86 protein-coding genes, 3 tRNA genes and 2 rRNA genes are annotated in these 93,810 nt (G+C 54.2%); 41 read left to right on the forward strand and 50 right to left on the reverse strand.

Annotation, left to right across the window (positions count from 1 at the left end; all coding sequences use genetic code 11):
* On the reverse strand, positions 1 to 404 hold a 404-nt coding region (locus ACN08V_RS07865; RefSeq protein WP_419105164.1), incomplete at its 3' end, for an aldehyde dehydrogenase family protein.
* 216 nt (positions 405 to 620) lie between these two features.
* On the opposite strand from ACN08V_RS07865, the gene ACN08V_RS07870 reads away from it, so the two are divergent.
* The 5 genes from ACN08V_RS07870 to ACN08V_RS07890 all read left to right on the forward strand — a co-directional run bounded on the left by ACN08V_RS07870 (position 621) and on the right by ACN08V_RS07890 (position 6,249).
* Positions 621 to 2,267, forward strand: coding sequence for a hypothetical protein (locus tag ACN08V_RS07870; RefSeq protein ID WP_419105165.1), 1,647 nt, complete (start codon positions 621 to 623; stop codon positions 2,265 to 2,267).
* Positions 2,268 to 2,377: 110 nt separating this feature from the next.
* Complete coding sequence (locus ACN08V_RS07875; RefSeq protein WP_419105166.1) at positions 2,378 to 2,968, forward strand: arsenic metallochaperone ArsD family protein; 591 nt, start codon at positions 2,378 to 2,380, stop codon at positions 2,966 to 2,968.
* Positions 2,969 to 3,026: 58 nt separating this feature from the next.
* A complete protein-coding gene (locus ACN08V_RS07880; RefSeq protein ID WP_419105167.1) occupies positions 3,027 to 3,488 on the forward strand; it encodes a GyrI-like domain-containing protein in 462 nt (153 codons plus the stop codon).
* Positions 3,489 to 3,586: 98 nt separating this feature from the next.
* Positions 3,587 to 4,468 carry a DUF1295 domain-containing protein gene (locus ACN08V_RS07885; protein ID WP_419098836.1) on the forward strand — a complete coding sequence of 294 codons (882 nt, stop codon included), beginning with the start codon at positions 3,587 to 3,589 and terminating at the stop codon, positions 4,466 to 4,468.
* On the forward strand, positions 4,468 to 6,249 hold the full coding sequence (locus ACN08V_RS07890) for an AMP-dependent synthetase/ligase (protein WP_419105168.1): 1,782 nt from the start codon (positions 4,468 to 4,470) through the stop codon (positions 6,247 to 6,249). Before ACN08V_RS07885 ends, ACN08V_RS07890 begins: the two co-directional genes overlap by 1 nt.
* A gap of 94 nt (positions 6,250 to 6,343) precedes the next feature.
* Here the strand turns inward: ACN08V_RS07890 and ACN08V_RS07895 are convergent, their stop codons facing one another.
* The 5 genes from ACN08V_RS07895 to ACN08V_RS07915 form a co-directional block, all read right to left on the reverse strand.
* The gene (locus ACN08V_RS07895) at positions 6,344 to 11,245 is read right to left on the reverse strand and encodes an NAD-glutamate dehydrogenase (protein ID WP_419105169.1); all 4,902 of its coding nucleotides are present in this window, start codon (positions 11,243 to 11,245) and stop codon (positions 6,344 to 6,346) included.
* A 231-nt stretch (positions 11,246 to 11,476) separates the two neighbouring features.
* Positions 11,477 to 13,621, reverse strand: a complete 2,145-nt coding sequence (locus tag ACN08V_RS07900; RefSeq protein ID WP_419105170.1) for an acyltransferase family protein — start codon at positions 13,619 to 13,621, stop codon at positions 11,477 to 11,479.
* Positions 13,622 to 13,795: 174 nt separating this feature from the next.
* The gene (locus ACN08V_RS07905; protein ID WP_419105171.1) at positions 13,796 to 15,280 is read right to left on the reverse strand and encodes a hypothetical protein; all 1,485 of its coding nucleotides are present in this window, start codon (positions 15,278 to 15,280) and stop codon (positions 13,796 to 13,798) included.
* Positions 15,270 to 15,680, reverse strand: coding sequence for a GtrA family protein (locus tag ACN08V_RS07910; RefSeq protein WP_419098831.1), 411 nt, complete (start codon positions 15,678 to 15,680; stop codon positions 15,270 to 15,272). The genes ACN08V_RS07905 and ACN08V_RS07910 overlap by 11 nt, the downstream gene beginning before the upstream one ends.
* A gap of 3 nt (positions 15,681 to 15,683) precedes the next feature.
* Entirely contained in the window at positions 15,684 to 16,694 is a 1,011-nt protein-coding gene (locus tag ACN08V_RS07915) for a glycosyltransferase family 2 protein (protein ID WP_419098830.1), read from the reverse strand.
* Between the two features lie 86 nt (positions 16,695 to 16,780).
* Between ACN08V_RS07915 and ACN08V_RS07920 the strand changes: the two genes are divergently transcribed.
* Positions 16,781 to 18,073 carry a hypothetical protein gene (locus tag ACN08V_RS07920; RefSeq protein WP_419105172.1) on the forward strand — a complete coding sequence of 431 codons (1,293 nt, stop codon included), beginning with the start codon at positions 16,781 to 16,783 and terminating at the stop codon, positions 18,071 to 18,073.
* Between the two features lie 7 nt (positions 18,074 to 18,080).
* Here ACN08V_RS07920 and ACN08V_RS07925 read toward each other — a convergent pair whose 3' ends face one another.
* The 5 genes from ACN08V_RS07925 to ACN08V_RS07945 form a co-directional block, all read right to left on the reverse strand.
* On the reverse strand, positions 18,081 to 18,917 hold the full coding sequence (locus ACN08V_RS07925) for a glycosyltransferase (RefSeq protein WP_419105173.1): 837 nt from the start codon (positions 18,915 to 18,917) through the stop codon (positions 18,081 to 18,083).
* A gap of 26 nt (positions 18,918 to 18,943) precedes the next feature.
* A complete protein-coding gene (locus ACN08V_RS07930) occupies positions 18,944 to 20,047 on the reverse strand; it encodes a glycosyltransferase family 4 protein (RefSeq protein WP_419105174.1) in 1,104 nt (367 codons plus the stop codon).
* 7 nt (positions 20,048 to 20,054) lie between these two features.
* Positions 20,055 to 20,459, reverse strand: a complete 405-nt coding sequence (locus tag ACN08V_RS07935; protein ID WP_419105175.1) for a DUF2304 domain-containing protein — start codon at positions 20,457 to 20,459, stop codon at positions 20,055 to 20,057.
* Positions 20,460 to 20,461: 2 nt separating this feature from the next.
* Positions 20,462 to 21,196: a glycosyltransferase family 2 protein gene (locus ACN08V_RS07940; protein ID WP_419105176.1), complete on the reverse strand. Its 735-nt coding sequence runs from the start codon at positions 21,194 to 21,196 to the stop codon at positions 20,462 to 20,464.
* 220 nt (positions 21,197 to 21,416) lie between these two features.
* Positions 21,417 to 23,414: a DUF6541 family protein gene (locus ACN08V_RS07945; protein ID WP_419105177.1), complete on the reverse strand. Its 1,998-nt coding sequence runs from the start codon at positions 23,412 to 23,414 to the stop codon at positions 21,417 to 21,419.
* A gap of 447 nt (positions 23,415 to 23,861) precedes the next feature.
* Between ACN08V_RS07945 and ACN08V_RS07950 the strand changes: the two genes are divergently transcribed.
* Complete coding sequence (locus tag ACN08V_RS07950) at positions 23,862 to 25,526, forward strand: alpha-keto acid decarboxylase family protein (RefSeq protein WP_419105178.1); 1,665 nt, start codon at positions 23,862 to 23,864, stop codon at positions 25,524 to 25,526.
* 84 nt (positions 25,527 to 25,610) lie between these two features.
* On the opposite strand, the gene ACN08V_RS07955 is transcribed toward ACN08V_RS07950, so the two are convergent.
* Complete coding sequence (locus ACN08V_RS07955) at positions 25,611 to 27,017, reverse strand: GntP family permease (protein ID WP_419105179.1); 1,407 nt, start codon at positions 27,015 to 27,017, stop codon at positions 25,611 to 25,613.
* 42 nt (positions 27,018 to 27,059) lie between these two features.
* Positions 27,060 to 27,581, reverse strand: a complete 522-nt coding sequence (locus tag ACN08V_RS07960) for a gluconokinase (protein ID WP_419105180.1) — start codon at positions 27,579 to 27,581, stop codon at positions 27,060 to 27,062.
* Between the two features lie 224 nt (positions 27,582 to 27,805).
* Here ACN08V_RS07960 and ACN08V_RS07965 point away from each other — a divergent pair, with 224 nt between their 5' ends.
* Positions 27,806 to 29,038 carry an acetylornithine deacetylase gene (locus tag ACN08V_RS07965; RefSeq protein WP_419105181.1) on the forward strand — a complete coding sequence of 411 codons (1,233 nt, stop codon included), beginning with the start codon at positions 27,806 to 27,808 and terminating at the stop codon, positions 29,036 to 29,038.
* A 44-nt stretch (positions 29,039 to 29,082) separates the two neighbouring features.
* Here ACN08V_RS07965 and ACN08V_RS07970 read toward each other — a convergent pair whose 3' ends face one another.
* The 7 genes from ACN08V_RS07970 to brnQ all read right to left on the reverse strand — a co-directional run bounded on the left by ACN08V_RS07970 (position 29,083) and on the right by brnQ (position 34,406).
* Positions 29,083 to 29,316, reverse strand: coding sequence for a hypothetical protein (locus ACN08V_RS07970; RefSeq protein ID WP_419105182.1), 234 nt, complete (start codon positions 29,314 to 29,316; stop codon positions 29,083 to 29,085).
* A gap of 32 nt (positions 29,317 to 29,348) precedes the next feature.
* A complete protein-coding gene (locus ACN08V_RS07975; protein WP_419105183.1) occupies positions 29,349 to 29,852 on the reverse strand; it encodes a hypothetical protein in 504 nt (167 codons plus the stop codon).
* 141 nt (positions 29,853 to 29,993) lie between these two features.
* Positions 29,994 to 30,956 (reverse strand): MIP/aquaporin family protein, encoded by a 963-nt coding sequence (locus ACN08V_RS07980; RefSeq protein WP_419105184.1) that lies wholly within the window; start codon positions 30,954 to 30,956, stop codon positions 29,994 to 29,996.
* Between the two features lie 241 nt (positions 30,957 to 31,197).
* On the reverse strand, positions 31,198 to 31,821 hold the full coding sequence (locus tag ACN08V_RS07985; RefSeq protein ID WP_419105185.1) for a VanZ family protein: 624 nt from the start codon (positions 31,819 to 31,821) through the stop codon (positions 31,198 to 31,200).
* A 104-nt stretch (positions 31,822 to 31,925) separates the two neighbouring features.
* Positions 31,926 to 32,300 carry a fluoride efflux transporter FluC gene (locus ACN08V_RS07990; protein ID WP_419105186.1) on the reverse strand — a complete coding sequence of 125 codons (375 nt, stop codon included), beginning with the start codon at positions 32,298 to 32,300 and terminating at the stop codon, positions 31,926 to 31,928.
* Entirely contained in the window at positions 32,297 to 32,764 is a 468-nt protein-coding gene (locus ACN08V_RS07995) for a fluoride efflux transporter FluC (protein ID WP_419105187.1), read from the reverse strand. Before ACN08V_RS07995 ends, ACN08V_RS07990 begins: the two co-directional genes overlap by 4 nt.
* A 379-nt stretch (positions 32,765 to 33,143) precedes the next feature.
* Positions 33,144 to 34,406 carry a branched-chain amino acid transport system II carrier protein gene (brnQ, locus tag ACN08V_RS08000; protein ID WP_419105188.1) on the reverse strand — a complete coding sequence of 421 codons (1,263 nt, stop codon included), beginning with the start codon at positions 34,404 to 34,406 and terminating at the stop codon, positions 33,144 to 33,146.
* Here brnQ and ACN08V_RS08005 point away from each other — a divergent pair.
* The 3 genes from ACN08V_RS08005 (at position 34,405) to ACN08V_RS08015 (ending at position 36,240) form a co-directional block, all read left to right on the forward strand.
* On the forward strand, positions 34,405 to 34,578 hold the full coding sequence (locus ACN08V_RS08005; protein ID WP_419105189.1) for a hypothetical protein: 174 nt from the start codon (positions 34,405 to 34,407) through the stop codon (positions 34,576 to 34,578). The two genes, brnQ and ACN08V_RS08005, sit on opposite strands and share 2 nt — an antisense overlap.
* Before the next feature lie 46 nt (positions 34,579 to 34,624).
* Positions 34,625 to 35,476 (forward strand): PRD domain-containing protein, encoded by an 852-nt coding sequence (locus ACN08V_RS08010; protein ID WP_419098813.1) that lies wholly within the window; start codon positions 34,625 to 34,627, stop codon positions 35,474 to 35,476.
* Positions 35,477 to 35,733: 257 nt separating this feature from the next.
* Positions 35,734 to 36,240 (forward strand): MarR family winged helix-turn-helix transcriptional regulator, encoded by a 507-nt coding sequence (locus ACN08V_RS08015; protein ID WP_419098812.1) that lies wholly within the window; start codon positions 35,734 to 35,736, stop codon positions 36,238 to 36,240.
* Positions 36,241 to 36,349: 109 nt separating this feature from the next.
* Here ACN08V_RS08015 and ACN08V_RS08020 read toward each other — a convergent pair whose 3' ends face one another.
* The 4 genes from ACN08V_RS08020 to ACN08V_RS08035 all read right to left on the reverse strand — a co-directional run bounded on the left by ACN08V_RS08020 (position 36,350) and on the right by ACN08V_RS08035 (position 39,148).
* A complete protein-coding gene (locus ACN08V_RS08020) occupies positions 36,350 to 36,577 on the reverse strand; it encodes a hypothetical protein (RefSeq protein WP_419105190.1) in 228 nt (75 codons plus the stop codon).
* Positions 36,578 to 36,610: 33 nt separating this feature from the next.
* A complete protein-coding gene (locus ACN08V_RS08025; protein ID WP_419098810.1) occupies positions 36,611 to 36,979 on the reverse strand; it encodes a hypothetical protein in 369 nt (122 codons plus the stop codon).
* A gap of 183 nt (positions 36,980 to 37,162) precedes the next feature.
* Positions 37,163 to 38,368, reverse strand: coding sequence for a biotin synthase BioB (gene bioB, locus ACN08V_RS08030; RefSeq protein ID WP_419105191.1), 1,206 nt, complete (start codon positions 38,366 to 38,368; stop codon positions 37,163 to 37,165).
* A gap of 81 nt (positions 38,369 to 38,449) precedes the next feature.
* The gene (locus tag ACN08V_RS08035; protein ID WP_419105192.1) at positions 38,450 to 39,148 is read right to left on the reverse strand and encodes a hypothetical protein; all 699 of its coding nucleotides are present in this window, start codon (positions 39,146 to 39,148) and stop codon (positions 38,450 to 38,452) included.
* A 90-nt stretch (positions 39,149 to 39,238) separates the two neighbouring features.
* Here ACN08V_RS08035 and ACN08V_RS08040 point away from each other — a divergent pair, with 90 nt between their 5' ends.
* The 4 genes from ACN08V_RS08040 to ACN08V_RS08055 all read left to right on the forward strand — a co-directional run bounded on the left by ACN08V_RS08040 (position 39,239) and on the right by ACN08V_RS08055 (position 41,938).
* Complete coding sequence (locus ACN08V_RS08040; RefSeq protein WP_419105193.1) at positions 39,239 to 39,811, forward strand: TetR/AcrR family transcriptional regulator; 573 nt, start codon at positions 39,239 to 39,241, stop codon at positions 39,809 to 39,811.
* A 101-nt stretch (positions 39,812 to 39,912) separates the two neighbouring features.
* Positions 39,913 to 41,286, forward strand: coding sequence for a galactokinase (locus tag ACN08V_RS08045; RefSeq protein ID WP_419098806.1), 1,374 nt, complete (start codon positions 39,913 to 39,915; stop codon positions 41,284 to 41,286).
* Between the two features lie 169 nt (positions 41,287 to 41,455).
* Positions 41,456 to 41,620, forward strand: a complete 165-nt coding sequence (locus ACN08V_RS08050; RefSeq protein ID WP_419098805.1) for a ribosome recycling factor — start codon at positions 41,456 to 41,458, stop codon at positions 41,618 to 41,620.
* 87 nt (positions 41,621 to 41,707) lie between these two features.
* Positions 41,708 to 41,938 (forward strand): CsbD family protein, encoded by a 231-nt coding sequence (locus ACN08V_RS08055; protein ID WP_419098804.1) that lies wholly within the window; start codon positions 41,708 to 41,710, stop codon positions 41,936 to 41,938.
* A gap of 329 nt (positions 41,939 to 42,267) precedes the next feature.
* Here ACN08V_RS08055 and ACN08V_RS08060 read toward each other — a convergent pair whose 3' ends face one another.
* Both ACN08V_RS08060 and ACN08V_RS08065 read right to left on the reverse strand, forming a co-directional pair.
* The gene (locus ACN08V_RS08060; RefSeq protein WP_419098803.1) at positions 42,268 to 43,047 is read right to left on the reverse strand and encodes a rhomboid family intramembrane serine protease; all 780 of its coding nucleotides are present in this window, start codon (positions 43,045 to 43,047) and stop codon (positions 42,268 to 42,270) included.
* A gap of 95 nt (positions 43,048 to 43,142) precedes the next feature.
* A complete protein-coding gene (locus tag ACN08V_RS08065) occupies positions 43,143 to 43,667 on the reverse strand; it encodes a peptidylprolyl isomerase (protein WP_419098802.1) in 525 nt (174 codons plus the stop codon).
* A 237-nt stretch (positions 43,668 to 43,904) separates the two neighbouring features.
* On the opposite strand from ACN08V_RS08065, the gene ACN08V_RS08070 reads away from it, so the two are divergent.
* On the forward strand, positions 43,905 to 44,504 hold the full coding sequence (locus ACN08V_RS08070) for a hypothetical protein (RefSeq protein WP_419105194.1): 600 nt from the start codon (positions 43,905 to 43,907) through the stop codon (positions 44,502 to 44,504).
* A 237-nt stretch (positions 44,505 to 44,741) separates the two neighbouring features.
* On the opposite strand, the gene rrf (ACN08V_RS08075) is transcribed toward ACN08V_RS08070, so the two are convergent.
* The 3 genes from rrf (ACN08V_RS08075) to ACN08V_RS08085 form a co-directional block, all read right to left on the reverse strand.
* Positions 44,742 to 44,858, reverse strand: a 5S ribosomal RNA gene (rrf, locus tag ACN08V_RS08075).
* Between the two features lie 3 nt (positions 44,859 to 44,861).
* Positions 44,862 to 44,934 (reverse strand) — tRNA-Ala (locus tag ACN08V_RS08080).
* 101 nt (positions 44,935 to 45,035) lie between these two features.
* Positions 45,036 to 45,770 (reverse strand): AAA family ATPase, encoded by a 735-nt coding sequence (locus tag ACN08V_RS08085; RefSeq protein ID WP_419105195.1) that lies wholly within the window; start codon positions 45,768 to 45,770, stop codon positions 45,036 to 45,038.
* Between the two features lie 96 nt (positions 45,771 to 45,866).
* Between ACN08V_RS08085 and ACN08V_RS08090 the strand changes: the two genes are divergently transcribed.
* Positions 45,867 to 46,052, forward strand: a complete 186-nt coding sequence (locus tag ACN08V_RS08090; RefSeq protein ID WP_419100780.1) for a MerR family transcriptional regulator — start codon at positions 45,867 to 45,869, stop codon at positions 46,050 to 46,052.
* Between the two features lie 260 nt (positions 46,053 to 46,312).
* Here the strand turns inward: ACN08V_RS08090 and ACN08V_RS08095 are convergent, their stop codons facing one another.
* From ACN08V_RS08095 to dnaA, 13 genes are all read right to left on the reverse strand, one after another.
* The gene (locus ACN08V_RS08095; RefSeq protein WP_419100779.1) at positions 46,313 to 46,603 is read right to left on the reverse strand and encodes a hypothetical protein; all 291 of its coding nucleotides are present in this window, start codon (positions 46,601 to 46,603) and stop codon (positions 46,313 to 46,315) included.
* The gene (locus ACN08V_RS08100) at positions 46,603 to 47,799 is read right to left on the reverse strand and encodes an inorganic phosphate transporter (protein ID WP_419105196.1); all 1,197 of its coding nucleotides are present in this window, start codon (positions 47,797 to 47,799) and stop codon (positions 46,603 to 46,605) included. Before ACN08V_RS08100 ends, ACN08V_RS08095 begins: the two co-directional genes overlap by 1 nt.
* Positions 47,800 to 48,212: 413 nt before the next feature.
* Positions 48,213 to 48,329, reverse strand: a 5S ribosomal RNA gene (rrf, locus tag ACN08V_RS08105).
* 3 nt (positions 48,330 to 48,332) lie between these two features.
* Positions 48,333 to 48,405, reverse strand: a tRNA-Ala gene (locus ACN08V_RS08110).
* Between the two features lie 12 nt (positions 48,406 to 48,417).
* Positions 48,418 to 48,525, reverse strand: a complete 108-nt coding sequence (locus ACN08V_RS08115) for a DLW-39 family protein (protein WP_419100715.1) — start codon at positions 48,523 to 48,525, stop codon at positions 48,418 to 48,420.
* Positions 48,526 to 48,560: 35 nt separating this feature from the next.
* Positions 48,561 to 48,634: transfer RNA gene (locus ACN08V_RS08120), tRNA-Ile, on the reverse strand.
* 187 nt (positions 48,635 to 48,821) lie between these two features.
* Positions 48,822 to 49,331 (reverse strand): DUF3566 domain-containing protein, encoded by a 510-nt coding sequence (locus tag ACN08V_RS08125; RefSeq protein WP_419100716.1) that lies wholly within the window; start codon positions 49,329 to 49,331, stop codon positions 48,822 to 48,824.
* Entirely contained in the window at positions 49,331 to 51,970 is a 2,640-nt protein-coding gene (gene gyrA / locus ACN08V_RS08130) for a DNA gyrase subunit A (protein ID WP_419105197.1), read from the reverse strand. Before gyrA ends, ACN08V_RS08125 begins: the two co-directional genes overlap by 1 nt.
* A 71-nt stretch (positions 51,971 to 52,041) precedes the next feature.
* On the reverse strand, positions 52,042 to 54,069 hold the full coding sequence (gyrB, locus tag ACN08V_RS08135; RefSeq protein WP_419100718.1) for a DNA topoisomerase (ATP-hydrolyzing) subunit B: 2,028 nt from the start codon (positions 54,067 to 54,069) through the stop codon (positions 52,042 to 52,044).
* Positions 54,070 to 54,351: 282 nt separating this feature from the next.
* The gene (locus tag ACN08V_RS08140; protein WP_419105198.1) at positions 54,352 to 54,957 is read right to left on the reverse strand and encodes a DUF721 domain-containing protein; all 606 of its coding nucleotides are present in this window, start codon (positions 54,955 to 54,957) and stop codon (positions 54,352 to 54,354) included.
* Positions 54,958 to 54,962: 5 nt separating this feature from the next.
* Positions 54,963 to 56,156: a DNA replication/repair protein RecF gene (recF, locus tag ACN08V_RS08145; RefSeq protein WP_419100750.1), complete on the reverse strand. Its 1,194-nt coding sequence runs from the start codon at positions 56,154 to 56,156 to the stop codon at positions 54,963 to 54,965.
* Between the two features lie 44 nt (positions 56,157 to 56,200).
* Positions 56,201 to 57,328 (reverse strand): DNA polymerase III subunit beta, encoded by a 1,128-nt coding sequence (dnaN, locus tag ACN08V_RS08150; protein ID WP_419100720.1) that lies wholly within the window; start codon positions 57,326 to 57,328, stop codon positions 56,201 to 56,203.
* 533 nt (positions 57,329 to 57,861) lie between these two features.
* Positions 57,862 to 59,448: a chromosomal replication initiator protein DnaA gene (gene dnaA / locus ACN08V_RS08155; RefSeq protein WP_419100751.1), complete on the reverse strand. Its 1,587-nt coding sequence runs from the start codon at positions 59,446 to 59,448 to the stop codon at positions 57,862 to 57,864.
* A gap of 485 nt (positions 59,449 to 59,933) precedes the next feature.
* Here dnaA and rpmH point away from each other — a divergent pair, with 485 nt between their 5' ends.
* From rpmH to ACN08V_RS08195, 8 genes are all read left to right on the forward strand, one after another.
* Complete coding sequence (gene rpmH, locus ACN08V_RS08160; RefSeq protein ID WP_083091541.1) at positions 59,934 to 60,071, forward strand: 50S ribosomal protein L34; 138 nt, start codon at positions 59,934 to 59,936, stop codon at positions 60,069 to 60,071.
* A gap of 96 nt (positions 60,072 to 60,167) precedes the next feature.
* Positions 60,168 to 60,569 (forward strand): ribonuclease P protein component, encoded by a 402-nt coding sequence (gene rnpA / locus ACN08V_RS08165; protein ID WP_419100721.1) that lies wholly within the window; start codon positions 60,168 to 60,170, stop codon positions 60,567 to 60,569.
* A gap of 5 nt (positions 60,570 to 60,574) precedes the next feature.
* A complete protein-coding gene (gene yidD, locus ACN08V_RS08170; RefSeq protein ID WP_419105199.1) occupies positions 60,575 to 60,988 on the forward strand; it encodes a membrane protein insertion efficiency factor YidD in 414 nt (137 codons plus the stop codon).
* A gap of 64 nt (positions 60,989 to 61,052) precedes the next feature.
* Complete coding sequence (gene yidC, locus ACN08V_RS08175; protein ID WP_419105200.1) at positions 61,053 to 62,027, forward strand: membrane protein insertase YidC; 975 nt, start codon at positions 61,053 to 61,055, stop codon at positions 62,025 to 62,027.
* Between the two features lie 23 nt (positions 62,028 to 62,050).
* Positions 62,051 to 62,563 carry a protein jag gene (locus tag ACN08V_RS08180; RefSeq protein ID WP_419105201.1) on the forward strand — a complete coding sequence of 171 codons (513 nt, stop codon included), beginning with the start codon at positions 62,051 to 62,053 and terminating at the stop codon, positions 62,561 to 62,563.
* A gap of 3 nt (positions 62,564 to 62,566) precedes the next feature.
* A complete protein-coding gene (gene rsmG / locus ACN08V_RS08185; RefSeq protein WP_419100725.1) occupies positions 62,567 to 63,217 on the forward strand; it encodes a 16S rRNA (guanine(527)-N(7))-methyltransferase RsmG in 651 nt (216 codons plus the stop codon).
* 433 nt (positions 63,218 to 63,650) lie between these two features.
* Positions 63,651 to 64,481, forward strand: a complete 831-nt coding sequence (locus ACN08V_RS08190) for a ParA family protein (protein WP_419100752.1) — start codon at positions 63,651 to 63,653, stop codon at positions 64,479 to 64,481.
* Positions 64,482 to 64,635: 154 nt separating this feature from the next.
* A complete protein-coding gene (locus ACN08V_RS08195) occupies positions 64,636 to 65,787 on the forward strand; it encodes a ParB/RepB/Spo0J family partition protein (RefSeq protein ID WP_419105202.1) in 1,152 nt (383 codons plus the stop codon).
* A 1,495-nt stretch (positions 65,788 to 67,282) separates the two neighbouring features.
* On the opposite strand, the gene trxA is transcribed toward ACN08V_RS08195, so the two are convergent.
* The 5 genes from trxA to ACN08V_RS08220 all read right to left on the reverse strand — a co-directional run bounded on the left by trxA (position 67,283) and on the right by ACN08V_RS08220 (position 72,237).
* Positions 67,283 to 67,603, reverse strand: a complete 321-nt coding sequence (trxA, locus tag ACN08V_RS08200; protein WP_419100727.1) for a thioredoxin — start codon at positions 67,601 to 67,603, stop codon at positions 67,283 to 67,285.
* Positions 67,604 to 67,641: 38 nt separating this feature from the next.
* Entirely contained in the window at positions 67,642 to 68,676 is a 1,035-nt protein-coding gene (gene trxB / locus ACN08V_RS08205) for a thioredoxin-disulfide reductase (RefSeq protein ID WP_419105203.1), read from the reverse strand.
* Between the two features lie 97 nt (positions 68,677 to 68,773).
* Positions 68,774 to 69,988 (reverse strand): serine/threonine protein kinase, encoded by a 1,215-nt coding sequence (locus tag ACN08V_RS08210; RefSeq protein ID WP_419105204.1) that lies wholly within the window; start codon positions 69,986 to 69,988, stop codon positions 68,774 to 68,776.
* 39 nt (positions 69,989 to 70,027) lie between these two features.
* Positions 70,028 to 71,710, reverse strand: coding sequence for a murein biosynthesis integral membrane protein MurJ (murJ, locus tag ACN08V_RS08215; protein ID WP_419105205.1), 1,683 nt, complete (start codon positions 71,708 to 71,710; stop codon positions 70,028 to 70,030).
* Positions 71,711 to 71,733: 23 nt separating this feature from the next.
* A complete protein-coding gene (locus ACN08V_RS08220) occupies positions 71,734 to 72,237 on the reverse strand; it encodes an NUDIX hydrolase (protein ID WP_419100731.1) in 504 nt (167 codons plus the stop codon).
* A gap of 91 nt (positions 72,238 to 72,328) precedes the next feature.
* Between ACN08V_RS08220 and ACN08V_RS08225 the strand changes: the two genes are divergently transcribed.
* Positions 72,329 to 73,756, forward strand: a complete 1,428-nt coding sequence (locus ACN08V_RS08225) for a CCA tRNA nucleotidyltransferase (protein WP_419100732.1) — start codon at positions 72,329 to 72,331, stop codon at positions 73,754 to 73,756.
* 98 nt (positions 73,757 to 73,854) lie between these two features.
* On the opposite strand, the gene ACN08V_RS08230 is transcribed toward ACN08V_RS08225, so the two are convergent.
* The gene (locus tag ACN08V_RS08230; RefSeq protein WP_419105206.1) at positions 73,855 to 74,307 is read right to left on the reverse strand and encodes a hypothetical protein; all 453 of its coding nucleotides are present in this window, start codon (positions 74,305 to 74,307) and stop codon (positions 73,855 to 73,857) included.
* 234 nt (positions 74,308 to 74,541) lie between these two features.
* Between ACN08V_RS08230 and ACN08V_RS08235 the strand changes: the two genes are divergently transcribed.
* The 10 genes from ACN08V_RS08235 to ACN08V_RS08280 all read left to right on the forward strand — a co-directional run bounded on the left by ACN08V_RS08235 (position 74,542) and on the right by ACN08V_RS08280 (position 82,621).
* The gene (locus ACN08V_RS08235; RefSeq protein ID WP_419100734.1) at positions 74,542 to 75,528 is read left to right on the forward strand and encodes an ABC transporter ATP-binding protein; all 987 of its coding nucleotides are present in this window, start codon (positions 74,542 to 74,544) and stop codon (positions 75,526 to 75,528) included.
* Positions 75,529 to 75,530: 2 nt separating this feature from the next.
* Complete coding sequence (locus ACN08V_RS08240; RefSeq protein ID WP_419100735.1) at positions 75,531 to 76,418, forward strand: hypothetical protein; 888 nt, start codon at positions 75,531 to 75,533, stop codon at positions 76,416 to 76,418.
* Positions 76,419 to 76,600: 182 nt separating this feature from the next.
* Complete coding sequence (locus tag ACN08V_RS08245) at positions 76,601 to 77,872, forward strand: hypothetical protein (RefSeq protein ID WP_419105207.1); 1,272 nt, start codon at positions 76,601 to 76,603, stop codon at positions 77,870 to 77,872.
* Between the two features lie 21 nt (positions 77,873 to 77,893).
* Complete coding sequence (locus ACN08V_RS08250) at positions 77,894 to 78,256, forward strand: TM2 domain-containing protein (protein ID WP_419100737.1); 363 nt, start codon at positions 77,894 to 77,896, stop codon at positions 78,254 to 78,256.
* A 221-nt stretch (positions 78,257 to 78,477) separates the two neighbouring features.
* Positions 78,478 to 78,783, forward strand: coding sequence for a 30S ribosomal protein S6 (rpsF, locus tag ACN08V_RS08255; protein WP_419100738.1), 306 nt, complete (start codon positions 78,478 to 78,480; stop codon positions 78,781 to 78,783).
* Positions 78,784 to 78,900: 117 nt separating this feature from the next.
* Positions 78,901 to 79,545 (forward strand): single-stranded DNA-binding protein, encoded by a 645-nt coding sequence (locus ACN08V_RS08260; protein WP_419105208.1) that lies wholly within the window; start codon positions 78,901 to 78,903, stop codon positions 79,543 to 79,545.
* A gap of 131 nt (positions 79,546 to 79,676) precedes the next feature.
* Positions 79,677 to 79,913, forward strand: coding sequence for a 30S ribosomal protein S18 (gene rpsR, locus ACN08V_RS08265; protein WP_004005948.1), 237 nt, complete (start codon positions 79,677 to 79,679; stop codon positions 79,911 to 79,913).
* A 22-nt stretch (positions 79,914 to 79,935) separates the two neighbouring features.
* Positions 79,936 to 80,385, forward strand: a complete 450-nt coding sequence (gene rplI, locus ACN08V_RS08270) for a 50S ribosomal protein L9 (RefSeq protein WP_419100740.1) — start codon at positions 79,936 to 79,938, stop codon at positions 80,383 to 80,385.
* A 190-nt stretch (positions 80,386 to 80,575) separates the two neighbouring features.
* A complete protein-coding gene (locus ACN08V_RS08275; RefSeq protein ID WP_419100741.1) occupies positions 80,576 to 80,881 on the forward strand; it encodes a hypothetical protein in 306 nt (101 codons plus the stop codon).
* 573 nt (positions 80,882 to 81,454) lie between these two features.
* The gene (locus ACN08V_RS08280; protein WP_419105209.1) at positions 81,455 to 82,621 is read left to right on the forward strand and encodes a glycerate kinase; all 1,167 of its coding nucleotides are present in this window, start codon (positions 81,455 to 81,457) and stop codon (positions 82,619 to 82,621) included.
* 19 nt (positions 82,622 to 82,640) lie between these two features.
* Here ACN08V_RS08280 and ACN08V_RS08285 read toward each other — a convergent pair whose 3' ends face one another.
* A complete protein-coding gene (locus ACN08V_RS08285; RefSeq protein WP_419105210.1) occupies positions 82,641 to 83,609 on the reverse strand; it encodes a siderophore-interacting protein in 969 nt (322 codons plus the stop codon).
* Between the two features lie 215 nt (positions 83,610 to 83,824).
* On the opposite strand from ACN08V_RS08285, the gene ACN08V_RS08290 reads away from it, so the two are divergent.
* The 5 genes from ACN08V_RS08290 (at position 83,825) to ACN08V_RS08310 (ending at position 92,397) form a co-directional block, all read left to right on the forward strand.
* The gene (locus ACN08V_RS08290) at positions 83,825 to 87,727 is read left to right on the forward strand and encodes a replicative DNA helicase (RefSeq protein WP_419105211.1); all 3,903 of its coding nucleotides are present in this window, start codon (positions 83,825 to 83,827) and stop codon (positions 87,725 to 87,727) included.
* A gap of 146 nt (positions 87,728 to 87,873) precedes the next feature.
* Complete coding sequence (locus tag ACN08V_RS08295) at positions 87,874 to 89,217, forward strand: MFS transporter (RefSeq protein ID WP_419105212.1); 1,344 nt, start codon at positions 87,874 to 87,876, stop codon at positions 89,215 to 89,217.
* Positions 89,218 to 89,562: 345 nt separating this feature from the next.
* A complete protein-coding gene (locus ACN08V_RS08300) occupies positions 89,563 to 90,147 on the forward strand; it encodes a DUF421 domain-containing protein (protein ID WP_419105213.1) in 585 nt (194 codons plus the stop codon).
* A gap of 67 nt (positions 90,148 to 90,214) precedes the next feature.
* A complete protein-coding gene (locus ACN08V_RS08305; protein WP_419105214.1) occupies positions 90,215 to 91,570 on the forward strand; it encodes a histidine kinase in 1,356 nt (451 codons plus the stop codon).
* Between the two features lie 113 nt (positions 91,571 to 91,683).
* Complete coding sequence (locus tag ACN08V_RS08310) at positions 91,684 to 92,397, forward strand: response regulator transcription factor (RefSeq protein WP_419105215.1); 714 nt, start codon at positions 91,684 to 91,686, stop codon at positions 92,395 to 92,397.
* Here the strand turns inward: ACN08V_RS08310 and ACN08V_RS08315 are convergent.
* Positions 92,394 to 93,377 (reverse strand): LLM class flavin-dependent oxidoreductase, encoded by a 984-nt coding sequence (locus ACN08V_RS08315; RefSeq protein WP_419105216.1) that lies wholly within the window; start codon positions 93,375 to 93,377, stop codon positions 92,394 to 92,396. The two genes, ACN08V_RS08310 and ACN08V_RS08315, sit on opposite strands and share 4 nt — an antisense overlap.
* Between the last annotated feature and the right edge of the window lie 433 nt (positions 93,378 to 93,810).

Consider the following 93,810-nt stretch of genomic DNA (forward strand, 5'->3'; position numbering starts at 1 on the left):
TAGTGGCGGGGGGTTTCCTCAGCAAACCAGCGCAGGAATTCGGCCCCGTAGGTGACTTCTCCCAGGGCTTCGGCGTAGGGCTTACCCATTTCTAGGGTCATGAGGGTGGCAAATTCTTGGGCACGTTCAGTAACGAGCTCGAAGGCGCGGCGGAGAATTTCGGCGCGTTCGCGCGGGGAGCTGGCGGCCCAGCCGTTGCCTCGGGTACCGCGTTCAGCGGCGCAAGCGGCGTCGAGGGCGGCGAGCGCGTCGGCTTCGGTCGCTGATGCTAGGGTGGCGAGGTGTTGGCCGGTGGCGGGGTTTTCAACATCGAAGGTTCCGCCGTCGGAGGCCTCACGCCATTGCCCACCGATAAGTAGGCCGGTGGGGACCTTTGCCAAAAGTTCCTGTGTATCCAGGGTCATGAGGGTTTTCACCTTTCAGTGACTGTGTGTCTAATGTCTCGCGGCTGTCCTATCCATCTTACGCCCTCCCCTGCTAGGCAGGTAGCCTGCCTCACATGCCGACGGGCGGGTCATGTTTCGTTATTAAAGTTTGTGGGGTGAACGGCAAAAAGTAATCTCCCCTAGCCACCGGTCATTCGGGTCATAGCCCCCTGGAAACGTGCAAAAATAGTGACCATGAGTTTTGATTCGCACTCCGAGCTCCCCTCGCACCTTTTAGCTCTTGCTCAGATGACCCAGTGGTACACGGATGCACACCAGCTACCTCTTGAGCTTCGCCTGAGAGTGCACGAGGGCGCTGTCGATACCGTCCGCACCTCTGTGACCGGGGGCGCTGATAGGCCGGTTCCAACCGACTACGCCCAAGCGGTTACAGTTGCCGCCCTTGATATAGCCCGGTCTGAAGATTTTTCAGGCTCCTTCACCGTCCGCATCAATAGCAGCCCTGGCGGGCAGGTGATCGTCAAGCAGGTACCCCTTGCTACCGCTGATTCCCAGCCGGCACCGGCCGCTCAGCCTCAGCAGATTATCACCGCTGATGGCCTGCAATTACGCGCGGCTTTGATGGACCGTGGGCATACTTCGGGCTATTCTCCCCAAGAGATTGCCAACGAAGAAAGAGAACGCGGTTTTTCTTTTTCTCCCGAACTCAAGTTCTACAGGGCTTTGGTGCGTGAAGGTGTGGTTGCACAGGCGCAGGGGCGCGATGTGCTGGCCTCTAGTCCACAGGCTGACTTCGGGGCTTCAAGCCTCGACAGTGCCCCCTGGAAGGCCCCGGCCACCCACGATGGTACCGTGCAGGCTGTATTGAACCACCGCCTGTGGATCGAGATAGCCCACAGCGATAGCCACCTGTACGCCATCGACCTGGCTCCAGGTTCTGCCGGTGTTATCGGTCAGATTATTGCGCGCCCTATTGGCGAAGCCTCCGTCCCTGTGCAGGTTGCAAGTTCACTGGCCCAGTTTGTGGTAGGTGAGGTTGGAGGCGACCAAGGAGCCCAAACTCCCCAGGGCACTTCTCAGAACGAAAGCCCGTTTGGGCAAACCATTGCCTGGGTTGGCACCGTAGACCCTATCGCCTTCCCCTCGCTCTTAGGCTGGGCAGGGTTTCCGGCTGAGTCCCGCTACCGGCAGGCACTCCAAGAGCTGGCTGACCCGGCTCCTGCTGAGGGTGAAACCGACGCTGAAACCGTCGAGCAGAGAACAGCAGGGCAGGCGGAGACTTCTGGGCCGCTAGAAGATGCTACTCCTGGAGAGGCCAAGGTCGCAGAAGATGCCAGCGCTCTCTTCTCTAGTCAAGCCCCCACCGAGGCATCCTCTCCCGTAGCAGATACTGAAGCTACCGCCGGGTCCGCTACCGATTCAGGTAAGCAGGCAGGTGCAACCAGCAAAGCCGACGAGCCTGAGTACTCTACCAATGTTGAGGGGACCGAGGCTGATAGCCTTAAGGCACCCAGCGCCGAGTGGCAAGAAGAACAAGCCAACGGCGCCCAACCCGACAATGAGCCGGAGCGGGCAGAAACCGTTCAGTCTGAGGCTTCGGAGGTCAGCGCCGACAACACTAACCCCGGCAAGACCTACGCACCGATTTCGCCGGAGCAGAAGAATATCGCCACCGCTATTGGCACCCTGGCCTTTGGCACCAAGGAACAGCGCGAGGAATACCGTGCGGCAGACACCAGCCCCATGCCCACCCATGATAGGCGCGGTAAGAAACTGTCACTCACCTCAGCCTCCCCGGGTGAGGTAACAGCCCAGCGTGAGGATAAGCAGCCCGAAGGTAACCTGCGTTCCGCCCTGCGCAAATTCTTTACCGGCAGCTAGGTAACTAGAGGCGCGGGGGCACTATCTGGGCGTAGGCTAGGGTCTAACTTCTTCTCATATCTGCTGGGAGAAGAGCTAGCACCCTTGCACACCCCGTCAAAGGAGTACCCGTGGCCCGTATCGCCAAGGACACCATCGGCACCACCGCTCTAGAAGTTTTCATTCCAGCGCCCGGCCAAAACCCTGACGACCCGGGCGATAACGCCCGGCAGGATTTTTTGCGCCAGGCGCAGGAGCTCCTGGATGCCGGTCTTGATATCGCCGTCTACTCCACGGACTCTTACCCCTCCGCTTTTAGGGACTGTGAGCCGGTAGCGGATCAGATTGCTATGGCTGGGGAAGCGGTCCTACCCATCCTGCTGGTGGAGGGCCTAGTCAAGGTGTCTTACATGTACCCCACTGCTGAGCAGATGCGCCGTTTCTCGCACTTTTCTGAGGTCAAACAACCCAAGGTGAACGCAGCAGCTGCGGCCTGCGGGACCGGCGGTGCCCAAGCTCCGGCAAGCACACCTACCCTTGAGCCAGCTGGCTTTGCGGCCGTCCTTGCGGGGGTCACCCAAAAACCAACGGGTGGCCTCGACATCGGCGGGCGCCGCAACCTCATGGGCGGCGATTTCGGGCAGGGCCTGCCCGATGACGGTGACCCCCTGGTGGAGTCGCAGTCCACCTGCGGATGCGGCGGATGCGGGTGCGGCAGCTGACCGGCCGTTGGGTGCTGGGCACTAGAATAGTGCTGATTTTATTTTCTAAGGAGTGGCGATGATTGGTGCGCGGGTAGAGCACAAGGACGAGTTCTTTATTGCGGGGTTCCGCCAGACCGTCAAGCAGGGGGCTGGAATCGGTGAACTCTGGAAGAAGCTGACCGACCACGCCCAGAAGCGCGGTGTTACCATGCCAGAGGTTCATTCCATGGGTGTCATTGTGGGCATGAATGGCGCAGGCGAGTTCGACTACATGGCGGGAATTCTGGTGGAGAACCTAGAGACCGCTCAAACTCTAGGGCTTAATGCCCTTAAGGTGGATGGCGGCGATTTTGCTGTGACCACTGTTCAGGGTGCTGTGCCTATGAGTACTATGGCAGGTGTGGATCACCTCATGGGGACTTTCTTGCCCCAAGCTGGTTTTAAGGCCAACGGCCCAGTCTTTGAAGCCTACGGACCGGGTGACCCCTCGTCTCAAGACTTTCAGATGCAGGTGTGGGTTCCGGTAAAACCAGCCTGAACCAGCTCTGAGCTGGGGGTGCGGAGCACTCGAAACAGCAACTATATTTATAACCCCTGGACCGCTCAAGCTAGCGGGTGCGAAAAGGTAAGGGAAATATGTCTCAAAAATTAAAAGCACTGGTCAGCGTACTTGGGGTAGTCATCCTGATTTCTGCTCTGGTAGCTAGCGGCGGTAGCTACCGGGGTGAGACCTTAGCGGGTGGGTTCCCGCTCTTTGCGAGCGCTGTGGTGCTGTCCTACCTGATTCAGTGGCTCTTTTTCATCCCCGCCTACGCCCTGAAGACCGAGAAGTTCTATGATGCTGCCGGTGGTGTGGGCTTTGTGGGAGGAACCCTCTTTGTGATGCTTGCTGCCTCCTCTCTGAGCCCTCTTGCCTGGCTGCTGGGGGCCATGGTTATTCTCTGGTCGCTCCGCCTGTCCCTCTTCCTCCTGGTTCGGGTCATGCGCAGCGGGGGTGACGGCCGCTTTGACGACATTAAAACCGACCCCGTACGCTTTTTTATCGCCTGGACTTTGCAGGGGCTGTGGGTTGCGGTAACAGCGAGTGCAGCCTGGGCGGTCATTACCTCAGGCCGCCATGCTGAGCTGGGCTGGGTAAGCTATCTGGGTGTACTGGTGTGGCTGGTAGGTATGGCTCTTGAGATAACCGCCGATGTCCAGAAGAGCCGCTTTAAGGCTGACCCCGCCCACCGTGGTGACTTTATCCAAAGTGGGGTCTGGTCGGTGTCGCGTCACCCTAACTATCTGGGCGAGATTCTGGTTTGGGTGGGTGTTTTGGTGACCGCTGCTCCCCTGCTGGTGGGCTGGCAGTGGGTAACTATCTTGTCGCCTGTTGTGGTGGTTCTTCTTCTTACTAAGGTCAGTGGTATCCCCAAGCTGGAGGCTCGTGCCGATGAACGCTGGGGCGGCCAGGAGGCCTATGAGGAGTACAAGCGGAACACCCCTGTGCTGATTCCGGGCCTTAAGGGTAAGAACTAGTGAGAAAGCGGACATCGGTCTCATCAGCTTTGATGGTTGATCCTGAGCAGAAGTACCGTAACCTCAGTGACGTTTTAGAGGAACGGCTTTCACAGAACCCTGAGCACATTGCTTTTGATCTGCCGGTGCGAGGGTCTACAGGTGCCATTGAGCGCTGGAAGCATGTCACAACAGCAGAGTTTCACCGGCAGGTTCGGGCGGTTGCGGCGGGTCTAATAGCCCAGGGCATAGGTTTGGGCGACCGCGTTGCTCTTTTCTCACCCACCGTTTATGAGTGGGCTGTAGCTGACTGCGCCCTGATCTATGCAGGTGCCCAGGTGGTGCCCATCTACGACACGAGCTCACCCCAACAGGTGGGCGATATTCTGGCCGATGCCGGCGTGGTGGCTGCTTTTGCCGGGTCGCAGGGGCATGCCGATACCCTGACTCAGGCAGGGGAAGAACGCGGGCTGGACCTTGCCATCTGGTGCTGGGAAAGCTCGCTTGCTTACCCCTGTCTGGCCGATCTGGAGGAGGCAGGGCGGGGCCTTGAACAGGTGCAGGTGGACCAGCGCCGAGCTCAGCTGAGGCCCGCAGATATCGTTACCCTGGTCTACACCTCGGGGACCAGTGGGGCGCCCAAGGGCGTAAAAATTAGCCACCTGAATATGATGGGGCAGGTTCTCAACGTTGCAGCTGCCTACTCGGAGATTGTTCATGAACAGGGCAGGACGGTTATTTTCCTGCCACTGGCTCATGTTCTGGCGCGAGGCTTACAGCTGGTGTGCCTGGTCAAGGGGATGCGGATCGCCCACCTTTCAAACCCCAAGGAGCTGATTTCGCAGCTACCGCATACCCAGCCCACCTTCTTAGTGGTGGTTCCGCGCGTCTTAGAGAAGGTAGGAGATGCGGTGTCCAAGCAGGCGCAGGCTAAGCACCTGGGCAGGGTGTGGCAGGCCGCCGAGCGAACCGCCTTGGCTGTAGCCCGAGCGCAGGAGCAGGGGGTACGCCCCGGTCGGCCGCTTCTTTTCGCTAGGGCCGCATACGATGCGCTCTTCTTTAGCAGGGTGCGTTCCTTGCTGGGAGGAAAAATTGAATGGATACTCTCAGGCGGTGCTCCCCTAGCTCGTGAGCTATCACTACTTTTTGCGGGCATGAAGGTTCCGGTGGTGGAGGGCTACGGCCTGACCGAGACTACCGCCCCACTGGCTGGTAACAGGCCAGGTGCTATCCGCTCAGGGACGGTAGGTTTACCCCTGCCCGGCGCAGAGATCCGCATTAGCGAGGAAGGGGAGGTCTTAGCGCGGGGCATCGGTGTGATTTCGGGCTACACAGATAGTTCTTGGGATCAGCTGGCTTTTACCGAAGACGGCTACCTGAGAACCGGTGACCTGGGTTCCCTAGACGCGGACGGCTACCTGACCATTCGCGGGCGACTCAAAGATGAAATTACAACAGCCGGCGGCAAGTCCATATCGCCTTTTACCTGGGAGGAGGCGGTTACCGCCAGCCCACTGGTGGAACACGCGATCATGATAGGAGATAAGAGACCCTACCTTGTTGCCCTGATAGTGCCCAGCGAAGATGGCCGGGCACTACCTCAGGCGGCTTGCGCTCAGGCTATCCAGAAGCTGGTTGAAGATGCTAATTCCCTGGTGGCCCGCAGTGAGCAGGTCCGCCGTTTTAAGGTCATTGAGCTAGATGATCAGGACCCGGAGCTTATAACCCCCACGCAGAAGCTCAGGCGCACAGCGCTTTCTAAGCGCTTCGGTCAGGTCATTGATGAGCTCTACGCCGCCTAGCTGAGCCCCTGTCAGAAAGTAGCGGCCCCGGGGGAACATTCCCCGGGGCCGCTGTCTACTAGCTATTTCGCCTTGCAGTGAGGAGATCTTCCGTCTAGCTCACGGCACCGCGCAGGGTACGCAGGGCTACCTGGAGTACCGCCAGGCGGGGGCGGCCGTCGGCGCCGGGGGCAGCCTGCTGAATCTCAGCCAGCATGGTGTCCACACGGCCCATACGAACCGGGTGCTTCTCTACCCAGCGGGCTACGGCAAGATCGCCGTTCTCGGTGCCCGCTACTACGCCCTGCCCGGTTTCCTGGAGCACACGCAGGGCCAGCTTAGCGGCAATCTCGTAGAGGTCATCGCGCAGTGATGAGCGAGCCAGAGTCTCCCACCGGTCTGCACGGGGCAGAGTCGAGATAGTGGTCAGGAGCATATCTACCTGGAAGCGGTCATAGACCGAGTAGTAGACGCGGGCCATTTGCTCGGTGGACAGGTTGTGGTCTTCTGCCGCACGTACCACGTCCATAAGAGCAAATGCCTCAAACTCGCGAATCCAGTTGACCGTGAGCTCTTCGGGTAGATTCCAGGCCTCTGCCTGGTTACGCATAGCGCGCACTCTGGCTCGTGTGTCGTCTGCAAAGTAGTCATTGAGTGAGGGGATGAGTTCGGCAACGGGCTTGAAGCGCTCAATCATGTCAGCAATGGGGGTGCCCACCACCACCGAGCGTTCAGCGGCAAACCAGCGGGCTAGGCGGTCCAACACGCGCTGCCAGTCACGGATAACAGCCAGCCACCCCTCCAAGGGAGTTGAAGCAGGAAGCTCACGATGCAACCGTGCAGAGTTGCCAATGCCAAATGTTTCACGGGAAACATAGAAGGCGCGGGCAATCGCATCAACCCCCACCCCGGTTTCTTCCACAGCCCGGAAGACGTGGGTAATGCCACCCAGGTTCACCATCTCATTGGCGACACGGGTACAAATAATCTGCTGACGCAGCGGGTGCGAAGCCAGATGTTCCCCAAAACGCTCCACCAGGGCAGGCGGGAAGTAGTCGGTCAAAATACGGGCCAGGTAGGGGTCATCGGCCAGGTCAGTCTTCTCCAACTCGGCGGTCAGGTGAATCTTGACGTAGGCCGCCAGCACAGCCAGTTCCGGGCCGTTGAGCATCCCACCGGTCGCCTCGTAGCGGCTGCGAATTTCCTCATCGGTAGGCAGGAACTCGACAGCACGGTTCAGCCCGGCCTTCTCTTCCAGGTCGTGAATCAGTCGGATATAGACCTCAATACCGGGGGCGGTGCCGTGGCGCTCAGCCTGCAAAAGCACGTTCTGTTCCCGGTTGGTCAGCAGAACCTGGGCACCAACATCCTCACGCTGGGCTTCAATGAAAGCCGCGCGTTCCTCAGCGGCAAGCTCACCGGCAGCCACCAGGCGGTCCACCAGAATCTTGATATTAACCTCGCGGTCAGAGGTTTCCACGCCGGCTGAGTTATCGATAGCATCGGTATTGAGCAGGACGCCTGCGCGTGCGGCCTCAATGCGACCTAGCTGAGTGAAGCCCAGGTTGCCGCCCTCGCCCACAATCTTAGCTCGCAGGTCGCGGCCGTCCACGCGGATAGCGTCGTTGGCCTTATCACCCGCGGCCGCGTGGTTCTCACTGGAAGCCTTCACATAGGTACCGATGCCGCCGTTGTAGAGCAGATCAACCGGGGCCTTAAGAATGGCGGAGAGCAGTTCGGGCGGTGAAAGCTGGGTAATATCCTCGCCCAGCCCCAGAACCTCACGCACCTGGGGAGAGATGGGAATGGACTTAGCGCCGCGAGAGTAGACACCGCCGCCCTCAGAAATCAGCTCGGGATTGTAGTCCTGCCAGGACGAGCGGGGCAGGTTGTAGAGGCGAACACGTTCCTCAAAGGAGACGTCAGCCTGCGGTGAGGGGTCCAGGAAGATATCCCGGTGGTCAAAGGCCGCAACCAGGCGGGTGGCGCGTGAGCGCATCAGGCCGTTGCCAAAGACGTCCCCGCTCATATCGCCGATACCTACGGCGGTGAACTCCTGGGTCTGGCAGTCGATACCGAGTTCGGCAAAGTGCCGCTTGACGGATTCCCAGGCGCCGCGTGCGGTGATGCCCATAGCCTTGTGGTCGTAGCCTACCGAACCGCCGGAAGCAAAGGCATCGCCCAGCCAGAAGCCGTATTCGGCGCTAATGGCGTTGGCGGTGTCGGAGAAGGAGGCGGTGCCCTTATCGGCCGCAACGACCAGGTAGTAGTCGTCGCCGTCACGGGCCAGGACGCGGGGGTTGTGTACTACGGTTTCGGTGCCGTCGGCCTCGATAGAGAGGTTGTCGGTGACATCGAGCAGGGAGGCGATGAAGACCTTGTAGGATTCGCGGCCCTCCGTGATCCAGGCGTCGCGGTCAAGTGCGGGGTTGGGGAGCTGCTTGGGGTAGAAGCCGCCCTTAGCACCGGTGGGGATAATGACCGCGTTTTTGACCATCTGCGCCTTGACCAGGCCCAGGACCTCGGTGCGGAAGTCTTCACGGCGGTCGGACCAGCGCAGGCCGCCGCGGGCTACGGGGCCAAAGCGCAGGTGAACGCCCTCAACGCGCGGTGAGTAGACGAAGATTTCGAAGGTGGGCCGGGGTAGGGGCGCAAAGTCAATCTGGCCGGGTGCCACCTTGAAAGCGAGGGCGGGGCGGTCCAGGTAGGCGTTGGTGCGCAGGGTTGCCTTTATGACGGTGGCAAGTGAGCGCATGAAGCGGTCCACATCGAGGGTGGGGATAGCATCCAGGGCGGTGGTAAGTTCGGCCCAGACCTGTTCGCGCTTGGCTTCTCGTTCCTCTGCTGGGCTGTAGCTGGCGTCGGGATCGAAGCTGACCGCGAAGTAGCGGGCAAGCAGGCGGGTGGCCGCAGGGTAACCCAGCAGGGTGTCGGACATGAACTCTGCGGAGTAGACCTGGCCCAGCTGGACCAGGTAGTGGGTGTAGGCACGTAGGATAGCGACCTGTTCCCAGGTGAGTTCTTCAATGAGGATGAGGCGGTCCAGGCTGTCAGATTCGCGCTTGCCCAGCAGGTAGGCGTTGAGGGCATCCTGGTAGAGCCCTGCAACTGCCTGGATATCGACCCCTTGGGGTAGTTCTACGCCGAAGTCGTAGAGGGAGAATACTCGTCCGTCAGCAGGGGTGATTTCGTAGGGTTTTTGGTCAATGACGACCAGGCCCATGTTCTGCATGACCGGCAGTAGCTCGGTCAGGGTGTGCGCCGAGGCCAGGTAGGTCTTGATGCGGGTGCGGCCCTTGCGTTCATCGATGCGGGCGGCGGCGGGCTGTTCCTGACTGAGGGACTCAAAGATGGCCATGTCTTCGACCGCGTTTTCAACCTCGTAGTCGGCGCGGTAGGTCATGGGTACCGCTTCTGACCAGGCGGATGCGGCCAGGCGGCTAGCTTCGGGGTCTTGCTTTTGGCCAAGGACAGCGCCTTCAACGGCGGCGGCGGTTGCTTCACCCCAGGAGCGGGTGGTGGCCTGTAGGCGGCGTTCAATTTCCCGTGCATCCAGGCTGGGAATGACGTTGGGGGTTGCCAGGCGCAGGCGGAAGAAAATACGGGCCAGCGATGAGGTGGAGAGGTAGACCTCAAAGTCTAGGCTCTCTACGTCGATGAACTCATAGAAGACCGCTTCGAGCCGCTGGCGAACCTGGGTGTTGTAGCGGTCGCGGGGCAGGAAGACGGTGGCTGAAACGAACCGGCCAAAGGTATCGGAGCGCAGGAAGAGGCGGGTGGTACGGCGTTCTTCTAGGCCCATAATGCCACGGAAGGTGTCGGTGAGTTCTTCCAGGTCGGCGTGGAGCAGTTCTAGGCGGGGGTAGTCTTCGATAATGCCAGCCAGGGTCTTATCGGAGTGTGAGCCGGGCTGGTAGCCCAGGTGTCGGCGCATAATGGCAATGCGTTCACGCACCAGCGGGGTTTCTACCGCCGGTAGCGAGTAGGCCTGGCGGGAGAACAGGCCCAGAATGACGTATTCGCCCACAATCTTGCCGGACCGGTCAAAGTCGCGTACCCCAATGTAGTCCAGGTATTCGTGGCGGTGCACGGTGGAGCGGGAGTTGGCTTTGGTGATGTAGAGGGGGCGCGGATTCCGGGCGTTTTCTAGGCCCAGGCCGGTGAGGACGATGGGGTCGCCTTCCCCCGTAGTGGCCAGGATGCCTAGGCCGGAGCCTGGGCGGTCCGTCAGGAGCACTTCGCCGGAGTGGCCGGTCAGGTCACGTTCTTTGATGCCCATGAAGAGGAAGTTTCCTCGGGTGAGCCAGCGCAGGAATTCTTGGGCGGCTTCCACCCGGGTCATGGGGTCGGCATCGGAGTTGATGGTGCCGGTGTAGTGTTCGGCCCCGCCGAGGGTGATCCCGGAAAGCTCGTTGAGCTTATCAGCGATATCTAGAACACGGCTAGCCATAGCTTCGTTGTCACGGGCAGCGCGGTGTACGTCGGTCAGGACGGAGCGGATTTCTTCTTCCAACTGCCCGGTGGCGGCATCATCGACGCGGGTGGTCAGTCGGACGGAGATCCAGGATTCGACGGTTGCCCCTGCCCCCATATTGCCGCTGGCAGCGTCTCTGATGATGGGCATGGAGACGGTGTCACCGCTGGCTACAGGCTGTTTGAGGCCGGGGCCGGTGAGGTTGACCAGTTCACCTGCACCGTTACGTTCTACCAGGAAGGTGGGGTGAACCAGGCCTGAGATACCGCCCCAGTGGGCTGCGATCTGGGCGGTGATGGAGGAGACGAGGAAGCTGGTGTCATCGACCACGATGTAGAGGGTGCTGCCGCTGTCGTCGTTCTGGAGGGAGACGATAGCCTGGCCCGGTGCGCGGACGGCAGCTAGGGACCGGTGTGCTTGGGCAAGGTCAGTGAGTTGTTGGTCGGTCAGCCCTTCAAGCTCGTCTGCTGAGCTGTGACGGTAGTAATCGTTGATCCAGTCATTGGTGCCGGACCAGAGGGCTGAGCGTTCGTTCGTGCGCAAGAATTTGCCTTTCGCTGGTGAGGATGTCACTTCTTTGTGATATCGGTGCGCGGGGTGGTGCGCGTCATTTAATCTTAGTCCGCTTGGGGGTGGGAGTGAACCGCAACACTACTACCTCTAGATTTTAGTGAGACCGGTCAGAGGCATAAGGAGCCCGACCCCGGGCGTCTTCACACGGGGGTCACTTTGAGAGCTAGCACTTTCTCAGCCTGCCGTCAGGTAACGGGCCGATTACGGTGCGGGTATCAGTTCTTGTGAGGAAGGAATCTGTAAATCGTAGGGATCCCAGCCCTGTTCACGTAGCTCTCGGTCTGCTTCCTCAACCAAAGTTTGAGAAAAGGACCAATTCAGGTGGTTATCATCCATGTAAACAATGATGTTGCCCACAATGGAGTTGCAATAGTTATCCGGGCATAAACCGTCGGTGACATCGACTCTGTAGGTGTGATCATAACGATCCATGATGTCGATGCTGGGGTCGGTCGCAGCCATCTTGTCTTGCCGGGGAGCGCCACATGAGGCGGGGTTCTGCCGGTTAGATTGTGCACACTCAAACTTATTCTCTGTCCAACGGGGGTTGTCCCGGACGCCTATGACGTTAATCCCCTCAGAGGTGAGCCCAGCAAGTGCTGGCTCCAAGTTGGGTGTAAAAATTTCTTCATTGGATTCTCTGGAGGTGCGGGTAGAAACCAAGGCCACATTATCAGGGTGCAATTCCAGCAACTGCTGGTAGACAATCTGGTTGTAGTCCTGGCATGATCCTGGCTCAGCAGGGTCTGAGGTGAGCGAGAAACGGCAACCCGGGCGGAAGAGCAAGATGAGGTTAGTGTTCGTTGCCCGGGCGATACCCTCCATCAGGGGGTAGACCAGGTGGTGGGCATGGGAGTCTCCGACCACCACGGTCAGAGGAGCATCCAGGTCTCCGTATAGTTTCATGCGGCAGATGCTGGTCTCAACGCCTGAATCGAGATACTCGTTATCAATACCGGGGTAATCCAAACAACTTTCACCAAAGGGGGGGAGCTGGCCGTCTGTAGTCATTGGGATAGCCGGGTCCGTATACCTCTGGTTTACGTTTTTAGCGAGGGCGCCAGGGAATCGCTCACTCCCGGCGTACTGTTCATTTGAGGCCCACTGAACCGATTTCGCCTCAAGCCACTTCTGCCCGCCAAACACCAGGCCTCCCGCTAGTGCCAAGCAAAGAAGAATTAATGAGGCCGGGCGAATCAGACGGGTTACACTTACCCGGACCACACTAGACCAGGGCATCTGGTGCCTATCTGCTACTCCAGCAGGGGAAGTAAAGGGAGTAGCACCTGACTTTTTCTCCCAGGCTCTCAGCGGCCTTTCAACACCCTTATGAAGCAACCAGGCAAGGACCAGGGAGATCAGGATAATGAGAGCACCGTCAAACCAGCCTGCCTGAGGTTTTCGGGCCCAGGAAGTATAAAGAATCAGTAGCGGCCAATGCACCAGGTAGAGGCAGTAGGAGATAGCACCCATTTTTTGAAAGGGCTTAGCGGATAGCAACCTATCTGCTCCAAAAGGTGAGCCGGTCTGCCCGGCCGCAATCACGAAAGCACCGGAGAGCAGGGGCCAGAGAGCTAGGTAGCCGGGAAAGGCCTGCTGAACAGGTAAAAGCCATCCACAAGTGACAAGGCCAATCACGCCAGCCCAACCCATCGGGACTTTAATGAATTGGGGCACGCGCCATGAAAGAAGAACAATAGCCAACAGAGTGCCCGCAGCGAACTCCCACAGGCGGGTCCGAGTATCGAAGTAGGCAAAGCCCTGGTTCGAACCGGTCTCCAAGATAGAGAAAGTCAAAGAGAGAACAAAGATAGGGCCAAAGACAAAGAGGGCTGTCGGTAAGACTTTAAGGCGTAGATAACCGACCAGGAAAGCTACCAGAGCAAAAAGCAGGGGCCAGAGAATAAAAATTTGTCCCTGCATGGAGAGCGACCAGAAGTGCTGGAATGGTGTCTTGAGGGTGGCGTCCTGGGCGTAGTAGTCCACGGCGTTGAAGGCCAGTCGCCAGTTAAGGTAATAGAAGATGGAAGCTTTGGCATCCGCCAGTATGGAGGCCCAGCGTGAGGGAACAATAACAAAGTAGCTTGCCAGTAGGGTGGCAACAATCACCGTTGCGGCAGCCGGGAGCAAGCGCTGAAAGACATGGAGCCAGTAGCTAAGGATTTTTAGGGGCTGACCTTCTTGAATTTTGCGCAGAGAGGAAAGAGACAGCAGGAAGGCAGAGATGAAAAGAAAGACATCCACACCGCCTGAGACTCTGCCAAACCAGACATGGTACATGACAACCAGGAGCACAGCCAAAGAACGCAGGCCCTGCACTTCTGGCCTGAATTTAGGTTGTTCCACCAAGCTACCGAGGGGCTTATGCTGTCTACGCGGTCTCTGATTCATCTCTTAACACTATCTGCTAGGCCAGGCCGTATCGGATATCCCAAGTTTTCTATCAAATCTCAAGCCAATAACTGAGGAATCCTATCACACCCCGCTATTAGCCGTTGCAAAAATAGTATTCACGGACCCCTAAGGCATATTGCATGTCATCCACGACTTGACGATAGGGCTTGCAGGCAGGCAGTAGCCTTGCGGCTCCTGTCCAATGACTACCCGCTCAGTTTCTACCCCGTACCAGGTGCTAATCGCATCAAGGACCCATTCAATCTGGGGCACATCGCTGTAGTTAAGATCAACAGCCTCACTCACCAAGGGAGTATTGAGTGGCTTTAGCTCAACCGGCGAATGGGCGTCTCCAGATGCCAGTTGGTCGGCTACAGATTGAGCGCGTACCTCAAGTTGAGTAGCGCGCATGGTAAGTGCCTGAGAGACAGTTTGAACATACGTCACCGCCGAAATTAATGAAAGGCCCAGAAGAATGCAAGGCAACACCAGCACCACCGATTGTTGTTCCTTCCGAGGTGCTAGGAGTCGAACCAGCGCAAGTACAACCAGGGCACAGCAGCTTGCTAGAGCGAAAGTGGGGTTTGTGAAGGTTCTTAGTGCAATCTCGGGGCTACCTGTTCGAGCAATAAAAATTTGGCCCACAAAATAAATGAGGAATACCAGTACGGTAACCATTAGTAGTTTTCTGAACTTGAGGTTTTCGTGCCACTGGGTTGAAGCAAAACCATAAACAGCTAAAGCTGCGGCCACAACAAGTAGATACCCCCACTCTTGCGAGTGCTCTGTGAAGAGGCGGAAGTTCGCGGGGAGACTCTTAAGAATCTCTCCAATAGAAATATCAGTCCCATAGTACTCACGGCGAGCTGCTGTACCCGGGGAAAAATAAATGAGCGCAAAGGCTACAATTGAGCCCAGCCACAGGGGAAGGCCAAGACGGCGCATGGCGCCCTTACCCGTAAAAACTCCACTCAAGAGTATGACAAACCCGGTAAGACCGGTGCAGACAGTTAGGGGCTCAGTGAACATACCCGCCCACAGCGTCACCAGGAACAACACTAAAATACCCGGTAGCCGCACGTCTTTGAAACTCATCGACAGCGCCAGAGAAAAGGCCAACAGTGTAAAGGTAAGGCCACCCAGATATACGGTGCTTGAGGTAAGCCAGAGGAAGGAATCAAACATACTCGGGGTGAGTATCAAAGCGCCTACGGTGAAGAGGGCAGCTACGCTATAGGAGACAACTAGCGGCGCCACAGTCAGCGCCACTAGACGGCGCACCATATAAGCCACCAAAGAAACGATCATGACCAGCATAAAAACAGGCACAATCTGCAAGGAGGCCTGACCAAAGACTGCGTAGGCAAAGGCAAAGAAGGCGGCCTGCCCCAACCGCCCATTATGGGTCATATAGTGGTGGGTGACATAACTTATAGGATTACCCGCCTGCTCATAGGCATGAAAGTAGCTAAAGTCATCGGCAATGATACTTGCCTGAGTGGCAAAGTAGGTAAAGGTTCCAAACGCCACAAGAGCGGCAGTGGCAAGTATCGTAGCCGCTACCCTTGAAAGCCTACTAGTTACAGCGCGGGTATGAGAGCTATGAGACATGGCTTGGCTTTCTAAAGATAATTAATTTATAGACAAAGAAGTTCCAGCCGGTTGTAATGGCTAGTGCAACCATACGGGAAAGATAGATCCCTAAAAACTCGGCCGTAAAATGCACAAAAACCAAGGTAAAGAGGTAATTAAACCCAAGCAGAACTGCAAACGCAGCGGTTTGGTAGCTCACGGTTTTAGCACGAACGTCCTTATTCTCAAACGCAAAAAATTTCTGCAGTAAGAAAGAGAAAATAACGCCGAGCCAGTAGCTCGCGGTGACCGCGAGACTATCACTTGCAGTGAATACCCGGATCATCACGAAGATGACCGCAAGCTCAAATAGTACGCCGACTCCGCCCACTAGAACGTAACGCACCAAGGTCTGATTTTTACGGATTAAACCGAGCATGGTTTACCTTGCCAGATTGCGTGATGAGGAACGATCAACCACATAGAGAGGCCGCCCTTGAGCCTGCACGTAGATATGTGACATATACACCGCGAGAATCCCCTGAGCTATCAACAAGATACCTACGAGAAAGGCCACCAGGATGCCCACCATAGCTGACCCAGTAATGTCCCACCCCAGCGGGTCACCCATCATAAACTGTTGCACGATAATGGAAATACCGGTGATGAATGCTACCAGGGTAATCATGACCCCTAGATAGCCAAAAATAAAGAGCGGTTTAATGCTCATCGTGGTAAAGCTATTAAGTGCAAGACCTACCAGTTTGCGCATATCATAGGTGGCTTCGCCGGCCAGACGCTCTGGAGCCTCAAACTCAATGTACTCTCGCCTAAAACCTAGCCAATCAATGAGCCCCCGAGTGATGCGTTTACGCTCACCTAGGCGGAGGAACTCATCGACCACACCCCGATCAAGTAGGCGATAGTCAGTAGACCGAGGCACAGTTTGGCTATCAGAAATTGAGTTGAGGATGCGGTAAAAGTAGCGGGAACCTTGGGTTTTAAAGAAGCCGCCAGCATCGTTAGAGCGAACCCCTACAACGACCTGGGCCCCACCCTGCCAGAGCCTTATGAACTCTGGTAGATAGGCAGGCGGGTGCTGTCCGTCTGCGTCCATCATCACCACAGCCTGACCGGTAGCTGCTTCAATACCAGCAGTTGTGGCAATTTCTTTACCAAAATTACGCGAGAGGTTAACGACCCTTATGTTCTCTTTTTCGTCTGCGAGAGCGTGGAGTTCAGCTAATGTACTGTCAGAGCTACCATCATTCACGTAAACCACTTCATAGGGGACCTGCCCCAATCGGCTCAGCTCCTCGCGCATCTCGTCAAGCGCCGGTATCAGTAGCATCTCATGGAATGTTCTGATACCTTCGCTTTCGTTGTAAGCAGGAACCACTACCGACAGGACGGCTGCACCTTGGTCAGGCTTGGGGGAGGAAGGATTGGTCACAGAACCATGATACGGCACCGGGCGACAGCCTCACCACCACTAGACTAGAGGGACTAAAGGCTATGAGGAATCAAACTGGAGGGCTCGTGAAGCAGGATTTATCCAAGCAACCTGTCATCAGCAAGGGGCAGTCTCTTTTTATCACCGGCTCATCAGTTATTAGCGCCGTCTCCACTTTTATTGTCACCTGGCTTGCAACCCGCTCCCTGGGACCTCAGGAGGGCAAGGACTTCCTCGTTTTCTGGTCCCTTACCTCCCTTGTCTTTGCAACACTTCTGGGTGTCCAACAGGAATCAGCCAGGCTCCTGGGGCTTGCCCAGCAAGACCGGGCTGGGACAGGTCTCAAAAACCAGCACTCCAGTAGCTCACCAACCTATAACCCCCTTCTAGCTGCAGTGCTCGTTGGTGTCACCTGCTCCCTGGTTTTCCTCGCCCTCACTCCCGTATGGTTAGGGACGGTGCTTCCGGCTAAGGACCTTCGATCAGCCCTCCTGATCGCCTTGACCACCACCGTTTACGCCTGCCACGTTTACTTTATCGGTGCAGCCGCTGGGATCCGAGCCTGGACCGAATATGCTCTTCTGATCGCTACCGGCGGTATCTTCTGTTTGCTGTGTACCTACCTTGCATCGGTGACCGGAGCAGGTCCGCTAGGCTTCCAGCTGTCCTTTTTAGCTACCGCTTTTTTGTGGATCTTCTTTATCCTTTTCTCACCGCAGATTCGCTCCACACTCACGATTCGCCTGAGCGGTAACCTAAGGACTACCTATATCAGCATGATGCTGGCGGTGGGAACGGCTCTGGCTATGGCCGCCATGTCTACGGGCTTCCCCGTATTTCTTGAAGCCACCAGTTCCACCAGCTCAGCAAAAGAAGCTACCCTGATGGCGGCAATCATTCTGGGTATATCCATCACTAGAGCCCCCATTATGCTCCCTCTTCAGGCTTTTCAGGGTGTGGCGGTCTCCTACTTCATCACCCAAAGTCAAAGCCCCGCAAGGATTTTAGCTAAACCCCTAGCGGGCTTAGTCGGCCTGGGAGTGGTGGGTGCCTTAGCGGCCTGGCTCATCGGCCCCTTGCTCTTCGATCTGATTTATACACAGTACGCTGGGCAACTGACTGGCCCCTTCTTGGCCGCCTTAACCTTCGCAGCAGCCCTGTTAGCTCTTACTACCCTCTCAGGGACGGCGGCCCTGGCTATGGGGGCACACCGTATTTACCTGCTCGGGTGGGTCGCCACCCTTCTCACCGCTTTGGTCTGCCTCATCTTCCCTTTGGGGCTAGAGGCCAGAACCTTGCTTGCCCTCATATCTAGCCCGCTGGTAGGTGCAGCGGTGCATCTTGCTGGAATGCAGGCCCTCTTCCGTTCTAGGCAGTAGACCTTACCTACAAAAATTTAAAGTACTCGTGCAAAGGTCGGATAAGGCCAGCTACCCGGATAAACTGAACAGCTCGCCAGATAAAGTGCTGGGGCAGAGCAAGGAACTGTGGAACACCCAGCACCTTAGCCAGCTGACGGCGTCCCTGAGCCACTACCTTGATATGTCTACCCCGGGAACCTGCACCCTTACTGATATTTTCCGAGTGCACACGGTAGCTGATACCAGGCCCAGGCAGAGTGGCTACAGCGCCTAATCTGGCTAGCCGCAAGAAGAGATCATAGTCCTCGAACTGTTCCAGGTCCTGACGGTATCCGCCGACCTCCTTGTAGGCCTGGGCGCGCATAACGATAGAAGAGTGAGGTATGGGGTTCAGCAGAAGCATACTTCGGCGCACATCATCACCGAGAGGGATTTTAAAATGGCCGGTAACCTGACCGGTACCGTCGATTAGGCGTCCACCGGTACCCACAAGAACACACTGAGGATGGGTAGCCAGATAGTCCAGTTGGGTGCGGAATTTGGTTGAATCCACCAGATCATCGCCATCCACGTTAGCGATGAAATCCGCCCGAGCATTTTCACAACCAACTCTCATAGCGTTTGAAACACCGATGTAGCGGTCGTACCTAAGCACAGTCAGTCGTGGGTCCTGAAGCCAGCTGTAGGCTCTTTCCTGAGACTCAAGGGCTTCGCCCTTTAATGGGACATCTGGGCTATTGAGGACCAAAATAATTTCAAGGTTAAGGCCCTGACTGTTGAGGGTAGACTCAACTGTTTTGCATAGCCAGTCATTAATATCGCCGCCTCGAATCACTACGGAAAGTTCAGGCACGGGTTTCATAGGCAACCACTCCTTATCAGAGGTGACTATTTCACTAAGCTTGTGAGGATATTTTCGTATTTTTTAGCCTGGCTAGGCCACCCCCACTGCTCTAGGCTCTGAATGGGGCGGGGTTGAGCGTCGTGCTCTGCGATTTGTGCGGCAATAGCAGCTGCCAGCTCTTCTGCCCCGCGGTCAGTCACGATGCGAATTCGAACACCGGATTCCTGAAGTACGCGGGCGCTAGAAACATCGTAGGTAACAATGGCAGCCTGTGAAACGTATGCATCAATAATGGTGGTCTGGAAGCCCTCAGCGGCAACAGTCGGGTTGACCAAGGTAGCACCGGCCAGCTCCCGGGCTACCGTGGAATGATCCACAAACCCCTTAAAATCTACGCGGTCAGCTATACCCAGCTCACTAGCATAAGTACGAGCCTTTTCAAGGTCGGGACCCGCCCCTAAAACAAGAGCTCTGATCCCCGGGTCATCAGCTGCTAGGAGCTCAACCGCCTCGAGGAAGGTTCTCCAACCCTTAACCTCCACAAGCCGGGCCAGAAAGACCAACTTTTTACGATCAAAAGTTACATCTTCAGGGGCTAGGGCAGGAAGTGGAGAAACGTTATAGAAAACTTCAGCCTCCACCCCGGCAAGTCTTTTAATAAAATCACAGGAGGGTTCTGACACCCCAATAACCCGTGAAGCCGCTCGCAGGGTCAAAACACCCAAGGTCCGATCAACGAGTCGGCTGGCAGTGCGAATTAAAGCTTTTTCCGAAGCTACAAAACCTGAACCGTGTTCAGTATGCAGAACGGGGATTCCCAGGATTTTCCCTAAGGCGGCTCCTATCCAGCTCATACTAAAAAACCTAGTGTGAACCGAGATGATATCTATTTTTTCGCTTTTGAGCAGACGGGCAATTTTCAGGATTCCCAGTGGTGAGGGAAAACCTAAAATTCCATCCACGGTAAGATACTCTTTGAGCCGGTAAACCCTGATACCTTCCTCTACCGCGAAGTGGGATTTGGCTCCTAAAGTAAGTACCGTCACCTGGTGGCCTAAGTCTTTAAGTTCAGCGGCTAGGGCAGAGACATGCTGTTCTAGCCCGCCCACCTTGGGAGGATAATTATTAATGACAAAAGCAATATTCATACCCTAGCTATTTCCTCTTATGGTTTGCTGCCTGGCTTGGCTGGTCCTTCAAGATAGCAGCTGGACCCGATCTATGATCTGGCTTTTCCAGCTGGGACCGTAAGATTGCTACCTCTTCGGCCAGCCTTCTGGTGTCTTCCCCCAAACGAGATAGGTCTAATGTTAGGTGTAAGCAGACCCCTATGAGCATGATAATCGCTAACATAAAGAGCAAATTAACAGGCATAACAACCCCGGTTAACTGTGCCAGGGCCCCCAAAAGGTGCGGGAAGATAGCTAAGATAATGATGGTTGCCGAGACCAGCAGCCACAGCGCAGCGTACTTTTCCTTCATCTTTTGATTGCGGACTTGGGCAAAGACCATAGCGAATATGAGAATGGCCAGGATCAGAAAAAATATGTTAGATGGCACGACTACTTCCCGCTTTCTGTTTTTTTACGGGTCATGGATATACCAAAGGCGAAAAAAGAGCGCATCAGATACACAGCTGATTTAAGAGGTCCGGATGAGGGTTTGCCTCCTTGACGTTCTCGCATCTCAACTGGGACTTGAATCACTTTACAGCCAGCTCGTATGGCCATAACTGTGGAGTCAATGGTGTCACCCAAATATTCCGCTGGGAAGAAGTCGCAATACTGGTCAATTCCCCTTTTATTCACGGCACGAAAACCGCTGGTGACGTCCGTAAATTTCTCACCCGATATCTGCGTGAAAAGAAAGGACAGCAGGTGCATGGCCCATTTACGAGGACCCTGCACACTGTAACTATCTGACCCAGCAAAACGCGATCCAATAACTATATCCGCTCCCTCAAGGGCTTCTACTAGAGTGTCGATGTACTCTGGGGGGTGCTGGCCATCAGAGTCCATTTGCAGGGCAACGTCATAGCCCATCCGCTGGGCGTAACGGTAACCTGCACGCATAGCACCTCCCACTCCCATGTTATAGGGCAGGTCCAGCACCAGGGCGCCGGCCTCCCGGGCTACCTGAGCTGTTCTATCTGTTGAACCATCGTTAACAACCAAAAGATCAGCCTGCGGTTTTACGGCGTAGAGCTCTGCAATAGTTCGACCAATAACGTCTTGCTCATTCCAGGCGGGCATAATAATGAGGGTACTCAGACTACCTCTTAGGGGTTCCGCAGGCATGGGCGTGGAGCTCTCCTCACAAAAATATCAATTAGGGCCTTGTTTGTGGCACTTAGCCTCAATTATAGTCCGGCCGAGTCCCTTCCCCAGTCCACCGCCGGTAGGCCCTAAACCAAGCTGAGTCTCTCAACCACCCAGCCTAGGACACTTTCTGCGCAGGATGTGCGCAAAGGTTTAGCCTACCTCTTTTGGGGCAACCTCAAAAACCCTAGCTCGGCGGCTACATGCAGAGGTCAGCCCGGTATAAACCGACATCCCCCACACGGTCAATCTGAGTGTAGCCGGGGAGGTCCTCCCCCAGGCGGTCGAAGCCACTTGCCTTTTGTTGACCAGGAGGAGGTGTGAAATCCAAGGCGTAGAAGGCGTTTTCCCGGCGCATGGCTGGGCAGACGTCAGGGTCGGTAGCCGCCTCATCAAAATGGAGCTTAAGCGTCCTCTCATCCTCCGTAACATCCGCAAGTATATGCTTAGAGGTGACCTCATAGCCAGATATGGCATAAGCATAGGCCCCTCCATCCTCTGGATTCACCACAATGGTGGACCCTGGGGGCAAAATCCCCTTGATTTCTTGTAAGAGAGCGATTTCGTCATTGGAGACCCGGTAACTCGAGTCGGTCACCGTATAGTACTTCTTAAGTTTCTGAAGATATTCTGTATAACCTACTGCATTCTGGGTCCAGTAGGTGAGGGGAGCCAGAAAGACCAAGATAAGAGCGGCCCATAGAACTCCTTCCTTCACCCGCCCCCGTAGGATTGGGGAGAAAGAATCAACCAATTTCTGACTCATTGCAGATAAGCCACAGGCGGCCAAGGGTAGGGCTACAACGGGTGTAAAAGCAGCAACCCTGTAGGCATCCTGGTACCAGACACCGGTAATTTCGTACCGGCCTTCATCGTAATCTAGGTGCCGGATAGCTACCAGAAAAAACATAGCTACTAGCCAGCTACCCAGAATCCACAGTTTTTTATCCCTTTGGGCAACCGTTACAAATATACCGACAATCATCAAAAGGCTGACAGCCCAGAGGGCACCGGTATTCATGACTCCGTTGACCAGGCCCTCCCCCACAGCCTGCGAGGCTGTTAGTTCAGGTACCCAGTGACGTCCGGCCTCAATATCTGGGCGCACCAGTACCCACAGCACACCTAAGACCAGGATGCAGGAAAAGAGCGCCAGCAGCTGGAAGCTGGTAGGTAGCCAACCCAGCTGCCCTCTGAAGGCAGCGCGCACCTGTAGATACATGCGAACCACAACCATAGGTAGGCAAAGAACCAGCAAAGTAAGTGCCGCGTTAGGGTGGGCTAAGCCTATGCCCAGGCAAACGAAAATTCCCAGGAAAATTCCCTGAACACTAGCTAGGGTCCTCAAATGCGCAAGTCTAAAAATCTGGGCAGCTAGACCGATACCCACAGGAATAAGCGCAATTCCCAAACTATTGGGATAGAGAATCCCCCAGCGCATGAGAAGAAAAGGGAAGGCTATAAAAGATGCCGAAATAGCCCCTGTTCCCACCAGCGATACCGGGTTATTCCTCAGGATATGGCGCACCATGTAGAGAGTACTGATAGGCCAGACAAAAGCACCAACCGTTAAAGCCATGCTATTGACTGCCACCCGAACAGAATCTTGAGCCGCTCCAAGGGCCAAGGCAGGGATAGCATGCCAGGCAGCCGGGTAAAAGGATGAGTCGGCATCAATAGTCATGGTCCCGACAAAGAAGGACGAGGCATTGCCCTCTTCAGCGATATACCGGACCGCATTAAGATGAAAGAGCTCATCAAAGGACTGCCCAATAGCATCTGGGCTACCGAGAGCACCCAGGATACCGCGGCCCAGGAGGGCAACCCCTAGAAAAAATCCTAGGACAGAATAAATACTTTGAGGCCCCCACCATTGTGACTGGCTCAGTGTGGATGGGCTACCCGCCGTGAGGGGCAGGGGGGTATCCCACCACCTATATCTCTGCAGCAACCGCATCAGCGGGTAGGTAAGGAGGGCTAATATGAGCCCGCTCAGGCAGGGAACAGCTATAGACCACCTGATCCCCAACAGGGGTGCAACTATGGCGCTTAGCCCAATAGTGGCCACCGATACAGGCAGGGAGAGGGCTAGGGCATCTAGCCCCTTCTGGCCTGTCGCTAGGACAAGGAATAGCCCCGGTAGAACAAGAAGCGCCACACAGATAACAACCGGAAGCACAAGAACAGACCAGCTCACCAGTCCCACTACCTTTCGGGGATAAAATATCCGGTATAACTCAACCCATGAGCTCTATGGGTTCGGATCAAAAGTATCTCCTATTTTAGACATATTATTCTTGAGCCTTGTTAATCCCGGGCTTAAACCTGCAGAAATCACGGCAAGTACCGGGCAAGCTCAGAGCTAGGGCGGGCTAGTCTCCTGCACACTATCTTTCTTCCGTACCCGCTACACCTCAGGACCTTGCTCTCATCCCCTTCTTACCGAAACCGCAACAATCACCGCATAAGCCCCCCCTAGAGCCCCTCACATACAGGCGGATCTTCTATTAAACACCCATTTGTGCACCCTCAGACCAAGAGTAAGCGCAAACCGGCTCGGGGGGTCTTGCAGGAGCGATTAAACTGTTAGATGACTGTGGCAGGTGCTAATAACCTGCATGATGTACTAGAGAAGGAGTCGACGATGACTTATACCGTAGGCCGCTATATTCTCGATCGCTTGGCTGAGCTAGGGGTCGATAAGGTCTTTGGCGTCCCGGGGGACTTTAACCTCTTTTTCCTGGACGATGTTCTGGCCCATGAGAAGCTATATTGGGTGGGCAACGCCAACGAACTGAACGCTGGCTATGCCGCAGACGGGTACGCCCGTGTTAAGGGTCTGGGTGCGCTAGTTACCACCTACGGCGTAGGTGAACTGTCCGCTATTAACGCAACTGCCGGTTCTTTCGCAGAAAACGTCCCCGTCATCCATATTGTGGGTGCCCCTAGCCTTGCCGCGCAGAACTCCCACCTGCGTATGCACCACACCTTAGGTGATGGGGATTTTAAGCATTTCATGCGTATGGCCTCGGAAGTTTCTGCCGCTGTAGCCGCTATCCACCCCGCCACTGCAGCCAGTGACATTGACAGTGTGATCCGAAGCGCCGTCATTCAGCGCAAGCCCGGCTACCTGATGCTCCCTGTTGATGTATCCACTATGCCTACCACCCCACCGGCACAGCCACTTGAGGTAGACAGCAAGGTTTCCTCACCCGATATTGAACAGGCTTTCCGCAAGGCAGTAGCTGATTTTATGCAGGGTAAGAAGGTTACTGTACTTGCCGATATTATGACCGAGAGGCTAGGTGCCGTAGCTGAGGTGCGGGACCTGGTGACCGAAACCGGCTTCCCCTTCGCATCACTCATGTGGGGTAAGGCTGTTCTCGATGAGACGGAACCTAATTTTGCGGGTATCTATGTGGGTGGGCTTTCTGCCGAGCCGACACGTGCCGTAGTTGAGGATGCCGAGGTTCTTATTTGCGCTGGTGTAGAGCTTACCGATACCACCACCGGCATCTATTCGCATTCCATTGACTTTAGCCGGGTAATCAATGTTGCGGCTGAGAGCACCAGTATCGCGGGCCGCCACTATGCGCCACTGACCATGGCCAGGTCGCTGACCATCGTGAAGGAAGTCGCGCTGGAACTGGGGCTCAGTGGTACCGACTTTGAGGCAACCACCACCCAGGAGCCACTCCCCCAGATTACCGATGAGGCACTCACCCAGGACGCCCTCTGGAAGGTTCTTTCCTCCAACCTGGATTCTAAGAACACAGTGGTAGTCGATATGGGCACCTCCTTCTTTGGTATGGCGACCCGCAAGTTCCCCAAGGACTCACGTTTTATTGGCATGCCACTGTGGGGGTCGATCGGCTATTCCATTCCGGCTCTCTTGGGAGCGGCTATGGCTGACCAGGGATCCCGCGGTGTACTGATGGTGGGCGATGGCTCTGCCCAGCTCACGATCCAAGAGATTGGCACAATTATCCGTGAAGAGATCAACCCGGTTATCTTCCTGATTAACAATGATGGCTACACCATTGAACGTTCAATCCACGGTGTCACCGCCTCCTACAACGACATCACGGCCTATGACTGGTCAAAGATTCCCGGTGCCTTTGGGGGAAGAGAGGACAACACTGTTGTTCTTCGAGCCGCCACTATTCGTGAATTTGACGAGGCCTGCCGCCTTGCTCGTGAAACCCGCGACAAGCTGGTCTTTGTGGAGGTTGTCACCGCCCCCATGGACATGCCTGAGCTTCTAGAGAAGTTTGGTGCACAGGCTGCCCAGCTCAATAAGAAGAAGTAATAACTCATAGAGAGCTCAGAGGCCGCCCCCTCAACAGAAGGGGCGGTCTCTGAGGTCATCTGACCTTTCTCAGGGAGTCAGGCTCTAGAGTAGGCTTGCGGCTCCAAAAACTGCCAGGGCACCGGCAAAACCAGTTATGCCGATCAGGGTTTCCATGACGGTCCAGGTTTTGAGCGTAGTTTTTTCATCCATGCGGAAGAAGCGACTGACCAGCCAGAAACCTGAGTCATTGAAGTGGGAGAGCACTACAGAACCGGCGGCAACTGAGACGACCAGGGCGGCGAGCTGAATTGAGTTGTAGTTAGCTGCTAGAACACCGGGGGCAATCAGGCCAGCAGCGGTAGTCAGAGCTACGGTGGCTGAGCCTTGAGCTACACGTAAGATGGCCGCAATCATGAAGCCTGCAAAAATCAGCGGAACCCCTAAATCACCCAGTACATCAGCTAGGGCATTACCAATCCCTGAGGAGCGCAGGACCCCACCGAACATACCGCCGGCACCGGTAATCAGAATAACCGAACAGACAGCGGGCAGGGCGCCGTCCATAATCTTTTGTAGTCCGGCTGCCTGGTCCTGACGCTTGAAGCCTAGCAGGTACATGGCAACTAGGCAGGTGATGAGCAGGGCAACGGGAGTCTCTCCTAAGAGCCGTAGGACCTGGAACCAGGTTTGGTTGGCTGAACCTTCAGGTAGGACGCCGCCGGTGGCAAGGGTGTTGAGGCCCGTATTGAAAAAAATAAGGGCCATAGGTAGGAGCAGAACAAAAAGAACCGTTCCAAAAGAGGGCGGGTTGGTAGGATTTTCCTGAGTTTCTTCGTACCCCAGAAGTGCCGGAACCGGTAGGTTAATTCTCTGGGCTACCAGCTTGCTAAAAAGGTAGACTGCCAGGTACCAGGTTGGGACTGCGATCAGGAGTGAGACAAGTAGTAGGGTTCCTACATTTGTTTCAAAGAATGCTGCGGCAGATACCGGCCCAGGGTGGGGTGGAACAAAGACGTGCATGACCGAGAAGGCACCTACAACGGGAATACCGTAGTAGAGCAAGGAACCTCCGACCCAGCGAGCTACTGAGAAGACGATGGGTAGCATGACAACCAGCCCGGCATCAAAGAAGATGGGGAAGCCAAAGAGCATTGAAGCGACGCCAAGGGCAATAGGAGCCCTCTTCTCACCAAAAACTGTGATCAGCTTATTGGCTAGCACCTGGGCGCCACCTGAGTACTGAATCAGAGCACCCAGCATTGCGCCCAGTCCCACCAGCAGGGCTACGGAGGCAAGCGTAGATCCAAAGCCACTGAGCATGACCGGTACAACACTGGTAATCGGTATGCCTGTGGCTACTGCGGTCAGGAGGCTGACAATGATCAGGGAGGGAAAGGCATGTAGTTTCAGTTTGATGATGAGAAGTAGCAGGAGCAAAATTGCACCGGCGGCTATAGCTAGAAGCGGGCCTGCGGTCAGGCTCTGACTCCAGTCGTCGGGGAGGGGCATGAGGAACTACTTTCCTGATGGATAAGATGATATGGTTACGGGCTAGGTCAGGCTAAGGCCTAGAGCTGCATAAGCTCTCTCAAGGACCTGGGGCATCTCCCCTGAGATATCTACGACTACACCCTTTTCATCCTCTTGGAGGGGTTCTAGGGTAGCTAGCTGTGACTCAAGTAGTGAAAGCGGCATAAAGTGGCCTGTGCGCCTCTTCATGCGCTCAGCGATTAGGTCTTTATCGCCGGTGAGATGCAGAAACACAAGTCCCGGTGATGCTTCTCGGAGTACATCGCGGTAGGCGCGCTTAAGGGCCGAGCAGGTGACCAGGGTCTTAGCTTTTCGTTTATCTGCTTCCTGAATCCAGGAGGCAATTTTCTCTAGCCAAGGGCCTCGGTCAGAGTCGTTGAGGGGTATTCCTGCGCTCATTTTGCGGATGTTGGATTCTGGGTGCAAGTCATCTCCTTCGATGAATTCCCAGCCCAGCTCATCACGCAGAGCGTGGGCGACACTGGTTTTCCCGGTGCCACTGACCCCCATCACCACAATATGATGCGCGCCATGTGTTTTCATTCCTCCTATTATGCACCGAGGGGGTCACGAACCCTAATTTATTGCTTTACCAGGTCTTAGGCTAAGCCAAGGACTAGGATTTTCACCCTCAGGTATATTCTCTTATCCTTTTAGATCCTCCTCCATCGGAGAATAGAAATAACATGCTTTATTTGGCATATTCACTCTTAGAGTCCTCTGCGGGAGTAAGCTGGAAATCAGCTTAATCCCCTGAAAGGACACCAGTGTCTACACCTGCCAGCCTGCCCTGGATCGAAAAGCTTATTCGCACCGAATCCATTAGCCAGACCAGTAATCGGGCAGTCATCGACCTCATCTCCGCAGAATTTGAGAAGTATGGTTTCACCCCCTATTTCACACACAGCGATGACGGCCAGCGCACCAACCTTTTTGTCACCATTCCGGCCAGCGATGGATCTACTAGTGGCGGATTGGTGCTCTCGGGGCACACCGATGTGGTTCCGGTTGAGGGTCAAGCCTGGACAGTTACTGCCCCTTTTTCACCGCGCGTAGTCGATGGCAAGCTTTATGGCCGGGGAGTATCGGATATGAAGTCTTTTATCGGGGTTATTCTCTGGCTACTCCCCCGAATCGCCCAAGCCCAGCTCACCCGTCCCCTACACTGCGCCTTCTCCTATGATGAAGAAATTGGGTGTGTAGGAGCACCGTCCATGATCCGAGAATTCCGCGAGCGCGGGGTAAAACCCGATTTCGCAGTAATCGGTGAGCCATCCATGATGCAGGTCATTTCGGCCCATAAGGGCGCCCACCGGGGCCGGGTGACTTTTACCGGTGTCGCTAAGCACGCATCACTAGCCCCCCACGGGGTTAATGCTCTAGCTCCTGCGGCGGAGTTCATTACTTTCTTTGAGCAGCTAGCGGCAGGCTGGCGGGAGCACGGCCCCTTTGATGAGGATTTTATTGTTCCGTCGTCCACTGGCGGAGTGAATTTTGCGCGTGGGGGTATCCAGTACAACATTGTGGGTGAGCGTGTGGTCTTGGAGTACGATTTTCGCACGGTACCTCAGATGACGACCGATGAAGTGATGGCCCAGCTTGAGGCTAAGATAGCCGACGATTTGCTACCAGCCCTTAAGTCGCGTGCCCGTGATGCGGAGAAATTGGCGGGTGTTTCTGCCGGTGAGTTTGAGACGGCGGTGGGTATTGAGCACGAGCTTTTGGCTGTTGTTCCTGCGCTGGGCACTGCGGGTGATGCTGAGATTATTGGTCTGGCTAATGACTGGGCAGGGCGTGAGGGGTCGCGGGAAGCTCTTAAGGTTACCTACGGTACCGAAGCTGGCCAGTTTGCCCTCTATGGCGGTGTGCAGGCTGTGGTGTGCGGACCTGGTGATATTGCACAGGCGCATACTCCTAACGAATGGATTGAGCTAGCCCAGATTGAGGCCTGCGAACGCTTTATGGAGAAGGTTTTGGCATGGGCAACCAGCGCCCAGTAAGAACCTGTCAATAGGTTCTTCCAAACTGCAAGGTTGAGTTGCTATTACCTACTGAGCAGGTCTCCTAGGTCTTCAGCGGTGTCTAGCCTGTAGATGGTTTCCACGGTGTAGCTCTCTCCTAGCTCGGTTGCCACCCGGCTCTGGAGTTCTTTACCCAGAGCTATCCACCGCTGGTACGGGGCTTCTTGGTAGCGAGAAGAGACGGTGGGTGTAGCAGGGTCCCCTATACCCACTTCCTCGTGCAAAGGTGTTCTGCGGTCAAGTGATTCCCAGAGCATGGCCCAGTCACCGTTACTTCGCAGGTAGAGGGTCAGCCTGTTGAGGTAGCTGAGGGTGAGAAACCAGCAGTTTGTGCGAGTATCTCTGCCGCCGGGTAAGGATCAGGGCCACATTCTCTGTCGATGAGGGCGCGCACGGCACCCATAAAAGCGGTCAGCGCCCGGGTTTCTCGTCCCGTTTCGTCGTCCCCGGGGAGTTTGCCTTCAAAGACCCCAGGGCTCACCTCTTTGAGCAAAGGACAGCCGGGCTGCCCCATCACAGGCGAAGTCGCTAGGCTCATATCCCAGGTCTTTGTTCTCTGCGTGTAGATAGCCCGAATTGTGATGCCGGCAGATGTCTCGGGCCTATAGGTCACGCTCATCTCAGAACGGCCCGGCGGGTGGTAAGGGTCTTGTTCAATTTCCCCTTGCACATAGATGATGGTGCCAGGTTCCCCGGGGTGAGTTTCGATGACAGGAACCGTGAGGATCCCTGCCAGAACGGGGTGCAGTCCGGGAGCTAGGGGGTAGGGCACAAAGTGATAGCTGGCAACCATAAGCCCAGTGTAGATACCCTGCCGATAGTCTGCCTAGAGGCACCGTAACAAAAGTGCCTACCCCGGGTCTATTTCCTGCTAACTTGCTGTAAGCAGGAGCTTGAGGTGGACGGGGTAGGCGCAAAGGGCTGTATGTGGGTCTTACTCCCAGAAGTGCTTCTTGTCGACCACGGGAATCTGGCCGGTGGGTACATAGGTTGCGGCAGCTGATGCGGCGGTTGCGGCGGTGTCTTCTACCTGGGGCAGGATTTCAGCAGACTTGGAGCGGTACATGTGGGTGTTAGCCCATAGCCCAAACCCAAGTACGGCTACCACCAGAACGGTTGAGATGATCTGGAAGATAGAGAACTGACCGTCGTAGTAGAGCTTGAAGAAGGAGCCGCCCATTATGCCACCGGAGATAGGTGCAGCGATTGGCACCCAGGCGTAGAACCAGCGTGATCGGCCCTTGCCATGGATAGGGAGCAGGGTGTGCATGAGGCGGGGGCCCAAGTCACGGGCAGGGTTGAGTGCGTAGCCGGTCTGACCGCCCAGGCCGATGACCAGTACGGTAACCATGAAGCCGAAGGCAAGGGGCTTGAGTACGTCGTTGAGGTTTAGCGTCAGAGCGGAGCCTTCGAGGGCAGGGCTAAAGTTCACGCCCACATAGAGGGCTGAGAAGACCAGCATGAAGGTACCGATAATCTCGGAGAGAGCGTTGGTGAAGTAGTTGTGAATGGCGGGAACGGTGGCGAAGACACCCAGCTTGATTTTGCGGTCAGCGGTGGCTTTCCAGTGAGGTAGGTAGTTGAGGAAGACGATAAAGGCACCAGCCATGGCACCCAGCACCTGGGCCAGGATGTAGCCGGGAACCTTGGCCCACTCGAATTCGCCGTAGGCAGCTAGCCCGATAGAAACGGCGGGGTTCAGGTGGCCGCCGGAATAGTGGTGGGAGGCGTACACACCAAATGCTACTGCGAAGCCCCAGCCGAAAGCGATGGTGAAGAAGTTGTCACCGTGGCCTTTTGAGCGGCGTAGCTCTACGGTGGCGATGACACCACAACCGATGGTTACCATGATCATGGTGCCAAGGAATTCAGCGAGGTAGGGGCTGATGGTATTCACAGGTTCTCCGCACGGTCTGGGGCGTGGGGCCGGTGCTATCCGGTGCCTTCACCCAAATAATTGTTTCAGTTGCGTTTAAGTGTGAATGAGTGGGTTTGTTAGGGCAAGACCTTAGGGGTAAAAGTGCTCTAACACTTAAGCGATTTCCTGCGATTTACCCAAGATAATGTGATTGAAAACCCATAGTTTATTTCCACCTACTAAGAATCTAGCCCGGATTCACAAGCGCAGATTCCCGCATTTAGCGAGCAAAAAGACGCTTTAGTGTCTCCAACAGGTAGCCACGGCACTGCCAAGCCGCCACAAAGGTCCAGCCCAGCACAGCACCCAGGGTGTTATTGAAAAGGTCCTCGGCATCGAAAGTGCGGATCGCACACCCGTAGTATCCCCAGAGCCCGGTGAGCTGGGTCAACTCAATAACCAAGGAGACCCCAAAAGCGGCCAGTAGTACGGTACGAAAATGGGCTTTCCAGAACAGGTAGGCAAAGATCCCAAAGGGGATAAAGAGCAAGATGTTGAGGAGCATCTGCAGGATATAGGTGGAAAAAAGGGCTTCGAGCAGACTACCGTGTTCCCGCAGGGCAAACTGTAGGCTCCATCCCAGGAAGAAGCGGGGGTAGGTATTGCCCCACCCCGCCGGGCAGACAAAGGTGTCCCGATCCGGCAGCGGAAGTAGGGTGTAGGCGACCACCCCGGTGGCGTAGAACAGGCCTATTGAGGTACGCCCCAGCCGTCGCATGAGGGCACGGGTAGCAAGGTGGCGGCTGCCCCACCAGGTCAGGGGAAGAGCAACAAGAGCCAATATAAACCACAGCCAGATAGCCTGCTGAATCACAGGTAGAGAGTAGTTAAGGTAGTAGCGCATAGTCCAGGGGTGTAGGAATCGGGGGCCTTTATTCTAACCCCTTGTATAAGAGGTCAATTTTATTGTTTCCTTCATGGGCTAGGCCTTCACCTGATAACTGCCCCTCAAATGGCTAGGGATCCCCCTACAATAAGCCCCAGGGCAGCTGCCAAGCTTGCGCACACAGCTTGTAGCAGGACAAGAATCAAGGGTCCAGCCTTACCGGGGTGGGTGACTGCTTCAAGAAGGGCAGTAGAAAAAGTCGTGTAGCCGCCAAGAAAACCAGCGCCCAAGACCAGTCCAAGACCTTCTGAAAGATCAGAAGCCTGATTCTGGGTTATCACCCCGGTCAACAGGCCTAAGAACAGGGATCCGGTCACATTAATAAAGAAGACCCCCAGCGGGAGCCGGGTGCAGAGATAAGCCTTAAAATAGCTATCGACCACAAAACGTAAGGCCGCTCCAAGTCCACCAGCACAGAAAATAAGCAAGGCAATCATCGCGGGCCCCTGCCCTTCTGAAAGTAGTTTTCCTTGTACTCTCTTCCACCGAGCACTTTACCCCAGCGTAACCCTGACCAAGCCATCAGATAGCCTCCAAACAGTGAGAGCACCAGATAAATCAGAGCATCTATGTACTGCCCGGCTGCCCCAAGCTGAGCGAGAGCCAAGGCAAAAGATGAGTAGCTAGTAAATCCACCCAGCACACCGGTGCCTAAAGTTAGACGTGCTGACCTTACCCAGGGTCCCCCTGAACGAGAGTTCAAGAAGCCGGTCAGTACTCCCAGAATGAGGGCACCGGCACAGTTGATGGCAAGCATAGTTACCGGGAACATGTTCAGGGGGTCGGTAGTCAGGGGGTCTACTGCAGAATCGGGGAATAGGGCGGTAAGAGCCACCCTGATAATGGCTCCGACACCACCACCACAAAAGACCAGGAAAGCATCTGAGGGGCTAGGTTTCACCCGCCCAGACTATCACCTTGCTCGCTCATCCTGAGGAGGGGTCACCGGCAGTAAAATTGACCCTCAAAGCCTTGGATCATCTTCTTTAAATTTCCATCATCAAGACCTGTTTCTTTCCAATCTCCCATCGGGTAGAGTCTGTTGCAAGCTGTTACTTGTTTATTTTTGAAGAAGATTTTGGTGGCCCTGCCGGGGTCTCCTGAGTTTGAGTTGGAGGGTTAAGCCTTGCAACTCGTTGAGCGGGCTCGCGTTGATGGTTGTGGTTCCCCTCAGCGCGAGCCTCTTTTATTAAGAAGAAAGGGGGCCTTGTCCCGCACTTAAGGTGCGAGGCAAGGCCCCCTTTTTCTATGCTTTCAGGTCCCAGCTGACTGCGCTCAATCTAGCTGTTACGGGGTTTCCGCGTCGTGTCGAGAACAAAACCAACCAGAGCCGCAACCAAGGTAGGTACAATCCAACCGAGCTGGTAGGAATGGCCCGGTGCCCAGCCGATGAGAGATTCAATGAGCGAAGACCCAATTCCCTGGGAGGAGAGCGTCATGCACAGCGCCCACAGTACCGAGATGATCAGTGCAAAGCGGTGGGTAAAGTTCATCCAGGGCGCCTTAATACCTGCTTCTACCAGCGCAAGAATCACCAGGGTGAGAGCCGGAGGGTACAGGGTGGTGATGATGGGAATGGCAAAGCTCATCAACCCTTCGAGGCCAAAGGAAGCCAAGGCAAAGGCAATCAGGGTGAAGATGATAGCCCAGGCTCGGTAAGACACTGCGGGAATCAGCTTGTTAAAGAAGGAGCTGGTCGCACCGATAAGCCCAACAGAGGTGGTCAGGCAGGCAAGAAGTACAATTAGGCCAAAGACGAGGGCCCCAGCGCTACCCATAGTCTGGTGAGCAGCTTCGGTCAGCAGGGCCGCACCGTCCTTGAATCCCTGCCCATCCTTAATATGACCGCCAATGTATCCCAGGCCCAGGTAGACCAGCCCTAGGAGTAGACCCGCGATAATACCGGCCAGAGCAACACCGCGGAGCAGGTCACCGCGGGCTGTGATTCCTTTTTCTCGTAGGGAGGCAATCACGATAATCCCGAAAGCAAGGGCAGCTAGGGAGTCCATGGTCATGTAGCCGCTGACAAAGCCTGTAGCAAGGGCGCCGCTGGCGTAGTCTTCGGTGGGAGTTGCCGCTGGCTCACGCAGGGTTAAAAGACCCATCACAAAGAGTGCTACCAATAAAGCCACAAGTGCTGGGGTGAGGTACTTACCCAGAGCGTCAACAATTCCGCTGGGGTTCATGGCCAGCACATAGGAGATCCCAAAGAAGATCGCGGAGAAAATCAGGGTGGGTAGTATGCCTTGGGCGCCAAAGTAAGGTTCTACAGCGATGGCGTAACTTACGGTGCCGGTGCGAGGCAGGGCGTAGAGAGCACCAATGGAAAGGTAGACCAGGGGTGGGAAGATCAGGGCAAAGATACGCCCGCCGCGGCTTGCAAGGTCATGAAGGTCAAGACCTGTCACAGCAAGAGCAATCACCGCAAGAATGGGCATCAGCACACCAGTAGTCAGGAATCCAATTATTGCAGGGGTAAAGTTGGTTCCCGCCTCTGCGCCTAGCATTGCGGGGAAAATAAGGTTACCTGCTCCAAAGAACATGGAAAACAGCATCAAGGCTGTCACCAAGACACCTGCAGGAGAAAATGATGATCGAGAAGTAGTGTTCATTTCTGGCGGTTATCAATTCTTGTTGAAAGCGAAAGCTATAGCTTATACAGTTTCGGGCAAGAGGTCCACAAAAGAGTGGGACCTCAGCACCGCAGACCGGTAGAATGATAGGGATACGGCACTTTCTGCAACAAAGATGGGGGGTCAGTGTGCGCATTGCTCGTATTTACAATAACAATGTTGCGCTCACCCAGACCTATTCCGGTGAGCAGATTGTTGTTATTGGCAAGGGTCTTGCTTTCGGCAAGCGCAAGGGGGACATGGTTGACCCCACTTTGATTGAACAGACTTTTGTTCCTGAATCAGGGATGTCTGATGAGAGTTTGTCATGGTCTCTGGCAAAAATACCATCAGAGATTTTGGGTATTACAACCGATTTGGAGTCTCTAGTTAAGGCTGAGGGTATCAGCATTTCTCATTCTTTTATTGTGCCGGTAGCTGACCATATCAACTATGCGGTTATTCGCGCCAAAGAAGGCCTAACTGTCGATTATCCGCTCGCTGTTGAGGTGTCGCAGCTTTATCCCCAAGAGGTCCGATTTGGACGTCGTGCCCTTGAGCTGGTTAAAGACCGTATGGGCATTGAGCTGCCCGATATTGAGTCTATTCCTCTGGCTATGCACCTGGTTAATTCTCAGTTCGCTTCTGAGGACATGGGCAGCACTTACCGCATGACCGAGGTTTTTGCCCAGATTTTTGAAGTTATTGGTGCAGGCTTTGGTGGCCCCGTTGATCGTTCGCTTATGAGTGCGGCGCGCTTTGTTACTCATCTTCGATACTTGTTCGTGAGAGCCTCTCAGCACCAGCCACCGGATTCTTCCCCTAGCCTCCCGCTCCTCTTGGACAGCATGAGAGAGGCTCACCCCCGAGCTTTTGCCTGTGCCCGCAAGGTGCGCCTGGTATTAGAAATGCACCTTAACCAGCCGCTGACCGACGATGAACTCACCTACCTGACGATTCATATTGCCCGTCTTGCCCGGGATCAGTACAGCATCTCATAGCTCAAGCCAGCAAGGGGTAGGGTTTTCAGCATGGCGTGAGAACAAGATGCACGCTGGTTCATCTGTCTATTTTTTCTTCTCCATAAAAGAATCAGAAAATAAACATAGATGCTGGTCAAGCCAATATTTCCCTTAAAGTAGCTTAATATTTAAGGCAAGTATTCCATACAGGTAAACCGAGAGTTAGGCTAAACCTGTAGGGTTTTTCCAGCTGCCCCTGCATCTACTCTCTCACAAGACTTATGCGAGGAGGTTTTGTGACCATATCTACCCCATCAGCTAGTTCCCTTAAAGATCAGGAAGGCCTCTGGAGGAACTTGACGGAGACTCTGGCAACTCTCAATCTCCATCTTGATCGTTGCCTCAAAAAAGAAGCAAAAATTAAGCTGTCCGACTACAAGATTCTGGCAACTCTCATGGAGGCCAATAGCGTCTCTCCCACCGCAGGAACGCTTATACGCATGCGCGATCTTGCGCGAACTACCAGCGTTTCAGCTTCTCGTCTCACCTACCAAATTGAAGCTCTTGAGCGGCAAGGGTGGGTCTCAAAGATGCCTGTGCTTCAGGACCGTCGAGGTAAAGGTATAGTAATTACGCCCTTGGGCCAGCAGGTCTACCGCCAGGCAGCTCCTATATATACCCGAGAGGTACAGCGCACAGTTTTCAGCGCACTTGACCCTTCAATAGCCCTTGCGGTTTCACTTTTTTCGCGAACTGTCCGGAACAACATCACATCACAGAGCAAAACTCAGGACCCGCAATAGCTTATAGGTCATTTGTACCTTCTACAGATAAGGGTTCACACCAGCCATCAAGACGGTAGAACCCCTCTCTTATGTGAAGCTGCTATTGGCACCCTCAGTCAGGTATAACTTAGCTGGATTTACCAGCCTTACCCTTGGGTACTGTTCCCACTCTCTGTGCCTTATAGAGCTGTTCACGGTTGGCAAGAACAACTAGAGCCATAGCGTTAAGGGCAAGACCCACAATAAAAATAATCCAGCCAATAATCATAAGCGAGGTTCCGCTTAGGATAGCTCCCACAACGAGAGCTGTCACCGAAACCAGGTAGGCCGGCGAGAAAAGAAATTTTGTATCCATGAACTGAGGTATAACCTATCTGCCGGTAGAGCTTTAGTGAACGTGCGGACGAGGGGGGCGGGGGCGGAAGATACGCTCATCGGAGGTTGCCGCAGGGTTGGAAGGAAGGATCTCGTGAGACTCAGTTACGGGTTCCGCTTCATCAATCTGCGTATCTGATACCTCTCCTAGGCTCTCAGCTTCCTTCTGACCTTCCCCACCCGTCAGCAGAGCAGGAAGAGGTCCGCCCTTGGAACGCTGAATCATGACCAAGGTAGAGAAGACATTGAGGCCCAAGCCAGCCAGAAGCAAAACCCAACCCAGCACCGCGAGCAAAGATGAGCTGACACTCACCAGTAAAGCTCCTACAAGCAGAGACGCAAGGGAAGTCAGGTATGCCGGTGAAAGATCTTTGGGGTCCATGGGTCCTAATTCTTTGGTTTACTTAATGCCTATATTCTACAGGAAGAATATTTAGGGGTAGGGCGACAAGCGTCCAGTTACACCGGGTGTAGACCTAGCGCCTATCGAGTGGTTACCTACCCCATGGTAGGGGATAATCCTCAGAATTTCTTGAGTATCTACCTCTCGGCATCCTGAATCACCCTAGAAGTTGGGGGTGGCATCCGTCCCTACGCCTCGTCGGCGAATCTGGGGGGAAAAGATGGGGCCTTCCTGGGCCTTGGCAGGTTCGTGCCCACCGCAAGCACTGGATGAGCAACCTCCGCACCCACCAGAGGCGCCGCAGGGAGCAAGAGCTGTACCGGACTCTTGGGCTAGATCTACTCCATGGGCACGCAGGTAGTCTTCGTGTTCTGAAACCAGGTCACGGTCTTCAGCACCAAGAACAAGGAACCCGCCGTCACGAATCATTTTGAGGTCATCGAGGGCTGACTGTCCGGTGGAGGTGAGGTAGTCGCCCAAGAAGAGAGAGTTCACCACATGCAGGGCCAGTGGCTGTAGAGTGCGCAGGTGCATTTCACGCCCCCCGGCCATGCGCAGTTCTTTTTCCGGGGCAACCATGCGGACCGTGGCGAGAATCCGTAAGCACCGCATGGGGGTCAACTCCCAGGTTCCTGCCAGCGGGGTTCCTTCAAAAGGCATCAGGAAGTTCACCGGGATTGAGTCCCCCTCAAGTTCTTTGAGGGAAAAGATGGCATCAACGAGCTGTTCATTAGTCTCACCCATACCCACAATCAGGCCAGAGCAGGCAGAAAGGCCGGCGTTTTGGGCTTTTGCGACGGTATCTAGCCGGTCCTGGAAGGTGTGGGTGGTGCAGATATCGGCGTAGTGGTCTTCGCTGGTGTTGAGATTGTGATTGTAGGCATCTACCCCGGCAGTTTTAAGGCGGTCAGCCTGGCCGTCTTTGAGGATACCCAGACAGGCGCAGACCTCCACCTGAGGGTGTTCTTCTTTGAGGTCTTCTACCATTGCTGCCACCCGCTCAACATCACGATCGGTGGGACCTTTACCGGAGGCCACCATGCACACACGTGATGCCCCACCGGCAATACCGTAGCCGGCCTGCTTGACGGCTTCATCAGCCTTAATCCAGGTGTATTTGAGCACGTCGGCTTCTGAGCCCAGACGCTGGGAGCAGTAGGTGCAGTCTTCGGGGCAGAGGCCCGATTTGAGGTTGACCAGGTAGTTGACCTTGACGGTGTTGCCAAAGTAGTGACGGCGCAGGCGCGAAGCCGCATCCACGAGAGCAAAGGTCTGGGCATCGGTAGCTGTCAGCATGGCGAGCGCTTCGTCGCGAGTCGCAGGCTGGCCAGCTAGGGCCCTGTCGGCAAGAGCAGAAAAGTCAGTCATGCAACCAGTGAACACTGTTTTTGAACAGTGTTCAACTTTTGGGCACCTATGACTTTTTCACTTCTCCTGCCTGAGCCTGCTTTAGGACCCGCACCCGCCACTACCGCAAGCGCAGTTGCCACCGCACCCACCTGTCTTATCGGAACCGCTCAGAGCGATCTGAGCGTAGGTTTCTGCACCGGCAACACCGTGCTGACTCAGGTAATCCACATATTCGGCGACCAGGTCACGCTCTCCGGCACCTTCAATAGTGAGCCCTGCGCCCACAATAAGTTTGAGGTCCTCAAAAACCAGGCGAGGTTCCTCGAGACTGTCGTTGAGCACCAGGGAATCAATCGCACCCACAGCAAGGGGCTGTAGGGAACGGAGCGTTGCCTCTCTGCTGGAACCCAGGTGAAGACTACGAGCAGGATCCGCAATACGGGCGGCAGCAATAATGCGTAACGCTTCCATAGGGAGCAGAGCACTGTCCCCTGCCACAAAATCAAGTTCCAGAGCCTTACGTGTTTCACCCTCGTCGATAAGTAGAGCAACGAGTGTTGTAGGGTCAAGCGGTGCGGTAATTTCTAACCGAACCCCCGCTTTTACGTCTGACGCTACCCCCGGCAGGTTAGTCACTGTCATCAGCGTCCCAAAGTGCTGTTGTCGTAGTTCCGCCGCGAATTCCATGAGGGCGAAGGTAGCCGCAGCGCTAGCGGTGAGAACGTCGCTGATGTCCTCGGCGGTGACCTTCTGCCCCGCCCGGACGCGGCGGGTTAGGTCTGAGAAGTTAAGAGTCATGCTCCCCAATGTACTCCCCTACCGCCAGTTTCGCCCTGCCGGGTCAGCGCCTAACTGTTCTGAAAACTCAAAGTAGGACACAATGAGGGGGTGGCATTAACCCGTGAAAAGATTCTTGATACAGCTTTTGAAGTACTCCGCCAGTTTGGGCTAGCCGACCTGTCTATGCGCAGGTTAGCAACCGAGCTGGGGGTCGCACCGGGCGCCCTTTACTACCACGTCAAAAATAAGCAGGAGCTCCTTACTCATCTCGCATCTCGCATGTTGCACAGAGTTCTGGTCGCCTCATCTAGGCAGGGTAGAGCAGGCACAGGTAGGTTGGCCATTATCTGCGGTGAACTGTACACCCAACTTATGCCGGTCAAGGAATCTGCCGAGGTAATCCGTCTGGCTATTGCACTGCATCCCCAGGAGCAAGGGCCGGGGCATCTTGATCTTTTAGATATTCTGGAAAGCGAATTTAAACCCCTCTGCGGATCCTCTGCGGGCCTTGCCGCGAGTTCTTTGCTCCATCTGGCTCTCAGCCTGATTGAGGAAGAGCAGACCAGAGCACTACTCACGGGTGCCGCTCCTGCCTCAGATCCCCCGGCAAGCTATATATCTGCCCTGGAACACCTGATTAAAGGTTTCGCAGTCAGTCCCTCAACTCCACCGGGGTATTAGCCTGCGATACCTTCGACAAGAAATAAAGTAGTAGCTTCATACGTTTTACATGTAGCTAGAACGACAACCGGCTCCTGAAGCCTGTAGAAAAGATAAGTATCGTGACTTTCCGTGTAGAACCCCTGTGGTCAACTCTGCCCGACCATGAAGCCCAGGTAGAGGCCGCCCGCACCGCTTTCATCGATAAGTATGGGGAGGAACCAGACGGTGTGTGGTCAGCTCCAGGTCGACTCAATCTCTTGGGGGAATACATCGACTTTTTGGGCGGCTCCTGCATGCCCATGCCTCTGCCCTACCGCACCTATGTTGCAGGTAAACTCCGCACCGATGGAGTTCTGCGGGCTGCATCTCTCCAGATGCCAGGCGATGACCGCACTGTTGTCATTCGTGAGATCGCTCCCGGAACTATTAAGGGCTGGTTCACCTATGTTGCCGGAGTAGCCTGGGCTATGAATAGGGAAGGCGGCAAAGATATCGCTCTGCCCCACCAGTTTGGTGCCGACCTCCTGATTTCATCGCAGGTTCCCGTGGGCGGGGGGCTCTCATCATCAGCTGCTATTGAATGTTCAACAGCGCTCGCCCTCCTTGATCTTTCGTGCCCTCTACGAGCTGATTGTGACTCCACCGAGGCTCTTCCCTCTGATCGAGGTCCCGGTAATGACCAGCTCAGGGCGCGCCTGGCGCAGGTCTGTATCAGAGCTGAGAACGAGGTCGCAGGTGCCCGCACAGGAGGGTTGGATCAGACCGCTTCTCTTCGTTCCACACCGGGCCAAGCGCTTGTCATTAACTTCAGGGATTTCTCTATTGAACCGCTAGAGGTCGATGTGAATAAGGCAGGTCTAGCCTGGCTGGTTATTAATACCAACACTCCCCACGAGCTCACAGGTGGAAAGTTTGCCGCTCGGCGGGCGGCCAACGAGGCTGTCACCCAAGCTATGGGGCTCGACTATCTACGCAATGCGCTTCCCAAGGACCTATCCTGCGCCGGTCTCAGCGAGCGTGAGGCCAAACAGCGTCGTCTCAATATTATTGACGAGACAGTTAACCGCGCACTGGTTGCCCTGGAAGAAAGTGGGCAGCCCCTAGATTTCCCCCGTGGCTGGGTGCGCCACACTCTTCACGACATGACGCTGGTTGAGCGAGCTGCCTATCTTCTAAAAGCTAAAGCTGCGAGTGGGCACACCGATTGGGTTGAGCTGGGCCATCTCTTCACTGAAAGCTTTGTTTCCATGCGCGATGAGCTATGGGTCTCGCGCCCCGAAATTAATGTGGCGGTAGAGACCTGTTTGAAGGCCGGGGCTTTAGGTGCCCGACTGGTGGGTGGTGGCTTTGGTGGCGCTGTTATGGCGCTCATGGATGCCGCGCATATACAGCAGGCCGCCCAGCAGGTTGCTCTTGCTTACGCTCAAGGGGGCTATGATGAGCCTGAGTTCTTGCCGATGGTAGCAGGCTTCCCTGCCGATAGAGATCTTTAGGACTTCTTCTCAGCCTCTCAAAGTATTGCACAGCTCCTTGAATGCCGGACTGACTATCTCAGCATATCTACAGCCTGGCGGGTTTCTTTTCACAGTGAGAGTGCATAAACTGGGCTTCAGGGATGGCTTTCCTGCCGTCCTGGTATATACCTCACATAAGGAACAACAAATGGGTTTTGACCTCAATAACGCCATCAACGAGAACTTCGAGAAGGCGCAGGACGTCGTCAATGAAAAGGCCGGTAAGGAAGTTGTCAACGACGACCTTGCTCAGAAGGCCAAGGACGTTGCATCCGATGTTGCCAATAAATTGGGCGAGAAATTCAACAAGTAAAGCTTGGGTTTACCCCACAAAACAATACCCAAGTATCACCTTATAAAGGTTCTATCCGTCTCTGGATATAGATGAAAGGAGCCTCTCATGGCTGCAGAAGAGAAATTTGAAAACGGTCTAGACAACCTAGCTGGTAAAGCTAAGGAAGCTGGCGGAAAGCTGACAGGTAATGACCACCTCGAGGCAGAAGGCAAGACCGATCAGGTCAAAGCTCAGGCACAGGACAAGGTTGAAGACGCCAAGCAAGCCGTAAGCGACGGCATTGACAAGGTCAAGGAAACCTTCTCCGGGATTGCAGACTCTTTCAAGAAAGACTAAGTTAGTTTCTTCTTGGGCGTCACAGGTTGTACCTGTGGCGCTTTTTTATTGGGGAGGGGCGATTCCGTAGGGTTTTATTCGCTTATTACCCACACAGGTTTTATCCACAGGTGGGGATAAATTTGGGGAAATCTCTTACACCCATGTAATTTCAAGATCTCCATCAGCTCGGTTCCACTATACACAGTTTTTTAACATCTGTGGAATTACATCTATGTAGTTATTAACAGCTGTGGATAAGCTGTGTGGAACCCTGGTTTAAGTACAGTGGGGCTGGCTAGCTATAGGCCACCCGCCCCACTGTTCTTGTCATTTTGTTGATCTGCCCACTAGCGGCTGAGTCGCTTACCCCGAGGCGTTGGGATACGGTCTAAGAGGGTAGCTACCGCGGCACCTGTAATCAGCCCGCCTAGGTGGGCTTCCCACGAAATACCAGAAGCAAAGAAACCAAAGGCAAAGTTGAGAACAACTAAGAGGACAATGCCATTGGTGCTCTGTTTGCGAGCGCGGGAGAGGGCAAAGAAGGCTCCAAAGAGCCCAAAAACGCCACCCGATGCGCCCAGCGTACTGGTGTCCATGGTGCCCATCATCTGGGCAATCAGATGCACCGCCAGGGACCCTCCAATAATGGAGAGCAGGTAGGTTGCCAAGAATTTCCACCGTCCCAGTAACGGTTCCAGGGCCTGCCCAAAGAGGTAGAGGGTCAGCATATTGAGCAAAAGATGGGTGATATTGCTGGTGGAGTGCAGAAAGCCTGAGGTCAGCAGGCGGTACCACTGTCCCGTATATTCCACGTAGAGGGGGTTGTAAATGCCGAATAGGGTGACCTGGCGGAAGAGTATTTGGAGGACCCACACCAGGCAGTTGAGAGCGATAAGGATGTAAGTAACGATGGGCATGGTGTGGGCATACCGAATTTTAGGTGCGGTAGCTTGAGCGGCAGTCATACAGTCCACGCAGATCATGCCAACTTCTAAGGGCACCTGACATTTGCCGCAGGCCAGTCTGCCACACCGCCCACATCGTACATAGGTTATCTGATCAGGGTGGCGTGGGCACACCGAAACCTGTTCATCCTTATACCCGTAACCGCCTGTCTGTTGGCTCACGGGGCCTTCCTTTCTCTATGTACTCCTCATAAGCACAGAGTGCAGAAAGGCCCGCCCAGAGTTCGGGCGGGCCTGGAGTAAATCTTTACGGAGATTTAGAGCTCTTCGATGTCGATGGAAGAAATGACGACGTCTTCAACAGGGCGGTCCATGGCGCCAGTAGGAACACCTTCAATCGCATCAACGACCTTCTTGGAATCCTCATCTGCAACCTCACCGAAGATGGTATGGCGGCCGTTGAGCCAGGGGGTTTCAACGGTGGTGATGAAGAACTGTGAGCCGTTGGTGCCGGGGCCTGCGTTAGCCATAGCGAGCAGGTAGGGCTTGTTGAAGGAGAGTTCGGGGTGGATCTCGTCCTTGAACTGATAGCCGGGTCCACCGATACCCTGGCCGAGGGGGTCGCCACCCTGGATCATGAAGTCGCGGATAATGCGGTGGAAGATAACGTCCTTGTAGAGGGGGCCGTTCTGTGCTTCGCCGGTGCGGGGGTGGCGCCATTCCTGGCTACCATCGGACAGGCCGATGAAGTTTTTGACGGTTACCGGTGCGTGGTTACCGAAGAGGTTAACGACGATGTCACCGTGGTTGGTGTGAATTGTTGCTTTTGCAGTTGCAGTCATGTCCCTATTCTTGCACGGGGTGTTCAATACCCGCTAGCTATTCGCTGTGCTTTTGCACTAAGCGAAAGCGGCTCAACTTCAGCGAGTAGAGAAACACGGGTGTTTTTTGAGGTATCCAAACCCTATTTTGAATGATAGAAAGTAAGCTGATAATGAGATACTAGTAAAACCTGCTAGTTCATTTAGTTGAGCCGGGAAGGCAAAACTGCAAGCAGGTTAAGACTCTAAGGAGAGACCATGGAACTATATAAGAAGAGCAAGGCTAAGAAGGCCCAGAAGCAGGCAGAGAAGCTGCTGGCGAAGGCTACTAAGAAGTCCGGTAAGAAGGCAGATAAATTGACTGCTCTAGCGGAGAAAAAGTTCAGTCGTGCCGAGAAGTTGACCGGCAAAAAAGCACACCAGCTCGGCAAGAACGCTCGCTCGGTTGCCCAGGATGGCGTACAGAAGGCTGAAAAGATTCAAGGCAGCCTTGCCGATAAAATTCAGTCAAAGGTGGACGATGTAACACCTGCGGTAGAAAGTGCTGTAGCTCAGGCTCGAATCAAAGCAGCCGGCGTTGCCTCAACTGTGGCCGGTAAGATTTCGGATGTAGAGGCACCAGCTGCGGTTGAAACTCTAGCAACCAAGGTGACCGGCGATAAGAAAGCCCTGAAAAAAGCTCAAAAGTCTGCCGCTAAGGCCGCTAAGTCTTATGCTAAGGAACAGAAGAAGGCTGCTAAGAGTGGCGGCAAGGGCCTATTGGTCTTTGGCCTGCTGGTTGCTGGCCTTGTTGCTGGCGCTGCTGCCTACAAGGCTTCACGCCCTGTCGAGGATCCCTGGAAGACCCCTGCGGCCTAACCTTTCCTGCCTTGAGTTAAAGAATGGGGGCCAGTCTCTATAAGAGACAGGCCCCCCTTTCTGTGAAAATTGGTGGGGCCGGGCGCAAAGCTCTACCAGGAACATGCGACACAGGGCAGGTGAGGGGAAAATCTGGCGGGCTAGCACCCTTGAGGTGCTGTTCAGGGGCTAGGTCTCATCTGAAGACAAAAAGAAACCCTAGGCTGAAAAGCCTAGGGTTTCTTTGAACTAAATTTAGATCGGCGATGACCTACTCTCCCACACCGTCGCCAGTGCAGTACCATCGGCGCTAAGAGCCTTAACTTCCGGGTTCGGGATGGGACCGGGTGTTTCCCTCTTGCTATAATCACCGAAGAGTGGAGGCGAGGGGACTCGAACCCCTAACCCCCTGCTTGCAAAGCAGGTGCGCTACCAATTGCGCCACGCCCCCGTGGTGTTATGCTTCTACTCTACTACACGTTTTTTACACGCGCAACACCAGCCTATCAAATGAGCGGTTAGTTGCACCACACTATTTTTATTTTTCTTGAGCTAGCTCTCCGCCAAATACCTAAGGTAACACCCGGTTTCTTGCAAAATAGCCTGCCAGTCCCGAACCATCTCAAGTTCCCTCCAGGACCTCAAGCGCAGGCCCCACTCCCCTATTTCCCACACTTGCTCATCACGGAAGTCGGCAAGCGAAGCCAGCAGGGGGCTGTGCGTGCAGAGGATAACCTGACCTCCAGATTGCAGAAAATCTAGGATTCGCGCCAAGAGCTGGAGCTGACCGTTCAAAGAGAGACCAGATTCCGGTTCATCAAGAATCCACAGGCCGTAGTTTTCCTGAGCGTATTCCAAAAACCGTTGAGTACTCTCACCGTGAGAGAGCCTGAGCATCTTCTTGGCCCGGTCAGATTGCAGCTCTGCCAGGTACTCAAGATGTGCAAGCAAGCCTTCTGCCCGCAAGAAAAGACCGGCACGCCGCCGCGCAGCCCCGCGCACTACCTGTAAAGCAAAACCAAAAGCAGATGAATTTTCATAACCGGGCCGGGCAACCTGCGCATCACCACCACCTAGGGGTAACCCGTAGGCCTCAGCAATAGATTCCACCAGGGTTGATTTACCTGCCCCGTTTTCACCCGTTATGACGGTCAGCGCACCAAAATCCAGCCCATCAAGAGCACGACGAGTGATGGCGAGATTATAGGGCCAAGCACCGCTTGGGGCAGGTTTGTCTTCAGCTCTAGCGATAATGCGTCTCAGCGGAAGGTTGAGGAATTCGGTCATAGCCTCAACTTTAGATTGCTGAGGTTTTGTGACCCAAGGCCTTAGGAAGAAAAATTATTATGACTTGCTCTCACGGAACATGAGGCTTCTAGCCTAGTGAGCACGGGAGATAAACGGTACCGAACAGTCAGCCAAACGGCCCAGCTTTTGGAACTAACAGTACGAACCCTGCACTATTGGTATGAAATACACCTACTACGCCCCAGTACACGCGGTAGTGAGAGCGCTCGTCTCTACACGGCTCAAGATATCGAGAAGGTTCAACACACCCTTATCTACTGAGCCACCGGCTCCCTGTGACTCACTCCAAGCATGTTCTTATTGCACGGGGCTAGAGCGCTAGTCCACGGTTCACTGCCCACTAGGATGCCCAAGAGCCGAGACTCACGGAATGGCTCGTTGCCGCTATCGTATCCAATGCAGCTGCCCACGGGGTAAGCATGGAGACAGCAGAGTGGGCCTAAAACTCACCCACGAAAAGGGGGTCCTGACCGACTGCAATCAGGAACCCCTTTTCCCTTGGGTGCATGCTAGGCCTTGAGCTAGCCAGCAACACCCAAAAAGTTAAAGCCGGTGTAGGCGTAGAGGAAGTCCTTAGCAATCCATAGGATACCGCTGATAACAGCGAGGACTAAAACAACAAAGATCAGATAGGCGGCAGTACGGGCAAGGAAATTCGGTTCGGTTTCAAGCACTGCGCCTTCTTCCGTTTCACCGGCGGCACCGCTCATCAGCCGTACCGCCAAGGCATACAGGGCAGGGAGTCCAGCGCCAAACACCAGGCCAGCCAAGAATACGGGGTAAATCTTATGAAAGATATCGACAATCAACATTAGGCACCGGCCTTCTCACTAGCGGGCAAGGTTTCTTTAAGCACCTCACGAGCAGTGACTGCTTCACCCGAATGCAGATCAATGTGGCTAACAGCGCTCTTGCGGGAATGAGCCCACATTAAGAAGCAGAAACCAACCAGGATTAGGAAGACAGTTGCTTCCCCCACCCAGTTACTACCGGTGAAGAGGTTGATGTAGTTACCGACAAACCAGGTGATAGCGCCGACTGCACCGGCTGCGGGCAGAGTAATAATCCAGGCGATCACCATACGGCGGGCGGTTGACCAGCGTACCTTTGCGCGACGCCCCAGGCCCGAACCAATGATGGAGCCGGTCGCTACGTGGGTTGTCGAAAGCGCCATACCAAAATGGGACGAGGTCAGAATGATAGCCGCCGAAGAACCGTCAGCTGCAAGCCCCTGGGGTCCGTCAATATCGACGATGCCTTTACCCAAGGTCTTAATGATGCGCCAGCCACCCAGATAGGTTCCCAATGCGATAGCGGCGGCGCAGACAAAACGAACCCAGAAAGGAATTTCAGCATTAGGGTCAACTTCCTGGGCAGCAACCAGAGCTAGGAAGATAACGCCCATGGTCTTCTGAGCGTCGTTTGTACCGTGAGCCAAAGACATGAGAGAGGCAGCTGAAATCTGACCGAAACGGAAGTTTTTCTTCTTACGGTTAGCAGATACCTTGCGGGTTGAGGCGTACACCAGAATGGTACCGATACCTGCAACAGCACCGGCAATCAGCGGAGCCATCAGAGCAGGAACGATGATCTTCATCAGCACACCTTCCCAGAGCACCCCATCTGTGCCAAGTGAAGCTAAGGTTGCACCGATGAGACCGCCAAAGAGGGCATGGGATGAGCTAGATGGTAGCCCCAACAGCCATGTGAAAACGTTCCATAAGATAGCGCCCACCAGACCGGTGAACACAATCAGCATGAGGCTTGCCCCATTGTCTGTGGTGTTAAGATCTACCAGGCCTTTCCCCACGGTTTTAGCCACTTCAATGGAGAGGAAAGCGCCTACCAGGTTAAGGACAGCTGAGAGAGCCACAGCTACTTTGGGCTTGAGCGCACCGGTAGCAATGGAGGATGCCATAGCGTTTGCTGTGTCATGAAATCCGTTGGTGAAGTCGAAAGCCAAAGCTGTGAGGACGACAATCGCCAGGATGATCAGTTCTGTAGTCACGTATCTATTGTTGTTGCCTCAGCAGATTTTGGAAAACTTCAACCCACCACCAGATGAGAAGAGCCTTAAATATTGTTTAAGTTTCATAAAACCCAAAAAACGCATACAAACAGGAGCGTGAGGGCAGGCCGCAGGCTAGACAGAATTACGTTATTACTAGTCAAAGGTAATTTTTAAAGCCATCATTCTTTAAAACAATATCTCAAAGCAGGGCTTTTAGGGCACAAACCCACACGCTGCTCTGGCAACAACAATCCTCAACACAAATTTGTTTACCTAGTGTTCACCTTAAAGCCCCGTGGCTTTTATCACCCACCCTACCCAAACTCAACCCTTAGTTGAAGTAATACAGAGTGACCTTAATACAAAAGAAAGGCCCCGATCTTTTAATCGGAGCCTTTCCATCACATTTAATTCGGCGATGACCTACTCTCCCACACCGTCGCCAGTGCAGTACCATCGGCGCTAAGAGCCTTAACTTCCGGGTTCGGGATGGGACCGGGTGTTTCCCTCTTGCTATAATCACCGAAGAGTGGAGGCGAGGGGACTCGAACCCCTAACCCCCTGCTTGCAAAGCAGGTGCGCTACCAATTGCGCCACGCCCCCATCGGGTGCTACCTATGAAATTTTATCTGTAGCTTCTTCCCAAGTTTTTTTATTCTCCTGAGAATCCTTGGCTACCTTTGTTGCTATCGCCGTAGCAACTGCAACCAGTGTGATTGTCATAAATTTCTTCATGCCAACCTTTCAACCAAGGTGAGTGGGCGTACCAGGAATTGAACCTGGGACCTCTACATTATCAGTGTAGCGCTCTAACCGTCTGAGCTATACGCCCTTGGTGTTCATCAGAACGAAATATAACTTTACACAGATTTTGGAACCTTGCCAAATCGAAAAGATATGTTCTGACTCACATCTATTTTGGGGGTCAATAGCCACCTGCCCCATAAACCCAAGGCGGCTCCCCTCCCCCGATAAGGGGGCGAGAAACCGCCATGAAAGCTACTGAGAGGTTTTCAAACCTATTCGTCAGTCAGAGTGACCCCCACGCCGCCAACAAGCTTAGCGGCGACGTTGTAGAGCATGGCAGACAGGGTACCCAGCAGAGTAAACAGAACAACATTGATAACCGAGATAATCGTGCTGTAGAGCGCTACCTGACCCAGCGACAGGTACTCCGAGATATCCACGGCGTCACCGGTAGTACCCAAGAGCTGCAGCAGGTCATTAATGCTCTGGAAAGCACCTGAAGCCTGCATAACCAGCCACAGGATCACAGCTGCAACAACCGTGACAATACCGACAGCCACCGAAAGCAGGAAGACCAGCTTAGCAACGGAGAAGGTGTCAACCTTTGCAACTACCAGACGGGCACGACGAATCTTAGACCGAGGGGCGGGACGAACCAGCGGCTTACGCTGAGGTCCTGCCGAACTGGAAGTGCCGCCAGCTCGGTTTCGAGCCTGCGAGGCACGCGGAGTGCCAGTTCGCGGTGCGGGGCGCGGGGCTGTGCCCTTGCTATTGGTACTCACTAGTTACCTCCGTGTGCTTCTGCGGAATCAGCATCAGTATCCGCCGGTGATGTGTCATTTTCTAAAGTTACTTCATCTGCCGGATTTTCTGAGCTTTCGGCACCGTTTTCGTCGGTGTCTTCTGCCTCATCAATGTTGCGTTCAAAGTTGCGAGCAACTTCAAGAATCTCATCATTCTTACCGGGCTTAGCAAAGATAACACCCATGGTATCGCGGCCCTTAGCGGGAACCTCGGCAACAGCGGTACGAACCACCTTGCCCGATTGCATAACAACCATGACCTCATCTTCTTCGCTCACAATGAGGCCACCCACCAGATCACCACGGTCTTCCGCCAGCTTTGCGACCTTGATACCTAAGCCACCACGCCCCTGAACACGGTACTGATCAACCTGGGTGCGCTTAGCATAACCACCAGCGGTGACAACGAAAACAAAGGAGTCATCGGTGACGACGTTGGCTGACAAAAGCTCATCGCCTTGACGGAACTTCATGCCGGTTACACCGGATGTCGCACGACCCATGGGGCGCAAGGCTTCGTCGCTGGCAGTAAAGCGTAGCGACTGCCCATGCCTAGAGATCAGGAGCAGGTCATCCTCAGCGCTTGCCAGCTGGGCAGAGACCAGCTCATCACCCTCGCGCAGATTAATCGCAATCACACCTGCGGCACGGTTGGTGTCATAGTCAGACAGCGCGGTCTTCTTGACCAGGCCCCGCTTAGTGGCAAGCACCAGGTACGGAGCATCCTCATAGGACTTCAGTTCCATGACCTTTGCTATGGTTTCTTCGGGCTGGAAAGCTAACAGGTTAGCAACATGCTGGCCCTTGGCGTCACGCCCTGCTTCCATCAGCTCGTAAGCCTTGGTACGGTACACACGCCCCAGGTTAGTGAAGAAGAGAATCCAGCTGTGAGTGGAAGTCACAAAGAAGTGTTCCACCACGTCGTCGCCACGCAGAGCAGCACCCTTGATTCCCTTGCCACCACGATGCTGGGACCGGTATTGGTCGCTCCGGGTACGCTTGACGTAGCCACCACGGGTAATGGTAACGACCATTTCCTCTTCGGGGATCAGGTCTTCCATCGACATATCACCGTCGTAGCCCATCAGAATCTTGGTCCGGCGCTCATCACCGTAACGGCCAACAATCTCTGAGAGCTCCTCGGAGATAATAGTGCGCTGGCGGTCCTCAGAAGCGATGATGGAGTTGTACTCGTCAATCATGCGCATGAGCTCATCGTGACGATCCTGGATCTTCTGACGCTCCAGAGCAGCCAGGCGACGCAGCTGCATGTTGAGGATAGCCTGAGCCTGAGCCTCATCAATATCCAGAAATTCCATCAGCCCGGTACGTGCTTCATCGGCGGTGGGTGAACGACGAATGAGGGCAATAACCTCATCCAGGGCATCCAGAGCCTTCAGCAGGCCGCGCAGAATATGCGCTTCTTCCTCAGCCTGGCGTAGACGGTACCGAGTACGGCGAACGATAACTTCCATCTGGTGGTTAACCCAGTGGCGGATGAAGGCATCGAGTGAAAGCGTGCGGGGCACACCATCCACGATAGCCAGCATGTTAGCCGAGAAGTTTTCCTGCAGCTGGGTGTGCTTATAGAGGTTATTCAGCACAACCTTGGGCACCGCATCACGCTTGAGCACGATGACCAGTCGCTGACCGGTACGGCCAGATGTTTCATCGCGTAGATCAGCGATGCCGGTAATTTTGCCATCCTTGACCAGTTCAGCAATTTTGACAGCCAGGTTATCTGGGTTGGCCTGGTAGGGCAATTCAGTGACGACGAGGCAGGTGCGGCCATGGATTTCTTCGACGTTCACCACGGCACGCATGGTGATAGAACCACGCCCGGTCCGGTAGGCATTTTCAATGCCCTTATGACCCAAGATAGTGGCGCCGGTGGGGAAGTCAGGACCCTTAATACGGGCAATCAGCGCCTCAAGAAGCTCTTCGTTCGAGGCCTGCGGGTTCTGCAAGAACCACTGCACACCCTCGGCTACTTCGCGCAGGTTATGCGGCGGAATATTGGTGGCCATGCCCACGGCGATACCCGATGAGCCGTTAACCAGCAGGTTGGGAAAGCGGGAGGGTAGAACAACAGGTTCCTGATTCTTACCGTCGTAGTTGGGCTGGAAATCTACGGAGTCCTCGTTGATATCCCGTACCATCTCAAGCGCCATGGGGGCCATCTTGGTTTCGGTGTAACGGGGAGCTGCCGCACCGTCGTTACCTGGTGAACCAAAGTTACCCTGCCCCAGGGCCAGGGGGTAGCGCATGACCCAGTCCTGAATCAGACGAACCAGGGTGTCATAAATAGCGGAGTCACCGTGGGGGTGGTACTGCCCCATCACTTCGCCCACAACGCGGGCACACTTGTTGAAGGAGCGTTCGGGGCGGTAGCCACCGTCATACATCGCGTAAATGACGCGACGGTGCACAGGCTTGAGGCCATCGCGCACATCGGGAAGCGCACGGCCAATAATGACCGCCATAGCGTAGTCCAGGTAGGAGCGTTCCATTTCGGAGCGTAGGTCAACTACCTCGACCTTATCGCCGGGCCCCTCTGGGGTATCAAGCAGCTGGCCCTCTAGGGGCTGTTCTGAGCCCTTGGTGTTATCGTCGCTCATAAGTTCCTCTTCTTTGTCCTTGACCTATATATTCCAGATTTTGCATATATTCCCTTTGTGGAATAAATGCCTTAGATATCAAGGAAACGAATGTCTTTTGCGTTCTGCTGAATAAACTCTCGACGGGCTTCGACGTCCTCACCCATCAAGATGGAGAAAATCTGATCAGCGGCAGCAGCATCTTCCATGCGAACCTGCAGCAGGGTGCGGCGAGCAGGATCCATGGTGGTATCCCAGAGCTCGGTGTAGTCCATCTCACCCAGACCCTTGTAACGCTGAATGCCATTATCCTTGGGCAGGCGCTGGCTCTTGGCATAACCACGCTCTAAGGCAACATCGCGCTCAGCATCCGAGAAGACGTAGTCGTGCGGAGCATTAGACCATTTGATCCGGTACAGCGGAGGCTGAGCCAGATAGACGTAGCCTGCCTCAATCAAGGGACGCATGTAGCGGAAGAGCAGGGTCAGTAGCAGGGTAGTGATGTGCTGGCCATCGACGTCCGCATCGGCCATCAGCACAACCTTGTGGTAGCGAGCCTTCTCAATGTTGAAGTCCTCACCGATGCCGGTTCCAAAAGCGGTAATCAGTGACTGGATCTCAGCGTTTGATAGGGCGCGGTCAAGGCGAGCGCGCTCAACGTTAAGAACCTTGCCGCGCAGGGGCAAGATAGCCTGGGTCTCGGGGTTACGGCCGCGTACAGCAGAACCACCCGCGGAGTCACCTTCCACCAGATAAATCTCGGATACCGAGGGGTCCTTTGATGAGCAATCCTTGAGCTTACCCGGCATAGAGCCGCTCTCCAGCAGGCCTTTACGGCGGGTGGTTTCACGCGCCTTACGGGCCGCCAGACGCGCCTGGGCAGAGGTGATAGCCCTGCGGACAATCTCTTTACCGGTTGAGGGGTTACGTTCCAGCCAGTCGCCCAGTTGGTCCATAATGACGCGCTGAACAAAGGCTTTAACCTCGGAGTTACCCAGCTTAGTCTTTGTCTGGCCCTCAAACTGGGGTTCAGAAATCTTGACTGAGACCACGGCGGTAAGACCTTCACGGACATCCTCACCGGTCAGATTGTCGTCCTTTTCACGCAGGAGCTTGTTCTCACGAGCAAAACGGTTAATCAGGGTGGTCAGTGCAGCACGGAAGCCCTCTTCGTGGGTACCGCCCTCGTGGGTGTTGATGGTGTTGGCATAGGTGTGGACCGACTCCTTGTAGGCAGCAGTCCACTGCATAGCAACTTCCAGGCTCATCATGCGGTCGGTGTCTTCGGTTTCAAAGGCGATGACATCATCGTGCACGGTCGCAAGCTTCTTTGAAGTGTTCAAGAAGTTGACGTAGTCGTAGAGGCCGTTCTCGTACATGTAGGTGACGCTCTTGTAACCCTCAGCGCTGGGGCCGACCTGGTTGAGTGGTAGGGTAGCGGGTTTGTCCTCACCGGCAACCTCATCACCTTCGTGCAGCTCTCGCTCATCGGTCAGACGGATAGTCAGACCCTTGTTGAGGAAGGCCATCTGCTGGAAGCGAGCACGGAGGGTCTCGAAATCAAAATCGACGGTTTCAAAGATTTCGGGGTCGGGGTAGAAGGTCTGCGTGGTGCCGGTAGCGTCGGTGGCTTCACCGCGAGTCAGGGGCTTAGCGGTTTTACCGCCGTTAGCGTAGCTGATATGCCAGCTGTAGCCCTGGCGGCGCACTTCGGTTTCAACGCGTGTTGAGAGAGCGTTAACGACCGAGATACCCACGCCGTGTAGACCACCCGATACCGCATAGCCGCCGCCACCAAACTTACCGCCCGCGTGCAGAATAGTCATAACAACTTCAACGGTGGGCTTTTTCTCGGTGGGATGTTCATCTACGGGAATGCCTCGCCCGTTATCGGAGACTCGAACTGCGCCGTCTTTTTGAATGACGACCTCGATGAGGTCCGCGTATCCGGCCAGAGCTTCGTCGACAGAGTTATCGACGACTTCATAGACCAGGTGGTGCAGGCCGCGTTCCCCGGTTGAGCCGATGTACATACCGGGGCGCTTTCGCACAGCTTCAAGGCCTTCGAGGACCGTGATGTCGGCGGCGCCGTATTCGTGGGAAGTTTCTTCAGTTGCCACGGGTGATTAGGCTCCTTGCATGGTCGGTATCGCGCCCAATGGTCAGGCACAAGATGCTGGCAGTATAGGCAGACAGATCATCAAGGCCCGCTTATTCTGGGCGCGCGTATTCTCTGCCAATTCTACCGCACCGGGGCTTTTTTCTCCCCGCTTTACAAGGTTTTAGAGGGCTATCTGCTCGCAGAAGGCGCTTATTTGGCCTTCCCAGTGCTTTACCCCCTCAGCCTGTAGGCTCACACAGCTTGAGGGGTCAAACCGTCCAGAGGCGATTTTTCCAGTAATTTACCCGTAAGTATCTCGTGGCCCGCGACCACCGGGGGCCACCCGCAGCCCCTTTTTCCAGGAGGGGGCATTGGGGCCGAAGGCTTTGACATCACGCACCACCTCATCACCTAGCTCGCTGTTAAAGCGGCGAATGATGTCGTATTTCATGTGCCGCACCTGCACAGCCCAAGCTGTTGATTCGCAACGGACGGTGATAACCCCATCATCAAAGCTGTCCGGGGTAGTTTTGCTTGCCAGTTGCGGTCCCACCAGTTTGTCCCAGCGAGCCATGACCGATGAAACTGCCAAAGGGGTACTCCAGCCCCGCTCCATCATGACGCGATCCAAGAGGCCAGCCAGGCTTTGGGGATCCCTGACACTGGGCCCAGGCCCGGAGTACCCCCCGAGCTGGCCGGCAGTCGATAGGGAGTTGTACCGTTTGACTTTTGTACCGGGTTCAGCGTTCATCACCCGACCGAAATCTTTAATGATTTTTCGGCCGGCTAGGCCCTGAACCCGTAGTTCACCGCGAGCTTCTTTAGCCGCTCGGATACGACTCAAGAGAGCGGCGGGGGCATCTAGACCATCCGCATTATATTCTTTATGAGAAATATCTTTACTCATGGTGACTATTCCGCGCTGTCCATACGATGGTTGAAGCTTTCATCAACATCTGCTTTGCCCTGGTCAACACGAACCAGCACAATCTGTCCTAGCTCCTGGGGTATATCGCTCACTACAGCACAGGTTACAAGAACCTGTTCAGCACCTGCCACAATCGCGCCCAGACGGTGACGGCGAGCAGTATCTAACTCAGCAAAAACATCGTCAAGAATCAAAATTGGGGATGCCCCTGTCGAATCATTATCTGCAAGGTGAACATACCAGGCAGCAAGTTTAAGGGCTAGAGCATAAGACCAGCTTTCACCGTGGGAAGCAAAACCTTTCACAGGGATCCCGCCGAGTTCTAGGGCCAGGTCATCACGATGGGGCCCTACCAGGGTTATTCCTCGTTCCACCTCTTCAGACCGTTTTTGTTCCAGGGCACGGATAAGTGCCTGTTTTATATCCTCTACACCCATGAGAGCTGCCTGGGGGAGAGTTTGACCCGAGATCGTAGGGAAGACAGTAGATTCGTAGTTGATGCTGACGCTTTTTGAGCCATCAGTTAATTGCCCATAGGCACGCTGAAGCTGGGGAAGCACCAGCGAAAGAGTCCGCAGCCGAGCCTGCAAGAGGTAAGCCCCGCTAGTAGCTAGTTGCTGATTCCAGACCTCTAGAGTGAACGCATCTTCTTGCACAGATACACGGCGGCCCCGCATAGATTTCAGCAGGGAGTTTCGCTGACGCAAGATTTTCTCGTACTCAGAACGATATGCGGCCACAGCTGGGCGCAAAGAAACTGCTAGGTCATCGATAAAGCGTCTTCGGCCGACTGGCTCACCTTTGACAAGTTGCAGGTCTTCGGGAGAAAACAGGACGGTTCTTGTGACGCCAAGAGCTTCTCTTGCCCGGACGGGAGCTGCCCTATTGATACGCACCCGATTACTTTTCCCAGGAGCTATCTCAAATTCGAGGACCGTTTGTTGGTTGCCCCGAACGGTGCGGGTACGAATGTAAGCGCGTTGGGCCCCCACACGTACGAGCGGTGAATCCTGGCTGACCCGGTGAGAGGCAAGTTGCGCGGTGTAGTCAACTGCCTCGATGATGTTGGTTTTACCTACCCCGTTAGGGCCAAGAAAAACGGTGACGCCTGGGGTCAGCGGCAGGTTCAGTAGTCGATAGGTGCGGTAGTCCATCAAGGATAGGTGGTCGATGTACAGCGCGTACTCCTTGACGTTATGAGAGGGGGGCTGAGAAAGAACCTTTACTGGTTCTGCAGGCGGATAGGCATTAGCAGGTAACGGTAGTTTTTCTCGTCCTCAGCCTGCCAGTCTTCCTGTTCAGAGAGCACAACGGGCTTGCGAGGGTCGGTGAAAGAGAACCTCACAAATTTGTTGGAAGCAAAGGTATGGAGGCCTTCTGACAGGTAGCTGGGGTTGAAGGCAACCGTAATATCTTCACCGTGAAGATGTGCCTGCAGGGTTTCGGATGCCTGAGCGTCTTCGCCTGTGCCGGCGTCGAGGGTTACCTGGCCCTGGCTGAAAGCAAGACGAACAGGGGTGTTTCGTTCGGCTACCAGTGATACGCGGCGAACAGCCTCCATCAAATCTGAGGTACGGATAATTGCGTGTACCGGGGTGACTTCGGGAAAGAGCGAACGAATCTTGGGGTATTCGCCGTCTACGAGCAGGCTTGTCGTCCGGCGGGAGTCAGATTCAAAGCCTACAAGTTCGTGGCTGTTAGAGAGAGCAATAGAAAGATCACCGGCACCACCGAGTGTCTTGGCGACCTCCGACAGTGTTTTAGCTTTGATGAGGGTTGCTGTTGAGATGGAAGGGTCTGTGGGGTTCCAGGTCAGTTCACGCATGGCTAGACGGTAACGGTCGGTAGCCAGCAGGGTGATCTGATCACCTTCAATTTCCATACGAACACCGGTCAGAATTGGCAGGGTGTCGTCTTTGGAAGCTGCTACCGATACCTGGCTCACTGCTTTAGCGAATTCGGTACCTTCCACGGTGCCTGAGATTGCCGGTAGCGCTGGGAGTTCCGGGTAGTCGTTCACAGGCATTGATGAGAGGTTGAAGTTTGAGGAACCGCATGAGAGATGGACTTTACCTTCGTGCAGTTCAAAGAGAACGTCTGCCTTAGGTAGGGAACGGCAAATCTCAGCAAGCAGGCGGCCCGATACGAGAGCTTGGCCTTCTTGGGCAACATCAGCTGCGATATTTAGCTTTGCTGAGGTTTCGTAGTCAAAACTTGCGATGGATACTTCACCTGAAACTGCCTTGATGAGCAGACCTGAAAGGACAGGCACCGGAGGGCGAGGGGAGAGGGAACGAGCGGTCCAGCTAACCGCCTCTGCCAGGGTGTCGCGTTCAACAGTAAATTTCACTGGAGCACCTTCCAAATCTCAAAACAGTAGAAGCCCGCGATAACGGGCATATTCAGACTCTCAGTCTACCGGACTCATCCCCTCTTGAACCTATGACCCTAGCCCTATCTGAGCCTTGGCTTTGGGCAGAGATCCGAAAACTACAGAAGAGCGTTCCCAAAAGAGTGCGAATTTCTGTAATTACAGAGAGTTCTTACAAGGGGTAAGCAACCCACTAGGGCCATGTAATTACAAGAACTCTCGCCAGGGGAAACAGGATCGGGACAATTTTTTTGTTATTTGCCTTTTCTTCTTTAAAGGTCGTAGTGTTAATAACCCTTGTGAAAACTGTGGAAAACTCAATTTGAACCCAGCAAATCAAGGATTTCCCTGTGGGGCTATTGTGTAGAAGTAAGGCCCAATCTGTGAATGAATAGTGTATGAATATTTATGCAAAAAATGAACTGCACACCTTTTGAATATCTATGCACTTAACCTCCACATTAAAACCCCGCCAATAGCAAGTTATCCACAGGGGTGTTGAAAGCCCATTTCTAGCGTGATGCGTCCCTGGAACCCTGTTTGATGCGGTTCGTCAACTCAGTTACCTGGTTGAAAATAGGCCTACGTTCGGCCATCAGATTGCGAATCTTCCGATCGGCGTACATAACAGTGGTGTGGTCACGGTCGCCCAGCTCCTGACCAATACGGGGCAGGGACATGTCCGTGAGCTCTCTCAACAGGTACATTGCAATCTGACGGGCATTGACCAGAGTCCTGCTCCGTGACTTGGAGCGTAAATCCTCAAGAGTGACATCAAAGTATTCCGCAGTAGCAGAAAGAATCTGCGAAGCAGTAATCTCGGGGGCACCATCATCGAGCAAAAGGTCCTTGAGTACCTGTTCAGCCAGTTGCATATCAACGGCCTGCTGCTGCAAGGACGCAAAAGCGGTCACACGAATCAGCGCACCTTCAAGCTCACGGATATTGGTTGAGATATGCGAGGCAATATACTCCATGACATCATCGGGAACATTGAGCCCCTCATTCTGGGCTTTCTTGCTCAAAATGGCGATACGCGTTTCTAGCTCAGGCGGCTGAACATCGGTAATCAAACCCCACTCAAAACGCGACCTCATACGCTCTGCAAAGCCTGTGAGCTGCTTGGGCGGTAAGTCCGATGTAATCACGACCTGCTTCTGATGGTTATGCAGGGCATTGAAAGTATGGAAGAACTCTTCCTGGGTGCTATCTTTACCTGCCAGAAACTGAATATCGTCAATCAGGAGCATATCGACGTTACGATAAATCTGCTTGAACGACGTATCGTTCTTGTCTCGAATCGAGTTAATGAAATCGTTGGTGAACTCTTCTGAATTCACGTAGCGTACTCGAAGCCCTGGGTAGAGACTCTTGGCATAGTGACCGATGGCGTGAAGCAGATGGGTCTTACCCAGCCCCGAACCACCGTAAATAAAGAGTGGGTTATAGGCAGAGGCAGGGGTCTCCGAGACAGCGAAGGCGGCCGCATGGGCAAAGCGATTGGACTGGCCAATCACAAAGCTATCAAAAGTGTATTTAGGGTTCAGCCGGGCTGTTGAGTCCCACGTACTAGATTCTCTGGGGCTTTCCTGACGAGGCTCAACATCGTGGGAGATACTCTGCCCAGAGTAGTTGTCTGTATCGGCAACCGCCGGAACATCAGAGATGTCTGAAGGCGCATCGGCTACTCCTTGCTGTTCAGAGCCGCGGTCAATAAACCCGCTGGTAGCTTCTGCCTGTGCCGGTTCAATAAAACTGGTGGGGGAGTGATCTACTACTGCCGTCGCCTGTTGCTGCGCTACCGATGACGAAGGCTCAGCAGCAACTTCTGGCTTCTTCTCAAGGCTGGTATCAATGATGAAAGCCTCAGTCACACCGGGCCCAAAAGTAGCCCTAATTGCTTCTTGCAGGGAGCCTTTGAGCTCATGCTGGAAAATATCACGGGTAAATTCGCTGGGGACCGCAATCAGCAGAACATTGCCCATGAAAGCATGAGGCTGAGCCAGCCCAATATGTGCGCGGTGGCGTTGCGCTACCGATGTATCGGCACGCAGCAGGGTCACCAAGTGCATCCACTTCTTTTGAAGCTCAGGATCCATATAATCGCCCACAGGCTCTCCTTACAAGACGCGCAACTAGAAAACTTACCCACAGCTTACCCATAGATACCCTGAGAATATCACCATGTTATCCACAGGGTGGATAAGATGTGAATTGCTGGTGGGGTACCTGTCCACAGTATGTGATTAAAGTGCGGTTTGCCAGCTTAAAGTCGTGAAAAATACAACTTACAACTTTTTGCGAAGACCTGTGGATAACCTGCGCTAAGAGATTCTTATCGACAAGCTATCCACAGATGTGCCTAACCTCTCTCCACTGCCTGTGATTAAAGACCTACGCCCCTTAGGCTTGACCTTGTATAGCCCCGTCTTCTAGAGTTGATTAGTCAAAGTGTGCTAGGAGTATGCCCATACTAGGCATGCCCCGCCCTCAACGGCGGCCTACACATCAGCAAGAAGCGTCAACCTGTTCGAAGAACTGTTGAAAGGTTGGCCCCCGTACCAACCACTTTTGGAGTAACCAGATGAGCAAGCGGACTTTCCAGCCGAATAATCGCCGCCGCGCCAAGAAGCACGGTTTCCGTCTTCGTATGCGCACCCGCGCAGGCCGCGCTATCCTCGCGAACCGTCGTTCAAAGGGCCGCGCAAGCCTCTCAGCATAAGGCTTTACTATCTCCTAACCAATCGGCCTTCACTCCATGCAGGCCAGCGTACTAACGCAGCCCGCCGAGACAGACCGAACCGAAAGGGGAGAGCACGTGCTGGCACAGCAGCACCGGATGAGAGCTTCGGCTCAATTCTCACAGACTACACGTTCCGGCGTCCGATCAGGACGCCGGAACTTAGTTCTATATACAGCCAAATTAAACGAGGAACCAACCCTTATCGGTTTCATCGTTTCTAAAGCCGTGGGTAACGCCGTTACCCGCAACAAAACCAAACGCCGCCTTAGAGAACTAAGTGCCCACTTTCTGACAGAGCATCCCGAGGGCTATTCCATTGTGCTCAGAGCCCTACCGGCCGCGGCCTCAGCTAGCTATGCTGAGCTTGCCTCCGACCTCGAAAGCGCTCTTCTATCCAACCTCAAAAAACTCGGGGGCAATCCCAATAATCATGGCCTTGCCGCTACCCCCGTCGCCCCTCATGGAGAGGAACTCTAAAACACATGAGTGCCTCCCGATACACCGCCCCCCAGGAACCCACCCCTAGCGACAAGGACATCCTGCTAGAAAAAGCTCCCCACGAGTTTGTGGTTCCGACCTCTCTGACCCAAGCGGCGCTGGTCCTACCTCAGAACCTTCTAATCGCTTTTATCAAGATTTACCGAGCTATCGTTTCGCCCCTCTACGGCAACGTATGCCGGTACTACCCAACATGCTCCGCCTACGGGCTAGAAGCAGTTACAAGCCACGGTGCCATCCGCGGCCTCTCTCTTACCGTTCGCCGTATTCTGCGGTGCCATCCCTGGGCTACGGGCGGTCTTGACCCTGTTCCGGCCGGCAAACGCACTTTTGCGCCCGGCCAGGAACCTAAGATAATTCTTCTAAACCATCCACACCGGCACCATCACCACCAGTAACTTCTCGGTGCTAGTGCTTGTCCACCACAACCGGCTCACATCTCGCTGAGCCAGGGAGAGATACATGTTCGACATCATTCTCTGGCCCTTCAAATGGATTGTTTCTGCAGTCCTTTGGGCATTTCATGAACTTTTCACCGCTATCGGCATGGACCCCGGATCGGGCGTCACCTGGGTATTGGCCATCATCGGCCTCACCCTTGTCATGCGAACCCTGACGATCCCGCTTTTTATGAAGCAAATCAAGGCCATGCGTGGCATGCAGGAACTGCAACCTGAGCTTGCTAAGCTCCAGGCCAAATACAAAGGGAAAACCGATCAACTTTCCCGCCAAGCGCTGGCTCAGGAACAGATGGCGCTTTACAAGGAAAAGGGCTCTAACCCGCTAGCATCCTGCCTGCCTATTATCGTGCAGATGCCCATCTTCTTCGGCCTTTTTCAGGTGCTCAACGGTATCCCTAAGGCGGCAGCTAATGGCCAGGGCATCCTGATCCTTGACAATGTTAAGGTCGAACAATTCAACGACGCCTATATCTTTGGTGCCCCCCTCTTCTCCACCATGACGCACCCCGGCAACGGCAACCACACCGCAACTATTGCCCTGGCCGCAATCATGGTAGTGCTGATGAGTGCAACCCAGTTCTACATCACCAAGCAACTCTCAGCTAAGAACATGTCGGATGCCGCTAAGGAATCCCCCATGTACCGCCAGCAGCAGATTATGCTCTATATTTTGCCTCTAATCTTCGCAATCTCCGGTATCAACTTCCCCCTAGGTGTGCTGGTCTACTGGACCGTTTCTAACTTCTGGACCCTGGGCCAGCAGTACTGGGTTATCAAGAACAACCCCACCCCCGGTTCTCAGGCTGAACGCGAACTCAACGAACGCCGTGCCGCTAAGGGCCTTCCGCCCGTTGGCAAGACCAAGGAACAGCACGAGCAGGAACTTGCTGAACAGCGTGAACGCGCAGCCCGCGGGCAGCGCCAGCAGCCTGTCAGTAAGAAGCGCCAGAAGCAACAGAATAAAAAGAAAAATTAGCGGTAGCTACAGGAGAAAACATCATGACTGAAGCCCCCGAAACACCGGATGCCGCGCTAGAAGACAACTTTGAAGACGAAGGTGACATTGCCGCTGACTACCTTGAAGAGCTCCTCGATATCGCCGATATCGATGGAGACATTGATATCGAGGTACGTAACGGCCGCACCTATCTTTCCGTAGTCACTGAAGACGGTAACAATGAGGACCTTCAAGCCCTCGTGGGTAAGAACGGCGAAGTGCTCGACGCTCTTCAAGAGCTAGTGCGCCTCTCTGTGCTGGCCACTACCGGCCAGCGCACCCGCCTGATTTTGGATATTGCAGAGTTCCGGGCTGGCCGCCAGCAGGCGCTGCTCACCATGGCCGAAACAGCTATCGCTCAGGTCAAAGAAACAGGGCAGGAAGTCCACCTGGAGCCCCTGGGCTCCTACGAGCGCAAACTGATTCACGACATCGTGGCAACCCACGGTCTCTACTCTGAGTCTGAGGGCTCCGGGCCCGGCCGCCACATCGTCATTGCACCGGTAGAGGACTAAAACGTGAGTGAAGAAAATACCCAGCTACCTGAACTGGTCGGCCCCTCCCTGGTGGCTGCTGACCAAATCTTTGGCGACCGCCTCCCCCTTGCCGAACGCTACGTTGAGCATTTGGCAACTAGCGGTATTGAGCGTGGTCTGATTGGTCCGCGTGAAGTTCCTCGTCTCTGGGAGCGCCACGTGCTCAACTGCGCAGTTATCGAGGAGCTTATTGAGAAGGATGCCAAAGTGGTGGATGTGGGCTCCGGAGCGGGGCTTCCAGGGCTCTGTCTGGCTATTGCCCGCCCAGACCTCCAGATAACTCTGATTGAGCCTCTGGAGCGCCGAGTTATTTGGCTGACAGAGGTAGTTGAGGATCTGGGATTAGACAACGTAGGCATCCTGCGCTCGCGGGCTGAACAGGCCGTAGGGCAGGTGGAAGCAGACTATGTGACTGCTCGTGCCGTATCTGCCCTGGTAGGGCTTCTGGATATCACTCTGCCGATTCTGCGCGGTACCGGCCAGCTTCTTGCTCTCAAAGGGAAGAGTGCGGCAGATGAGATTACTAAAGCATCCAAAAAACTTACCCGATATGGAGCGAGGGAAACTGAGATTCTTATTGCAGGTCAAGACCTGCTAGAAGAACCCACCACAGTGGTTCGGGTTAGTTTGTAAAACCCACTAGAACTGGCACTCTTCCCTAAGGTCCGGCAGTCCTGAGCGAACTGCCGGACCTTTTTGTTGCCTAGTGCATGGTAAAACCGGGGTGTCGGCATTGAGATTTTAAGGAGTGTTTCATGTGAAACATAAAATAAAATTTTATAAAACAACCTATATAAAGCGCTCTATGTGTAGAGCTTTAGGGTTTCCTCAGGAAGCGGGTAGTCTTATACAGACGAGAACATAGACCTACCCAGGGGAGAACCCGGTGCCCACTATCTCAAACATTCCTGATTTTGGCTTACCCCCAGAACCTCAAGATGCGACCGCTAAGCCCGATCGCGGTTCCCATGTTTCACGTGAAACACGTGAAAAACTCGAACGCACCGACAGTGTAGCCATTACCCAAAACCCCATTGCACAGCAGGCATACAGCGCTAAGCAACAACTGCAACAACTTGATGGTGAGCAGCTGGGAAGGCCCGCTGAAGCCCGAATCTTTACCATCTCTAACCAAAAAGGTGGAGTTGGCAAAACATCTACTGCCGTCAATCTTGCTGCCGCCTTTGCAAGTAAGGGAATGAATGTCTTGGTCATTGATAATGACCCGCAGGGGAATGCCTCGACAGCACTGGGTATCGATCACGGTATTGACGTTCCATCGATTTACGACGTACTGGTCGATGATAAACCGCTGGCGGATATCGTCCAGCCGTGCCCCGACCTTGAAAACCTGTGGTGTGCACCTTCTAACATTGATCTTGCAGGTGCTGAGATTGAGCTGGTTTCTATGGTTGCCCGTGAAACCAGGCTCAAGAATGCACTTTCAGATTATATGGCGGCTCGGGAAATGGCGGGGGAGCCTCGGCTGGACTATGTCTTCATTGACTGCCCTCCCAGCCTGGGGCTGCTCACCATTAATGCCTTTGTTGCCGCTCGTGAAGTCCTCATCCCTATTCAGTGCGAATACTATGCGCTGGAAGGGCTGAGTCAGCTCCTAAAAAATATCACTATGATTCAGAAGCACCTCAATGCAAATCTGCATATTAGTACCATCCTTCTCACCATGTATGACGGTCGAACCAATCTTTCTGCTCAGGTAGCAGAAGAGGTGCGTGAACATTTCCCTGAACAGGTTCTCGATGCTGCTATTCCTCGGTCGGTGCGTATCTCTGAGGCACCAAGCTACCAGCAGACCGTCATCAGCTACGATCCGCAGTCATCGGGTGCAATTGCTTACCTTAAGGCCGCCGTTGAAATTGCCCACCAGGGTGACTAGCGCCTTGTAAAGAATCTTTATCTGATAAATATTTTTTCTAAAGCTAAAAGAAGACACTGGAATCTCGCTGTCTAGCAAGACCAGTGTCTTTCTATGAGCTTTTACTCCATTAGACTTGGACAAGAGACAAAACCTAAGTGGCATGGAGGTCCGTATGGCAGAAAAGAAGCGTGGGTTAGGTAGGGGGCTAGGTGCTCTTATTCCCGAGGGTACTAAGTCACAAGCTACCCAAGATACGCCTGATAATAAGGCGCCTGCTAGGTCTACTCGCAGCTCTACCTCGAAAGCCGCTGCAACTAAGTCGGGGAAAAATACCGAGAAGCCTAAGTCTGTTTCACGTGAAACACCCAAGAAAAAACGTCCAGAGAAACGCGCCGATATGGGAGCTGCCTTGCGGAGCACTACAGGGTCACGTCGCCCAGTAGATTTCTTCTTCGGGGAGGACAGCGCAAAAGAAGCAGCCGCATCGGAGATCCTAGTACCCGTTCCAGGTGCAAATTTTGCGACCCTCAATGTTACTGATATTCACCCCAACCGTAAGCAACCCCGAACTGATTTTGATGAGCACGATATGCAAGAGCTCGTGCACTCCATCAAAGAAATCGGTGTTTTGCAACCCATCGTGGTGCGTCCCAGCCGCGAAAATGGCCTTGAAAAGTACGAGCTCATTATGGGTGAGCGCCGTTGGCGTGCAACCCAGCGTGCCGGTCTCGATACCATTCCTGCCATTATCCGTGAGACTCAAGATGAAGATCTCCTCCGTGATGCTCTGCTGGAAAACCTTCATAGGTCCCAGCTCAACCCTATTGAAGAAGCGGCTGCTTACCAGCAGCTTCTTGAAGAGTTTGGGACTACCCAAGAGCAGTTGGCCCAGCGCATCGGACGTTCCCGCCCTCAGATTTCTAATACCATCCGACTGCTCAAATTGCCTGCTCTGGTCCAGAGGCGGGTAGCTGCTGGGACTATTTCAGCCGGGCATGCTAGGGCTCTTCTAGGGCTAAAAAAAGCCTCCGAGATAGAAACACTCGCTCAGAAAATTGTGAATGAGGGCCTATCTGTTCGTGCAGTTGAAGAGTTTGTATCAGCTGGTACTGAGGGTAAGAAGCCGCAAGAACCCAAGACCACTAAGGTCCAGGACCACTCCCAGCGCCTTGACTACCTTGCGGATGCCCTTGGTGACAAGCTTGATACTAACGTCAAAATTTCCCTAGGCGCGCGCAAAGGGAAGATGACGATTGAATTTGCCTCAGTTGATGATCTAAACCGTATCCTTGATCTCATCGACCCCAAGATAAACAAAAAGTAGGTTTGTTCTGGTGTGGGCATTCCTTGCCGGCCCTGTGTTTGCTAAGGATCTAGGCGGTGCTAACTTAGCCATAAATGGACGAGCTGTTTCACGTGAAACAGCTCGTCCATTTATAAATATTTGCGCTTCAGTAGGCAGTTGCGCAAGGAAAATGGTAAGGGGTCGAAGAATGCTCTGTCTTACCCTTTTTGAGCTGGATAGGGCCTCTTTCGATGTTTTTTAAGGGATCCAGAGGAGGCTAAAAACCCTCAGTGGCCGTCTAAGGGGCTATTTTTATGCCAGATAGGTATTTACCTACTCTAGGTGGCTTTAGGGCCTTAGGGGCGAATCTGGAGGCTGTATTTTTTCTTGAGGTCACCTAAAAAACTGTTCTACCGCGAGCCGTCAGGCTAGGGAATCAAATCTTGAGAGCAACTTACCCCGGAACTATAGGGATAGTTCTTTGGCAAAGAGATGGGGTGCCTCTAGGTATGCCCCTTTGAAGCAGAATCGGGGTAATGTGTATTTGACTGCATTAACTGCACTAGCGCAGTGGTAACTCAATACCGATCTGCTTAGGGCTCTAGGGCATCGCAAAATGGTCCGAAAATCAGACTTCTCTATATTTATCCCTCATCTAGAATATTTTACTGTCATAGAGGATATTTAAAAGGGGATCGAGCTGGAGAGTATTCCAGAATTCATCATGGGAACTTTATTTTTAGTTTTAACCGCTGGTGGTGAATATTTTGTTGGGCGATGGGGAATCGATAAAGTTCGGTGCGGTGAAATAAGAAATAAAATTAATAAATAAAGTTTTTTTAGGGATATTCTGACGCAGCCTATGGATAATTACGGTTCGGTGGTAGCACCGGAGTTTTTACCTGGAGTCGAAAAATTATCTGGTGATATCGGGGCTAATTCTCTCCTCTTTAATCTTGAAAAACCCCTTGATTCACTAAATTGAAAGTAGGGTTTAAATAGGTTTTGTTTTAGGTAGATACCGAATATTTCCTACGGGTTGTTTCACGTGAAACAAATATAAATATATACCAAAATAGGTTGTTTATTACACTTTTTGGACTAAATGCGGTGTATCAGGGTTGCCTATTATGGGGAATAGAGCTTCTGTGGGTGCATGCTACTTGAGTCATCTGCTGGAAAATAGAAAATATTTTTTACCCTCACCCCATTTTGAATATTTATCTTTTAGACATAGATGTAATAGGGTGTGTAAATATATTAAAAGTTTATGTTTGGGAAAATTTATAGCTTCACGCAGATCTGTTAGCCCACCCTAGTTTTGCCTGTAATTATCTTAAAATAGATTTCCCCTATGGGTCTCGACGGGGAATCTATCTAGTGTCTTTTTAGCTTTCCCGTATCTACTGATAAATCAAGGCATGCTTTATGACTTTACTGTGACTCTGTATAAACACATGCGGGTCGGTGTTTCACGTGAAACACCGACCCGCATGTACTGATAATGCAGAATCGGTCCTGCATCATCGAGGCCTTACTTGAGAAACTCTGCGAATTCCTGCTCCAGGGCAGCCTTAGGCTTAGCGCCTACGGTCTGCTTGGCGACCTCGCCGTCCTTGAAGACATAAATTGCGGGAATAGAGGTAATGCCGTACTTCATGGCGGTAGCAGGGTTGTTCTCGACATCGAGCTTAAGCACCTTGACCTTGTCTCCATACTCCTCGCCAATTTGGTCGATAACGGGGCCAACCATACGGCAGGGGCCACACCATTCGGCCCAGAAATCAACAATAACGGGCTTATCGGAGCGGAGAACTTCATCGGCAAAAGTTGCATCAGTAACCTGAGTAGTCATAGGAAATAACCTTTCGTTGGCGTATCTTGAGGGGGAAATTAAAGAGATTCCAGGTAGTGCTGTGCATCAATAGCGGCTACACAGCCTGATCCTGCGGCTGTAATAGCCTGGCGGTAGGTGGGGTCAATAACGTCACCAGCAGCAAAAACACCGGGGATAGACGTGCGGGAAGAACGACCATCTACAGTAATGGTGCCTTCGGACGTGAGCTCCAGTTTGCCCTGTACTAGCGAAGTTCGGGGGTCTGAGCCAATGGCAACAAAAACACCTTCAACATCAAGGGCGCTGTCCTGGCCGGTCTTAACATTGGTTAAGGTCAGGCCAGAGACCTTATCTTCGCCGTCAATGGACTTCACAACGGAATCCCAGATCACTTCGATCTTGTCGTTGGACAGGGCACGCTGGGTCATAATCTCTGAGGCGCGGAAGGAATCGCGGCGGTGGACCAAATAGACCTTAGATGCAAAGCTGGTCAGGAAGAGAGCCTCTTCCAAAGCGGAATCGCCGCCACCGATAACAGCCAGAGCCTTCTCTTTGAAGAAGAAACCGTCACAGGTTGCACACCAAGAGACACCGTGCCCTGAAAGGCGTGCTTCACCCTCAACGCCCAGCTTGCGGTATTCCGACCCGGTAGAGAAAATAAGGGCCTTGGCTAGGTGAACAGAACCGTCAGTCAAAATGACTTTCTTAATATCGCCTTCAAGCTCCACTTCGGCCACATCTTCGTAGCGGATATCAGCGCCAAAACGCTCTGCCTGAGCGCCGATATTGGTCATCAACTCAGGGCCCTGGATTCCCTCAATGAAACCGGGGAAGTTCTCGACCTCAGTGGTAGTCATCAGATCGCCGCCGGGGGATACCGATGATGCAAAGAGAAGAGGCTGAAGATTAGCTCGTGCGGTGTAAATAGCCGCAGTGTAACCTGCGGGGCCAGAACCCACAATAATCACCTTGTGAACGGGCTGCTCGGCTTCTCGGGGCTTCTCTGCCGCGGTCTCAGGGGCTTGTGCAGGAGCCTTCACCTTGAGGCCGGCAGAGCCATTGAAAAGGCCGCCAAGAGCGTTATCTGTCATGTTTCTCCTTGAGGATCTATGTGTTGCAGGGCTTGTGCAATATAACGGCGGGTGGGTGGGTAATATCCCCACCCCACCCGCCGGCAGCTGCAAAGGTTTAGTTGATACTGATTTCAGCGATACGAAGACCGTAAGGGTAACCAGCAACAATGGGCTGGCTCAGCTGAGGCGCCGCAGTGAACTTAATGATGATGTACTTGGTTTTGCCCTTCTGGGCGTCCTTATTGAGCTGTACAGTGGTTTCCCCGCTCGCTGCAAAACTGCCAGATCCAATTTCCTTGCCGCCATCTGCAGAAGCAGTTTCAGAGGCATAGATGGTGAATTGGCCGCCGGTACCTGAAACCTGGTTGATAGTGATGCTCTTAACTGTTGTTGCCTCATCTAACTTAGCCAAGAGGTAGACAGAATCTGCCAGGCCCCCAAAATTGGGCGAACCAAAAGCCAAGGATGTCCAGGTCGTCGCTTCATTCTTATCGGTCAGATGAGCCAGCATAGAATCACTTTCGGCCATCAGCGTCGGTGATGAAGGAACTGAGCGAGTAAAAGTCCCGTCAATCTTTGGGGCAGCAGATTTCTCTGCCGGAGCAGAGGGCTCCCCAGCTGCAGAAGCCTTACCATCTGATGCTGCTCCTTCTGAAGCAGAGGCGCTAACGCTTGTTTCGCCCGAAGCCTCTGAAGACTCACCGGACTTTGAAAGCCCACCCAGGGTCACAAAGACAGCTCCAGCGCCAATCACAAGCAGGAGGGCAGCTGCGATGCCCACAATCCAGACACCGCCATTACGGTCAGTTGGTTCGTCCGCTTCGTAGTAGCCATCTTCTTCGGCATCGTACTCTTCAAATTCTTCTGCTGGCTCATCGGCCACCTCATCCACAGACCTGATAGCAGAGATCGCCCCGCCACCGACTGTGCTGGCTTCTTTAGCAACCACATAGGTGTTGGGGGCCGCCATAGACCCCGTATCACCGAAAATTTCCTCCCCAAATTCTTCGGTATTTCCGCTCTCACCTTCAGTCAGCAGAACATCGAGGAGAGTGTCAGGGCGAGAATGGGAGGTAATGAGGTAGGTGCTGTCATCTTTGTTGCCCAGGTCAAGAACCTGGACTGCTGAACGAGTCAGAGTCGTTGATTTGCGTGCATTTGTAACCAAGAGACGATTGTGTTCGGGCGCGGCAACAACTATAGAAACCTTGCGACCCAATACCTGGTCTAGGCCATCGAGCACTGCATCGCCGCCCGCGGTTTCCAAAACATGCGCGGTGACTTTGTAGCGATCTCCCAACAGGGTGTTAAGAGGAATCTGCGGTGTCAAAAGGGGCCTCCCGTTTGAATGGTTCTTTGGTATCTGATACTACCTGCTAGCACGGACACGGCGAGTAAGCACACCGACTTTATTCATAATCGGGTTGATTAGGGTATCTAATTCTTTGACTCGGAAAATTAAGAGGAATGCATAGTAGGCAACTGCCATGACGATGCCCCCCAGCAGCACCGTGAAGAAAGCACTGAGTCTTGACTCCCAGGCGAACCCATCAAAGCTATAGCCACCCAGAAGATAGAGGGCAACAACGCCGAAGACCCCTGCTCCCAGAGATGCAAACGCAACTTTAGCGTGAGTCAGGACGATACCTCTCACATCGTAGTCACCTAGACGGCGTACCAGGACCCGGTGGCTCAGATAGACCGCCAGAACATTCTGGAGGGCATACGTTAGTGCAAGGCCGTAGATAACGTGCTGGGGGGATAGTCGCGATGCTGTAAAACCAAGGGCAATAATAACGAAAGCAGAGAAAAGTTGGACGTAGAAGGGGGTCTTTGCATCCTCCTGGGAATAGAAGACACGGCCCATCATGAAAGCAACGGTGAGGAAAGGCCCACCAAGGGCGATTATCGCTATGGTTTGGCCAATGACTGCACCGGACTGTTGGGAGCCGCCACCGAAAATCATCCCTACAGGCCCAGCAAAGACCACAAGAACTACAGCACAGAAGATAGTTGCAATCGAAGCGGTCCTAAGACCCGAAGAGAGTGCGGAGGCAACAGTACTGCGATCATCCTCCTGGGAGGCGGCAGACATACGATTGAAGAGCACCGTGGCAATCGACAGGCCAATGACACCGTGGGGCAGAGAATAGAGCATGGACGAATAATTCAGGGCCTGAACACCCGGAATCTGGATACCGGCGGCCAATAACTCTTCGCGAGAACCCACCACGCCAGCAGCCACCTTGGTCAGATACATAAAGGCCAGGTTAGAAATCACGCCGGTTGCGAGGGTCCAACCTGCCAGATGGGCGGCAGTGCCCAGTCCAATACCGCGCCAGCCAAACTTAGGTCGTAACCGTAGCCCGATTCTTCGGAGCGGAATAAAAAGAATCAGTGACTGTAAAGCCACACCTAGGGTGGCAGATCCTGCCAGAACTAGAGTCTGAGCTGAGGTCCAACTGTCTAGATTATGGTAGGGCGGGTTAGTGGTGACGTCCTGGGGCCCAAAAAGGAAGATGAAGACGATGAGCGCCGCAATAGCAACCACATTGTTGAGCACAGGTGCCCACATATACCAGCCAAAAGCCCCGCGAGCGTTCAGGACCTGGCCTAGAACTGTGTAGAGGCCATAGAAGAAAATCTGGGGTAGACACCAGAAGGCGAAAATAAGACCGAAGTGCTGCTGCTCGGGGCTCCACCTGCTACCCATGACCTGGATAATAGGCCAGGAACACAGCAGGACAAGGGCAGTAATAGCTGCTATACCGCTAACCGCAAGTGTTACCAGGCGGGAAACATAGTCAGAACCGCCATCATCATGCTTGGCTGCCTTGATAATCTGCGGCACCAGCACAGCATTGAAAATACCGCCGGCCACCAGAACATAAATCAGGTTTGGTAGGGTGTTAGCGGTTTCAAAAATATCGCCCACAGTGGTTGTAGAACCAAGGGCAACGGTAATCAGAAAAGTTTTGGCAAACCCTAGAATCCTAGAAACCAGGGTTCCAGCAGCCATAATCGCGCTGGAAAGAGCACCGGAACGTGCCACGGGAATCCTTATCTAATCAGGAGCTAGGAAAGCTGGTGAATGATGTATTCGCGAGCGATTTCAGCGATACGCCGCTCGTTGGGGAAAGAGAGCTTGCGCCCCAAATCATCAATATTGACCCAGGCGACATCTACCGCCTCATGATCGGGATCATTCTCAGTAGTCAATTCACCCCCGGTTGCGGAGAACAGAAAGTGGTGGACGGTCTTATGGACTCGATTCCCCGAGACGTTGAACCAGTAATCGATGCTACCCAAAGAAGTAATGACTTCCCCACAGATGCCAGTTTCTTCCTCAATCTCACGGGCAGCAGCGCGAACCTTAGATTCATCACCTTCGGGGTGACCCTTGGGTAGGCACCATTCGAGACGGCCACCGCGATTGACTCGGGCGATGATGGCTACAGGCAGATTTCGGTCGTTAAAGTCGACAATCACACCGCCTGCGGAGACCTCCTCGACCGTGGGCATGGCAACGAGGGGCGTAAAAGTCCGCCTCTTGGGTGCCCGTGGAATAGGAAAAGTCATGTCTCTACCTTAACCGATATGCGGGGACGATGTTTTAAAAAGGTAGGTGTGAGTGGTAACTTGTGCATTTTGCTGGCACGATTGAAGGGTTATGGCGCATGTATTTGATACCTCTTTGATTCACCCTGTGGCCCTTGAGGCGGGCGAGCTATTTAACCGCGCAGGATTTGAGCTCTCCCTGGTGGGAGGGCCCGTTCGTGACCTTTTTCTAGGGGAAACATCGGTAGACCTGGACTTCACCACCAACGCCACTCCGGACCAGACCTTAGAAGTAGTCAAAGGGTGGGCAGACGCCACCTGGGAAATCGGCAAGGAATACGGGACCATCGGAATCCGTAAGGGCAATGAGATGGTCGAAATCACCACCTACCGCGCTGAGAAATACGATTCTGATTCCCGTAAACCGGTCGTGGCTTTCGGAACTGACCTTGTAGATGACCTCCTCCGGCGTGACTTCACGATTAACTCAATGGCCCTGCGCCTGCCGTCTTTGGAGCTTGTTGATCCTTTTGGCGGTCAGCGAGACTTAGAAGCTGGGATCATTCGAACACCTGGCACCCCTCAGGATTCTTTCTCCGATGACCCGCTCCGTATGATGCGTGCCGCCCGGTTTGCTTCCCGGCTGGATATTGACCTTGCTCCTGAGGTTTTTGAAGCCATGACCGATATGTCCGAGCGAATCACTATTATCTCCGCTGAGCGCGTACGTGATGAACTGGTCAAGCTTATTTGCGGGACAGCGCCCCGCCGCGGTGTTGACTTGCTGGTGGAATCAGGCCTGGCTTCCTATGTCTTACCAGAGATCCCGGCCCTTAAGCTAGAAGTTGATGAGCACCACCGGCATAAGGATGTCTACCAACATTCCTTAACCGTTATGGAACAGGCCGCTTCACAGGAAACGGATAATGATGGTGCGGTACCCGGCCCTGACTTCATTCTGCGTTTTGCTGCTCTCATGCACGATATCGGTAAGCCCGCTACCCGTAAGTTTGAAGAGAACGGCTCTGTGAGCTTTTTGCACCACGATGTAGTGGGTGCCAAGCTGACTAAGAAGCGGATGCGGGAACTGCGGTTTGATAACGACACTATCAAGGCTGTTGCTCGGCTGGTAGAGCTTCATATGCGTTTCTACGGATACGGCGATGCTGGTTGGTCAGACTCTGCTGTGCGGCGCTACGTGCGCGATGCGGGAGAACTGCTGGAACGTCTGCACCGCTTGACTCGTGCCGATGTCACTACCCGCAACAGGCGCAAGGCTCACCGCATCTCCTCGGCCTATGATGACCTAGAACGCCGCATCACTGAACTTGCCGAGCAGGAAGAGCTGAACTCTCTGCGCCCGGACCTGGACGGCGAGCAAATCATGGCAATTTTAGGTATTAAGCCCGGCCCGCTGGTGGGGCAGGCCTATAAGTTCTTGCTGAATATGCGCTTGGATGAAGGTGCCTTGGGTGAAGAAGAAGCTACTTGGCGTCTGCGGGCATGGGCAGCTGAACAGGGGATAGGGCAAGTAAGTTAGAGCCCGAAAGATAGAGTTTAATCGATTTTCCCTAGAGTTTGTGCCTTAGAAATATTGGCTTGAGCCTTGGAACTATTGAATAGATAGTAGCTAGGAGATCATCGACCTGTAGAACCCTGCCCTATATCTGCAAAAATGGTGGGCAGGTTTTGACAGAGCAAAGATAGATCCAAGGGGTGACCAAAAATATCAGCGATAGTTTGGCGTTTGCTGAGCTCCTGAAGAGAAATAAAAGTGCTCTCTGGAGTGAGCTTCTCGTGGGCAACAATGAAGAATTTTCCCTCCTCGTTTCGGTAGAGGGCAAAGCTTTCCACCATGGCACCGGGCAACCATACTGACAGATAGGTCTGCTGGGGTGGCTGGGCCACAGGGGGCAGGAAAATCGTGATGTGCTGATTGGCTTGAAGATAATGCCAGCTTGGTGCTATCTGGCTATCTACACCAACTAGCTGCTGGGGTAGAAGCCGGCTAGGGCGAGGTGGATGAGCTAGCAGGCTGCTGACTGCATGAGCAAGGCACAGGGCATCTTCAAACTCTTGTGAGGGGAGCATCTGAATACGGCTTGTGCTCGCGTCTTGATCCCAAAGCGGCCCTTCCCAAGAATCTTCCCACAGTGCCTGTTCAGGTAGCTGGTGGATAATTTGTTCACTGTCGGTGTCTCTGTCCGTTTCTCACCTTCCACCACCAAAATATTCTCCAGGATTCATCCTTTGGGTGGATATCAGTATGTCCAAAACCCTGTAAGGTTCAGAGAAGAAGAATCCCCCCTATTGCAGAGGACACCCATGTTAGAGGTCAAAAACCTCACCAAACGCTACGGCTCTAAGACAGCCGTCAATGACCTAAGTTTCACCGTCCCCAACGGCAAAGTTACCGGCTTTTTGGGCCCCAACGGTGCCGGCAAATCAACCACCATGCGCATGCTGGTCGGCCTCGAAAAGCCCACCCAAGGGAAAGCTCTAGTAGATGGCTCACCCTACCGTTCCCTGCCTAGCCCGCTCTCTAGCCTTGGTGCCCTACTCGATGCCAAAGCCATGCACCCCGGTCGAAGTGGGCTGGCCCATCTGCGCTCGCTGGCTCTGACCCACGGTATTCCCAAGACTCGTGTTGATGAGGTCATCGAAATGACTGGCCTGAGTGCCGTAGCCAAGAAGAAGGTTAAGGGCTTCTCTCTGGGTATGGGCCAACGCATGGGTATTGCCGCCGCTCTGCTGGGCGACCCTGAAAATATCATCCTGGATGAGCCCGTCAATGGTCTTGACCCGGAAGGCGTCATCTGGGTGCGTAACCTGGCCCGGCACCTAGCCAGTGAAGGGCGAGCTGTCCTGATTTCTTCCCATCTCATGAGTGAGATGTCTCAAACGGCCGATGACCTTATTGTGATTGGGCGTGGCCGCATGCTGGCTAACTGCTCGATGGAAGAGTTCCTCACCATTGGTGATCAGAATAAAGTGCTGGTTCGCACCGATAGCAGAGAGGCTTTTGCCGGTGCCCTCCAAGAAGCTGGCTATGCTTTTAGTGCTATTGACACGGACGGTCTGATGGTGGAGCAGGTAGCTTCTCGTCACCTTGCTGAGCTTGCGCGTGACCGTGGTGTGTTACTGCATGAGCTCACCCCACAGGTTGCCACGCTGGAGCAGGTCTACATGAATATGACCCGTGATGATGTGGAATACAACTCAAGCACCTTTGAATTGGCCCAGGTGCAAGCAGAGAACATTCCGGATACGCCTTGGGGAACTAGCAGCAACGAGACAGGGGAGAAGAAATAATCATGGCGAACACATCTCTTGCGGCTCCGGTGAGCCCTTCTCAATTCGCCGGTAAAAAACTCACCTTTTGGGGCGTGATTCGCTCGGAATCGCTCAAGTTCCGGTCTTTAGTTACCAACTGGGTGATAACGCTAGTGACCGCTCTGGTCATGATTGGAATGGCACCGCTATACGCCACGATCCTTAACTCAATGGCTCGGGACGCTGAGAGTCTGGCAAAGATGTCTGAACAAATGGAGCAGACCAACGCCGGGATCGAAAGTATTACCAATTTGGCATATGCGATGGGTTCTTCCGGTATTGACCTTGCCAATATGCTGGTTGCTTCTCTTGCGGCAGTCTTTATCGGTTCTGAATATTCCACTCGGTCAATTCAGGCGGCCTTGACCGCTGTGCCCCGGAGAACAGGTTACTACCTGGCAAAACTTATCGTCCTGTCTGTCTACTCCTTCGTACTCGGTGTAGTCGTTACGGGCATCGGCTACTGGGTTGGCTACGCAGTTCTTGATAGCTCTGTGAAAGATACCCTAGAGTTCAACAACGGGCTGATGCTTAACTGGGTAGCTGCCGGTATTTACTTCATGTTGATGGCCTGGATGGGGTACGGCTTTGGCACCCTCTTCCGGAACAATGCTGCGGGCATTGTTATGGTCGTTGTGGTTTTCTTCATCCTTCCCATCATTGCGGCCATTTTTTCGGGTCAAGTGGAATGGGTAGCTGATGCGATGAATTACCTGCCCTCTTCTCTGGGGCGAGTAATTTTGACCTATGATCTGCGAGCTGATGCGGATATGGGCTACCTGGAGGCTGGCTCCTGGTTTGCGCTCTGGGCCTTTATCCCGGCCTTGCTCGGCTACCTTCGGTTCCGTTTTTCGGATACCCGTGGATAATTTTTGTCCCTGGAAGGTGTAGCTTACACATACCGGTGGGCGGTGGAGTTCTGATAAGCAGAGCTCCAGCGCCCATTAGTTTGCGACTTACTCCTGTGGCTTGAATAAATATGTTTCTTCTATCTTGAAATGATTGATCGCGGAGGCAAAGATACACCAGCGCTCCGGCATACAATGGTGGCATGGTTGAGCGTGACAAAAATGAAGAGCAGAGAAGTGCTCGCTCTGTCTTGCACGCTCACGGGGAGCAGCTTCGTGAAAATTTTTCCGCTTCGGTGCAAAAAGTGGGTCGGTTCTCTGGCCAGGTAGGTGAGTTCTCTGAACGGGCAGCGGGTATTCTGACCCGCAGAGATGCCCGTAGCATCAAGATTCGTTTGACCCTAACAGCCCTGTTCGTGTCGGTGCTTGCCCTGGTAATTGCGTCGGTGGGTAACTACTATTCCCTGCCGCATAGTCCAGAAGAAGCCGCTGAACAGTATATACAGGCGCTTCAGCGTGGCGATTATATCGACGGTCTGGACGAGGAAGCCTACAGAAGCTTCACATACACCTATCTCACCAACACTATCTACAGCTCCGCTCAAGGACGGGTGGAAAGCTATACCATTTTGAGTTCCGCCCCTGAGCCGGATGACCGTGCTGAAGTCACTGTGCGGGCCCTTGCCAACGGGCAAGAGCACGATTTGGTACTGCCATTTGTACTGGAGCCCAGAAGCGGCCCCTTCAATGACACCTGGAAACTAGCGACCTCAGCACAGAATTATCTGCAGTTAACCACCCCTGTGGATCTTTCAGAAATTACAGTCAACGGCCACTCTCTGAGCCTGCCTAAGACACGCCGTCTTAGGGTTGACGGGGGCTATTCTTGGCTGGTTCCTCTCTTGCCCGGTGCATACACCGTCTCGTTACCTTCAACGTCCTATTATGTACTTTCCCCGGTAGAGCGCACTGTGACTAGCTCCCTGCCCGACGGGAGTAGCGAAATATCCCTCCTAAACTTGGAGGTCCGCCCGTCCCCCCGCATGTGGAGAGAGACAGATGAACTCATTGATTCCTGGTTGAGTCGCTGTGAGAGTTCACGAAGGCTCGATGTCGTGGGGTGTCCCACCTCCGCTATCTATGGGAATGACTCAACTGCAACTATCAGTGATGTGCAGTGGAAGCTCGTCTCTCGACCTGCGTTTTACCTGGTTCAAGATACCGCCAAACCTAGCCTGTGGCATGCCTCTGAGCATGAACAGGCTGTCATGGATTTGACCTACCTAGCAGACGGTAAAGCCCAGCGAGAAATCATCACATTCACTATTGACGCTGAGGTAGTCTCAGATGGAAACCACGCCGATATTAGCGTCGGTCTGGGAGATAAAAAAACAAGTAGGGAAGAGCTACAAGAATCTGTTTCTGATGACGTTCTCTCCCAACCGACTCTCCAACAATTTGCCGCTACTTCTTAGGCGGACTCGAAGCAGGAAAGCATGTCTGAACAACCTCAGCATTACAGCCCCACCTACATCAATAACCCTGGGCACCCCTATTCATACGCCCAGGGCCAGCCTGTTTATATTGTCCAGGCCAAATCGACTCTCGTGGCCTACCTGCTCTTTATCTTCCTGTGGTGGCTCGGTGCCCATAAGTTCTACCTCCGCCAGCCCTTTATGGGGATTTTCTACCTTGTAGGGAATGCCATTGCGGCGGCCCTGACAGCAGGTATTCCTTTTGTTGGCTGGATATCTTATGCCCCCTTGGCCATTGTCATGCTGTGGGATCTCTTCACCATACCCGTGCGCGTAGGTTACCTCAATGCCCTGATGAAGAGCCGGGCCACCTACAGGAGCTAAGCCACTGGGAGTTGGGGCTTAGGTGCCCTAAGAAACAGCTCGCCTACAGTGCTGCGGGCAACACTCTTTAAAACCTCAAAAACCTGCCTAAACCCTCCCTACTCCTGTAAAGTGGGTGGAGTCTGTGCTGGTGCCAGCCAACACCTGAGCCCGGGCAGACAGTACGTAATCTCCTGCTATGGAAATCCCATAGCCGCTTAGCCCAAAGGAGGGGTTTAATCATGCGTGCATACGAACTGATGGTTATCCTCAACCCCGAGGTCGAGGACAAGGCTGTAGAGCCCACCCTCACCAAGTTCCTCGAAGTTGTCACCAAGGACAACGGCACCATCGAGAAGATGGACATCTGGGGCCGCCGTAAGCTCGCTTACGAAATCCAGAAGAAGAGCGAAGGCATCTACGCCGTTGTTAACTTCACCTCAACCCCCGAGACTGCTGCTGAACTGGACCGCGTTCTGAATCTGAACGAGTCCGTCATGCGCACCAAGATCATCCGCCCGGAAGATCAGCAGATCTCCTCCAAGTAAATGTTTGAAACGGGGCGAGGAAAACTAGGTTAACCTCCCGCGAGGGGCTTCTAAAATGTCAGACCCCCGTGCAAAACTTCAAATACTTACTCTTATAACTACGACCGGAGGCATCACATGGCTGGCGACACCGTCATTACCGTAATCGGTAACCTGACAGGCGATCCTGAGCTTCGCTTCACCCCCAACGGGGCAGCGGTAGCTAACTTCACGATCGCGTCAACCCCCCGCAACTTTGACCGCGCATCAGGCGAGTGGAAAGAAGGCGAGACCCTCTTCCTGCGTGCCAGCGTATGGCGTGAAGCTGCGGAGAACGTCGCTGAAACCCTCAAAAAGGGTATGCGCGTTATTGCGCAGGGCCGTCTAAAGTCCCGCTCGTATGAAACCAAAGAAGGCGAGCGTCGCACTTCAATGGAGCTAGAGATCGAAGAAATCGGTCCCTCACTCCGTTTTGCATCCGCTAACGTATCCCGTAACCAGCGCTCAGGTGGCAACTTTGGTGGCGACCAGGGCTTTGGTGGCGGCTACAACAATGCCAACCAGGGCGGCTACAACGCCGCACCCCAGGCTGGCTTTGGCGGTGGCGCAGGCTACGGCGGCCAGCAGGGCGGCTACGGCACCCCTGCCCCGCAGGCAAGCCCCGCAGTTCCTCCTCAGGCAGCTCCCCAGCAGGCACCGGCTCCAGCCGCTGACCCTTGGGGCCAGCAGTCCGGCGGTAACTATGACTGGGGTAGTGGAGCCGACGACGAGCCTCCCTTCTAAGGTGCTGGCAGGCACTTACCTGCCATATGCAGAGGAGGGTGCGCACCAAGTGTCCTTCTGTGAACAAGACCAAATATTCATCCATCCCGCGGTGAGAGCCGCGGGCTCCCAAGAGAAAAAGGAGCACCACGATGGCTAAGGCTGAAATCCGTAAGCCCAAACCCAAGCAGAACCCGCTGAAGGCTGCAGACGTTACCGTAATCGACTACAAGGACGTTGCACTTCTGCGTAAGTTCATCTCCGATCGCGGCAAGATCCGTGCCCGTCGCGTTACTGGCGTAACCGTTCAGGAACAGCGCAAGATTGCTCAGGCAATCAAGAACGCCCGCGAAGTTGCACTGCTGCCCTACTCAGGCGCTGGCCGCTAAATCGATAGGAGAGTAGAAGAACATGGCTAAGATCATTCTTACTCAGGAAGTCACCGGTCTCGGTGCTGCTGGCGACGTCGTTACCGTTAAGGACGGCTACGCTCGTAACTACCTGCTTCCCCGTGGCTTTGCAGTCACCTGGACTGTAGGCGGCGAAAAGCAGGTTGAGTCAATCCGTGCAGCTCGTGTAGCTCGCGCCAAGGCTAACCTCGAAGAAGCTAAGGCAACTGCGGCTGCTCTGTCGGCAAAGCCCGTTGTTGTCGCTCACAAGGCTGGCGCTGACGGCCGTCTCTTCGGCACCGTCAAGGCTGAGCACGTAGCTGAAGCTATTGAAGCTGCCGGTGCAGGTTCAATCGACAAGCGCGCTATTAACCTCGGTTCCGCTATCAAGCGCACCGGCGTTTACACTGTTTCCGTGCGTCTGCACGAAGACGTTGTAGCCAACGTTGAGCTGGATGTTGTAGCCGAGTAATAAACTCGTTTATTACCCGTTACGGCCAACCTAAAAGCCCCGTTTTCTCCCGTCAGGAGAGAACGGGGCTTTCGCATGGTCTGACACTGTGGCGCACTGTGGGATAGCTGTGGCTAATGTGGTGAAACTGGCGTGTGTAGTGGGTCCGTAGTATTCGGGTTTTCCAGGTTGGTTTGGCATGCTAGAGGGTATGGCTAAACCTACCCCGCGCCCTCAGAGCACCCAGACCTTTATTGCCGCTGTCGTAACTGAGGTAATTTCACTGATATCCCTTGTGTTGGCGTTTGCGGTCAATATTGGACCCCCCTCAACGGTTTTAGCTACCCTGCTAGGTTTTATGGTTCTTTCTGTTCTAGCTGCAGCCCTAGCTTTTATCCTTGCCCTGGTGGGACTGATCCGCTTTTCGCGGCACACCGGTGGCTTTATCGCAGTGATGGTGGTTTCGGTCCTTGCTAACCCTGTTCTGTGGTTCTTTATTATTGGTTCTTTTGCCTAAGAAGAAGTTTTTGCAGTAAAAAATATAAATACCCAGCTTGTTCCCAGGTAACTTAAAACCCACCATAAGCCTAGTGAGGTTATATAGAGGTATTAGCTTGAAAGGCTATAAGAAGCGAATGTGTGTGTGCTTCAAAGTCAGGTAATGCTGAACCTGTCTTTCATCGGAGAGTGGCGAGACCAGTATGGGGGCCTCGCCACTTTTTGTGCCTATCTGCGGTCTTCCCTGCACCCGACGGTGCTCTGGAGGCAAGAGAGGAACAGATATTCTCAGTCCGCCCACAGAAACAATCTATATCGCGCTCAGGCCGCTGGAGCATACTGGTAGTACAGGTTCAAGGGAAGAACAGCCGCAAGGTGGCCGGTTCTTCTGGACCTCAAGAAAGAAAGTGTGTATTTTGCATGGGTCTTTGATCGATGTGTAAATGTGTGTAATGGTGGTGCCGGGTCGCAGGACCCGGCACCACTGCTTTAAGCGCTTACCTGTAGGCAATAGATAAGCGGCCGTGTATCTCAAGGGCGTGTAGAGTTCTGTGGCTTATCGAATGCGTCTTAATCTGCACATAATAGACCCATGAAAGTTTTACTGGCGGTTGATAAATTCAAAGGAACCCTGAGCGGTGCGCGGCTCTGCGAAGCGCTGGCCGCGGGGATACAGAGCGTAGCACCTCACTATTCCGTGGTGCATTGCCCTATTGCTGATGGTGGTGATGGCACTGTCGATGCCGCTCTGGCCGCAGGTTACACCGAAGTGCAGTGCCAAGTGACCGGCCCCTTCTCTGGTCAGAAAGTTACTGCCCGCTACGCCTACTCTGAAGCTGAATATACCGCCGTCCTTGAGGTCGCTCAGGCTTGCGGTATGGCTTCACTGACTTCTGAACAGCTTGATACCTGGCACGCTACCTCCTACGGCGTGGGAGAGCTGCTGCTACATGCGGTAGAGAACGGGGCGCAGGTAGCTATTGTTGGCCTGGGTGGCTCTGCTACTACTGATGGGGGAGCGGGTATGCTTCAGGCGCTCGGTGTAAGTTTCTGCGACCGGCTAGGTAGGGAACTTGCTCCCGGCGGCGGTGCCTTAGCGGAACTAGCAGGCGTGGATATCTCCGGGCTAGATGCCCGCTTGCAGGACCTCAACATCATTGTTGCCAGTGACGTTACCAACCCCCTTGTTGGCCCTCATGGTGCGGCGGCAGTCTATGGGCCACAGAAGGGAGCCACCCCGGAGCAAGTCCCCTTACTGGACCAAAACCTTGAAAAGCTAGCTGTCCTCGTTGAAGAATCACTTAATGTTTCACGTGGAACATTCGCGCACGCACCCGGGGCCGGGGCGGCTGGTGGGTTGGGCTTTGCCTGCATGTCTGTTCTTGGTGCAAGTGTGAGCCCCGGCGTGGATATCTGCTGTGAGTTCACGGGCTTCTACGATGCGCTTGCTTGCGCAGATCTTGTTGTCACCGGGGAAGGTAAATTTGATGAGCAGACCCTCCAGGGGAAAGGGCCTGCTGGCGTTGCTGACGCGGCGCACCAAAAGGGTATCCCTGCCATTGCGGTGTGCGGTATCAATGAACTGCGTCAAGAACAATATCAGGGGGCAGGTTTCACCGCTGTTTACTCGGTAACAGCCGATACCCAGGCAAGGCTGGCAGAGTCGCTAGCTGACCCGGCTCCCTATGTGCAGGAGCTAGGTGCGCTGATAGCGCGTAATTACCTTGAACCCCCAGAGGGAATCAAAGCCGGTCAATAAACGATTTTACTGGGTTGTTTTACTTCTTTTTCCAGTAGCCTTTTGAATACCCGTGGCCCTTGGGAACCCCTAGCTCCCGCCGTACCCATGCTCTGAGTGGCTGAATAGAACCCGACTCTCCTGCAAGCCAGGTAAAGATAGCGCCCTGGGGCAGGGGGTAAGACTGAACGGCATCAGCTAGCGCCCCGGGCAGGGTGGAGTCGACCCAAACCAGCTCAAAGTTTTCGGGTGCATCAATCTGCTGGTGTGAATCCGGGCCTGCTACCTGGATAAAAGCTACACCCCGGGCATCGTAGGGCATGGACTCGATCCACCGAGCCATGCCGGGTAGTCCGGTTTCGTCCCCCGCAAGCAGGTAGAAATCGTAGTCGTCACTAATCTCGTAGCCGGACTTTGGGCCCAGAAGGTGGATGAGGTCCCCCACCGCTGCCTCCTGCGCCCAGGTAGTGCCTGCTCCTGCTTCATGGAGAACGATATTGATTTCAAGCGCCCCGGTTTCTTCCTTGTAGGAGCGAACCGTGTACTTAGTGCTCTTGGTGGGCTGGTTCCACCGCACCTTGTTTTTGGCCTGATCAGGTTCGGGGAGCGCTTCACCCTGTTTACCGGTCACAAGTCGAATATACTCACCCACCAGGCCCTGTGACTCAGCGCGGGCTTGACCGGCAGGTTCAGCTACTAGGCGCATAACGGTGGGGGTGAGTTTGCCTACCTCAGTGACCTTGTAAGGGGCGTAGCCGTTCTTGTACTTGCCGGACTTCATGGGTGCAGGGTAGGCGCTCTGTGCTGGCTTACTCGTATTTTGCGAGTCGGTTGATTCTGCCTCAGTCGGCACCTCTGGAGTGGGGGCGGCTGAAGCTGTGTAGGCAGCCAAGGACTCTTCTAGCTTTTGCACCCGTTTGAGAAGTTTCTTGTGGCTCTTTCTAAGGTGCCTAAGTTCCTTGATGAGGTCTTTGGCATCATTCTCTTTGCCTTTGTTCTTTTTGCCCACGTGTAGTCCTTTCAGGTGCGCGATACAGCGGTCTCTCAGACCTGTCTGGTCTCATGTACCATGCTACTCCTGTATGGTTGTCTGCATCACACGGGGTGAACTATGTTTCCAGATACCGCCTTCACCCCTCTAGCCTCAGAGCGAAGAGGGTAGGACACACCTACCCTAAAGTGAGATGATAGAAGCTCACCATCTTTTGATCCGAAGGGGCAGCTTTGTCTGAGAGTCAGTCTGAATTTGTTCGCACACCGCCGCACGACGACACCGCAGAACAGTCAGTTCTGGGAGGCATGATGCTGTCCAAGGACGCTATTGCCGACGTTGTTGAGGTCATCGGTGGCGGCGCAGACTTCTACAAGCCTGCCCACGAGATGATTTACGAAGCGATTATCAACCTTTACGGGCACGGCGAACCGGCAGACGCGATTACCGTAGCCGATGAGCTCACCAAGCGCGGCGAACTCAACAGGGTAGGTGGGGCAGCCTACCTGCACAGCCTTATCGCCAGTGTGCCCACAGCGGCTAACGCCGGTTTCTACGCCGAAATTGTGGCAGAACGGGCTATGCTCCGCCGCCTGGTCGAGGCGGGGACAAAGATTGTTCAACTGGGCTACTCCGGCGATGGTGAAGCGGAAGACCTGGTGAACGCTGCCCAGGCCGAAATCTATGGTGTATCGGCTAATAACACCAGGGAAGACTACGTCCCGCTGTCCGAAGCCATGAACAGCACCGTTGAAGAAATCGAAGCTAACGGTTCACGTGCTGGCGGTATCCACGGTGTTCCCACCGGCTTCATCGAGTTTGATGAACTTACTGCTGGTTTGCAACCTGGTCAAATGGTTGTGGTGGCGGCCCGCCCTGCTATGGGTAAAGCTCTCGCGCTTGACACCCCGATTCCCACCCCGGAAGGTTGGACTACCATGGGTGATATTCGGGTCGGTGATCTTGTTCTCGGTGCAGACGGCCGCCCCACCAAGGTCATCAATGCAACCGAAGTTATGACCGGCCGTCCCTGCTATACCGTGACCTTTGACGACGGAACCCGCATTATTGCCGATGCTGAGCACCAGTGGCTTACCCACACACGGGCTTCCCGTCGCGCTCGCATCAAGGTAGGGGCAGGGGGACCTGCGGTAGATGAGCCGCAGCTGGCAGGTGCTAAGGTACGCACTACCGCTGAGATTCATGAGACGGTGCGCTGCGCTACCGCTGATAACCGCGCTAACCATTGCATTTCCAATGCCAGTGCACTTCAGCTGCCCGACGCTGATCTTCCTATTGCCCCATACACTCTTGGGGTATGGCTGGGTGACGGCGCCGCCGCTTCTGCTCGCATCACCACAGCAGATGATGAGGTTCTCCAGGGAATTGAAGCTGATGGGTACGACATCCGCCAGGTTCAGGGCCTTACCTATTCAGTTCATCTCCCACAAGAAAACCGGGAGTTTACGAAACACTGCCAGGTTTGTGGGAAAGAATTCACCCACACTGACCGAAACGTCACCACATGCTCCCGTACCTGCGGGGGTAAGCATAAAAATCTCATTGCTACTCCACAGTCTCGTGCGACCTGCATTGACTGTGGGAGGCCGTGTACTGCCGGTTTGCGATGCTTGAGCTGCCACCGTTCTCGGGCGAGTGTGCAGGGGCGTTTGCGTACTCTGGGTGTTTTGAATAATAAGCACATTCCTATGTCGTACCTTCGCGCATCGGAGTTGCAGCGCAGGGCTCTCCTGGCGGGCCTTTTGGACAGCGATGGGACAGTGACCAACGCGGGATGTGTTCAGTTTGTTGTCACCAACAGACAGCTTGCTCTTGATGTGCAGGAACTCGTCCATTCTTTGGGCTATCGCACCGGCCTGCGGACCAAGAAAGTGGCTGCTCGTACCCCAGAAAGTTCAACCGCGTACAAGCTGACCTTCTCTACCTCAGATACCGTTTTTGGCTTGTCCCGCAAGAACCAGATGCACCGCGAACGGGATGCCCGTCCTACGGCTAAGCGTACTTGGCGTTACATTGTGTCTGTTGAGCCTGTTGAATCTGTTCCGGTGCGTTGCATTGAGGTTGATAACAGCGACCACCTTTTCCTGGCATCATCTGCTTTTGTGCCGACACATAACTCTACGTTCGCTTTGGATATAGCTCGTTCGGCGGCTATTAAGCACAAGATGACCACGGTTTTCTTCTCCCTAGAAATGGGGCGTAACGAAATTGCCATGAAGATCCTGTCGGCTGAGGCCGGTATCAACCTGTCAGACCTGCGTAAGGGCCGACTGGACGATGACCAGTGGGCCAAGATTGCAACGGCTATGGGCAAGATGGACTCCGCGCCGCTCTTCATTGATGATTCACCGAACATGACCCTTATGGAGATCCGCGCTAAGGCCCGCCGTCTCAAGCAGAAGAACGACCTCAAACTGATTGTTCTGGACTACCTCCAGCTCATGAGTTCCGGTAAGAAAGTGGAATCTCGCCAGCAAGAGGTTTCAGAGTTCTCGCGTGCCCTCAAGCTGATGGCTAAGGAGCTTGAAGTTCCCCTGATTGCCCTATCGCAGCTTAACCGTGGTTCTGAGCAGCGCCCCGACAAGAAGCCCCAGGTCTCTGACCTTCGTGAGTCGGGTTGTTTGACGGCAGATACTCGCATCCTACGGTCAGATACAGGTGCCGAGGTAACCATGGCTGAGCTTTTCGCGCAGGGAGCTCGGGATATCCCTGTCTGGTCTTTGGGTGACGATATGCGCTTTGTGGAGCGTCACCTCACCCACGTTTTCTCAACCGGGGTGAAGCCTGTATACCGTCTAACTCTTGCATCCGGTAAGACTCTCCGCGCTACTGCCAACCACCCCTTCTTCACCTACACCGGCTGGAAGGGGCTGGGAGAACTATCCGTAGGTGACCGGCTCGGTGTACCCCGGCACGTTAACGGCCCGTCTGTTCGTACCCGGTGGACCGATGAGCAGGTTATTCTGCTAGCTCACATGATTGGTGATGGTTCAGCGCTTGCCCACCAGCCTATCCGCTACGCCTCTATCGATCCGGAAAACCTTGATGCGGTGGCTGAGTCAGCCCGTAAGCAGTTCGGAATTACCGGTGTTCGTGATACTCACCCGGCGGCTCGCTGTACTTCTTTGCGTCTACCGTCACCGGAGAAACTGACCCACGGTAAAGGCAATCCCTTGGCTGCGTGGCTCGATGAACTGGGGCTCTTTGATAAGCGTTCTTGGGAGAAATTTATTCCGGAGCAGGTCTTTGCTCTGCCCAAACGTCAGATTGCTCTGTTTATCAAGCATCTTTGGGCTACTGATGGCTCGGTAACTCTCAATAAGAATGGCCGGGCGGGCCGTATCTACTACGGTTCGACCTCTCGTGCTCTCGTGGATCAGCTATCGCTTCTTCTTCTGCGGTTTGGCATTAACTCGCGGGTTCGCGCTAGCACTATCAAGGGCGAATATCGCCAGGGGTACAGCCTGGACATTTCTGGGCGTGATGAACAGCTGAGGTTTTTACGCGAAATCTCTTCCTACGGGGAGCGGGCTAAGAACTGTGCCTTGCTCCTTGCTGCTCTGACCGATGGGGGATCCTCTTCCAATACGAATGGTGATACAGCACCCGTCCAGGTTTGGGATGACGTGAGAAAGATTCTGTCGGAGGAAGGCATGAGCCACCGTGAGTTCCAGGCCGCTATGGGCTCACAGTACTGCGGCTCCTCCTATGACAAGAGTGCGCCGTCTGGCTCGCGCCTGGAGAAGGTTGCTACGGTCCTTGATGCCGCAGATTTAGAGATGCTGGCGGTTAATGACCTGTTCTGGGATACCGTGACCGGGATTGAATACGACGGCCAAGAAGAGGTCTTTGACGCTACTGTCCTGGGGAATCACAACTTTGTTGCTAACGGCATTACCGTTCACAACTCGATTGAGCAGGACGCGGATATGGTCATTCTGCTTCACCGTGAGGACTACTACGATAAGGAGTCCACTCGCGCTGGCGAAGCCGACGTCATTGTGGCTAAGCACCGTAACGGCCCCACTAAGACCATTGCGGTTGCCTTCCAGGGCCACTATTCGCGCTTTGCCAACATGGTGCACGATTCCTACACCGGTACTGAAACCTTTTAGGGGCTAGACTAACTGCATCCCATACATAAGGTAGCCGGCGGCTGGTGGCTAGAGATAGAATCCCTGGTCAACTTCAGTCTCCAGACGGCTTGACCGATCCGGTATTGGGTGAGGCGATCATGGGGCAAAATCAAGGAGGGGAAGCAATGCATCGGTCTAGAACGGTGCTCTTATCGGTTTCTTTACTACTGATTGAGCTGATCGCTGGGATTCAGATTTATGTTCTCTCGCTTGTGACTCCCGAAATTGGTGCCGAGCTTAAAGCTCAACAATATTTTGGCCTGATTACGACCACATCATTGGCTGCCTCATTTGTGACTATTCCACTTGCACCGCTGGCGCTTGGGCGCTGGAAGGCGTCATCCTTACTTCTTGCCGGCACCTGGGTTACCGTAATTGGTGGGGTTACTAGCGCCCTTGCCCCCAATATCTGGGTTTTTGCTACTGGGCGTATCTTTTCAGGTCTAGCTGCTGGCTTGTTAGGGGCAGTGTCGCTGGCCGCTATCGTAAGGCATCTTGAAGCGCGGTGGCGCCAGATGGTGCTGGCTGGTTACTCTGCCATGTGGGTAATTTCTTCTCTTGTTGGCCCCCTGTATGCTGCCTTGATATCCGAGCTTCTCAGTTGGCGTTGGGCCCTTGTTCTTTACCTGCCGCTGCTTCTGCTGGCGCGAACGCTGGTTGCTGTGAGCCTCCGTGAACATTCTCAAGTTGTGGAGCACAGGGGCGAGTCTGCGGGGAGAACGCTCCTTCTTTCCCTTGCCCTCTTTACCTCTGTCCTTACTATTTCGCTCTCTAATGGATCCCAGCACAGTATCTGGTTGGCTCTTCCCTGCGGTGTTGCTGGTGCCTTATTTTTTGCACGTCTCTTGCTACCAGCGGGTGTTTTTTCTGCCAGAAGGGGCCGTCCTTCCGCTGTTCTCCTCAAGTTCTTGCTGACAGGTATCTACTTGGGTGCAGATTCCATTATTGCTGTGGCCATATCGGAGCGGTTTGATGATTCGGTTTCTCTGATCTCTGCTACTTTGATGTCCTCAGGGCTGGCATGGGCTGTTGTAGGCATGTTCACCGGCGCTAAACCTGCAACTGGTAGGTATTTTATCTGGCGGGGGAGTCTCGGTATTGCCTGTCTTTCAGCCGGCTTGATTGGTATTGGCTACCTTTTAGTGGTTCTCCCAACCGGAGCGGCTCTCATACTGACCTGCTGTTCTGGTATGACAGGCCTAGGCATAGGGCTTATCTATCTGGATGTCATGAATGCTTTATTTGAGAAGCCTCCCCGTGCTGATGGTCTTAAGGACGCTGAGCTTGCCACTGCCTCTGTACTGAGTGAGTCAATTGCATCGACTGTCTGCGCTGCTGTGCTGGCATCTGTAGTGTCAAAGCTTGTTATATCCGGGGCTGAGGCTGAAATAGGTTGGTTGTTTATTGCCTTAGGCGCAGTTGCCCCCCTACTACTGGTTCCGCTTAGAAGGACTGTTGACCTCAGGTAGTTATAGGAAAGTGGGTGTAGGTTTTGGGGCGACCGGTCTTTTGAGCGAAAGCCAGCTGTACGATAGCACCAGAAGATTCGCAAGGGGCATCTTTAGCTCTGGGTCACCGGCCAGTTGTGCTTGGTGCGAGTTCACTCCAAAACTGAGAAGATGTTAGAGAATGTATGTGACTTACTTCGGAACCAATACTCTTATTCTTGTGGCGGGCTGCCTAGGCTGAAGCTTTCGTTGAGTAGGGCATAAGAGTCTTGGGCAGTGGTGATTGTTGTGCCTGGATGTATCGCATAAAAACATAACCATCTCACTTACCGTTAGGCCAGCTAGACGAAAAGGAGGAGTCCTCTCTTGTTGGAACCACCGCAGGGCTGGGGTCCCGCCTTACATGAGTATCTGGGGATTGAGCTTTGGCGTATTCCTATCGTGATGTTATCCGCAGTGGGTATCTACTTAACCTTTTTGGTGCTTGTCCGCATCTTTGGGGTGCGGGTTCTTAGTGGTTGGAACGGCTTTGATGCGGTCATCATCATTATGTTTGGTGCTGTTGCTGGTCGTGTCATCATTGGTCACCCTCCCACTCTTGCTTCGGGCATGGTGGGCCTTGGAACGCTCATGCTCTTAGAGATTATCTTTGGGGCAGTGCAGTCGGTGACCGGTATCCGCCACCTCAACCATAAGCCACGCGTCATCATGGCCCACGGTAAGTTTGTGGTGCGCAACCTCAAGCGCTCGCATTTGGCGCCGGCAGAGATTTATGCAGCCCTGCGTAAAGCTGGTATTTCTCAGTTTGATCAGGTTCAGTGCGTCATTTTAGAGGTGACCGGTCACCTCAGTATCGTACGTGAAGGTGAGGATATTGACCCTAAGCTGCTACGCGGTGTTATCGGCGCTGAAAAGGTTCTCACCGGTAGAGCTGGCTCTACCACAGAGTGAGTGGGCTGGAATCAAGAGTAGAGTTTGCTCCACTGTTTAGTGCTGTCTGTTCATCAAGAATAGAAGTATGACAAACATTTCTCATACTCAGCGCAAGGAACCATCCGTCAGGAGCCTGTGGCGGCGTATGGCTAGCCCTTTTTACGTGTTTTCCGCAGGCCCTTGGCTTGCTTTGGCTACTCTCTTGGCCCAGGGTCTGATGTCCACGGTGGTTCTTAGCCTCATCGCTTCCGTGATCGGGATTGCGCTTCTGCCTTTTGCGGCTATTGGGTTTGGTCTCTATGAGCGGTGGCGTTTGAAGGTCAGCGGATACGGCCAGATTCGAGACGGCCATGTGAGCTATCCCGGTGAGAACTTCTTTGACGGTTTACTTTTCCGCCTAAAAGAGGTAGCGACCTGGCGTGAGGTTGGCTCGCTTGCCCTGACTGTTGTGGGCGGACTGCTAGCCTTAGCGGTCCTCTCTTTGCAGGCAACTATCCTCAGAGGATGTATCAGTGCCGCTATTTATTTACAGAGCGGGCATTATCTTTACTTGGTTGCGCGGGGGACCTATATCAACGTCTACACCTGGGGTGAGTACGACTACAACCGTGAGCAAGGAACATTTACTGATAGTGATGTCACCCGAATCTACCCTCAGAACTGGTGGTACCTGCTTGTTATAGTTCTTGTTTCCCTCATCATCTTTGCCTATCTGAACGGTCTTTTAGCGGCGGCCGGTGCCAGCCTCTCCAAACTGATTCTTTCCCCTCGCCCCGAGGAGCAACAAAAACAGCTTGCCCAGCTTGCAGCTTCCCGCACCAAGATCGTTGACGCTTTTGAAAGTGAGCGCCGCCGGATTGAACGGAACCTACACGATGGTGTTCAGCAGGAGCTGGTGAATCTTAACCTGCGTCTGGGTCTGGCGGAGATGGAGGCTAAGGGCCTTGCCGATAGCATCCAGGACGAGCGGGCTAGCAGGCTGTTTGAGCACGTCATCGAAGCCCGAGCTCAGCTTGCCCACGCTCAGAACACCTTGCGCGATACGGTGCGGGGAATCTACCCACCGGTGCTTGAGGACTACGGGTTGAAAGCGGCCCTGGAAGAGCTGGCCCGCCACACCCTCATTCCGGTTCACCTGACCTATGACGCTCCGGAGCGTCTACCCCAGCAGATTGAGCGGGCCGCCTACTACACGGTGACCGAGGCTGTCACGAACACTCTCAAGTACGCACAGGCACAGCGTATCTCGATAACGGTTGCGGTGGTTGAGAACCTACTTGTGCTCAGTCTAGAAGATGACGGCATAGGAGGAGCTAACCTGGATGGTGGCACCGGCCTGGCTGGTCTGGTAGAACGGGCAGCGGCTCTGGGCGGACATGCTCAGCTTGATTCGCCGCAGGGTGGGCCTACCCGGCTGACGGTCAGTTTGCCGCTGGCCTAGGGTCCTGATTGAGCAAAGAACCGGTGGGTAGATTATTTACCTGCCGGTTCTTGGGCAGTAGAAAGTAGCCGGGGTCTGTACCCTGGGAATGAGACACCGTTGAAAGGCCGCTCATGCGTATTATCCTTGCCGAAGATTCTGCTCTGCTCCGTCAGGGGCTGGCGATGGTTCTGGGCGCTATGGGTCATACCGTTATTGCAGAGGTTGAGGACGCTCCGTCTTTGCTGGCCGCCGTCCATGCGGCACAGACCGGTGAGGGGGTCGATATCGTGATTACCGACGTGCGTATGCCCCCAACCCACACGTCCGATGGGTTGAAAGCTGCCTTGGAACTTCGTGAGGCTTACCCTGGTTTGCCAATTGTGGTGTTATCGCAGTACATCACGACAGCCTATGCGCGGGAACTTTTTGCGCGTTCGGCGGCTGGGCTTGGTTATGTTCTCAAAGATCGGGTGGGTGATATTGAGGAGTTCGCTCAGACGCTCACCACCGTGACCAACGGGGGCACCGTCATTGATCCCGATGTGGTGCAACACCTTTTGGGTGCGGGAACTCCACCGGTATCACCAGAAAGCGGCGGGGTGCTGGCAGCTTCTGCATCTGTGCCTGCCAGGACTGATGGGAAGCTGGCTCGCCTGTCCCCCAGGGAGTTAGAGATTCTGAGGCTCATGGCTCGGGGTTACTCCAACGCAGAGATTGAGCAGGACCTTTATATTTCGGCAGCTACCGTTGCTAAGCATGTGGGTAACATTTTTGACAAGCTTGACCTTCCCGCTGATACCGGTAATCGGCGGGTCCGGGCCGTCCTCGCTTTCTTAGACATTTAGTCGTTAATCATCGCTTCTGCCAGTATCTCTAGGCCCCGGTGGGCTTGCTCGGTGCTGGGGGAGAGGTTAGAGATCATAATTTCATCGGCCTGGACCATATTGGCAAAGCGGGTGAGGTAGTCCTTGATGTCGGGTGCTGTGCCAAGTGCGGTGTAGCGGAGCATATCCAGAATCTGCTGGCCCTGGCTTGATTCTACGAGCAGGTCGAGTTCTTCATCGGTCATATCGCGGTCATCGAGGCGCATCATTGATTTGACGCGCTGGCGGTGGGCGATAACCTGCTGGGCTTTGGCTTCTTGCATACTGTCCGCTGCAATGACGTTAGCGGCGGCAATAACGTAGGGCTCCTGGAGCTGCTCTGAGGGAGCGAAGCGATCGCGGTAGACCTTGATGGCCTGTTCAAGCTGGGTGGGTGCAAAGTGTGAGGCAAAGGCGTAGGGCAGACCTAAAGAGCCCGCTAGAGAGGCACCGAAGAGTGAGGACCCCAGGATGTAGAGGGGAACATTGGTACCTGCGCCAGGGGTTGCATGTACTTCTGGGACCAGTGTCTTACCGGTGAGGTAGCCCTGGAGTTCTTGGACATCCTGGGGGAACCGTTCGGCATCTCGTGGGTCGCGGCCTAGCGCACGGAGGGTGCGCATATCGGTTCCGGGTGCGCGTCCCAGACCCAGGTCTATGCGGTCGGGGTACATTTCTGCCAGCGTGCCGAACTGTTCGGCAACGGTGAGCGGGGAGTGGTTGGGGAGCATTACCCCGCCCGCGCCCAGCCTAATTTTCTGGGTGTGGGCGCCAACATGGGCAATAAGAACTGCGGGAGCAGATGAAGCGATGCGCTTCATATTGTGGTGTTCTGCGTACCAGATGCGGTCGTAGCCTAGTTTTTCTGCCTGCTGGGCTAGGGCCACAGACCTTTTGAAGCTATTTGAGGGGCCTTCCCCAGGGAAGATGAGCGCGAAGTCAAGTAATGAGAGTGCTGGCATTGGTTTTCCTTGCTCAGGGTGATGCTCTTATCTAGGTCCTAGAACGTGCGGAGGTTTGCTTGTATTCCCTACCGTGCCGATAGTGGGAGTTGAATATCCAGGTAATGAGTAAAGCTGAGGGCCGTTGAGGGGCAAAACGGGGAGAGCGGTAGGAAATTTTGGTGGACTAGGTCATAGATATATACCATAGACCTGCCTCACAGATAGCTTTTGACTAGGTGAAACATCATTGCAGAGAGAGGCTGGGGGTGGGAAAAAGCCCCTTTTGGGCCCCTTTGAGCCCGTCCTCTCCTCTTTTTCGATTTGCGCGGTGTGAAAAACCTGCGTAAAGTATTACCAGTCGCCGCGGCGAGGGAAACCCCGCCAAGCCAACAAAACGCCTAATCACACAGCGAAAACCCCACCAGCGGGAAGCTGCCAGAATCGGGAAAAT

The organism is Rothia sp. P5766 (assembly GCF_048513555.1).
Taxonomy (GTDB): Bacteria; Actinomycetota; Actinomycetes; order Actinomycetales; family Micrococcaceae; genus Rothia.

Coding starts and splice junctions, on each gene's coding strand:
- ACN08V_RS07870 (WP_419105165.1), top strand. CDS start 621: ATGAGTTTTGATTCGCACTCCGAGCTCCCCTCGCACCTTTTAGCTCTT.
- ACN08V_RS07880 (WP_419105167.1), top strand. CDS start 3,027: ATGATTGGTGCGCGGGTAGAGCACAAGGACGAGTTCTTTATTGCGGGG.
- ACN08V_RS07885 (WP_419098836.1), top strand. CDS start 3,587: ATGTCTCAAAAATTAAAAGCACTGGTCAGCGTACTTGGGGTAGTCATC.
- ACN08V_RS07905 (WP_419105171.1), bottom strand. CDS start 15,280: ATGTCTCATAGCTCTCATACCCGCGCTGTAACTAGTAGGCTTTCAAGG.
- ACN08V_RS07910 (WP_419098831.1), bottom strand. CDS start 15,680: ATGCTCGGTTTAATCCGTAAAAATCAGACCTTGGTGCGTTACGTTCTA.
- ACN08V_RS07925 (WP_419105173.1), bottom strand. CDS start 18,917: ATGAAACCCGTGCCTGAACTTTCCGTAGTGATTCGAGGCGGCGATATT.
- ACN08V_RS07930 (WP_419105174.1), bottom strand. CDS start 20,047: ATGAATATTGCTTTTGTCATTAATAATTATCCTCCCAAGGTGGGCGGG.
- ACN08V_RS07940 (WP_419105176.1), bottom strand. CDS start 21,196: ATGCCTGCGGAACCCCTAAGAGGTAGTCTGAGTACCCTCATTATTATG.
- ACN08V_RS07950 (WP_419105178.1), top strand. CDS start 23,862: ATGACTTATACCGTAGGCCGCTATATTCTCGATCGCTTGGCTGAGCTA.
- ACN08V_RS07955 (WP_419105179.1), bottom strand. CDS start 27,017: ATGCCCCTCCCCGACGACTGGAGTCAGAGCCTGACCGCAGGCCCGCTT.
- ACN08V_RS07960 (WP_419105180.1), bottom strand. CDS start 27,581: ATGAAAACACATGGCGCGCATCATATTGTGGTGATGGGGGTCAGTGGC.
- ACN08V_RS07970 (WP_419105182.1), bottom strand. CDS start 29,316: ATGCTCTGGGAATCACTTGACCGCAGAACACCTTTGCACGAGGAAGTG.
- ACN08V_RS07975 (WP_419105183.1), bottom strand. CDS start 29,852: ATGGTTGCCAGCTATCACTTTGTGCCCTACCCCCTAGCTCCCGGACTG.
- ACN08V_RS07985 (WP_419105185.1), bottom strand. CDS start 31,821: ATGCGCTACTACCTTAACTACTCTCTACCTGTGATTCAGCAGGCTATC.
- ACN08V_RS07990 (WP_419105186.1), bottom strand. CDS start 32,300: ATGATTGCCTTGCTTATTTTCTGTGCTGGTGGACTTGGAGCGGCCTTA.
- ACN08V_RS08005 (WP_419105189.1), top strand. CDS start 34,405: ATGGAAAACAGCATCAAGGCTGTCACCAAGACACCTGCAGGAGAAAAT.
- brnQ (WP_419105188.1), bottom strand. CDS start 34,406: ATGTTCTTTGGAGCAGGTAACCTTATTTTCCCCGCAATGCTAGGCGCA.
- ACN08V_RS08020 (WP_419105190.1), bottom strand. CDS start 36,577: ATGGATACAAAATTTCTTTTCTCGCCGGCCTACCTGGTTTCGGTGACA.
- ACN08V_RS08025 (WP_419098810.1), bottom strand. CDS start 36,979: ATGGACCCCAAAGATCTTTCACCGGCATACCTGACTTCCCTTGCGTCT.
- bioB (WP_419105191.1), bottom strand. CDS start 38,368: ATGACTGACTTTTCTGCTCTTGCCGACAGGGCCCTAGCTGGCCAGCCT.
- ACN08V_RS08035 (WP_419105192.1), bottom strand. CDS start 39,148: ATGACTCTTAACTTCTCAGACCTAACCCGCCGCGTCCGGGCGGGGCAG.
- ACN08V_RS08050 (WP_419098805.1), top strand. CDS start 41,456: ATGGGTTTTGACCTCAATAACGCCATCAACGAGAACTTCGAGAAGGCG.
- ACN08V_RS08055 (WP_419098804.1), top strand. CDS start 41,708: ATGGCTGCAGAAGAGAAATTTGAAAACGGTCTAGACAACCTAGCTGGT.
- ACN08V_RS08065 (WP_419098802.1), bottom strand. CDS start 43,667: ATGACTGCAACTGCAAAAGCAACAATTCACACCAACCACGGTGACATC.
- ACN08V_RS08070 (WP_419105194.1), top strand. CDS start 43,905: ATGGAACTATATAAGAAGAGCAAGGCTAAGAAGGCCCAGAAGCAGGCA.
- ACN08V_RS08085 (WP_419105195.1), bottom strand. CDS start 45,770: ATGACCGAATTCCTCAACCTTCCGCTGAGACGCATTATCGCTAGAGCT.
- ACN08V_RS08095 (WP_419100779.1), bottom strand. CDS start 46,603: ATGTTGATTGTCGATATCTTTCATAAGATTTACCCCGTATTCTTGGCT.
- ACN08V_RS08115 (WP_419100715.1), bottom strand. CDS start 48,525: ATGACAATCACACTGGTTGCAGTTGCTACGGCGATAGCAACAAAGGTA.
- gyrA (WP_419105197.1), bottom strand. CDS start 51,970: ATGAGCGACGATAACACCAAGGGCTCAGAACAGCCCCTAGAGGGCCAG.
- ACN08V_RS08140 (WP_419105198.1), bottom strand. CDS start 54,957: ATGAGTAAAGATATTTCTCATAAAGAATATAATGCGGATGGTCTAGAT.
- dnaA (WP_419100751.1), bottom strand. CDS start 59,448: ATGGATCCTGAGCTTCAAAAGAAGTGGATGCACTTGGTGACCCTGCTG.
- rpmH (WP_083091541.1), top strand. CDS start 59,934: ATGAGCAAGCGGACTTTCCAGCCGAATAATCGCCGCCGCGCCAAGAAG.
- yidD (WP_419105199.1), top strand. CDS start 60,575: ATGAGTGCCTCCCGATACACCGCCCCCCAGGAACCCACCCCTAGCGAC.
- yidC (WP_419105200.1), top strand. CDS start 61,053: ATGTTCGACATCATTCTCTGGCCCTTCAAATGGATTGTTTCTGCAGTC.
- ACN08V_RS08180 (WP_419105201.1), top strand. CDS start 62,051: ATGACTGAAGCCCCCGAAACACCGGATGCCGCGCTAGAAGACAACTTT.
- ACN08V_RS08195 (WP_419105202.1), top strand. CDS start 64,636: ATGGCAGAAAAGAAGCGTGGGTTAGGTAGGGGGCTAGGTGCTCTTATT.
- trxA (WP_419100727.1), bottom strand. CDS start 67,603: ATGACTACTCAGGTTACTGATGCAACTTTTGCCGATGAAGTTCTCCGC.
- trxB (WP_419105203.1), bottom strand. CDS start 68,676: ATGACAGATAACGCTCTTGGCGGCCTTTTCAATGGCTCTGCCGGCCTC.
- ACN08V_RS08220 (WP_419100731.1), bottom strand. CDS start 72,237: ATGACTTTTCCTATTCCACGGGCACCCAAGAGGCGGACTTTTACGCCC.
- ACN08V_RS08225 (WP_419100732.1), top strand. CDS start 72,329: ATGGCGCATGTATTTGATACCTCTTTGATTCACCCTGTGGCCCTTGAG.
- ACN08V_RS08230 (WP_419105206.1), bottom strand. CDS start 74,307: ATGCTCCCCTCACAAGAGTTTGAAGATGCCCTGTGCCTTGCTCATGCA.
- ACN08V_RS08235 (WP_419100734.1), top strand. CDS start 74,542: ATGTTAGAGGTCAAAAACCTCACCAAACGCTACGGCTCTAAGACAGCC.
- ACN08V_RS08240 (WP_419100735.1), top strand. CDS start 75,531: ATGGCGAACACATCTCTTGCGGCTCCGGTGAGCCCTTCTCAATTCGCC.
- ACN08V_RS08245 (WP_419105207.1), top strand. CDS start 76,601: ATGGTTGAGCGTGACAAAAATGAAGAGCAGAGAAGTGCTCGCTCTGTC.
- ACN08V_RS08250 (WP_419100737.1), top strand. CDS start 77,894: ATGTCTGAACAACCTCAGCATTACAGCCCCACCTACATCAATAACCCT.
- rpsF (WP_419100738.1), top strand. CDS start 78,478: ATGCGTGCATACGAACTGATGGTTATCCTCAACCCCGAGGTCGAGGAC.
- ACN08V_RS08260 (WP_419105208.1), top strand. CDS start 78,901: ATGGCTGGCGACACCGTCATTACCGTAATCGGTAACCTGACAGGCGAT.
- rpsR (WP_004005948.1), top strand. CDS start 79,677: ATGGCTAAGGCTGAAATCCGTAAGCCCAAACCCAAGCAGAACCCGCTG.
- rplI (WP_419100740.1), top strand. CDS start 79,936: ATGGCTAAGATCATTCTTACTCAGGAAGTCACCGGTCTCGGTGCTGCT.
- ACN08V_RS08275 (WP_419100741.1), top strand. CDS start 80,576: ATGGCTAAACCTACCCCGCGCCCTCAGAGCACCCAGACCTTTATTGCC.
- ACN08V_RS08280 (WP_419105209.1), top strand. CDS start 81,455: ATGAAAGTTTTACTGGCGGTTGATAAATTCAAAGGAACCCTGAGCGGT.
- ACN08V_RS08295 (WP_419105212.1), top strand. CDS start 87,874: ATGCATCGGTCTAGAACGGTGCTCTTATCGGTTTCTTTACTACTGATT.
- ACN08V_RS08305 (WP_419105214.1), top strand. CDS start 90,215: ATGACAAACATTTCTCATACTCAGCGCAAGGAACCATCCGTCAGGAGC.
- ACN08V_RS08310 (WP_419105215.1), top strand. CDS start 91,684: ATGCGTATTATCCTTGCCGAAGATTCTGCTCTGCTCCGTCAGGGGCTG.
- ACN08V_RS08315 (WP_419105216.1), bottom strand. CDS start 93,377: ATGCCAGCACTCTCATTACTTGACTTCGCGCTCATCTTCCCTGGGGAA.